This is a genomic window from Fictibacillus phosphorivorans (assembly GCF_023715845.1).
Taxonomy (GTDB): domain Bacteria; phylum Bacillota; class Bacilli; order Bacillales; family Fictibacillaceae; genus Fictibacillus; species Fictibacillus phosphorivorans_D.
This window is the reverse complement of sequence record NZ_JAMBOR010000002.1, coordinates 1-115,343: the sequence shown is the minus strand read 5'-3', so window position 1 is coordinate 115,343 and position 115,343 is coordinate 1. Positions and strand designations below refer to the sequence as shown.

Here is a 115,343-nt window from a genome sequence, read left to right as displayed (position 1 = left end):
CCATGCTAGTCATACCATTGCCGACTTTTATGTTGGATTTCTTCATTATCGTAAATATTTCTCTGGCACTTTTAATCATACTGATTGCCATGAATACAACACAGCCTCTCCAATTCTCTATATTCCCGTCATTACTTTTGTTGGTGACACTTTTCAGGTTAGGACTTAACGTTTCAACGACCAGAAGCATCCTTTCAAAAGGAGATGCCGGAAATGTTGTTCATACCTTTGGAGAATTTGTGGTTGGAGGAAATATCCTCGTTGGTATCGTCGTGTTTTTCATACTGATCATCATTCAGTTTATCGTGATTACTAAGGGTTCAGAACGTGTATCCGAAGTAGCGGCCAGGTTTACGCTTGATGCGATGCCTGGTAAACAAATGAGTATCGATGCTGATCTTAATGCGGGTATGATATCAGACCGAGAAGCGAAAGAAAGACGTGAAACCATTGAGCGCGAGGCGGATTTTTATGGGGCTATGGATGGTGCCAGCAAGTTTGTTAAAGGAGATGCTATCGCTGGAATCATCATCGTCCTGATTAACATGCTCTTTGGAATTATTATTGGAATGGTTCAAATGGGTCTGAGTTTTGGCGAGAGTGCGGAGATGTTTACTCGTATGACTATTGGGGACGGATTAGTTTCGCAAATACCTGCACTCATCATCTCGACTGCCACAGGGATTATCGTTACACGTGCAGCATCTGAAGGTAACCTTGGTTTTGATATCAGCAAACAGCTTCTCGCTTATCCCATCATGCTTTTTGTAGCAGGCGGCACAATCATCATGCTTGGACTCTTCACACCAATCAACGATTTCTTCACGATTACAGTCGGAGGACTGCTTGCATTCGGAGGTTATTTGCTGCTAAAAGCAGAGAGAGAACAAAAAGAAAAAGAAGAAGTGGTAGAAGAAGATATTCAGACAGAACAGCTTAAAAGTCCAGAGTCCGTCGTTAACCTTCTTCAGATCGATCCGATCGAATTTGAATTCGGGTACAGCTTAATACCACTTGCGGATACGTCACAAGGCGGCGACTTATTAGACAGGATCGTGATGATTCGAAGACAGCTGGCGTTAGAACTTGGCATGATCGTACCTGTAGTAAGAATCAGAGACAATATTCAGCTTCAGCCGAATGAATACAGAATCAAGATCAAAGGGAGCCAAGTCGCAAAAGGTGAGCTGCTGTTGGACCATTATCTTGCGATGAGCCCGGGTATTGATGATGAAGAAATAACAGGAATTGAAACGATAGAACCAGCATTCGGCCTCCCTGCGATCTGGATCGGTGAGGAGATGAAGGAAAGAGCGGAATTCTCAGGATATACAGTAGTGGATCCGCCATCTGTCGTGTCGACTCATTTAACAGAAATTATTAAGAAGCATGCTCATGAGCTAATTGGAAGACAGGAAACCAAACAGCTTGTTGAACACCTTAAAGAAGCATACCCGGCGATCGTGGAAGAAGTTACACCAGATGCACTGACGATCGGGGAAATTCAAAAAGTTTTATCCAAATTGCTGAAGGAACGAATATCCATACGCAACCTAGCCGTCATTTTTGAGACGTTAGCGGATTTTGCCAAGATGACAAAAGACACAGATCTTTTAACAGAGTATGTCAGACAAGGATTGTCCCGGCAGATCTCTAAAAGCTATGTAACCGAAAACGAACCCCTGCACGTAATTACTCTTGGAGGTTCGGTCGAAAAAAAGATTGCAGATTCTGTTCAGCAGACGGAACACGGTAATTATCTTTCTCTAGACCCGCACGATTCACAATCTATATTCGATAGCATCACGAGAGAATTAGAATCTGGAAGAAGTTTTGATCAGTCGATTGTCATTTTATGTTCTCCTGCGGTAAGGATGTATGTAAGGCAGCTGATCGAACGTTATCTACCTGATGTAGCTGTTTTATCTTATAACGAGTTGGAACCTGAACTTGAAGTCAAAAGCGTTGGGGTGGTGAATATTTAATGAAGGTTAAAAAGTATACAGCTAACAGTTTGCCAGAAGCTATGAAGCTAGTAAGAGCAGATCTTGGCAGCGGCGCCGTCATCTTAAATACGAGGGAAGTCCAAGCAGGAGGGTTCCTTGGATTTTTCACTAAAAAGAATATCGAGATTTTTGCAGGTTTAGATCAAGACATAGACTACTATCCCAAAAAGAGCTCAATTGTAAACCATGAACCTGTTCAGAATAAGAGTGAGAATGAAGAACTTACATACGAGATCCGTCAGCTTAAACAAATGGTTCACAGTATGACGATTCAGAAAAAAGATAATGAACCTATCCCCGAATTTGCAGAAAAATGGCGGTCTTTTCTGGAGAGGCAAGAACTGGAACAAAACATTTCAGAGGAGATTATTAATCAATTAACCAGTAAATACCTTTCGTTAGATCCGGATGAATCAGAAGTTTATGACTGGAATAAATGGATGATTGACTGGTTCAGTGCACGCATGAAAAAGAGTGAGTTTGGCGGATTTCATTATGAAGCGAAATTTTTAAATTTAATCGGTCCAACAGGGGTTGGTAAAACAACAACAATCGCAAAAATTGGAGCAAAAGCCGTTTTGAAGGACAGAAAAAGGGTTGCTTTTATAACGACTGATACATACAGGATTGCAGCGATCGAACAGTTGAAAACGTATGCGGAGATCTTAAATATCCCTTGTGAAGTCGCTTATACGGCTGATGACTTCAAAAAAGCGAAAGAAAAATTTAAGGACTATGACCTTGTCCTGGTGGATTCAGCAGGAAGGAACTTTTTAAACCGATTTTATATTGAAGAGCTTCAGCGGATTGTTCAGTTTGATAAAGATATGAAAAATTATCTCGTTTTGTCGCTAACTTCAAAATATAAAGATATGGAAACAATCTATAGTCAGTTTAAGAGTCTCCCTGTTCATAAAGTGATCTTTACAAAGAAGGATGAAACATCGACGATTGGTGCGATGTTAAATCTAGCAATCAATCACAGTGTTCCTATCAGCTACATAACAAACGGTCAAAATGTACCGGATGATATGTTTGAAGCAGATGCGGAAGAATTGGTGCAGATGTTATTAAAGGAAAAACTAAAACATGATTGATCAAGCCGAGAGTCTTAGAAAGCAACTACTGGCAACATCGGTTCCAAGCGCTAGGGTAATATCTGTCGTAAGTGGAAAAGGCGGAGTAGGTAAGACAAATATTACTGTAAATCTAGCACTCTCTCTTATAAAGATGGGAAAAAGAGTACTCGTTATGGATCTTGATGTGGGAATGGGCAATGTAGATCTGATTTTAGGGAGAAGATCTCCTAAACATATTATGGATCTGCTTCAAAACCAATTGTCAGTTTGGGAGATTATAGAAGAAGGCAAAGAAGGATTACATACGATTGCAGGAGGGAGAAATTTTCGTTCTCTTCAGCACATAACAGATGAAATGCTAGATCATTTTATGAAACAGCTAGACGAACTTGAAATGTTCTATGACTATATCTTCCTTGATATGGGAGCAGGCGCTACTGAAATTGCATTGAAGTTTATTCTGTCCAGCCATGAAGTTTTAGTAATTACAACTCCTGAGATCACATCGATTACAGATGCTTACTCCATGATGAAGTTCATACATGTGAAGGATCAAAATCTACCATTTTTTTTGGCGGTTAACCGCTGTGAAAATAAGTGTGAAGGACGAGAAACTTCAAATAAATTAGGACATGTGTGTAATCAATTCTTGAAAAAAGAACTTATTCATTTAGGAATGATTCCGTTAGACTACTCTGTGCTGGAATCGGTAAAAAGGCAAGTTCCATTTATCTTGAACAAGCCGGCTTCTGAAGCTTCACGCGCAGTTGCTGATCTAGCGAGAACGTATACGGGAGCAGTACAGCAGCAAAAAGCATCCTATAAATCATTTATCAGCAGATTAAAGTCATTATTTCGTGAGAGGTAGATGCTAAAGTGAAACGAATTACAGTTCTCGTTGTAGACGACTCTGCGTTTATGAGAAAGCTGATCAAAGAATTTTTATCAGAGGATCCGAGGATAGATGTTTTAGATACAGCGAGAAACGGTCAAGAAGCTATAGAAAAAATCCTTAAACTAAAGCCTGCCGTTGTGACGATGGATGTGGAAATGCCCGTTTTAAACGGAATAGAAGCAGTAAAGAAAATCATGAGCGTGCATCCTCTTCCGATCATCATGCTTTCCAGCACAACGAAAGAAGGCGCTGAGAATACAATTCTAGCAATGGAAGCCGGAGCCATAGATTTTGTTGCAAAACCATCGGGAGCAATCTCACTAGATTTGCATAAGGTAAAGACGACGTTAGTTGAGAAAGTTATCACATCTTCTAAAGTTAAATTGAAACCTGTCATCCACACAAGTCTAAAACCAAATGGAAGTAAACCAAAACAATATATTGAAAAAGAAGAAAAAGATAGTCTTTCAAAACTTGTATTAATCGGAACATCTACGGGCGGACCGCGTGCATTGCAGAAAGTGATACCGGGTCTTCCTGGAGATATTGATGCACCAATCATTGTCGTTCAGCACATGCCGCCGGGCTTTACACAGTCATTGGCCAACAGGCTTGATACACTTTCTGAAGTAAAGGTGAAGGAAGCTGAACAAAATGAACGTTTAAAAAAGGGAACGGTTTACATCGCACCGGGAGGTTACCATATTCGTCTAGTTGAAAAATGGGGTCAAGCGTTTCTGACCATCGATCAAGAGCCCCCGGTAGGCGGACACAGACCATCGGTTAATGTTCTGTTTGAAAGCGCTGCAAAACTAGAAAATTTTTATAAAGTAGCAGTCATTATGACCGGGATGGGATCTGACGGGGCGCTTGGTATTTTAGCGTTAAAGAACTCAAGTCAGACAAAGGTAATAGCTGAAGCAGAAGAATCCTGTATTGTGTACGGTATGCCTAAAGCCGCTGTTCTTACTAAAAAAGTAGATGAAGTCGTACAACTAGGCTCAATAGCAAGTGCTATTCAGTACAAATTATAAAGGGAGGTTTTATAAATGGAAATGACTCAATATTTCGACATATTTATTGAGGAAAGTAAAGAACACCTTACAGCGATCAATCAGCAGGTGCTGCTACTGGAAAAATCACCTGAAGAATTGTCCATCGTCAATGAAATTTTCCGATCTGCCCATACGCTTAAAGGGATGTCGGCAACGATGGGTTATGAAGACCTCGCAAGCTTAACGCATTGTATGGAAAATGTACTTGATTCCATTCGAAATAAAAAGATTAGTGTGACTACACAATTACTAGATGTACTTTTCGCATCACTGGATCACTTAGAAGCAATGGTAGTTGAGATATCAGAAGGCGGCAGCGGAAAAAGAGATGTTTCAAAAACGGTTCGTGATCTCGAAGTGCTTGAAAAAGGTCAACAGTCAATGCCTGTATCTCAAATAGATAATGAACCCGTCAATTCCGCTCAAACGTTTGACCAATATGAAAAAGAGATTATCTTACAATCAAAAGAACAAGGGTTTCATGCTTACGAACTTTCGATCAATCTTCGTAAGGATTGTATTTTAAAAGCTGCTAGAGTCTATATGGTGTTTGAAGTCATTGAGCAGATCGGTGAGATCATAAAAGCTGTTCCAGCCGTAGATATGTTGGAAGCCGAACAATTTGATTCGGACTTCAAGCTGTCGGTCCTTACACAGGAAAGTGGAGAAGAGGTAAAACAGCGAATATTGAAAGTTTCGGAAGTAGATAAAGTCGTTGTTTCAGAGATTTACCCAGGTATGCTTAACGATTCCGTACATAGTGAAAGTGAACATCCAGCTGAGAAAGTGAGTAACTCTTCCGAAACAAAAAAAGAGAACTCTAGTGCCCATAGTACCGGCAGCACAGTCTCTGGGAAGACAATAAGAGTAAATATTGATCGGCTTGATCAATTAATGAACCTTTTTGAAGAGTTGGTCATCGACCGAGGAAGACTCGAAGAGATTTCTAAAATGCTGAAAAGCCCAGAGCTGAATGAAACCGTTGAACGGATGAATCGCGTATCAGGGGACTTGCAAAATATTATTCTTACCATGCGCATGGTTCCGATTGAACAAGTATTTAACCGTTTTCCACGTATGGTTCGCGGTCTTGCAAAAGACTTAGCCAAAAACGTGAATCTTGAGATTCTTGGTGCTGAAACTGAACTGGACCGTACCGTGATCGATGAGATCGGTGATCCACTTGTACATTTACTTCGAAATTCTATTGACCATGGCATTGAGAAGCCAGCTGCTCGAATTGCTGCTGGAAAAAATGAGACAGGAACAATCTATTTAAGAGCTTATCATAGCGGAAACCATGTCTTCATTGAGATTGAAGATGATGGAGCAGGGATCAATCGTCAAAGAGTAGTTGATAAAGCTTTAGAAAATGGGATCATCACAAAAGAAATGTCAGAAAATTTGAGTGATAAACAGTGTTTTGAATTATTGTTCGCTTCTGGATTCTCTACGGCAGAAGTAATATCGGACATTTCAGGGCGCGGAGTAGGATTGGATGTTGTAAAGAACAAGATCGAGTCACTGGGCGGTTTGATCACTGTCGATTCAACACGGGGATTCGGAACGATATTTTCTATTCAACTTCCACTAACCCTTTCGATCATGTCTGCCATGCTTGTTGAAGTTCAAAATGAAAAATATGCAATCCCGCTTTCTTCCATTATTGAGACAGCCATTATTAGAAAAGATGAGATCTTGTCTGTACATAACCAAAAGGTAATGGATTTCCGGGGAAGAGTTGTACCTTTAGTTTTTATGAAAGAAATATTCGAAGTCCCGCCCTTGATCGAAGCAAGTGAACATGTACCTGTAGTTGTTGTTAGAAAAGGAGATAAAATGGCTGCTCTAGTCGTGGATTCGTTTATTGGACAGCAAGAGATCGTTCTTAAATCACTTGGACAGTATCTTTCCTCCGTATTTGCTATTTCGGGTGCAACGATACTGGGTGATGGGCAAGTAGCATTAATTTTAGATTGCAATGCACTAATCAAATAAGAAGGTGGATGTCTAATTATGTTAAACGAGCAAAAAGTAATCATATTTCAATTAAAAGAGGAAGAATATGCTATTCCTGTCCATGAAGTAAAGTCCATTGAAAGAATGCAGCCTATTACAAGGATTCCAAGGACCAATTCATTTATTAAAGGAGTTATCAATCTACGAGGTGTCGTAACTCCAATCATCGATCTGCGTTCTCGCTTTGACATAGAAGAAGCCGCATATACCGAAAGTACGCGAATTATCATTGTTACAGCAGGATCGATTGATGCGGGGCTTATTGTAGATGCAGCAAACGACGTTATGGACATTGACGCAGAATCTATTGAACCTCCTCCAGAAGTAGTAGGAGGAGTAGATGCTGAATATTTACAGGGAGTTGCAAAGATAGAGAAACGTCTTCTTATCTTATTAAACCTTACTAAAGTGTTAAATCCTGAAAAGATTACTGTACTTCAACCATTAGAAAGCGGAAAGTAACATGGATTTAACAAAGATCAATCACCTTCACTTAGATATTTTAAGAGAGATCGGAAATATTGGAGCCGGTCATGCGGCAACTGCCTTATCTACCATGCTGAATAAAGCGGTAGATATGAAAGTGCCTTCTGTGAACGTTATTTCTTTTGAGGAAATTATGGAGATGGTGGGAGGATCTGAAAATATTGTAGCCTCTGTTTTTTTAAGGATTGTTGGTGATGCACCAGGGTGTATGTTTTTTATGCTTCCTATTGAACAAGCAGAAACACTCCTTGGTGATTTGTTAGGAGGAGAAGCTGTTCAACTGACTGAAGGTATTCACTCAGAAATGACGATATCCGCTCTGCAGGAAGTAGGAAATATCTTATCAGGATCCTATCTTACCTCATTCTCAGATTTTACAGGGCTGAACCTTCAGCCATCTGTTCCCGCAACAAGTATAGATATGGCTGGTGCTATCCTCAGTTTCGGGCTTTTCGAAATATCTGCAGTAAGTGATTTAGCAATCGTCATAGATACAGCGTTTACGGACATAAGGAGACTTGATGAAGTAAAAGGACACTTTTTTTTAATGCCAGATCCTGAGTCATTCGCAAAAATTTTTAATGCACTGGGAGTTCCGATGGATGAGTGAAATGATTAAAGTCGGAATTGCGGATATTAACCTCGTAACCCCTCCTAACACAATTAGGACAACAGGTCTTGGTTCTTGCGTAGGCGTTATTTTATATGATGAAGTCCGAAAAATAGCTGGAATGGCACATGTGATGCTGCCCCAATCTACCCTAGTCAAGTCAGCTTCCACTAATAGTGGGAAATTTGCGGATACCGCAATAAAAGCTTTATATGACTTGCTATTAAAAAAAGGGGCAACTGCAAAACGTTTAAAAGCGAAAATAGCAGGGGGAGCTCAAATGTTTCAGTTTTCTTCTGCTAGCGAAATGATGAGGATTGGTCCTCGAAATATTGAAAGTGTAAAGTATCACCTTAACCAACTAGGTATTCCTCTTATTGCAAGTGATGTCGGAGGAAACAGCGGGAGAACCATTGAATTTAATCCTGCGACTTATCATTTAACCATTAAAACAGTAAATAAAGGCACTAAAATTATTTAATCGAGACAATCGGTAATAAAACAAGGAGGATTTCCATGACGGAGCCGTCTTTAGTAGAAGAGCAAACTTGCTGGGAAAAGTGGAATACTAGCCGTGATCGAGAAGCAGGTGACGAATTGCTTCGCGCATATTTGCCTCTTGTTAACTATCATGTTCAAAGGATATCGGTTGGACTGCCAAAAAGCGTAAATAAAGATGAACTACGGTCCCTAGGGATGCTTGGCTTATATGATGCTTTAAAGAAATTTGAACCAGAGCGTGATTTGAAATTTGATACTTATGCTTCCTTCCGAATCCGAGGAGCGATATTAGATGGTCTTCGAAGAGAGGATTGGCTGCCACGAAGCCTTCGTGAAAAAACAAAGAAAGTGGAAGCTGCCATAGAAAAGTTGGAACAGGAGAACCTTCGTTCAGTGAGTGCAAAAGAAGTAGCTGAAGAACTGAGTCTTTCGGAGAATGATGTTACAACAGTGATGTCAGAGAGCTTTATGGCAAATATTTTATCCATTGATGAAGAAAACAAGGAATCGGAAAGCCGGGAAAAAGTAAGTTATACAATAGAAGATAAAAAAGCAATAACACCTGAAAACCGTTTACTTCAGGAGGAACTGCATGGAGAACTTGCTCTCGTTATTAAGGAGTTATCTGAAAAAGAGCAGCTTGTAGTAAGTTTGTTCTACTACGAAGAGTTGACTTTGACTGAGATTGGACAAATACTCGGTTTATCTACATCAAGAATTTCTCAGATTCATTCAAAAGCACTTTTTAGAATCAGGCAGGTATTGCAACGTTATATGTAAGAAATAATCAAAAACCTAATGGGAAAAATAAATGACTTAGGTTAGGTGGAAAACTGTGAACGGTATTGTATTTATTAGCTTATTACTAAATGCTGTCTGTCTTTATTTTATTTTTTTACTTTGGAAAAAGGTTGAAGAGAATCATAAAAACAAAGATTCTACAGAGCAAATGGAAGAGATGATGGAGCTTTTTTCACAAGAGATGAAGTACGAAAATGAACAGATTTACAAACTCATTTCTGACTTTAGAAATAATATGGAGTATGATAAACAAGAAATTCATGATACTACAAATGAAAATAAAACAGACCTCAATATTTATTTGAATGATGAAAAGCGTAGAGAAGATGAAGGAAGTTTTGGATGGAAAACAACACCTGATACGAACCAGGTGATAATTTTAGCCAATAAAGGATATAATGCTGAGGAAATCGCTAAGATCATGAACCGGGGAAAAGGCGAAATCGAATTACTTTTAAAATTTTATGCATAACACTCAAAATGACTTGCAGAAATTACGCGAAATATGTTATATTATTTCTCGGTGTTAATCACACACGTTTGTGGATTTGAACGACGTGGTGCTGCTGAATAAGCAGTTGTCGGTCAAAGGTGAAACAAACGGAGGAAAAAAACCTAGGAGGTGCCATTATGGCAGTAATTTCAATGAAACAATTGTTAGAAGCTGGTGTACACTTTGGTCATCAGACTCGCCGTTGGAATCCGAAGATGTCTCGTTACATTTTCACAGAAAGAAACGGTATCTACATTATCGATCTACAAAAGACGGTAAAGAAAGTAGAAGAATGCTACAATGTTATGCGTAACATCGCAGCAGACGGCGGAAAGATCCTTTTCGTTGGTACTAAAAAGCAAGCTCAAGATTCAGTGAAGGAAGAAGCTCAACGTTCTGATATGTACTACATCAACCAACGTTGGTTGGGTGGAACATTAACAAACTTCGGTACAATCCGCAAACGTATTAACCGTTTGAAGGATCTTGAAAAAATGCAGGAAGACGGTACTTTTGATGTACTTCCTAAGAAAGAAGTAATCCTTCTTAAAAAAGAAATGGAACGTCTTGAAAAGTTCCTAGGCGGAATTAAAGAAATGAACAAGCTTCCAGATGCATTATTCGTAGTTGACCCTCGTAAAGAGCGTATTGCGATTGCTGAAGCTCGTAAATTAAACATTCCGATCATCGCTATTGTTGATACTAACTGTGACCCGGATGAAGTTGATCACGTTATCCCTGGTAACGACGATGCTATCCGTGCAGTTAAACTTCTAACTGGTAAAATGGCTGATGCAATCATCGAAGCAAACCAAGGCGGAGAAGAAACAGCAGAAGCAGCAGAAGAAGAAACAACTGCTTAATTAATTAAATGGAATGCTCAAGGGTGGTAGAGGGGATGACCCTTTATCACCTTTTTTAATGTAAAAATGTATTACATATTACCCAAGGAGGCAAAACACATGGCTATTACAGCTCAAATGGTTAAAGAATTGCGTGAAAAAACAGGCGCAGGTATGATGGATTGTAAAAAAGCATTAACTGAAACAGACGGAAACATGGAGGCAGCTATTGACTACCTTCGTGAAAAAGGAATCGCTAAAGCAGCTAAAAAAGCTGACCGTATCGCAGCAGAAGGTTTAACTTCTGTCGTTGTTGACGGTGACAAAGCGATTATTTTAGAAGTGAACTCTGAAACAGATTTCGTTGCAAAAAACGAAAACTTCAAGAGTCTTATCGCTGAACTAGCTAACCACATTCTAGCTACAGAGCCTGCTACTGTTGAAGATGCATTAGCATCTGAATACAACGGCACAACAGTTCATGACTATATTAACAGTGCAATCGCTAAAATTGGTGAGAAAATCACACTTCGCCGTTTTGAAATCTTGAAAAAAGGTGAAAATGCAGCATTTGGTGCATACTTGCACATGGGCGGAAGAATCGGTGTTCTTTCAGTAGTTGAAGGAACGACTGATGAAGGTGTTGCTAAAGATGTAGCAATGCACGTTGCGGCTGTAAATCCTAAGTATATCTCTCGTGATGAAGTTAGCGAAGAAGAAGTTGCTCGCGAGCGTAAAGTGTTGACTGAGCAAGCTCTAAACGAAGGCAAGCCTGAAAACATCGTTGCTAAAATGGTGGAAGGTCGTCTTGGAAAATACTTCGAAGATATCTGCTTGAACGATCAATCTTTCATTAAAGATCCAGACCAAAAAGTAGGTAAATATGTAGCTTCCAAAGGTGCTACTGTTAAAGCCTTCGTTCGTTTTGAAGTTGGAGAAGGTCTTGAAAAGCGTGAAGACAACTTCGCTGAAGAAGTTATGTCTCAAGTGAAAAAGTAAGCACAATGATTTAAAAAAGGGGAGCACGTTGTGTTCCTCTTTTTTTACAGAAATAACCTTAAATAATTCATTTCAGGTTTTTTCTATTCAAAAAGGTTTGCGCTTTTAATATTGATATTAAGAGCTAAGGCTTGATTTAAATAAGAAATTTTTTTTAGGTGATGGAGGGACAAATGACTACTGCAAATTATAAACGAGTTGTCTTGAAACTTAGCGGAGAAGCGCTAGCTGGTGAACAAACATCTGGGATCGATCCGAAGATTGTTCAATCTATAGCTGAGCAAGTGAAAGAAATTGTAGAATTAGGTGTAGAAGTAGCTGTAGTTGTAGGTGGTGGAAACCTATGGCGTGGAAAAACAGGCAGTGAAATGGGTATGGACCGTGCATCTGCAGATTACATGGGCATGCTTGCTACTGTGATGAATTCATTGGCTCTTCAAGACAGTCTTGAAAATATCGGGGTTCAAACAAGAGTACAGACATCTATTGAAATGCGACAGGTTGCTGAACCTTATATCAGAAGAAAAGCCATTCGTCACCTTGAAAAAAAGCGAGTAGTTATTTTTGCTGCGGGTACAGGGAATCCTTATTTCTCTACAGATACTACTGCAGCACTAAGAGCAGCCGAAATTGAAGCAGAAGTTATTTTAATGGCTAAGAATAATGTGGACGGTGTTTATTCAGCGGATCCTAAACTGGATGAAAACGCGGTTAAATATACAACTTTATCTTACTTAGACTTATTAAAAGACGGTTTAGCCGTGATGGATACTACAGCTTCGTCATTATGTATGGATAATGACATTCCTTTAGTAGTGTTCTCGATCATGGAAGAAGGAAATATTAAGCGTGCTGTTGCAGGTGAAAAAATTGGAACGGTTATAAGGGGGAAAAACTAAATGGCTAAAGAAGTTTTAACTCAAGCAGAAGAAAAGATGCAAAAAGCAATCGGTGCTTTAAGACGTGAATATTCTACTCTACGTGCAGGAAGAGCGAATCCTTCATTATTAGACAGAGTACAAGTTGATTACTATGGTACACCGACTCCAATCAATCAATTAGCAGGTGTAACGACTCCTGAAGCAAGATTGTTAGTGATTCAGCCTTATGATAAATCAGCAATGGGTGATATCGAAAAGGCGATCTTAAAGTCTGATCTTGGTCTTACCCCTTCAAACGATGGGCAAGTAATCCGTATTGCAATCCCGGCTCTTACTGAAGAAAGAAGAAGAGATTTAGTTAAATTAGTTAAGAAATCTGCAGAAGATGCAAAAGTAGCACTTCGCAACATCCGCCGAGATGCAAACGATGATTTAAAGAAGCTTGAAAAGGATGCAGAGATCACAGAAGATGAACTGCGCCGCTACAACGATGAAGTTCAAAAGCTTACGGATAAGTACACGTCTGAAGTAGACAGTGTAAGTTCAAATAAAGAAAAAGAAATCATGGAAGTATAAAGCTTTTCCATGTACAATTAAATAAAAAAAGCCCTCTTTGAAAGGGGGCTTTTTTATTAGACTATATCAACGCGCCTGAAGGAAAAGGAATCTAGGCGAATAGTTGATTCCAGCATTAAAGAGATCCAGACCCGCAGCCGTCGATCTCTTTAAGAAGTCTGGAAAGATGGAGGCTTATACATGCTTGACAAGCTTTTCTTTAGAAAAAAAAGTCATGAACAAAAATGGGACCTTGATGAAAACATTCCATCACATGTCGCAATCATCATGGATGGTAATGGCCGCTGGGCGAGAAAAAGAGCAATGCCGCGAATCGCCGGTCATCATGAAGGCATGAAAACCGTAAGGAAAATCGTAAAAGAAGCGAATAGAATCGGCATTAAAGTCCTTACCCTGTATGCTTTTTCAACAGAGAACTGGAAAAGGCCGCGTGAGGAAGTGGATTTTCTTATGAAGCTTCCAGGTGAATTTCTGAACACGTTTTTGCCAGATTTGATTAAAGAGAATGTACAAGTGAGAATAATGGGTAACAAAGATTCATTACCCGAACATACGATTAAGGCAGTCGATCTAGCGATCAGCCGTACCGAAAAGAATACAGGATTGATATTGAACTTTGCTTTGAATTACGGGAGCAGAGATGAAATTACTTCTGCCGTTAAAGCGATAGGGCAAGAAATCAAGAATGGAACGCTCGACCCTTCTCAAATAAATGAATCTACGATTGAAAAGCATCTAATGACCCAAGGACTGAGTGATCCAGACTTACTCATCCGTACGAGCGGAGAAGTACGTCTAAGCAACTTTATGCTTTGGCAGCTTGCCTATTCAGAGTTCTGGTTTACTGAGGTTTATTGGCCTGATTTTTCAGAAGATCATTTACGAGAAGCTGTATCACAATTTGCCCGGCGTGGCAGAAGATTTGGCGGGGTTTGATTAAGGAGGACTTATGAAACAACGAATAATTACAGGTGTAATCGCAGCCGCTTTATTCATCGGGATTACTCTTTACGGCAGCTGGCCATTCTCATTGTTAATTCTTTTACTCGCAGGAATCGGTATGTACGAATTACTGCGGATGAAAGGGATGGAACGGACTTTTATCGGATTGATCGGGTACGTATTTACGATCATTATTGCTATGCCTGAACAATGGATGCGTGCGATTGAACCATTTACTAAAACAAACGCAATCATCCTTGCAGTGCTTTTATTATTAGTTGTAACGGTCGTCCATAAAAACAAAACGGAATATAATCATATTTCATTTGTCTTGTTTAGTTTGCTATATGTAGGGTTTGGTTTTTTCTATCTCCTTGAGACTAGAATTTTAGAAAATGGTGTCCAATTGCTGTTTCTTGTTCTGTTTATGATCTGGGCAACAGATTCTGGCGCTTATTTCGTTGGTAAATCAATGGGGAAAAGAAAACTATGGCCGATCATCTCACCAAATAAAACGATAGAAGGAGCGATTGGCGGTATTTTCTTCAGTATTTTAGTAGCTGTAATCTGCTATGCTGTTGGCTTTGTTGATCTCTCACTTTTATCAATATTAGTCATTTCTGTCTTAGTCGGAGTCTTCGGTCAGATTGGTGATTTGGCTGAATCTGCATTCAAAAGAATTTATGATGTCAAAGATTCAGGCAACCTTCTGCCTGGCCATGGGGGAATCTTGGACAGACTAGACAGTGCATTGTTTGTATTCCCTTTGCTGCACGTACTCCACTTGTTAGGATGACATTAAGGGGGATCATATGAAGTTTGTAAGTTTATTAGGTGCAACAGGGTCAATCGGTAAGCAGACATTAGATGTTATCGCCTCTCATCCTGACCAATTTCGGTTAAGTTCCATGTCAGTCGGGAAAAATATTGAGGCTGCTGAAGAGATCATCCGAAAGTTCAAACCTGAAATCTGTGCAGTGCAGAACGAATCCGATGCAAAGAAACTAAAGGACCGGGTGGATTATTCAACGAAGATCGTTTCTGGAATGGAAGGATTAATTGAGGCTGCGGTTTCAACTAAATCCACGATAGTCGTTAACTCTGTAATAGGGAGTGTCGGCTTATTACCAACCTTAAAAGCAATTGAAGCGAATAAAACGATCGCATTGGCTAATAAAGAGACACTCGTTACCGCTGGTCATCTTGTCGTGGGAAAAGCTAAGAATCATAATGTTGCCATTTTGCCTGTTGATTCAGAGCACTCTGCGATTTACCAGTGTTTGAACGGAGAAAATAGTAAACAGGCAGAAAAACTGATTCTAACAGCATCTGGTGGAAGTTTTAGAGATAAAACACGAGATGAGCTGAAGAATGTTACAGTTAAAGAAGCATTGAATCATCCAAACTGGTCGATGGGTGCTAAGATTACAATAGATTCAGCGACAATGATGAATAAAGGATTGGAAGTTATTGAGGCGCATTGGCTGTTTTCCTTCGATTATTCTAAAATAGACGTCATTTTACATAAGGAAAGTATCATACACTCTATGGTAGAGTATGTGGATACAAGCATCATTGCACATCTTGGACAACCAGATATGCGTGTGCCCATCCAGTATGCTTTAACCCATCCTGAAAGACTTGAATTAGTAAATGGGAAAAGGTTAAACTTATGGGAAGTTGGCAAACTTCATTTTCAAAAGATGGATTATGACCGTTTCAGATGTTTGAAATTAGCTTTTGAAGCAGGAAAGATAGGCGGCTTAATGCCAACTGTATTAAATGCTGCAAATGAAAAAGCAGTGGAACTATTTCTGAATGGTAAGATATCATTCTTGGAAATCGAAGAGATGATTGAACGTGCGATGCTCCAGGCTGAAAATATTTCAAAGCCTGAATTAGATGCAATACAAGAAACGGATCAAAGGACTCGAGATTATGTTGAGTCACTACTAAACAAAGGCAGGTAATGGAAATGAACACTGTGATAGCCATTATCATCATTTTAGGGGCTTTAATATTCTTTCATGAACTAGGACATCTTTTGCTGGCAAAACGCGCTGGTATTTTGTGCCGGGAATTTGCAATAGGATTTGGCCCGAAAGTGTTTGCCTTTAAAAGAGGGGAAACCGTCTATACGATCCGTCTATTACCACTCGGAGGATTTGTACGGATGGCGGGTGAAGACCCTGAGGGCATCGAATTAAAGGCAGGTCACAGGGTTGGTTTGATTTTTAACGATGCAAATGAAGTAGAAAAAATCATAGTAAATCACAGTGAAAAATATCCGGTGCAAAAAACCATTACGATAGAGAAAGCAGACTTAGAGCGTGAGTTATACTTGACCGGATTTGAGAACGAAGAATCGGGACCAGCTACTTTTAAAGTAAAAGAGGATGCCTTTTTTGTGGCAGACCACCAAGAAATGCAGATTGCTCCTTATAACCGTCAATTTGGCTCTAAGACTATTATGCAAAGAACACTTGCGATCTTTGCGGGTCCCGCGATGAACTTCTTGCTTGCTTTCATTATTCTTGTTGCGTTTTCATTGATGCAAGGAATTCCCACGAATGAATCGAGACTTGGAACACTTCAAGAGGGTGCTGCTGCAGATAAAGCCGGATTGGTTGAAGGTGACAAAATCTTAGCTATCCAAGGAGAAAAGATGGATGATTGGAAAGAACTTGTTTCCGTTATTCAGCAAAATCCTGGTGAGAAGTTGATGTTCACGATTAATCGTGGAGGAGAAGAAAAAGTTGTTCCGGTAACACTAGGTTCTAGAAAGGGACCGGACAACAAGAATGAAGGATTTATTGGAGCGCATCCTTATACAGAGTCTTCTTTTATCGGCTCACTGCAATATGGAGCAAAACAAACATGGTTTATGACGACAGCGATCTTTACAGGGATCGGACAGCTCATTACGGGTCAGCATGGAATTGATCAGCTCTCAGGACCACTTGGTATTTATGAATATACAGATCAAGCTGCAAAAGCGGGTGTGTATATGCTCCTGCAATGGGCTGCTATATTAAGTATCAATTTAGGGATATTTAATCTTCTTCCTTTACCTGCACTAGACGGAGGGAGACTCCTGTTCTTAGGTGTAGAAGCACTAAGAGGAAAGCCGATCGACCCTCAGAAAGAAGGATTGGTCCATTTTATCGGGTTCGCATTCTTAATGCTGTTGATGTTAGTCGTAACATGGAATGATATACAAAAAATATTTCTTAGTTAATTTGGGATTTTTTGAGGAGTAGAGATAATGAGACAAAGCCAGTTGTTTATGCCAACACTAAGAGAAGTGCCAGCAGATGCAGATATAAAAAGTCATCAGCTGCTTTTAAGAGCAGGGTTTATTAGACAAAATGCAGCAGGAATTTATTCATTTTTGCCTCTGGGGAAAAAAGTACTTCATAAAATAGAAAACATTGTACGAGAAGAAATGAACCGAGCCGGTGCTCAGGAAATGATGATGCCGGCGCTGCAGCTAGCAGAACTATGGCAGGAAAGCGGCAGATGGTATAGCTACGGACCAGAACTTATGAGACTTAAAGACCGTCACGATCGAGACTTTGCGCTGGGTGCTACACATGAAGAAGTCATTACGAGCATTATTCGTGATGAGGTAAAATCATATAAAAAGCTCCCATTAAATCTTTATCAGATTCAAACAAAATTCAGAGATGAAAAACGTCCTCGTTTTGGATTGTTACGCGGACGCGAGTTTATCATGAAAGATGCTTATTCTTTTCATGATAAACAAGAAAGTTTGGATGAAACTTATGAGGTTATGAAAGATGCTTATTCTTCTATTTTTAGCCGCTGCGGTTTAAACTTCCGTGCTGTACTAGCAGATTCAGGTGCGATTGGCGGAAAAGATAATCATGAATTCATGGTCTTATCTGAAATTGGAGAAGATTTAATCGCCTATTCTACGGAGTCAGATTTTGCTGCTAATATAGAAATGGCACCTGTAGTAATGAACGAAGAAGCTTCAACTGAAGAGCTTTTAGATCTTGAGAAAGTAGAAACACAAGAAGCTAAGAACATAGAAGATGTTTCAAAGTTTTTAAAAGTCGCTTCTTCAAAAATCATCAAGTCTCTTCTCTATTTAGCGGATGGAGAGCCTGTGCTCGTATTGGTACGCGGTGATCATGAAGTGAATGAGATTAAATTGAAGAATGAACTTTCCGCTTCTGAAGTAGTTATGGCAAGTGAAGAAGATGCAGTGAAGTGGCTAAACACAAAACCAGGTTCCATCGGACCAGTCGCTGTCTCAGATGTGAAAGTAGTTGCCGATCAAGCTGTTCCATTAATGGTTAACGCGGTGTGCGGAGCTAATGAAGAGGGTTATCATTTTATTCATGTAAATGTAGACAGAGACTGTAAGATTGATCAGACAGCAGATCTTCGCTTTGTCGTTGAAGGAGACCTTTCTCCAGATGGAAAAGGTAAGATTGTTTTTGCAAAAGGTATTGAAGTAGGACATGTATTCAAACTCGGAAAAGTATACAGTGAGCCTATGAATGCCTCTTACCTAGATGAAAACGGGAAAAATCAAATTATGTCGATGGGCTGCTATGGAATTGGAGTTTCCAGAACATTAGCTGCAGTAGCTGAAGAAAATAATGATGAAAGAGGCTTGATCTGGCCCCTATCATTAACGCCATTCGATATTCATTTAATTGCAGTAAACAGTAAGAATGCAGAACAAACTGCTCTTTCTGATAAACTGTATGAACAATTAAAAGGTGAAGGTTACGATTGTTTATATGATGATCGACCAGAACGTGCCGGTGTGAAATTTGCCGACAGTGATTTAATCGGACTGCCTATTCGTATTATGGTAGGTAAAAAGGCTGCAGAAGATATTGTAGAAGTGAAAATCCGCAAAAGCGGTGAAACGTATGAAGTACCAGTTTCAGAACTTAAGAGTGTTTTACAACGTGAATGGGAAAAACTTGTTTAATTAAATCCAGGTGCCTCTTTTTTGAGGTGCCTTTCCTATTTAAACGAAATATCGATTAAATAGATCTACACTTACGAATAATTTTAAAGTTATAAAGGAATTAAACCCCTTAAAAGAGGAGGTTCTTATGAGCGGTAATGATCAGCAAATCAGACAAGAACGACTGTCGCTTCTTTTAGAACAACTTGGAATCCCCGATGATTTGAAAACAGGTTTTTCAGGTGGAACAATTGAAAAACTGACAATTGATAAAGCAAATAGAAGCTGGCATTTTTTAATTGGATTAACACGTCCATTATCATCTAACAGTTATGCTTGGTTCAGTTCGAGATTACAGCAAACATTTGAACATATCGCAAAAGTTACATTTTCCGTTCAATGTTCAGAAGGCTTCAACTCGGAAGAACTGCTTGCTTACTGGCCATTATGCAAAGACCAGCTCATAAGTACAGCAGGCCCAAGTCTCGGAAGCATGCTTTCTACACAAGAGCCTTCAGCGGAAGGGAATTTTTTGTGTCTCAAGGTAAGAAATGATGCAGAAGAGACCCTTGTACATCGAAAGTTATCTCCAATCTTAAAAGAAATGTACCAGAAGTTCGGTTTTCAATCTGTACAGTTGAAAACGGAAATCAACCATTCTGAAGAAGATTATCAAAAGTTTATCGAACAAAAGAAACAAGAAGACCAACATAAGATTATGGAAGCTCTTGTAGAAAAGGAAAAAGCGTCCAAAAGAGCTGATGCACCAGCTGCCAGAACTGACATCATGATCGGCTACTCGATCAAGGACGAACCAGTTCCGATTCAGACGATACAAGATGAGGAGCGAAAGATCACGATTCAGGGATATGTATTTCATGCTGAAACAAGAGAACTTCGCAGTGGAAGAACATTGCTAACCTTCAAGATCACAGATTATACAGATTCTCTGTTAATCAAGATTTTCTCGCGGGACAAAGAAGATATCCCTATTTTACAAGGGATCCAAAAGGGAATGTGGCTTAAAGTTCGCGGCGGCATCCAGAATGATACGTTTGTTAGAGATCTTGTCATGATCGCAAACGATATTAATGAGATTAAACCTAAAACAAGAGAAGATCTTGCGGAAGCTGATAAAAAACGTGTAGAACTTCATCTGCATACACCGATGAGTCAGATGGATGCGGTCTCTTCTGTAGCAGCTCTTGTAGGACAAGCTAAGAAGTGGGGACACCCTGCGATCGCCATTACGGATCATGCTGGTGTGCAGTCCTTTCCTGAAGCATATAGTGCAGGAAAGAAAAACGGTATCAAAATTTTGTACGGACTTGAAGCATATCTAGTAGATGATGGAGTTCCGATTGCATACAACGAAGCTCCAAGAAAACTTTCTGAAGAAACATATGTTGTATTTGACGTGGAAACAACCGGTCTTTCAGCCGTTTATAATAAAATTATCGAGCTTGCAGCCGTTAAGATCAGGGGCGGAGAGATCATAGACAGATTTGAAGCCTTTGCTAATCCGCACGAACCTCTATCTCAGACAACGATTGAATTAACAGGCATCACAGACGATATGGTAGAAAATGCACCAGAGATCGAAGAAGTGCTTCGTGATTTCCACACGTTTATGGGTGACGATATCCTCGTTGCTCACAATGCAAGCTTCGATATGGGTTTCTTAAATGAAGGTTTACGCAAGATTGGTTTAGGAGAAGCAAAGAACCCTGTAATCGATACATTGGAACTTGCACGATTCTTGCTTCCTCAATTAAAGAACCATAGGTTGAACACGCTTTGTAAACGATTTGATATCGAACTTACACAGCATCACCGCGCCATCTATGATGCAGAAGCAACAGGTTATCTTCTATGGAAGCTACTTAAGGAAACCTTTGAAAAAGAGATCTACTATCATGACAGGCTGAATGATAATATGGGCCAAGGTGGTTTTCAGCGTTCACGTCCTTTCCATTGTACATTGCTCGCAGCTACTCAAGAGGGATTGAAAAACTTATATAAACTAGTATCGGAGTCTCATCTATCCTATTTCTATCGAACACCGCGTATTCCGCGTTCGCGTTTAAGTAAACTTCGGGAAGGCATATTAGTAGGATCCGCATGTGATAAAGGCGAAGTTTTTGAAGGGATGATGCAAAAGCCGATAGAGGAAGTTGAAAAGATTGCTTCTTTTTATGATTACTTAGAAATTCAGCCGCCTAACAACTATTTTCATCTGATCGAGAGAGAGCTTGTCTCAGATGAGATGAATCTGAGAGAGATTCTCTCAAACATTGTTAAGCTTGGTGAGAAGTTGGATAAGCCGGTAGTAGCGACTGGAAACGTCCATTACCTTAATCCAGAAGATGCGATTTATAGAAAGATTTTAATCGCTTCCCAAGGCGGAGCGAACCCGCTTAACAGACAGACACTTCCTGAAGTTCATTTTAGGACGACAGATGAAATGCTGAATTTGTTTTCCTTTTTAGGTGAGGAGGCTGCAGAAAAAGTAGTCTGTCACAATACAAGGGTGATAGCAGATTCAATTGCTGATATTAAACCGATTCCAGATGACCTCTATACGCCTAAGATCGAGGGAGCAGATGAAGAGGTTCGATCAATGAGTTATAACCGTGCTCGAAGCATCTACGGAGAAAATCTGCCGGAACTTGTAGAGAAGAGACTTGAAAAAGAGCTTACAAGTATCATCGGTCATGGTTTTGCGGTTATCTACTTAATTTCACACAAGCTGGTTAAAAAGTCATTGATTGACGGATACCTTGTTGGATCACGGGGTTCAGTAGGATCATCATTTGTTGCAACGATGACTGAAATTACAGAAGTTAATCCTTTGCCGCCGCACTATGTGTGCCCAAGCTGCAAAGAGTCACACTTCTTTAATGATGGTTCCGTGGGTTCAGGGTTTGACCTGCCAGATAAAGAATGTCCGAAATGTAATGTCTTATACATTAAAGATGGACAAGACATTCCTTTTGAGACATTCCTTGGTTTCAAGGGGGATAAAGTTCCTGATATCGACTTGAACTTTTCAGGAGAATATCAGCCTAGAGCACATAATTATACGAAAGAACTTTTCGGGGAAGATTATGTATACCGTGCAGGTACGATTGGAACGGTTGCGGAAAAAACTGCATATGGTTATGTAAAAGGCTATGCAAATGATAATAACCTCACGATCCGATCAGCTGAAGTAGACCGTTTAGTTTCAGGGTGTACAGGCGTTAAAAGAACTACAGGACAGCATCCGGGCGGTATCATTGTAGTACCGGATTATATGGATATTTATGATTTTTGTCCGGTTCAGTTCCCTGCAGATGATAGTTCATCTGAATGGAAGACCACACATTTTGATTTCCATTCTATCCATGATAACTTGCTCAAGCTCGATATCCTAGGACACGATGATCCGACAGTTATCCGTATGCTGCAAGATCTAAGCGGAATTGACCCTAAGACGATTCCAGCTTCAGATCCTGAAGTTATGAAAATCTTCTCAGGACCTGAAGTGCTCGGAGTAACCGAGGAACAGATCATGTGCAAAACAGGAACACTAGGTATACCTGAATTCGGGACGAAGTTTGTAAGACAGATGTTAGAAGAAACAAAACCAAGTACCTTCTCAGAACTTGTTCAGATTTCTGGATTGTCACATGGTACGGATGTTTGGCTGAATAATGCGAACGAACTTATCGCAAATGGCACATGTGTTCTAAAAGATGTTATCGGCTGCCGTGACGATATCATGGTTTATCTGATCTATAAAGGACTAGAGCCTTCACTTGCTTTTAAAATTATGGAGAGTGTACGTAAAGGTAAAGGTCTTCCTGATGAATGGATCGAAGAAATGAAAAAGAACGATATACCTGACTGGTATATCGGTTCATGTTTGAAGATCAAATATATGTTCCCAAAAGCCCATGCTGCAGCTTATGTATTAATGGCTGTCCGGATCGCTTATTTTAAAGTACATTATCCAATCTGGTTCTATGCCGCATACTTTACGGTAAGAGCGGATGATTTCGACATTGACTCTATGATTCGTGGTTCAAAAGCTCTTCGGGCAAGGATTGAAGAGATCTCAGCAAAAGGTCTTGATGCTTCAACGAAAGAAAAGAACTTGCAGACCGTACTGGAACTTGCACTTGAGATGTGTGAAAGAGGACTATCCTTCCAAAAGATAGACTTATATCGATCAAGTGCTACTGATTTCCTAGTAGAAGGAGATACATTGATTCCACCTTTCAATTCCATCGCAGGACTTGGAACAAACGCTGCATTAAATATTGTAAAAGCAAGAGAAGATGGAGAGTTCCTTTCAAAAGAGGATCTTCAGCAGCGGGCGAAATTATCAAAGACAATTATTGAGTATTTAGATGATCAGGGATGCCTGGAAGGACTGCCTGATGCAAATCAGCTTTCACTCTTCTAAGACAAGGGTTCGAGCAGGAAGAAAGTTGCAGTATTTTATTGGTTATGGTATAGTATTTTTGGAAATACTGTTGAATGAATAACTGTCGGCGAAAGAGTGGGGCTCCCCACTCTTTCGTTACGTTTTAAGGTCATTCAGCCAGAAGGAGGGCAGCAATGAGTCAGAAGATTACAGAGCTCACGACTGAGCTTGTAACCCCAATCGTTGAAAAACTAGGACTTGAACTTGTTGACGTTGAATTTGTTAAAGAGGGTAAAAACTGGTTCCTCCGTGTTTATATCGACTCAACCAGCGGTGTTGATATCGAAGAATGCGGAACAGTCAGTGAACAGTTAAGTGAAAAACTAGATGAACTAGATCCGATTGAACAGCCCTACTTTTTAGAAGTATCTTCTCCAGGAGTAGAAAGACCACTTAAAAAACCTGAAGATGTTAAAAATGCAATTGGCAAAAACGTAAACATTAAGCTTTATGAGCCAATTAATGGTGAAAAAGTATATGAAGGACTTTTAAAAGACTTTGATGGTGAAACGCTGTTTATGGAGATTAAAGTCAAAACCCAAGTCAAAAAGGTAGAGTTGCCGTATCAAAAAGTGGCAAATGCCCGTCTTGCGGTTGTTTTTTAATGAAGAGGGGAGTAAAAAAATGAGTACCGAGCTTTTGGATGCACTTACATTATTGGAAAAAGAAAAAGGGATCAGCAAAGAAGTTATTATTGAAGCGATCGAAGCAGCCCTTATTTCAGCGTATAAACGCAATTTTCATCAAGCACAAAATGTTCGTGTTGATTTCAACAGAGAAACAGGCAGTATCCGTGTGTTTTCTAGAAAAAATGTAGTCGCTGAGGTCGAAGACGATCGTCAGGAGATTTCACTTGCAGAAGCACAAGCGATTAATCCAGGTTATGAGATCGATGATGTAGTAGAAGAAGAAGTAACACCAAAAGATTTTGGGAGAATCGCTGCACAAACAGCAAAACAGGTTGTTACACAGCGTGTCCGTGAAGCGGAACGTGGAATCATCTTCTCTGAGTTTATCGATCGTGAAGAAGATATTATTACAGGTATCGTTCAACGTCAGGACCATCGCTACATGTATGTAAGTCTTGGTCGTGTTGAAGCATTATTGCCTGCTGCAGAACAGATGCCTGGTGAGACACACACTACGAACGACCGTATCAAGGTGTATATCACTAAAGTTGAGAAAACGACTAAAGGGCCACAAATTTTAGTTTCACGTACTCATCCTGGGCTATTAAAACGTTTGTTCGAACTTGAAGTTCCAGAGATTTATGATGGTACAGTTGAGATTAAATCAATCGCTCGTGAAGCGGGAGATCGTTCTAAGATTGCTGTACATGCGGCAGATCCAGATGTTGATCCTGTTGGCTCATGTGTTGGGCAAAAAGGTGCACGTGTGCAAACAATTGTTAATGAACTTAACGGTGAAAAAATCGATATTGTCCGCTGGAGTGAAGATCCTGTCGTATACGTTGCTAATTCTTTAAGTCCTGCGAAAGTTCTTGAAGTACAAGTGAACGAAGAAGATAAGATGACAACTGTGATCGTACCAGATTATCAGCTATCACTCGCAATCGGTAAACGCGGTCAAAATGCACGTCTTGCTGCCAAGTTAACAGGCTGGAAGATTGATATTAAGAGTGAATCAGAAGCAATAGAATCAGGCGTCTATAACCCTGACACTGCAGAAGATGATTCTTTCTATAACGATTCTGTCGAGGATGAAGAGTAAGAGAAGACGAGGTGGAGACAATGAAAACCCGCAAGATTCCAATGAGAAAATGCGTAGCCTGTCAAGAGATGAAGGCGAAAAAAGAACTAACACGTATTGTCCGCTCACCTGAAGGGGAAGTTTTTGTCGACTCAACCGGTAAAAAGTCCGGAAGAGGAGCTTATCTTTGTCATGAAGCCGCTTGTGTGGAACAAGCAAAAAAGAAAAAGATATTAGACACTCACCTGAAGTCAAAAGTTCCGGCTGAATTATACGAAGAGCTTGAAAAAGGAAGTCATACATCTTGAAAAATAGCCGGTGGGAAAACTTTCTTGGAATAGCAGCTCGGGCTGGAAAAGTCATCTCTGGTGAAGAGCTCGTAGTAAAAAGTATACAAAAACAGAATGCAAAAATCGTTTTATTATCAAAAGATGCTTCTGAGAACACAAAGAAAAAAGTTACAGATAAGTGCCTTTTCTATAAAATCGATTATTTTTGGATAGAAGATCGAAATGTTTTAGGCAAAGCAATCGGAAAAGAACAGCGTGTTGTAGTTGCTGTCAATGATCAAGGGTTTTCAAAGCGTTTAAAGGAACTTCTTGATCACTAACACGGGGGTGAACATATGAGTAAAATACGCGTATACGAATATGCGAAACAGAAAAATGTTCAAAGTAAAGACATTATCGAGAAGCTAAAAACAATGGATGTTCATGTGGCGAATCATATGTCTATGATCGACCAGGCTGCTTTAACAAAGCTCGATGAAGCTTATCGTACAAAAGCTCAAAATGACCAGCCTGCAAAACCAAAAAAACAAAATCAACTCCCTAAAACAGATAAGAATAGAAACAACTCTGGTAACGACACCAAATCTAATAAAAAGGAAGTTCAAAAAGAGAGTAATATGAAAATAAAAAAAGAGACAGAAAATCGTAATTCATCACAGTCAAAAAGTCCGCAAACGCAAGGCTCAAAGCCTGGTAATTCTAATAACCAAAATGCTTCAAAGAACAACAATTCTAAAAACAACAACAACCGTAACCAAAATAACAACAGAAACAACAATAACCGAAATAATAACAACAAGAATCAAAATAGAAATAAACAAAACAGAGGCGGAGGCAACCAGCAGCAATCCGCTCAAAAGAAGGTTCTTGAAACGCCAAGCAAGATCACTTTTACAGAATCACTTCAAGTAGGTGAACTAGCGAAAAAATTAAATAAAGATACTTCTGAGATCATTAAGAAATTAATGGGTCTGGGCATCATGGCGACAATCAATCAAGAGCTTGATAAAGAAGCAATTGAACTAATCGCAGCTGATTATGATGTCGAAGTGGAAGAAGAAATCATCGTTGATGAAACAGAATTCGAAAACTACCAAGTCGTTGATGACGAAAAAGATATGGAAGTACGTCCACCAGTTGTAACGATTATGGGACACGTTGACCATGGTAAAACGACGCTTCTTGACGCTATTCGTAACACGAAAGTTACTGCAGGAGAAGCTGGTGGAATCACACAGCATATCGGTGCATACCAGATTACAAACAACGGAAAGAAAATTACGTTCCTTGATACTCCAGGGCATGCTGCATTTACAACGATGCGTGCACGGGGTGCTCAAGTAACCGATATTACGATTCTTGTTGTTGCTGCTGATGATGGTGTAATGCCGCAAACAGTAGAAGCGATCAACCACGCAAAAGCTGCTGGTGTACCGATTATCGTTGCTGTAAACAAGATGGATAAAGAGGCTGCTAACCCAGACAGAGTTATGCAGGAACTTACGGAACATGGTCTCGTTTCTGAAGCATGGGGCGGAGATACAATCTTTGTTAACGTTTCAGCGATTAAAGGTGAAGGAATCGATGACCTTCTTGAAATGATCAACCTTGTTTCAGAAGTTGAAGAATTAAAAGCTAACCCTAACCGAACAGCTTTTGGGACTGTAATCGAAGCACAACTAGACAAAGGTCGCGGTTCAGTTGCAACCCTTCTCGTACAATCAGGTACTTTAAACGTTGGGGATCCTATCGTTGTAGGACACACGTATGGCCGTGTCCGTGCGATGGTAAATGACCTTGGCCGCCGAGTGAAGTCTGTCGGACCATCTACTCCTGTTGAAATTACGGGATTAAATGACGTTCCGCAAGCCGGAGATCCGTTCATGGTATTCGCTGATGAGAAAAAAGCTCGCCAAGTTGGGGAAGCACGTTTCAAGAAACAACAGGATGCTCAACGTAAAGAATCTTCTAAGCTTAATCTTGATGACCTCTTTAACCAGATTAAAGAAGGTGAGATTAAAGATATCAACGTCATCATTAAAGGTGATGTTCAAGGTTCTGTTGAAGCCCTTGCAAGCTCCCTTCAAAAGATCGATGTTGAAGGTGTCAAAGTTAAAATCATCCACTCCGGTGTTGGAGCGATCAACGAATACGATATCATGCTAGCATCTGCTTCAAATGCAATCGTAATTGGTTTTAACGTTCGTCCGGATGCAGGTGCGAAACGTACTGCTGATGCAGAGAAGGTTGATGTTCGTCTTCACCGCATCATCTACAATGTGATTGAAGAGATTGAATCAGCGATGAAAGGTATGCTCGACCCTGAATTCGAAGAAAAAGTTATCGGTCAAGTTGAAGTAAGAACTACCTTTAAAGTATCAAAAGTTGGTACGATTGCCGGATGTTATGTGACTGAAGGTAAAATTACGAGAGATTCTACAGTTCGTTTAATTCGTGATGGCGTAGTTATCTATGAAGGGAAAATTGATGCGCTTAAACGTTTCAAAGATGATGCAAAAGAAGTAGCAGCTGGATACGAATGTGGTATTACTCTTGAAAAGTTCAATGACATCAAAGAAGGCGATATCATTGAAGCTTATATTATGGAAGAAATTAAAGTAAAATGATTGGATTATTAACGGTTGAGTTTTTTATATATGAAGCACAGTCGTTAAAAGATAAGCGTTCAGTTGTTCAAAAAACGGTTAACAGACTTCGGCAACGCTTTAATCTTGCTGTATCTGAAACTGGATTTCAGGATTTATGGCAACGTGCTGAGATAAGTATGGTAACCGTTTCTTCGGACAAAATAATAGCAGAAAAAGAATTGCAAAGAGCACTTGCAATGATTACATCTATTACTGAATTGGAAGTAACCAATTCTAAAGTGGAGTGGCTATAAGGCAAGTGGCAAGAAACGGGGTGTATAAATATGGGCACAATCCGTTCCAACCGTGTTGGGGAACAGATGAAAAAAGAGCTGACTGATATTATTGGCCGAAAACTTAAAGATCCCCGCGTTGGTTTTGTAACTGTTACGGCGGTTGATGTAACTGGTGACTTGCAGCAAGCGACTGTTTACGTATCTGTTTTTGGCGACAGTGAACAAAAAGAACAGACTTTGCGCAGTCTTGCTAAAGCTACTGGTTTTATCAGAACTGAGATTGGAAAACGTATTCGCATGCGAAAAACTCCGGATATCTTCTTTAAATTTGATGAATCCTTAAACTATGGAAGCAAGATCGAAAGTCTTCTAACTGAGATCAAGCGTGAAGACGAAGACAGCGAAGAAAACGAAGATCATCCGAAACCATAATAGCAAATGGATAGGCAATTACATAAATTGTCTATCCATTTTTTGCTTAAATGCAGATATGTTAAAGGAGAATGGATATGACTGTTAGGCAAGGCATTTTAGCACTTAAAAAACCTGCCGGAATGACATCACATGACTGCGTCGGAAAAATACGCAGGATCTTTTCAACCAAAAAGGTAGGACATACAGGAACGCTGGACCCGGAAGTTACAGGAGTGCTGCCTATCTGTATTGGCAGAGCAACAAAAATTGCCGAATATATGTCTGACTATGGCAAGGAATACATAGGAGAGGTTACACTGGGCTTCTCTACAGAGACAGAAGACGCCCATGGCGAAAAAGTCATGGAAAAACAAGTTGATGAAGATATAGACGTTAGTAAAATAAGAGAAATCCTGCAGTCTCTCACAGGCGAGATCGAACAAATTCCTCCTATGTATTCTGCAGTTAAAGTCAACGGTAAAAAACTATATGAATACGCAAGACAGGGACTTCAAGTTGAGAGGCCAAAACGAAAAGTAACAATCTATGAACTTGAACTGTTAAACGAGGAAAAAGTTTTACAAAAAGAAAATCCTGTATTTTCGTTTAGAGTTAAATGTTCAAAAGGCACATACGTACGTACTCTCGCTGTCACGATTGGTGAGAAGTTAGGTTATCCAGCTCATATGTCTTCTCTGATCAGAACGGCTTCAGGTCCTTTTTCCCTAAGGGACTGTGTTACATTCGAAGAGCTAGAAAACACAGAGTCAGCTTTGGAAAATTTCTTATTTCCCCTTGAGAAAGGAATCGCGCATTTTCCAAAATGGACGGTCGATGAAGCAACTGAGGCTCAAGTTAGAAATGGATCAGTGCTGCCAAAACCAAAAGAGTTGGAACAAAGTCCGTTTGGTGTATATAATGAAGAAGGAAAATGTCTAGCCATCTATCAGTTGCATCCTTCTAAACCTGGTTTGATAAAACCAGCAAAAGTGTTAGCCATTGAATAACGAAACAGGTTAGTAGGTGAGTTTTTGGAAACGATCGTCATTAATCATCCTCATCATTATGAAAAAGAAAATACCCCGCCAGTTATCTTAGCATTAGGGTATTTTGACGGTATTCATATCGGCCATCAGCGTGTGATCCGCACTGCTGTTGAACTTGCAGAAAAAAACGGAGCCATCCCTGCAGTTATGAGCTTTCATCCGCATCCGTCAGTTATATTAGGTAAAGCCGATGAAACGTGGACGTATATTACTCCGCTTGAGGAAAAGAAAAAGATTTTAGAAAGCATGGGTGTCAAACGCTTTTATCTTGTAAAATTTGATGCTGATTTTGCTTCACTTTCAACAAAGCAATTTGTTGATCAATATATTATCGGTTTGAACGCAAAGCATGTAGTGACTGGTTTCGACTTTACATATGGCCAATATGGAAAAGGGAACGTAGAGACCTTGGTTCATGAAGCTGAAGGTAATTTCGGCCAAACGGTAATCGAGAAGATCGAAGAAAACGGTCAAAAAATTAGTTCTACCCTCATTCGCCAATGCCTTCGAGAGGGGCATGTCGAGAACATCGTTCATTACCTGGGCAGAAGATATAAACTTAACGGGACAGTCGTACACGGTGATAAACGTGGCCGTACCATCGGCTTTCCTACAGCCAATCTAGAAACGGATGTCTATACCCTTCCAAAAGTGGGAGTATACGCTGTTGAAGTTGGTATTGATGGTGAAAAGTATTTTGCCATGGCTAATGTAGGATACAAACCGACTTTTAAGGATGACCAAAAAAGGCCGTCTTTGGAAGTTCACCTTTTTAATTTCCACAAAGAGATTTATGGGAAAACTATAAGTGTTACTTGGCTAAAAAGGATCAGGGATGAGAAGAAGTTTAGTTCAATCGAAGAATTAATTGAACAGCTAAAAACAGATAAGAATGAGACCTTATCCATCATCCAGTCAATGTGTTAAAAAAACTTGCATTTATCTCTTAAACAAGCTATGCTAATACATGTACATTTTTAATGTGCAAAATAACCATTGCTTGGCAAGTCGAGTCACCGACGCTTGCTCGGTAATAGGTGTTTCTAATATTAAGGAGGTGAAAAGGATGGCTATTACTCAAGAGCGTAAAAACGAACTAATCAACGAGTATAAGGTACATGATACGGACACTGGATCTCCAGAAGTTCAAATCGCTATCCTTACAGAACAAATTAATGAGTTGAATGATCACTTGCGTACACACAAGAAAGATCACCACTCACGTCGTGGTCTATTAAAAATGGTTGGTAAGCGCCGTAACTTGTTAACGTACCTACGTAACAAGGACATCACGCGTTACCGCGAATTGATCGGAAGACTAGGATTACGTCGTTAATCCAACAAAAGCGGGATTTAATCCCGCTTTTTTTATTGCAAGCAATACGAAAATAGACGCACCAGGAATATTTTATAACGGTTACTAAATTCTTTAAGTTTTTCTTTTTAGGAAGGACTACGTTAGGATATAATAGAACCATAAAATACTAGGATTTTTTAAGTGTTGAGAGGAGTACCAAGTATAATGGATCAACAAAAACGAACTTTTACCATGGACTGGGCGGGCAGAACGCTTACGTTCGAAATTGGAGAATTAGCAAAACAAGCAAATGGTGCTGTTATGGTCAGATATGGTGATACTGCAGTACTTTCAACTGCTGTTGCTTCAAAGCAGCCTAAAAATTTAAGTTTTTTCCCTTTGACAGTAAACTATGAAGAACGTTTATATGCAGTTGGTAAGATCCCTGGAGGATTTATTAAACGTGAAGGCCGTCCGAGTGAAAAAGCTGTTTTGGCAAGCCGCTTAATCGACCGACCGATTCGTCCTTTGTTCGCCGAAGGTTTCCGTAACGAAGTACAAGTTGTCAGCACCGTAATGAGTGTTGATCAAAATTGTTCTTCTGAAATGGCAGCAATGATCGGATCATCTCTTGCATTGTCTATTTCCGATATTCCTTTTGAAGGACCAATCGCAGGGGTTACTGTTGGACGAGTTGATGGAGAATTTGTAATCAACCCGACTGTTGAACAGAACGAGAAAAGTGATATTCAACTTATCGTAGCAGGGACCAAACACGCGATTAACATGGTTGAAGCTGGAGCAGAAGAAGTTTCTGAGGAAACAATGCTTGAAGCGATCATGTTCGGACATGAAGAGATCAAAAAATTAATTGCATTCCAAGAAGAAATTGTTTCTGAAATCGGAAAGGAAAAAATGGAAGTTGTTCTTCATGAACTGGATAAAGATCTTGAACAAGAGGTTCGCGATTTTGTCGGCAATGATGTAAAAGAAGCTGTAAAAGTTATCGAAAAACATGCACGTCAAGAAGCACTTGATGCAATTGGTGCAAATCTTGCGACGCGTTATGAAGAAGATGAAGAAAAAGCTAATGAAGCTAAAGAGATTCTACATAAGCTTATTAAAGAAGAAGTGAGACGCTTAATCTTGAAAGAGAAAATTCGTCCGGATGGAAGAAAAACGGATGAAATTCGCAAGCTTTCTTCTAGTGTAGGAGTTTTAGCTAGAACACATGGTTCTGGTCTGTTTACGCGAGGACAGACACAAGCATTAAGCATTTGTACATTAGGTGCTTTAGGTGATGTGCAGGTTCTAGACGGACTAGGTGTAGAAGAATCTAAGCGTTTTATGCATCAATATAATTTCCCTCCATTCAGTGTTGGTGAAACGGGCTTTATGCGTGGACCAGGAAGACGTGAAATCGGTCATGGTGCACTGGGTGAACGTGCTTTAGAACAAGTAATTCCTAATGAAGAAGAATTCCCGTACACGATTCGATTAGTTTCTGAAGTACTTGAATCTAACGGCTCTACTTCTCAAGCAAGCATTTGTGCAAGTACTTTGGCACTAATGGATGCTGGTGTACCAATCAAGTCACCAGTTGCAGGTATTGCGATGGGTCTGATTTCAGATGGTGAAGATGTTACTGTTCTAACAGATATTCAAGGTATGGAAGATCACCTAGGAGACATGGACTTTAAAGTAGCAGGTACACCAAACGGTATCACTGCTCTGCAAATGGATATTAAAATTTCAGGTATTAACCGTGAGATTCTTCAAGAAGCACTTACACAAGCAAAAGAAGGCCGTATGATCATCTTAGAATCTATGCTTTCTACGCTTTCTGAGTCTCGCACACATTTATCACAATATGCGCCTAAGATCTTAACAATGAAGATTAACCCTGACAAAATCCGGGATGTAATCGGGCCAAGCGGGAAAATCATTAATAAAATCATTGAAGAAACAGGCGTTAAGATCGACATCGAACAAGACGGTACGATCTTTATTGCTTCTACAGATGAGCCGATGAACAATAAAGCGAAAAAGCTTATTGAAGATATCGTAAGAGAAGTTCAAGTTGGCGAATACTATATGGGGAAAGTAAAACGGATTGAAAAATTCGGAGCTTTCGTTGAATTGTTCAGCGGCAAAGATGGATTGGTTCATATTTCCGAGCTGGCAGAAGAACGTGTAGGTAAAGTAGAAGACGTGGTTAAACTGGGTGACGAAATCCTTGTAAAAGTTATGGAGATCGATAACCAGGGACGAGTAAACTTATCACGCAAGGTAGTACTGAAAGAAGAAAAAGCAAAAAAAGAACAGCAGCAGAATGTTTAATTTTATTTCTGTAAAAGCCAGCCTTTAACAAGAGCTGGCTTTTTTCAATGCGGTCATATTATTCCAATCACGTTCTAACTTGTACAGGTTGTACATAACTTGGTTACAGGGAGGGGAGTAATGTGAAAAAATCAATTCTTCACTGGTCCGTCATCATCTTAATCATCACGGCAACTGTTATTTCGGTGCATAACCCATTTACAAGCACATATATCGAAAGTATTAAGGCGCAGAGTACAGCCGTTTCACAAATGAAATCAAACTCAATCTATGCACAGATAAAAGAGAAAGCGAAACAATTGAATAAACCGCCTCAAAATGCGCAGATTGATCCTGTTTGGAAAGCCACTCCCGGCTATAATGGACTAGTTGTAGATATGGAAGAATCATTTAAGGCAATGAAAAAAATAGATAAATTCGATGAAAAAAAATTAGTAGTCAAACAGATCGAGCCGACTGTTCATTTAGATGATTTGCCTGCATCTCCCATCTATCGAGGTAATCCTGAAAAACCTATGGTAACCCTTCTTGTAAATGTTGCTTGGGGTAATGAACATCTGCCCGGAATCTTGCAAACGATGAAAAAGAATAATGTTCGTTCCACTTTCTTTTTAGATGGTTCATGGGTAAAAAAGAATCCTTCTTTAGCAAAAATGATTGCGGAAGAGGATCATGAAATCGGTAACCATGCATATTCCCATCCAGATTTGAAGAAAATGACGAATACGAGGATTACCGAAGAATTGAAACAAACCAATGAAGTGATTCATGCCACACTGGATAAAAAGCCAAAATGGTTTGCACCGCCAAGTGGAAGCTACCGTACTGATGTCGTAAAGATCGCGGATGATCTTAATATGAAAACCATACTTTGGTCTGTCGATACCGTAGACTGGAGAAATCCAAATCCGGATGAGATGGTAGAAAGAGTTCTGAATAAGGTACATCCGGGAGCCATGGTCCTTATGCACCCAACAGCGTCAACAGCCTCGGGTTTAGATAAACTCATAAAAGGTATCAAAGCCAAGGGGCTCAGTATTGGTACTGTAACAGAGCTCATGGATGAGAAGCGATTACTTCCAAAACCAATCAAGTAAAGTTGTGCAGGAGTTATGATAATGGTATATTGTTCCTATGATTAGTAGTGGCAGATTTGACAGCTAGGGGGAAACAAGTTTGATTAAAAAACATATATGTTCTAACGGCGTTCGCGTCGTTTTGGAGAACATTCCTACTGTACGCTCGGTAGCGATAGGGGTATGGATTGGAACAGGATCCAGGTTTGAAAACACAAAAAATAACGGTATCTCTCACTTTTTGGAGCACATGTTTTTCAAAGGTACAAAAACAAGAACGGCAAGAGAGATAGCGGAATCGTTTGACAGCATCGGTGGTCAAGTAAATGCTTTTACTTCGAAAGAATACACATGTTATTATGCAAAAGTTCTTGATACACATGCTCCATATGCATTGGAAGTATTAGCTGACATGTTCTTTAACTCAACATTTGATGAAGGTGAATTATTAAAAGAAAAAAATGTTGTACTAGAAGAGATAAAAATGTATGAAGATACACCTGATGATATCGTTCATGACATGCTTAGCCGAGCAAGCTTTCAAAATCATGAACTCGGTTTTCCGATCTTAGGTACAGAGGAAACCCTTCATACATTTAACGGGAACACACTGCGTGATTATATGAATACACATTATGTTCCTGAAGAAGTTGTTATTTCAATAGCTGGAAATATTGATGAATCCTTTACTCAAGAAGTAGAAAAGTATTTCGGAGGCTACAAGCCAAGTTCTATAACGAAAGCAGAAACAAATTCTCCGGTATTCCATCCGGAAAAATTGGCACGTAAGAAAGAAACAGAACAAGCTCATCTATGTTTAGGTTTTCCGGGTCTTTCTCTGAAGGACAAACGAAGCTATAGCTTGATCATCCTTAATAATATTTTTGGCTCTAGCATGTCTAGCCGTCTTTTTCAGGAAGTAAGAGAACAAAAAGGACTTGCTTACTCTGTCTTTTCCTATCATTCGGCGTTTCAGGATAACGGAATCTTTACGATCTATGGCGGAACTGCACCTAATCAGCTCGATGAGTTGTATGATACCATTACGAATATCTTGGAGGATTTAAACGAAAACGGAATCACAGACAAAGAATTAAAAAATTCCAAAGAGCAAATAAAAGGGAACTTGATGCTTAGCCTAGAGAGCACAAACAGCCGCATGAGCAGAAATGGTAAGCATGAATTAATCTTAGGCTATCATCGTACTTTAGATGATATGGTTGAATCTATCGATCAAGTTTCAAAAGAAGATGTAAACAAGCTGATTCATTCTATATTTAATGAAGGTTGTTCAGCATCACTAGTCAGTCCATCAGGAGAACTTCCAAAAGGATTGCAATAAAAAAATGATGACATGTTAAAATCCGGGATTTATTCCGGATTTTTTTATTTTTGTAGTTCCTATAACTAGAATGTTATGGAATGCTTTGTTGCTTTAGGTAGTAGTTGATTTCCTCTCCAGGTTGCTCTCTTTCCGCGGGGCGTGCGGTGAGCCTCCTGCCGCTTTGCGCTCTAATCAACTGATATTGAAAGTAAAACATTTAAAAATGAAAAAACGTTTGTAAACATTTATAAAGTAGCTGAAATCAACAACTTCCTTATAGCTCTAATAAACACTTTCAAAGGCAAGTTTTTTTAAGTTCAAAAATGGGCTTTGCGTTTCTCCAATGCCCCAAACAAGGCCGTTAATAGTGAATATAATGATGTTGATTGATACCAATAGTTCATGAAGACTATAAATTGTGACCTTAATGATAAATAAGTAATGCCGTTGTAAAGTGGGGTATTGAGTAACCAGATAGGCGCTTCGTTCATACTATGATGAACGTGGATAGCAATTCCCCTGCAGTAAGGAACAACGGAGAAAGGGGAGAAAGAATGTTAACGGATTTGCAGATCGCTGTATTAGGCGGCGATGCGAGGCAGCTAGAAGTAATCAGGAAGTTAACAGAACTAGACGCGGTACTTACACTTATTGGCTATGACCAGCTTGATCATGGTTTTACTGGTGCCTCAAAGATGGATATAGATGAAGTCGATTTCTCAAAGTTAGACAGTATTATATTGCCTGTAAGTGGAACGGGGCTGCAGGGTGAGATTGATACGATCTTTTCTAATCGAAAAATTGTATTAACAGAAGAAATGCTGAAAAAAACAAAGAGTCACTGCCAGATTTTTTCAGGAATTAGCAATTCTTATCTTGATACGATCACTGCCAACAGCAATCGAAAGCTTACAAAATTATTCGAAAGAGACGATGTTGCCATATATAACAGCATACCTACAGTTGAAGGTACGATTATGATGGTAATTCAACATACCGATATAACGATTCATCAATCAAACACGGTTGTCCTGGGATTCGGTCGTATTGGTATGAGTGTAGCAAGAACTTTTCAAGCTCTTGGAGCACGTGTAAAGGTAGGAGCTAGAAGATCAGAGCATATGGCGAGGATTTCAGAAATGGGAATGACTCCTTTTCATCTAGACGATCTAAAAAATGAAGTTTACGAAACAGATGTGTGTATCAACACCATTCCTTCACAGATCGTAAATGCTGACGTCATCTCAAAATTCCCGTCACACACGTTAATTGTTGATTTGGCTTCGAAGCCGGGGGGTACAGATTTCCGTTACGCAGAAAAACGGGGGATTAAAGCTTTATTAGCTCCGGGGTTGCCTGGAATAGTAGCTCCTAAAACAGCAGGGAAAATTGTTGCTAATGTTCTTTCGCAGCTGTTAATCAATGAATTTTATAAGCGAAAGGGGTAGTTTTTCATGGATTTTAATGGGAAGCATATCGGCTTTGGATTGACCGGTTCACATTGCACATATGACGCAGTTTTTCCTCAGATCCAAAAACTTGTTGACCTTGGTGCAAAAGTGACGCCTTTTTTCACGCATACGGTGATGCATACTAGTACACGTTTTGGAACTGAGGGAGAGTGGGTGGAAAAAATTAAAGAGATTACAGGCAATGAACCTGTAGATTCTATTGTAAAAGCAGAACCATTCGGACCAAGGACTCCATTGGATTGTATGGTTATCGCTCCTCTTACAGGAAACTCCATCAGTAAATTTGCCAATGCGATGACTGATTCGCCCGTACTAATGGGAGCTAAAGCGACACTAAGAAATCAGAAGCCAGTCGTACTTGGAATTTCAACTAATGATGGTCTAGGTTTAAATGGTATTAACATAATGAGACTTATGGCAACTAAAAATATTTACTTCATTCCATTCAGCCAAGATGATCCCGTTAGAAAACAAAATTCATTGGTTGCGCATATGGATACATTAGTTGAAACAATTGAACACGCTCTGCAAGGTAAGCAGCTTCAGCCAGTTCTAAGAATGATAGATTGAAACAACAGAAGAAAATCCGTTCATAACCGAGCAGTTTATGATAAAATATGATAAATTATATGGATTAACAGGGAGAAACCATACAATTGTGTTTCTCCTTCTGTTGTAGCTTGCTTACCTTAAACGATAAAGGAGTCAATAAAAGATGAGTCAAAAATCATACCACGTAGCAGTAGTAGGTGCGACTGGAGCAGTCGGCCAGCAAATGTTAAACACTTTAATTGAAAAGAACTTTCCGATCGGTAAGTTATCCCTTCTTGCTAGTAAAAGGTCTGCAGGACAGGTCATCACATATAAAGGGGAATCCCATACGATACAGGAAGCAACACCTGAAGCTTTTGAAGGAGTTGACCTTGCATTATTTTCCGCTGGAGGATCCGTTTCTAAAGCACTAGCTCATGAGGCAGTAAAGAGGGGTGCAATTGTTGTGGATAATACGAGCGCCTTCCGGATGGATCCAAATGTGCCTTTGGTTGTACCTGAAGTTAATGAACAAGATTTATTGAAACATAATGGAATTATTGCGAATCCAAATTGCTCTACTATTCAAATGGTAGTTGCACTTCAGCCACTTCACGAAAAATATGGTTTAAAAAAGGTAATCGTCTCTACTTATCAAGCCGTTTCAGGAGCGGGTGCCAAAGCAGTTGAAGAATTAAAAGAGCAATCTAAAGCGATTTTAAACGACGAGCCTTTCGAAGCTTCGATCATGCCTTGTGCTTCAGATAAAAAGCATTATCAAATCGCGTTTAACGCAGTTCCTCAGATTGATAAGTTTGAAGAGAACGGTTATACATTTGAAGAATTAAAAATGATGAATGAAACAAAGAAAATCATGCACTTAGAAAACTTGGAGATTGCTGCAACTTGCGTGCGTCTGCCAGTTGAAACCGGGCACTCTGAATCCCTATATGCTGAGTTCGAAAATGGTAATCCAACTGTAGAAGAGATTAAAGAAGTACTAAAGTCTGCTCCTGGTATAACTTTACAGGATCAGCCGGAAGAACAGATCTATCCGATGCCTTCCCTAGCAGCAGGATTACCTGATGTTTTTGTTGGACGTATTCGTAAAGATCTAGATCGTGATAACGCTTATCATATGTGGGTTGTGTCAGATAATCTATTAAAAGGTGCTGCATACAATTCAGTACAGATTGCAGAAAGTTTGATCAAGTTAAACTTGCTTTAATTTCATAAAGAAGGTGCATTCATGAAGATTATCGTTCAAAAATTTGGAGGAACTTCTTTAAAAGAAGAAACGGGCCGCAGGGAAGCAGTCCGTCATATAAAAAAAGCAGTAGATGACGGTTATAAAGTAGTATGTGTGGTTTCTGCGATGGGAAGGTCAGGAGATCCTTACGCAACAGATACTTTGTTGAGCCTGTTAGATGAGAATAACAATATAACTAATCGTGAACAGGATCTCCTTTTATCTTGCGGTGAAATTATTTCGTCGGTCGTCTTTTCAGGTTTGTTGAATTCCTCAGGTATACGTGCTGCTGCATTGACAGGACCGCAAGCAGGGTTTCGTACGAATGATGATTTTTCCAACGCGAGAATCATCGATATGAAATGTGAACGACTCAGAGCAGAACTAGAAAATCAATCTGTAGTCGTTGTAGCCGGCTTTCAAGGTCAATCCAAGAGCGGAGATATTGCAACCCTTGGAAGAGGGGGAAGCGATACGAGTGCTGCAGCCCTTGGCGCAGCCCTTCAAGCAGAATTCATAGATATTTTTACCGATGTGGAAGGAGTCATGACAGCTGACCCGAGACTCGTTAAAGATGCAAGACCGCTATCTGTTGTAACATACGCAGAAATCTGTAACATGGCCTATCAAGGGGCTAAAGTTATTCATCCGAGAGCAGTAGAAATTGCGATGCAGGCAAAAATTCCGCTTCGTATCCGTTCTACTTATTCAGATTTGCCAGGAACCCTTGTAACTTCTTCATTAAAAGGTCCGGCAGGAAAAGATGTGCAGGAATCCATCATAACGGGGATCGCACACGTTTCTAACATCACACAGATTAAAGTGTATGCAAATGACGGTCAGTATGATCTCCAGACAAAGGTATTTAAAGCTATGGCGCAAGAACAGATCTCAGTCGATTTTATTAACATCTCTCCTAAAGGTGTTGTTTACACGATCATGGAAGATAAGACGGATCAGGCGCTTCGAAAACTTAAAGAGATCGGCTATGAACCCGATGTAACAAGAAACTGTGCAAAAGTGTCAGCGGTAGGCGCTGGTATTGCTGGTACACCAGGTGTAACAGCAGCAATCGTTGAATCTCTTTCAAGCAGAAATATTCAGATTCTCCAATCAGCTGACTCCCATACTACAATCTGGGTACTGGTTAAAAAGGAAGATCTGATTGAATCTGTGAATGCTCTTCATACAACTTTCCGCTTAAATGAAGAAGGGATTACGACGAACTTGCAAGAAATTGTACAGCAGCAGTTTAATGAGTATTGAGGAGTGAAAGGAATGAATTTTGGAAGTATTAGCACGGCGATGGTTACACCCTTTGACAGTAAAGGGAATATTGATTTCGAAAAAACAACAAAACTAGTTAATCATTTGATAGATAATGGCAGTGAAAGTCTCGTTGTTGCAGGTACTACAGGAGAATCACCAACCCTTTCAAATGAAGAAAAATTAGCGCTATTTAAGCATGTTGTAAAATCGGTTAATGGCAGAGTACCTGTCATTGCAGGTACAGGCAGCAACAATACAAAAGCGTCGATCGATCTTTCTAAGAAGGCCGAAGAAACAGGCGTTGATGCGATCATGATTGTCGCTCCTTATTACAACAAACCTAGTCAGGACGGTATTGTTGCCCATTTTAAAGCGATTGCAGGCTCTGTAAATCTGCCGGTTATGGCATATAACGTTCCTGGAAGATCTGTTGTTTCGTTTTCAGCGGATACTGTTATCAAACTTGCTGAGATTCCCAACGTTATTGCACTAAAGGATGCAGGCGGCAACTTAGATGTTATGGCTGAAATCATCGAAAAAACACCTGATGACTTTTACGTTTACAGTGGAGATGATGGATTGACTTTACCGTCATTAGCCATTGGAAGTGCAGGAATTGTATCTGTAGCATCACATGTAATTGGAAATGAAATGCGTTCGATGATCGATAGCTTTAAAAATGGAGATAACGCAGAAGCAGCACGAAAGCATCGTAAATTACTCCCAGTTATGAATGAATTGTTTAAAGCTCCGAGTCCTGCTCCTGTAAAAACAGCCTTACAATTAAAAGGACTTGATGTAGGAGGAGTAAGACTCCCATTACTACCATTGAACCAAGAGGAAAGAGCTTCACTTGCAGCGCATCTAAATGAACTTTAAAAAAACAAACCGGATTTCCGGTTTGTTTTTTTGTTCTCTGTATTTGAGGTTTCCATGTTGTTATAAAAAGCTAGTATCCCTAAGCAAATAGTAGTTATTCCACATGCACCCGTGTTACCGAACAAAGCCCTTTATTTCAATTGTTACCTCCTCAGTCTTGTTTTGTAATCCTCTGATAAGTTATAATGATTTTAAGTGACGTGATCGGGATAAATTTTTTACATACAACCTAGGAGGAATATACACATTGTCAAAACAAAATAGAGAGAAAATTAAAGTTTTTGCCCTGGGCGGAGTAGGTGAGATCGGCAAAAACATGTATGTAGTGGATACGGGTGAAGAAATTTTTGTTATGGATTCCGGTCTGATGTTCCCGCAAGAGGAAATGCTCGGAATTGATATCGTCATTCCGGATGTAACTTACTTAAAGGAAAACATTGAACGAGTAACAGGAATTTTCTTGACTCATGCCCACGAAGACCATATTGGAGGACTTCCTTATGTCTTAAGACAAGTTCCCGTTCCTATTTATGGGACACGCTTGACATTAGGGCTTGTTGAAGCAAAGTTAAAAGAAGCAGGTCTGTTGCGTTCAACAGAACTGAACTTAATCGAAACCAATCAAAAGTTATCATTTAATAGCGCAAAAGTTAGTTTTTTTCATGTCAATCATAGTATTCCAGACGCAGTCGGTATTGCAATTCACACGTCACAGGGAGTTATTGCAAATACTGGTGATTTTAAGATTGATCATACACCGATTGATGGACAACATACGGAGTTTGGAAAAATATCAGCTCTTGCAGAGGAAGGGGTTCTTTGCCTTCTTTCCGACAGCACGAATGCAGAACGACCAGGTTCCACTGGGCCTGAAGCTCAAGTTGGACAAGAGATTCTAGATGTTTTTCAGGCTGCAAAAGGACGTATTATTATTGCTTCCTTTGCATCGAATGTACATCGTGTACAACAAGTGATGAATGCAGCAGCCAAGACGAACCGTAAAGTCGCTGTTAATGGCCGAAGCATGGTGAAGGTAGTCGATATTGCCTCACAGCTTGGTTATTTGAATATTGAAAAAGATCTGCTCATTACAATCGATCAAGCAAACGATTACAGTGATGAAAAAGTTGTCATTCTGACGACAGGAAGCCAAGGAGAATCTATGGCTGCCTTGTCCAGAATGGCACAAAAATCTCATAAGCAAATTGCACTGCGTCCTTCTGATACCGTTGTTATTGCCGCTACCCCGATACCTGGTAATGAAACTTCTGTCGCTAAAATGGTTGATAAATTAATGCGCACAGGTGCTGATGTTATTTTCGGACAGAAAAAGGTACACGTTTCAGGACATGGAAGTGCAGAAGAGCTGAAATTTATGCTTAGTTTGATGAAACCTAAATATTTCATTCCGGTTCATGGCGAATACAAAATGCAAAAGGCCCATCAGAAGCTTGCGATTGAAGTTGGGGTAGAAAAAGACAATATCTTTATCATCGATAAAGGAGAAGTCGTAGAATTTGCTAACGGACAGGCTCAAAAGACTGGAAAAGTTCCTTCAGGAAATGTCCTTGTAGACGGATTAGGTGTTGGTGATATTGGGAATATCGTACTCCGTGACCGCAAACTTTTATCTCAAGACGGTATTCTTGTAGTGGTAGTAACGATCAGCAAGAATTCACATCAGCTTGTTTCAGGGCCAGAAATCATTTCACGAGGCTTTGTATACGTGCGTGAAAGTGAAGCGCTTCTTCAAGAGGCAAATACGAAAGTACGAGAAGTTCTTGAAAAATGTATGAGTGAGAACATGAAAGAATGGTCTAGTTTGAAATCCAATGTTAGAGATACATTAAGTCAGTATCTATTTGAAAAAACAAAAAGAAGACCAATGATCATGCCGATCATTATGGAGATTTAACCTGCTGTTTTCAAGCAGGTTTTTTTATTTTCTTATCATACGTTTGAAAATAACGCCCATACTAAGAAGAACTAAACGTGAAGGGGTGAAGAAAATATGGACCAGTCACCACAACCAGAAGCACCACAAGATGCTCCGCAGAAGAAAGATGAAAGCTCAGGTTTGATCCAAAAGATTCAATCTTTAGGGCAAACAAGCGTGCCTCAGATGGAAGGTTCGAGCGTCCACTGTTTAACCATTGTTGGACAGATTGAAGGCCATATGCAGTTGCCGCCAAATAATAAAGCAACAAAATATGAACATTTAATTCCTCAACTTGTTGCGATCGAACAGAATCACAAGATCGAAGGTTTACTTGTCATACTAAATACGGTCGGTGGGGACGTAGAAGCTGGCCTTGCAATTTCTGAGATGATAGCTTCCCTGTCAAAGCCAAGCGTTTCTCTCGTGCTTGGTGGAGGTCATTCAATTGGTGTACCGATCGCAGTCAGCTCAGATTACTCTTTCATCGTTCCTACGGCTACAATGACGATTCATCCTGTTAGACTAACAGGGTTAGTAATCGGTGTGCCGCAAACCTTTGAATATCTTGATAAAATGCAGGAAAGAGTCATTTCATTTGTAACCAGCCATTCTAAGATAAGTGAAGAACGTTTTAAAGAGCTGATGTTTTCAAAAGGAAATCTAACGAGAGATATCGGTACGAACGTAATCGGAACGGATGCGGTAAAAGATGGGCTGATTAATGAGGTTGGCGGATTAGGTCAGGCGATAAAAAAACTAAACGAACTAATAGAAGATCAAAGAAAAACAGAAACGGATGGTATTAAACAATGATTTTGTATACCATGCAGCCTTATGAATTGATGTTTCCTGAAGAAGGAAACAATAGAGCGATGCAGAATGTAATACTTTATAATAATGTTCCTGTACTTGTTGAACGAGATGGAGAAGAGACTAGAATCGTTCAAATCATGAGTACAGACCCTTCACATTATTTATTAGAAGACTGCCAGCCTGGAATGACGCTGCGAAACTTTTAATTAGACACCTAAGAAATATGCTATACTATTGTGAGCAGCCTTTCTATATGCAGGGCTGCTTTTCTTTCCTTTTTTTATACATACATAAAGATTAAACAGCATAGTAGTGAGGTGAAATTGGTGGCAAAAAATAAAAAAAAGAAAGCGAAAAATAAAGCGCGATGGAAAGAGCAGCTGACCTTTGAGATAACCGGATTATCATTATTAGCTCTTGCATCGTTGGGTCTGGCTAAGATGGGGAATGTCGGTATGGCATTCGTGCATCTATTACGTTTCTTTAGCGGTGAATGGTACGGTGTTTTGCTGTTAGCCTGTATTTTATTATCTCTATATCTGATTTGGAAAAGAAGTTTTCCTGTTTTGGTTTCAAAAAAATTAACAGGTATTTATATTTTATTTTTTTCCTTCCTTGTACTTAGTCATCTAACATTATTTGAACATTTAACGAATGGCGGAGATTGGAAGGATGCATCTGTTATACGAAACACATGGGATTTGTACTGGATTCAGCTTCAAGGTACAACAGCTGCTAATGATCTTGGCGGGGGTATTATTGGTGCTATAGGTTTTGCCTTATTTTACTTTTTATTTGGAGCAGGCGGTACGAAGCTTGTAATCTTTTTCTTAATTATTGGAAGCCTTCTCTTGATAACAGGTAAATCACTTTCTGGTATGATGCAGAAGTTCGTAACGAGTATTAATGAAACAAATGCAAAATTAAAAGAAATTATTGTCGAAAAGAAAAATGCCATTGCTGAAGAACGTGCAAAAAAGGCACGTGAACCTAAGAAATTAAAACCAGCTTCACAAGATCTTGACGATGAATCAGAGACGGAAGAAATTATTATTGCGGAAGAACCTGTGATCGAAGATTTTACGAAAAGGGTTCATCAAACAGATAGTGGTGTTCAACTAAAATTCGGTTCTCAAAGCTTTGATGATTCTAATGAACCACCAAAGAAGAATGCTGGTGAACAAGCTGAGAGTGAACCTTCAATATCACCTCTTCCCACTAACTTTGAGGATGAAGTCATTCAGAACGAACATTACAAGCTTCCTTCGATGAAACATCTGCGTACTCCTCATAACAGTGGACAGCATAAGGACAAACAGTATGCAGCAAGTAAAAGCAATGCAAAAAAACTAGAAAAAACATTTGAAAGCTTCGGGGTAAAAGCAAAAGTGCTCAAAGTTCATCTAGGTCCAGCAGTTACTAAATATGAAGTATATCCCGATGTCGGAGTAAAAGTAAGTAAAATCGTTAATCTTTCAGATGATCTAGCTTTAGCACTTGCGGCAAAAGATATAAGGATTGAAGCGCCTATCCCAGGGAAATCTGCTGTAGGTATCGAAGTTCCGAACAGCGAAATCTCAATGGTAACCTTAAGAGAAGTATTGGAGGCACCGCAGTTTTCTGGCCAAAAATCACCCCTTGCCATCGGGCTTGGACGAGATATCTCTGGGGAACCGATCATTGCAGACCTTTCCAAGATGCCCCATCTTCTCGTAGCTGGTGCAACAGGAAGCGGAAAAAGTGTCTGTGTTAATGGAATCATTACAAGCATTCTCATGCGGGCTAAGCCACATGAAGTAAAAATGATGATGATCGATCCAAAGATGGTCGAGCTCAATATGTATAATGGGATCCCGCATCTATTAGCGCCTGTTGTAACAGAGCCTAAGAAAGCAGCTCAAGCACTTAAACGTGTCGTGTCCGAGATGGAAAGAAGATATGAATTATTTTCTCACAGCGGAACCCGAAACATTGAAGGGTACAATGAATCGATAAGAAAGCAAAATGGAAAAAGTGACGCAAAACAGCCATTTCTGCCTTATATCGTCGTCATTGTCGATGAACTTGCTGACCTGATGATGGTCGCTTCAGGCGATGTGGAAGATGCCATCACCCGCCTTGCTCAGATGGCGCGTGCTGCAGGAATCCATCTTATTATCGCAACACAAAGACCATCCGTTGATGTTATTACAGGAGTAATTAAAGCGAACATTCCTTCACGAATCGCATTTAGTGTATCCTCTCAAACCGATTCAAGAACCATCTTGGATATGGGTGGAGCCGAAAAACTTCTTGGAAGAGGAGATATGCTATTTTTCCCTTCCGGCGCTTCAAAACCTGTCCGTGTTCAGGGTGCATTCTTGTCGGATGAAGAAGTTGAAACCATTGTAGAGCACTGTGTCAGTCAGCAAAAAGCACAGTATCAGAAAGAAATGATTCCAACTGAAGAAGCAGAACCAGCTGTAATGGAATCAGAAGATGAACTCTTTTCAGATGCAGTCAAGCTCGTTGTAGACATGCAGACAGCTTCCGTTTCCATGCTGCAAAGAAGGTTCCGAATCGGTTATTCCCGAGCAGCAAGACTGATCGACGCGATGGAATCAAAAGGAATCGTCGGACCATACGAAGGATCAAAACCGCGTGAAGTCCTCATCTCAGCCATCCCAGAAGAAAAAGAAGCATCAAGTTCATAAAAAAACGGGCATTCATAGCCCGTTTTTTCCTATATTAGCCCCTATTAATTACTAGTATTGTTAATTGAAATAAAGGTTGATTTCTACACGGTTATTTACTTTAAAGATGTTTTCTTTTCCTCTTTCTATGCTAGGTGATTGGAGTGCAAAGTGCGAGACTCCTGCGGGACGAGCGGTCAGGTGGAGACTCCTAATGGCGCAAAGCGGCAGGAGGTTCACCGCACGCCCCGCGGAAAGGGAGGATATGGAGCACAGATCAACAACTTATAAGCATCCTGAAGCCTAATTCAACAAATCACAAAAAGCTACTCTGCATAAAGAAAAGCCTGTATTGATTAACTTTTTCTTCAAAAATTGGAAAAAGAAAATAATACCTATTAAAAATTTGTAAAAATAGTATTTATTTATAGAATTAAAAATGGTATATTAATGTCGATTATTCAAACAATTTGTCATACGTCGAACAACTTAATTAAGGTGGTTTTGAAATGTCTATAAAAGTAGACCATCGCTTGTTATATATAAAAGTGATAGAGAAGTTAAAGAAAGATATTGAAGAAGGCATTTATAAAGAAGGTGAAAAGTTGCCTTCAGAATTTGAACTCTCCAAACAACTGGGGATCAGCCGAGCTACCTTGAGGGAAGCACTCCGCATTTTAGAAGATGAAAACGTCCTCATCCGTAAACATGGTGTTGGAACTTTTGTTCGGACAAGAGCACTATTTTCTTCTGGTATTGAAGAACTGTACAGTGTTACCGATATGATTGAAAGAGGCGGAAAGAAAGCAGGTACCATTTTCCTTTCTTCCCAGACGACAGAGGTAACAGATGAACTTCTTGCAAAGTTTAATAACTCACTCCCAGACGGCCTCATGGTGATGGAACGTGTTCGGACGGCAGATGGAGAACCAGTGGTGTTCTGCAAGGATCTTATCCCTGCACAACTGTTCCCGGCTAAGGGGCTTCATGAATATGAATCTTTCTTAGAAATGTTAGAAAAGGAAACGGGAAGACGTGTAATGTATGCGGTTACAAACATAGAACCAATTGGATATCATGATCGAATTTCTGAAATTCTTGAGAGTGATGCAGCGGTTCCGTTGTTAGTGTTAAAACAGACACACTACGATCAGTATGATGAACCTGTTCTTTATTCTTGCAATTACTTTAGATCTGATAAATTTCAATTCTCTGTTTTAAGAAAGCGCTTTTAACTTAAGTCTTTTTTAGGGGGTGATGGGGGTCCTTATTCGTAGCACCTAGGTAAGTTATAAAAATGAAAACATTTTTTAGGGGGAAATGAAATTGAAAAAGAAATTAGGCTTGATGGTAACGGCAATGCTTACTGCTGGTACAATCCTTGCGGGTTGCGGAAATTCTGAAGAAGGTAAGTCTGGTGGGGAGGCGAAAAAAGGTTTTAAAGTAGCCATGGTTACGGATACTGGCGGTGTTGATGATAAATCATTCAACCAATCTGCTTGGGAAGGTTTAAAAAAATTCGGAAAAGATAACAACCTTGAAGAAAATAAAGGGTTCAAGTATTTACAGTCTACGGCTCAAAGTGATTACAAGCCTAACTTAAACTCTTTAATTCGTCAAAAGTATGATCTTGTTTTCGGAATCGGCTTCTTGATGGGGACTGATGTAGAAACAGTTGCGAAACAACAGCCTGATGCACAGCTTGCCATCGTCGACATGGTTGTTAAAGGCGATAACGTAGCAAACATCACGTTTGCTGAACATGAAGGATCTTTCTTGGTTGGTTTAATTGCAGGAATGCAAACAACATCTAACAAAGTTGGTTTTGTTGGAGGAGTAGACTCTGAGCTTATTAAAAAGTTCGAAAACGGATTTAAAGCAGGTGTGAAAACTGCAAATCCTGATGCTGAAATTCTAGTTCAATATGCTGAAGACTTTAACAAAGCGGAAAAAGGACAACAGATCGCAAATACATTCTATGAGCAAGGTGCTGACATTATCTATCATGCTGCTGGCGGAACAGGAATGGGTGTATTCACGGAAGCTAAAAACCGTAAGAAGAACGGTGAAAATGTTTGGGTAATCGGTGTTGACCGTGACCAGCACGAAGAAGGTATGCCAGAGGGTGTAACTCTTACTTCAATGGTTAAACGTGTAGACCAAGCGGTATATGAAGTTTCTGAGCAAACAGCTGCTGGTAAATTCCCAGGTGGAGAAATTGTAGAATTCGGTCTTAAAGAAGATGGAGTAGGTATTGCTCCAACTAAAGACAACGTTAAAGAAGACTCACTTAAATCAGTTGAAGAATACAAGAAGAAAATCATCGACGGTGAAGTGAAAGTTCCTAAGACTGATGCTGAGTTTGAAGAATTTGTAAAAAATCTTAAGTAAACGCTATGTAACTATTTGAATAACTGGCCAGGACTTGGCAGAAGCCAAGTCCTTCCTTATGTATTTAAAGGGGGGACATCATTAGAATGGAATACGTAATTGACATGCGGAATATCCGCAAAGAGTTTCCGGGAATCGTAGCGAATGACAATATTACTCTTCAGGTTAAAAAGGGTGAGATCCATGCTCTTTTGGGCGAGAACGGTGCTGGAAAGTCCACGCTTATGAACGTCTTATTCGGACTATACGAGCCTGAACAAGGTGAGATTTACGTAAAGGGCAATAAAGTGGTGAACAATGATCCGAATATTGCCAACTCACTTGGAATTGGAATGGTTCATCAACACTTTATGCTCGTCGATAAATTTACGGTTACAGAAAATATTATTCTTGGAAAAGAGCCAACAAAGGGCGGGAAAGTAGATCTTCATACAGCCGCTAAAGAAGTTCAAGCACTTTCTGATCAATATGGGCTTAGAGTAGATCCTTATGCAAAAGTTGAGGACATCTCAGTTGGGATGCAGCAGCGAGTTGAAATCTTAAAGACACTATATCGCGGTGCAGATATCTTGATATTTGATGAACCTACAGCCGTTTTAACACCTCAGGAGATTTTAGAACTGATTCAGATTATGAGAAAACTAGTTAGTGAAGGAAAATCCATCATTCTCATCACTCATAAATTGAAGGAAATTATGGAAGTATGCGACCGCTGTACAGTTATTAGAAGAGGTAGAGGTGTTGGTACAGTTGACGTTAAGGATTCAAATCCTGATTCGTTAGCAGCTATGATGGTTGGACGTGAAGTGAATTTTACCGTTATTAAAGGAATTTCAGAACCCAAAGAGTCTGTTTTAACGATAAAAGATCTTATTGTTTTGGACAGCAGAAAAGTGCCTGCTGTAAACGGATTGAATCTGACTGTAAAAGCCGGAGAGATTGTCGGGATTGCAGGTGTCGATGGAAATGGTCAATCAGAACTTTTAGAAGCAATAACTGGACTTAGAAAAATAAATGAAGGATCCATTCATTTAAGAGATAAAGATATTACAAATCTCACACCTAGAAGCGTTACTGCTAGCGGCCTTGCTCATATACCACAAGACCGTCACAAACATGGACTTGTTTTAGATTTTTCAGTTGGAGAGAACATGGTATTGCAAACCTATTATCAGAAGCCTTTTTCTAAAAACGGAATTCTGAAATTTTCGCCAATTTTTGAGAAGGCAGAAAAACTAATCTCTGAATATGACGTTCGAACTCCTGATGCATTTACACCTGCAAGGGCATTGTCAGGAGGAAATCAGCAAAAAGCGATCATAGCAAGAGAAGTGGACCGTGATCCAGACTTCTTGATTGCGGCACAGCCTACTCGCGGACTGGACGTTGGGGCGATTGAATTCATCCATTCTAAGCTGATTGAACAGCGTGACAAAGGAAAAGCAGTGCTCCTTGTATCGTTTGAACTTGATGAGATTATTAATGTGAGTGATCGCATTGCTGTTATGTATGAAGGTAAAATCGTTGCAGTCGTTGATCCGAAAGAAACAACTGAACAAGAACTTGGACTATTGATGGCTGGCGGAAAGAGAGGTACTGTACATGCAGAATAAAAATAAAAAACTAAAACTTCTTGTGCCTCTTGTATCAGTTTTCTTAGGCCTATTAATCGGCGGAATCATCATGCTGTTAAGTGGATATCCACCCATTGAAGCATACATTGCTCTGTTCCAAGGGATTGTAGGAGATTCGTATGTAATTGGTGAAACGATCAGGCAAATGTCACCCCTTATTCTTTCAGGTCTTGCCGTTGCATTTGCTTTTCGCACAGGATTATTTAATATCGGTGTTGAGGGACAGCTTTTAGTTGGATGGCTCGCTGCGGTTTATGTGGGTGTTACGGTAGATGCACCAGCGGTTCTACACATTCCTCTTGCTATTCTTGCTGCTGCTGTAGCCGGAGCATTATGGGGAGCGATCCCTGGTATATTGAAAGCAAGATTTAAAGTACATGAAGTTATTACAACAATCATGATGAACTATATCGCGCTTTACTCGACGAACGAAATCATTCGCAGCTTTTTGCTTGCTCCAGGTGAGCGAACAGAGAATGTTAAAGAATCTGCATCACTTGCTTCACCATTCTTACAGAGCATCACGCAATATTCAACTTTGCATTACGGTATCATCGTAGCATTAGTTGCAGCAGTGATCATGTGGTTCTTGCTTTGGAGAACGACGATGGGGTATGAACTTCGTGCAGTTGGATTCAATCAACATGCGTCGCAGTATGCTGGTATCAATGTATCAAAAAATATTATTTTATCCATGGCCATCTCAGGCGCTTTTGCTGGAATTGCTGGAAGTATGGAAGGTCTTGGAACGTATCAGTACATGACGATTAACGCGGCATTTACAGGTGTTGGTTTTGATGGAATCGCAGTAGCTCTTCTAGGGGCAAACAGCGCGATTGGAGTCGTACTTGGTGCAGCACTATTCGGTGGATTAAAGATCGGAGCACTCAACATGCAGTCTATCGCAGGTGTTCCAACAGAGCTAGTTGGAGTCGTGATCGCACTTATCATCTTCTTTGTTGCATGCAGTTATATCGTTCACTGGCTGATGAACCGTGTAAGCAAAGGGGGTAAAATCTAATGAGCTTTATGGATATTCTTGCACTAATCATCCCTGCTGCGATCGTTTCAGCAGCTCCACTGATCTTCACAGCGTTAGGCGGTGTCTTCAGTGAACGTTCAGGTGTTGTAAATATCGGGTTAGAAGGTTTGATGCTGTTTGGTGCTTTTACAGGAGCGGTAACGATTTATTATGGAGAACAACTTGGATTAGGTGACGCTTCTCCATGGGTAAGCTTTATAGTTGCCATGATCGTAGGGGCCATGCTTGCGTCCATTCACGCACTAGCAAGTATCACTTTAAAAGCAGATCAAGTCGTATCCGGTGTTGCTTTAAATTTTTTAGCTGCTGGACTTGCTATCTTCTTGACGAAAAAAATCTTTAATGCCGGGCAAACGCCTGTAATTTCGGAAAGAATCTCAAAAAGCAATATTCCGTTCTTATCGGATATTCCGATTATCGGAAAGCTTTTCTTCTCTAACGCGTACCTAACTTCTTATGTGGCTGTAGGAGTAGCATTCATCGTCTGGTATGTATTATATAAAACACCATTCGGACTGCGTTTACGCTCTGTGGGTGAACACCCGATGGCCGCAGATACGATGGGTATTAACGTAACGAAAGTACGCTATATCGGCGTTTTATTAAGTGGAGCTCTTGCAGGTCTTGGAGGAGCAGTATACGTGGCTTCAATCTCCGGTAACTTTACACACTCAACCATTACCGGACAGGGATTTATGGCACTTGCTGCAATGATATTTGGTAAGTGGCATCCACTAGGAGCTTTAGGGGCAGCTTTGTTCTTTGGATTGGCTCAAGCGATTAGTATCTCGGGATCTCATATTCCGTTTTTACAAGATATCCCGAAAGTTTTCTTGTTGATCGCTCCATACGTCCTTACAATCCTTGCATTAGCAGGTCTTGTTGGACGAGCAGATGCACCAAAAGCTCTTGGAACTCCTTACGAAAAAGGAAAAAGATAATAGTTCAAAAAGTTCGCCTGCTGGCGGACTTTTTTTCTTTTGAAAAAGGGATTGTCATGGTGAGTATAGAAAATGGGTAAACTAGGATGTAGGCTATAATGAAAGGGGCATTTAACCGATGGGAATTGTAAACCATGAAAAAACAGATCTCCATGGTATAACCGTACATACGATAGAAACAAAAAAGTATAAGACCACATCTTTTATTCTGCAGATAAAAGCTGCTATTAATGAGAAGGACGTTACGAAAAGGGCGTTGCTGTCATATGTTCTTCAAAGTGGAACAAAGGACTTCCCAACGAGTAAAGAGTTAAGAAGTGCATTAGATGATCTATATGGTGCTACCTTGAATGCAGATCTCTCTAAAAAAGGTGAGAACCAAGTGATCAGCATCCGCATGGAAGTTGCGAACGAGAAGTTTTTATCCAATTCAGAACCGGTTCTCGACAAAGCATTCCATTTACTCTCACAAGTTTTGCTCGCGCCGGCGCTTGAAAATGGCGTGTTCAAAGAAAGTCTTGTAAAAAAAGAGAAACGCAGTTTAAAGCAGCAGATCGAATCGATTTTCGACGATAAGATGCGTTATGCGAACAAGAGACTGCTTGAAGAAATGTATGAATCAGAACCTTATCATCTAAATGTGTATGGTAAAGAAGACGAAGTAGATGCGATTACGTCAAAGGAATTATTTGAATATTATCAGGAAGTCATACTGAATGACAGGTTAGATTTATATGTAATCGGAGATATTTCAACACAGGAAATGGTTGAAAAAGTTAAAAAGCACTTTAGTTTTCCAGAGGAACGAAAAGATTCAGTGGGAACGAACGAGAAAAATCGAGAAGAAAAGAAGATCGCAGAAGTTAAAGAAGTTTTTGAAGAGCAAGATATCCAGCAAGGAAAACTTCATATGGGGTACCGCACGTATACCACTTACAGTGACGACGATTACTTTGCACTTCAAGTTTTCAATGGTGTATTTGGGGGCTTTTCACATTCAAAGCTCTTTATGAAAGTGAGGGAAAAAGAAAGTCTGGCGTATTATGCAGCTTCTAGGTTTGAAAGCCATAAGGGTGCAGTGTTTGTAATGAGTGGGATCGAAACTGGAAATTATGAGAAAGCAGTTAAGATCATTAAAGAACAGCATGAAGAAATGAAAAATGGGAACATCACGGATGCTGAGTTTGAACAGACAAAAGCCATGATTAATAATCAGGTGCTAGAAACGATTGATCATCCGATAGGATTATCAGAAGTTCTTTATCACAATGTAGTCGCAGGAACGAACCGGACGATTGAAGAGTGGATGGAAGGTATTCAGAACGTAACGAAAGAAGATGTTGTAAAAGTAGCGAAGAAGGTCACGCTGGATACCATTTACTTCTTGAAAGGAGCAGGCACAAATGGGAATGAAAACATTTGAACAACTAGATGAAACATTGCATTTTGAGGAGCTTGAAAATGGCTTAAAAGTGTATGTGCTTGAAAAGAAAGGCTTTAACAAAACATATGCTACTTTCACAACCCACTATGGATCAGTTGACAATCATTTTAAACCTCTTGGGAAGAATGAAAAAGTGAAAGTCCCTGATGGAATTGCCCATTTTTTAGAGCATAAATTGTTTGAAAAAGAACATGGAGATGTCTTTCAGGACTTCAGTAAACAAGGAGCGTCGGCAAATGCCTTTACGACCTTCAACCGTACCGCCTATTTATTTTCAACAACAAGTGATGTTAAGAAAAACTTAACCACCTTGATCGATTTTGTTCAAGAGCCTTATTTTACAGAGAAAACGGTGGAAAAAGAAAAAGGTATCATCGGTCAAGAAATAAGAATGTATGATGATAATCCAGACTGGAGAGTGTACTTCGGTCTGATCGAGAACATGTATCATCATCATCCGGTTAAGATTGATATCGCAGGAACAGAAAAATCAATTGCTAAAATTACAAAAGATGATCTTTATGAATGCTATGAGACGTTCTACCATCCAAGTAACATGATCTTATTTGTTATTGGTCCTGTAGATGCTCAAGACATCCTTAATTTTGTAAAAGAGAATCAATCACAAAAATCGTTTAAAGAAAAAGCTCCTATTGAACGTTTCTTTGAGGAGGAGCCGCCGACCGTATCAAAAGCTGAAAAAATAATCGAGATGACCGTACAGACGCCAAAGTGCTATATAGGGTTTAAAGAAGCAGCGCCCGATCGAAAAGGAAAAGAATTGATGCATCATGAACTATGTGTAAACCTGGCACTTGAAATGATGTTTGGAAAGAGTTCTCCAAATTACGAAACGCTCTATGAAGAAGGGTTGATCGATCAGACTTTTTCTTTCGACTATACAGAAGAGAATGGTTTTGGCTTCAGCATGCTAGGTGGGGATTCTCAGTCTCCTGACGAGTTAGTAAAGCGAGTATCGGAAATGGTCGAAGCTTTCAAGCAGGAAAACATTTCGACGGATTCATTCGAACGAGCACGTAAAAAGAAAATTGGTGCTTTCCTAAGATCCTTAAACTCTCCTGAATTCATTGCAAACCAATTTACAAGGTATGCTTTTAATGAGATGGACCTGTTTGATGTAATTCCTGTATTCGAATCATTGCAAGTGAGTGATGTTGAAGAAGTTCTGAAAAATCACTTTAAAAAAGAAGCGATGACGGTTTGCCAAGTCCGTAAAAAGAAGTCATAATATAATCAAAAAAACATCCTTATTTTAGGGTGTTTTTTAATGGTAAAGAGGGTTATTTTATTGAAAACTGCACTTGTTACTGGTGCTACAGGGGCTATAGGAGTAAAAATATGCGAGATGCTTGCAAGCCAAGGGTTTTATATATATATTCATTACAATAAGAACAGGGATGCGGCGGTTAAACTTCAGGGAGAACTTGAAACACGTTACCAAGTGAAGAGTACCATTGTTTCTGCAGACCTTTCACGTCCAGAAGGACCACAACATTTATTGAAACAACTGTCTGCTCCCATCGATATACTGATTTATAATTGCGGTGCACAACATTATGGATTGTTAACAGACTTTACTGATCAATCCATAAACGAAACGATGCAGTTGCATCTTCTTAGTGCGATTTCAGTTACACGGTCGGTCGTTCCCGCGATGATTCGAAAGAAAGCAGGAAAAGTGGTCATGATTTCCTCGGTCTGGGGAGAAGTAGGAGCGGCCTGTGAAACGGTTTATTCTGCTGCTAAAGGAGGACTAAACTCTTTTGTTAAAGCATTGTCTAAAGAACTTGCTCCGAGCGGCATACAAGTCAACAGTGTTTCACCGGGAGTGATCGCAACACCTATGCTTGATTCTTTTTCAGAAATGGAGAAATCTGAACTGGAGTCAGATATTCCAGCGGGAAGGTTTGGAGAGCCGGATGAGGTGGCTCATGCCGTAGAATTTTTGATAAGCACCAAAGCGGATTATATTTCTGGACATATCTTATCAATGAATGGCTCCTGGTTTACATAAATTTAATGTATAAAAAGGAATGTTCTAAGGGATATTAATGCTGTATCAAACCTTTAAGGAGGAGACAGCATGTCTGTATTAGACAACTTTGGCCAGTGGAAAAACTTCTTGGCAGAACGATTGAATCATGCTGAGCATGAAGGCATGAACCATGATACGATCACCAACTTAGCTACAGAAATCGGCGGATATTTAGCTAACCACGTTGAACCTAAGAACGAGGAAGAAAAAGTTCTAGCCGATCTTTGGAAAGTGGCAGATGATAATGAGAAGCATGCCATTGCTAATATGATGGTCAAACTTGTTCAAAACGAAGGTAGCCGCTAAACTTAGAGGATGTTAAGATTTTTTTCTTAACATCCTTTTATTTTTCTTTCATAATAAATTGAAATCATTTATTATTAATTACAAGAATAAATGTAGAAAATTGTTTCATTTTGAAGAATAAGGAGCTGAAGCATGGGAGAGCAGGAATGGTATTTAGAGTATGAAATACATAAAAACCGCCCGGGCCTCCTAGGGGATATTTCATCCTTGTTAGGTATGCTTGGCATCAACATCATTACGATCAATGGTGTTGACAACGAACGGCGTGGTATGCTGCTGATTATTGATAATGACGAGAAAATCAACCGGTTAAAATCGATACTGGAATCTATGGATAACATTACAGTAACAAAGTTTCGCAAACCAAAGCTGCGTGACAGGCTTGCTGTCAGACATGGACGATATATTGAACGTGATGCCGATGACAAAAAAACGTTTCGTTTTATTCGTGATGAGCTTGGTATATTGGTTGACTTTTTAGCTGAATTATATAAGGTGGAAGGACATAAATTAATCGGTGTTAGAGGAATGCCCCGTGTTGGAAAAACGGAGAGTATCGTAGCATCGAGTGTTTGTGCGAATAAAAGATGGGTTTTTATCTCATCAACTCTGCTTCGTCAAACCGTCAGGAATATGCTTGCCGACGATGAATATGATTCTGATCATGTTTTTATCATCGATGGAGCAGTATCTGCCAGAAACATGAATGATAGGCATTGGCAGCTGATCCGTGAAATAATGAGACTGCCTTCAGCTAAAGTTGTTGAACACCCAGATCTTTTTGTACAGCAAACGGAGTATACGTTAGACGATTTTGATTACATTATCGAACTAAGAAGTCACCGCGATGAAGAAATTACATATGAAGCTCTTAAACAAGATCCAACAGGATTTGGAAATCTAGAATGACGTAAGTGGGTGGGAAGGTTGACAGAACTCGGAAAACTATTGAAAGAAAAACGCGAAGAAAAAGACATGTCTCTTGAAGAACTTCAAACAGCGACTAAGATTCAAAAGCGTTATTTATCAGCAATTGAACAGGGGAATTATGATGTGTTGCCTGGCACGTTTTATGCGAGAGCCTTCATTAAAAATTATTGTGAAGCAGTTGGATTAAACTACGAAACGATCTTTGATGAATATTCACATGAGATTCCGCAGGCTGTAAAAGAAACAACAACGGAATTTGAACCCCGGTCAAAAAGAGCACGCTCATCCGTTAGTGAAGAGAATTCTTTCTTAAAGCGTTTAATCCCGATTCTACTTATCGGTATTTTCATCATCGTTATTCTTTTCTTTGTGTGGAAATTCTTCCTTCCGGATGGGAACGATGAGGCTAAACCTGGGGAAGAAGTAAAATCTGTAGAATACAATGCAGATGAAGAAAAACCTAAAAAGAAAGAAAAGCCAAATAATGAAGCTGAAAAAGAAGAACCTAAAGAGGAAGAACCAGCTGAAAAAGAGGAAAAAGCAACACCAAAATTGACAAAGCTTCAAACAACAGGCAAAGTAACAACATACGAGATGACAGATGGAGACGAGCTTATGGTGGAGTTCACTGCAACTGGACCTAGCTATGTTGGGATTCAGGATGAAACAGGCAAAAGCTATTTTGACAGCCAGATTAAAAAGGGCGAAACAAAAAGCTTTGATCTTACTTCTGCTAAAGAGGTTACTTTAAATATTGGTGCATCTCATGTAACATCAATTAAAATAAATGGTGAACCATTCTCTTATCCGGTGCCACCTTCGGATCTCGTTCACCAAAAGATTGTGATTAAAAAACAACAATAATTAAATATGACGTTGACTGTATTTTGGAGGAGTTTGTTTTGAATTTACCTAACAAGATAACAATTTCACGAATTTTATTAATTCCGCTTTTTATGATCGTCCTTCTTGGCGGATTTGATTGGGGGACTTGGGACCTGGCAGGAGAAGAACTGCCTGTCACTCATTTTATAGCTGCTCTGATCTTTATATTTGCATCCAGTACAGACTGGGTAGATGGTTATTATGCACGCAAATATAACTTAGTAACGAACTTAGGAAAATTTTTAGATCCCCTTGCGGATAAGCTTCTTGTCTCTGCTGCTCTAATCGGTTTAGTAGAATTAGGTGCTGCTCCTGCTTGGATGGTTATCGTTATCTTAAGTAGGGAGTTTGCAGTAACAGGAATTCGCGCAGTTGCTTCTGCTGAAGGTGAGGTCATTGCAGCGGGTCAGATGGGGAAATTAAAAATGTGGATACAAATTATTGCAATATCTGCATTATTGCTTCATAATCTGCCTTTTGCATGGATCGGCATTCCTTTTGCTACAATAAGCTTATGGGCGGCAACTTTGATCACTCTCTATTCTGGATGGGAATATTTTGTGAACAGCAAACACATTTTATTAAAATCAAAGTAAAGCATCAAAAACAGGAGGGAAATACTCCTGTTTTTTTGTTCTTATTAAGAGAAAAACTGAAAATCAAGCTATAATTGGGATAAGATCGTTAATTTCATAAAGTTGAACCAATAAGAATAGCAGATATAATCAGGGAGAGTGGTTTTAGATGAACGCAGAAATTATTGCAGTTGGCAGTGAACTGCTTTTAGGACAGATCGTAAACTCGAATGCTCAATATATTTCCAAGGGCTTAGCTGACATAGGGGTGAACGTTTTTTATCATACGGTTGCTGGAGATAACGAGAAAAGGCTCTCATCGGTAATCTCAACTGCTAATTCACGTTCGAACCTTCTTATTTTTACAGGAGGCCTTGGACCAACAAAGGATGACCTCACGAAAGAGACCGTTGCAAAATTATTCAACAAAGAACTGGTTCATGATGAGGACTCACTGCGTTACATAACGAATTATTTTGAACAAACAGGCAGGGAAATGACGGAGAACAACAAGAAACAAGCATTAGTCATAAAAGGTTCGAAGGTATTGCCCAATGAACATGGAATGGCTCCAGGCATGGCTTTTACGGAAGGGAATATAACGTGTATTATGCTTCCAGGTCCACCGAGTGAGATGAAACCGATGTTCATTAATTATGCGGTTCCCTATCTTCTTTCAAAGATGGAGGTGCAGACCCGATTATATTCACGTGTTTTGAAGTTTTTTGGTATAGGAGAATCGATCCTCGAAACAAGACTTCAAGATTTGATCGAAAAACAGACGAATCCTACGATTGCTCCATTAGCATCGGAACATGAAGTTACCATTCGATTGACTGCTGCGCATAATGATCCAGAAGAAGCCAATAAACTTCTCGATCAGACAGAAGCAGAGGTTGTCAGTAGAGCATCTGATTATTTTTATGGGTATGAGAATGATACACTGGAAAAGCAGACGATCGATTCATTGATGAGAAGAAACGCTACAGTTGCCTCTGCGGAAAGTCTGACTGGCGGTTTGTTTGGAAAGGTTATGACAGATCAGCCCGGATCATCATCCGTGTTTAAAGGTGGAATTATTGCTTATTCTAATGAATTAAAGAAAAATTTACTTAATGTTCCTGAATCTTTACTAAAAGAGCATGGTGCCGTTAGTGAAGAATGTGCCAAATGGATGGCTGAGCACATAAAAAAGATGGCTAAAGCGGATTACGGGATCAGTTTTACAGGTGTGGCAGGACCAGAGCAGCAAGAAGGCAGGCCTGTCGGAACGGTTTATATCGGTGTATCAGGCCCGCAGAAGACCAAAGTTTTTGATTTTAAACTAGCGGGTACAAGGAAGAGTATCCGTGAAAAAACTGTAAAACATGGAATGTATGTATTGAATCAATTGGTCAAAGAAGGTCAATGAAAAAATCGAATAAATGTTCGTAAAATGATTGGCAAAATGATAAAAAAGAGATATGATAGAAAAGTAGTTAATAAAGGAATCAATGAATCAAAAATAAATGAAGATACAAATTTGAGGAGTGAATTTTGATGAGCGATAGAAAAGCGGCTTTAGATATGGCCCTTCGTCAAATTGAAAAACAATTTGGTAAGGGTTCAATTATGAAACTGGGTGAACAGGCAGAGCAGAGAGTTTCAACTGTTTCCAGTGGTTCCATTGCTTTAGATATTGCGCTTGGGATTGGCGGTTATCCTCGCGGCAGAATAATTGAAGTATATGGTCCGGAATCTTCAGGTAAAACAACTGTTGCACTTCACGCTATTGCTGAAGTACAACGAAACGGAGGACAAGCTGCATTTATCGATGCTGAGCACGCGCTGGATCCTGAATATGCTCAAAAACTTGGTGTCAACATCGATGAATTGTTATTGTCTCAGCCTGATACTGGTGAGCAAGCATTGGAAATCGCTGAAGCACTTGTTCGAAGCGGAGCGGTTGATATTCTGATCATTGACTCAGTTGCAGCACTTGTACCTAAAGCTGAGATTGAAGGGGAAATGGGAGACTCACATGTAGGTCTTCAAGCTCGTTTGATGTCTCAAGCATTGCGTAAGCTTTCTGGTTCGATCAACAAATCCAAAACGATTGCCGTATTTATTAACCAGATTCGTGAAAAAGTCGGAGTCATGTTCGGTAACCCTGAAACAACTCCAGGTGGAAGAGCATTAAAATTCTATTCTTCTGTACGCCTAGAGGTGAGAAGAGCAGAACAGCTTAAGCAAGGTCAGGACGTAGTTGGTAACAAGACGAAGATTAAAGTTGTAAAAAATAAGGTTGCTCCGCCGTTCCGAACGGCTGAAGTTGATATCATGTACGGAGAAGGAATCTCATATCAAGGCGAGATCTTAGATATCGGTTCAGAGATTGATATTGTCCAAAAAAGTGGAGCTTGGTATTCATATGAAGGTGAGCGTTTAGGACAAGGCCGAGAAAATTCAAAACAGTTCTTAAAAGAAAATCCAGAGATTTCAGCAGCGATTGTTGCTGAGATCCGTAACTACTATCAGTTAGAAGGAAAATCAACTGAAGCAGAAGCTCCTGCTGTAGAAGAAGAATTCGAACTTACAGAGTAGATTTTAAATGGGCCAGTCTGATGACTGGTCTTTTTTATTTGTTTCTAGTGAACTTTCCAGTTTTATGAGAAAGGTTTTTAAAGAATTTATGGTATTTATTCTTTTATTTGTTACACGTTCGCTCAAGATGACCCATTTTTCGCTCAAAATCATCAAGTTACGCTCAGAATGGATTATTTTCCCTCAAGCTTATCATGAATTAGGCCGCGTGTACTTACAAAGATGACATTCCAGACATATATCAACCGTGGCCAAAGACAGCTTGATAAAAAGGAACCTACATCTAAAACACCAGCAAAATTTTGTCAAATAGGGGTAAATAATGCTCCTTGCTATTTTCGATTCATCCTATTATTATAGAAGATTGACTCTCTTGACAACCTATGGACACACCTATAAAATGGAGATATATTTTGATTTCTTATGAAATTGAAAGATATGTATAGAATTTATACGACATGAATGGTGCAAAGCACATGTAACCACGAATGACGCCAAGAAATGCAGTATGAAAAGCAGAAAAGCAGAATAAGCAAGAGGAGGTGGAAATATGCCAAGTTTAGCAGTATTCATCTCCAGTTTGCTTGTCTCATTAGGTGTCGGTGCAATTGTCGGATATCTTGTTAGGAAATCAATTGCTGAAGCGAAGATTTCAAGCGCAGAGCGTGCAGCTGCGCAAATTGTTGAAGATGCAAAGCGCGATGCTGACGCCAGCAAGAAAGAAGCGCTGTTAGAAGCAAAAGATGAAATCCATAAGCTACGTACCGAGGCAGAACGCGAAATTCGCGAACGTCGAAGCGAGCTTCAAAAACAAGAACATCGATTGGTTCAGAAAGAAGAGATCCTGGACAGAAAAAGTGAAACTCTTGACAAGAAAGAGGAATCTTTAGAAAGACGTGAGGAATCTCTCACCAAAAAACAGCGACAAATTGAAGAGATTGAAAGCAAAGTGGAGGAATTGCTGGAGGAACAGCAACGAGAGCTTGAGCGCATTTCCAGTATTACCAGAGACGAAGCACGCCAAATCATCATGACGGAAACAGAGAACGAGATGACTCATGAATTGGCAATGATGGTAAAAGAGATGGAAAATCGTGCAAAAGAAGAAGCGGACAAGAAAGCGAAAGAAATTCTTTCACTAGCTATCCAACGCTGTGCAGCCGATCACGTAGCAGAAACAACGGTCTCTGTAGTAAATCTTCCGAACGATGAGATGAAGGGAAGAATTATTGGGCGTGAAGGACGAAATATCAGAACACTTGAAACATTAACGGGAATCGATTTAATTATCGATGATACACCTGAAGCTGTTATTTTGTCTGGTTTTGATCCTATCCGCCGCGAGATTGCGCGTATGGCATTGGATAAACTTGTTCAGGATGGAAGAATCCACCCTGCAAGAATTGAAGAAATGGTTGAGAAATCACGCAGAGAAGTGGATGAGTACATTCGCGAAGTTGGAGAACAAACTACTTTTGAAGTAGGTGTTCACGCACTTCACCCAGATCTGATCAAGATCTTAGGACGTTTGAAGTATCGTACAAGCTATGGGCAAAACGTGCTGAAACACTCAATTGAAGTGGCTTACTTAGCTGGCTTAATGGCAGCTGAAGTAGGTGAAGATGTACATCTTGCTAGACGTGCTGGATTACTTCATGATATCGGTAAAGCGATTGACCATGAAGTAGAAGGCAGCCACGTTGATATCGGGGTAGAACTTGCAACGAAATATAAGGAACACCCGGTAGTTATCAACAGTATCGCGTCACATCATGGTGATACGGAACCAACATCAATCATTGCAACTCTAGTGGCAGCAGCAGATGCATTATCAGCTGCAAGACCAGGAGCACGCCGTGAAACCTTAGAAACGTATATTCGCAGACTTGAAAAGCTTGAAGAGATCTCAGAGTCATTTGATGGCGTTGAAAAATCTTTTGCTATCCAAGCAGGACGCGAAATTCGCATCATGGTTAAACCGGATTTGATTGATGATGTAGCTTCTTATCGACTCGCTCGTGACATAACGAAGAAGATCGAGAATGAACTGGATTATCCAGGACATATCAAAGTAACGGTAATTCGTGAAACACGAGCCGTAGAATATGCAAAATAATGAACAGGCTTAAAAGGCATCATTGACCTTTTAAGCCTGTTTTTTAATTTTTCTTTTCGATGATTATATTATTTTTAAAAAGTGATAAGGTTTGAATTGCCGATGTTAAGGGAATCAGATAACCGGGGTTTATTCAGAAGGTCAACTCCGCAGAACAAAATATTTTTAAGATTTCGATAAATTTGTTGCTGCAGGAATACAAGCCTTGATCAATGAATATAGTAGAACAGGTATCTATCCTGAAGGAGGTTCAAAACAATGGAAATATTAAAAGTTTCAGCAAAATCCAACCCCAATTCTGTAGCTGGTGCACTTGCAGGAGTTCTCCGTGAAAGAGGAGGCGCTGAAATACAGGCGATTGGAGCAGGTGCATTAAATCAAGCTGTAAAAGCAGTAGCGATTGCAAGAGGATTTGTAGCACCAAGTGGAGTAGACCTCATTTGTATACCAGCTTTTACAGATATCTTAATTGATGGGGAAGAACGAACAGCAATTAAATTAATAGTGGAACCGCGATAATGGAAAATTGAAAAGGCCTGTTTACTTAAAAATGAGTAAACAGGTTTTTTTGTGGTTTTATGAGTTCAATAAGGTTTGTTTTTATGGAAGAATCTAGAGAAATATACTAGAATTGATTAAGACAGAATCAGTAATGGCAACAATAATACCGCGCTTCTTACATGATTTGCCTGTTTTTGAAATAGTTTGAATAATTTAAAGGGAATACTTGCATTTTTATTGAGTTAAGTCTAGAATTGTAGACGTTTAGTACATAATTTATTTAACGTATAAAACGTTGAAACACCATGAGCGAAATATACAAAAACGAAGTAAATTCTCAAAACTAACGTTTGGGTTACTGAAAGGGTGGAGTACATGATTGATCAACTTTCTTGGAAAGTTGGCGGACAGCAAGGTGAAGGTATCGATAGTACAGGTGAGATTTTTGCGATGGCTCTTAATCGCCTTGGCTATTATCTTTATAGCTATCGACACTTTTCTTCTAGAATTAAAGGCGGTCATACCAACAATAAAATTCGTGTAAGCACGAGTGAAACCCGTTCTATTTCTGATGATCTTGATATTTTAATAGCATTCGATCAAGAAACGATCGATGTCAATGTACATGAACTTCGTGACGGCGGAGTTGTAATAGGAGATTCAAAATTCAACCCTACTGTGCCAGAAGGTTTGAATGTCAGATTGTATTCGGTTCCATTTACTGAGATTGCAAGTGAACTAGGAACTTCTCTTATGAAGAACATGGTGGCGATCGGTGCCACGAGTGCTGTATTGGGTCTGCCAGTTGAAAGCTATTTGGAAGTAGTAGAAGAGATTTTTGCTCGTAAAGGAGCAAAAGTAGTAGAAAAGAACATGGAAGCGATCCAAAAAGGTGCAGACCATTTTAATGAATTGTCTGGTGGCCAGATTGATGGTTTCCAATTAAATAAAGCTGATGGCAAGAAGCGTATGTTCATGATCGGAAACGACGCAATCGCATTAGGATTTGTTGCAGGTGGCGTTCGTTTTATGGCAGCTTATCCGATTACGCCTGCCTCAGAGATCATGGAGTATCTTATCAAAAAACTTCCTGAATTTGGAGGGACAGTTATTCAGACTGAAGATGAGATCGCAGCATGTACGATGGCGATCGGTGCGAACTACGCGGGAGTTCGAACCATCACATCATCTGCAGGTCCTGGACTTTCATTAATGATGGAAGCACTTGGACTGTCTGGTATGACAGAAGTGCCATTAGTTGTTGTTGATACACAGCGTGGAGGACCATCTACTGGACTTCCTACAAAACAAGAACAATCTGACCTTATGGCAATGATCTATGGTACACATGGTGAAATTCCAAAAGTTGTTATGGCGCCAAGTACCGTTGAAGAAGCATTCTATGATGCTGTTGAAGCACTGAATATCGCAGAAGAATATCAGTGCCCTGTTATCTTATTGACAGATCTTCAGCTTTCACTCGGTAAACAATCTGTAGAACCTCTTGATTTCAGCCGTGTAGAAATTCGCCGCGGTAAACTTGTGGATCAGGAGCTTCCTGATACTGACGATAAAGACGGCTACTTTAAACGATATGAAGTTACGGAAGATGGTATCTCGCCTCGTGTCATTCCAGGTATGAAAAATGGTATCCACCATGTAACAGGTGTCGAGCATGATGAAACCGGAAAACCTTCAGAAGTAGCAGCAAATCGTCAGAAGCAAATGGATAAACGTCTGCGTAAATTAAAGAACCTTCGTTTCAATGTACCTGTCGTAAAACAGGGACAACACACTGACCCAGATATTCTTCTTGTAGGTTTTAACTCTACTAGAGGTGTTATTGAAGAAGCGATGCCGCGCTTAGAAGCTGAAGGATTTAAAGTGAACCATGCGCATATCCGCTTGATTCATCCGTTCCCGACTGATGAGATGAAACCGTTGATCGACTCAGCAAAAACAGTAATCGTTGTTGAAAATAATGCAACTGGACAATTAGCTAGCATCTTAAAGATGAATGTTGGACAGCATGAAAAAATTAAGAGCTTGTTAAAATATGATGGGAATCCTTTCTTGCCATCTGAAGTTGTCATGAAATGCAAGGAGCTGGTTTAATATGGCTACATTCAAAGATTTTCGTAACAGTATCAAACCTAACTGGTGTCCAGGTTGTGGAGACTTTTCTGTACAGGCAGCGATTCAAAGAGCAGCAGCAAATGTTGGTTTAGAACCGGACAATCTTGCAGTCGTATCTGGGATCGGCTGTTCTGGGCGAATCTCAGGATATATAAAGTCTTATGGTTTTCATGGCATACATGGACGTTCACTTCCGATTGCACAAGGTGTAAAGATGGCAAACCGCGATCTTACTGTTATAGCATCTGGTGGTGATGGTGACGGATTTGCGATCGGTATGGGTCACACGGTTCATGCGATCAGAAGAAATATTGATATCACATACATCGTTATGGATAACCAGATCTATGGACTGACAAAAGGACAAACGTCTCCGCGTTCAGAAGTTGGTTTTAAAACAAAAAGTACCCCAGAAGGTTCTGTAGAATCAGCGATCGGCATTATGGAATTGGCTTTAACGGCTGGAGCTACGTTTGTTGCTCAAAGTTTCTCAACAGACCTTAAAGAACTCACTTCTATTATTGAAGCTGGGATTAACCATAAAGGGTTCTCTTTGATCAACGTGTTTTCTCCTTGTGTTACATACAACAAGGTAAACACTTATGACTGGTTTAAAGAACACTTGGTTCCTTTAAGTTCAATTGAAAACTATGATTCTTCAAATCGTATGATGGCGATGCAAACATTGATGGAGAATAAGGGCCTTGTTAAAGGAATTATCTATCAGGATAAAGTGAAGCCTTCTTACCAGGATCTAGCCCATGGCTACAGCAAAAAAGCGTTAGCTAAAACGGACTTAAACTTGTCAGAAGAAAAATTTAATGAGCTCATGACAGAATTCATGTAATTCATTGCCTCCTCCTAGTTTTAGGCGGAGGTTTTTTATTCCAAAAAAATTTTTTTGTAAATTTTTTTTGGTATCTTCGTATGTCCATCTGAGATGAACACTGCCCTTTACCTCACTATTTAGAAAATGTACAATGATGATGGAAATGATATTTGATGTTGGTGAGGAGTGTTCAGTTTGGAAGGGAAAATGAAAGCAATCGTTAAGCACCATGCGGGATACGGCGCTCGATTAGAAACAGTAGATATACCTCAAATTAAAGATGATGAAGTATTGATCAAGGTAAAAGCAACTTCCATCTGCGGGACAGATGTCCATATATACACTTGGGATGAGTGGTCTCAAAGCCGTGTTAAAACACCTTATGTTTTTGGACACGAATTTTCTGGAGTAGTTGAAGAAGTAGGAAGCTCTGTAAAGAATGTTAAAGTGGGAGATACTGTTTCAGCGGAGACTCATATTGTTTGTCATTCATGTCCACAATGTTTAAAAGGACAATTCCATATTTGCAAGAACACGAAGATTATAGGCGTAGATACTCATGGCTGTTTTGCGGAATATGTAGCCATGCCTGCTGAGAATATCTGGAAGAATGATCCGGATATGCCGTTTGAACATGGTTCTATTCAAGAACCGATGGGAAATGCCGTTCATACCGTACTCGCTGGTGATGTAGCAGGTAAAACGGTTGCTGTGATCGGTTGCGGACCGATTGGAATCATGGCGGTTAACGTTGCTAAAGCTGCAGGTGCAAGCCAAGTAATCGCACTAGATCTTAACGAATACCGTCTGGATTTAGCCAAAAAGATTGGTGCTACAACTGTAATCAATCCAAAGGGTGACGATCCCGTTGCAAAAGTAATGGAGCTTACAGACGGAAATGGTGTAGATGTTGTCTGTGAGATGAGCGGACATCCTATAGCGATCAACCAAGGTTTTAAAATGGTGACGAACGGTGGACGAGTTTCCATTTTAAGTTTGCCTGTCAAACCCGTTGAGATTGATCTTACGAATGATGTTGTCTTCAAGGGGATTACCGTACAAGGGATTACTGGCAGAAAGATGTATGAAACATGGCAGCAAGTTTCTGGCCTATTACAATCTGGAAACATGCATCCTGAAACAATCATTACTCACACTCTTCCAATGGAGCAGTTTGAGGAAGGTTTTGATTTAATGATAAAAGGTAATTGCGGAAAAGTAGTTCTAATTCCTTAGAAAGGGGCTTGAATGTGATGAAAGGTTTTGAATATATACAAGAAGAATTAGACCATATGAAAGAAGAGGGGACGTTTAGAAGGCTTGTCCCTCTTGAATCTGAACAAGGCTCTAAAGTTGTAATCAACGGCAAGGAAGTGATTCAGCTTTCTTCGAACAACTACTTAGGATTAACCAGCCATCCGAAAATGAAGCAAGCAGCCTTAGAAGCGGTTGAGAAATTTGGTGTTGGTACAGGTTCTGTTCGTACGATTGCAGGTACACTTTCTATGCATGAAGAATTTGAAAAGAAGCTTGCGGAATTTAAACATACAGAAGCATGCCTTGTATTCCAATCCGGTTTTTCAACAAACCAAGGTATCCTTTCAGCGATCCTGACTGATCAGGATGTTGTTATCTCCGATGAATTAAACCACGCATCTATTATAGACGGGATCCGTTTAACAAAAGCGAAAAGAAGAATCTATAAGCATGTTGATTTAGAAGATCTTGAAGCAGCATTAAAAGAAACTCAGGATTATCGAAAACGAATCGTTGTTACAGACGGTGTATTCTCAATGGACGGAAATATTGCACCTCTTCCAGGAATTGTAGAGCTTGCTGAAAAGTATGATGCTCTCGTGATGGTTGATGATGCACATGCGAGCGGAGTTCTTGGAACAAATGGTCGAGGAACGATCGATCACTTTAATCTAAACGGCCGTGTCCACATCCAAGTAGGTACTTTAAGTAAAGCTATTGGTGTTCTTGGCGGTTATATCGCAAGTACTCAAACACTTAGAGACTATCTGATACATAAAGGCCGTCCATTTCTATTCAGTACTTCTCATCCGCCTGCAGTTATCGCGGCAAGTTCTGCGGCTATTGATGTGTTGGAAGAAGAGCCAGAACATATGGAACGTTTATGGGAAAATACAAAATTCTTTAAAGCTGGCCTAAAGGAATTAGGATTCGATACAGGTGTAAGTGAAACACCTATCACTCCTGTTCTTGTAGGTGAAGATGCCTTAGCTCACAAGCTTTCAGATACATTATTAAAGTATGGTGTTTTCGCTCAGGGGATCGCATTCCCAACTGTTGCAAAAGGGAAAGCTCGCGTGAGAACGATCGTAACGGCTCAGCATACAAAAGAAGAATTGCAAACGGCGCTTGAAGCGTTCAAAAAAGCAGGAAAAGAACTAGGGATTATTTAAAGTCATGATAAAAAGAAGGAGGAATCCTTCTTTTTTGTTTGTGCAAACAAAAAAGATTACCATAATTACATTATGTAAACAATCGGGATTTCACGTTTAAATAAAACCAATTATTTGATATAATGTTACAGTTAATACATGTTTTAAAAAGTAGTAGCAACAATGTGCATCAAAGGCAGTTAGGAGTGAAATGTCTTGGATACAAAAGACACAAAAACAAAGGTCGCAAATACAAATAGAGACTACTCTCAATATTTTCAAACAACTTATACTCCGCCTTCACTTAAAGACGCAAAAAAGCGTGGTAAAGAGCAGACACAAATTTTAAAGGATTTCACGATTCCTGAGAATTTAAAAGATATAGGTGTTGGAAAGAAGTTTTACATCCGTACTTATGGGTGCCAGATGAACGAACACGATACTGAGGTTATGGCTGGTATTCTTAATGAGATGGGTTATGAAGTTACCGATTCTACAGAAGATGCAGATGTCATTTTATTAAATACATGTGCGATACGAGAAAATGCCGAGAATAAAGTGTTTGGTGAACTCGGACATCTCAAGCATACGAAAGCAAACAATCCGAACTTGCTGTTAGGTGTATGTGGATGTATGTCTCAGGAAGAATCAGTTGTAAACCGAATTCTATCCACTTATCCTCAAGTTGATATGATCTTTGGTACGCATAATATTCACCGTCTTCCTCAAATCATCGAAAATGCATTATTTTCTAAAGAGATGGTCGTAGAGGTTTGGTCTAAAGAGGGCGACATTGTAGAGAACCTTCCAAGAAAACGTAAGGGTAATGTAAAAGGCTGGGTTAACATCATGTACGGATGTGACAAGTTCTGTACGTATTGTATTGTCCCTTATACTCGAGGAAAAGAACGCAGCAGACATCCTCAAGATATAATTGAAGAAGTAAGACAACTTGCGAGGGAAGGCTACAAGGAAGTTACTTTGCTAGGTCAAAATGTAAATGCTTACGGGAAGGATTTTAAAGATCTGAATTATGGTCTTGGCGATCTTATGGACGAGATCCGTAAGATTGATATTCCAAGACTGCGGTTTACAACGAGTCATCCACGCGATTTTGATGACCGTTTGATCGAAGTGCTTGCAAAAGGCGGTAACATTGTTGATCATATCCACCTTCCTGTTCAGCATGGGAATAGTGATATCTTGAAGTTAATGGCTCGAAAATATACGAGAGAGCACTATATGGAACTTGTTAGAAAAATCAAAGATGTCATGCCAAATGCTGCATTGACAACAGATATTATTGTTGGTTTCCCTAATGAAACAGACGAACAATTTGAAGATACGATCTCGCTCGTTAAAGAAGTAGAGTATGATGCAGCGTATACGTTTATCTACTCACCTCGAGAAGGTACTCCGGCTGCTAAAATGAAAGACAATGTGCCTATGGAGGTTAAGCGTGAGCGTCTTCAGCGTTTAAACAGTGTGTTAAATGACATTTCGCTTCGCAAAAATCAGGCTTACATTGGTAAAGTCGTAGAAGTACTCGTCGAGGGAGAAAGTAAAAAGAATCCGGATGTGCTGACCGGCCATACTGGTTCGAACAAGGTAGTAAACTTTAAAGCTCCTAAACACTTGATCGGTGAGATTGTAAACGTTAAGATTACTGACGCTAAGACATGGAACCTTGGCGGGGAATTGGTTGTAGAAAAATCAGAGGTGGTAAGCTAATGGCAACTTATACGAAGGAAGAAATTTTAGGAAAAGCGAAAGAACTTGCTAAAATGATCGCGACGACTGAAGAAGTGGAGTTTTTCAAGAAAGCTGAAGCTCAGATCAATTCGAATGCTAATGTTGCTAAGTTGATGGGTCAGATTAAGAACTTGCAGAAACAAGCAGTTAATCTTCAACACTACCAAAAACATGAAGCTTCTAGAGAAGTAGAAGAAAAGATCGATTCGCTCATGGCTGAACTTGACAGCATCCCTGTTGTTCAGGAGTTTAAACAATCACAAAATGATGTGAATGATATTCTTCAAATGGTTTCTCATACAATTTCAAACAAAGTAACGGATGAGATTATTGAATCCACTGGCGGTGATCTTCTTAAAGGAACTACTGGGTCCCAAGAAGGATGTTCACCCGGCGGTTGTGGATGCCACTAAAAGAAAATGATTTAAGACACGATGCCCTTAAAGGGCATCGTATTTTTATTATCCTTCCTATACGAAATTTCACGTACCGTACATTAAATTTACTTTTTAACATTGTTCATAGAGAAAGCCTCCCTGCATAGTCTTATAGCTGAATTTCATTTTAATTGGCACAATAGGCATTTGCCCTGCATAAAATAAAGGGATAGCGGAAATAGGAGGGATTCATCTATGGCTAGACACGTTGATCAAGAGCTGACGTACAGAGAAATTATTACAAAAGCGGTATGCGGGAAAGGCAGAAAGTTTTCTCAAGCGACTCATACGATTACACCAGCTCATCGTCCCAGCAGTATCCTAGGATGCTGGATTATCAATCACGCTTATAAGCCAAAAAGAAATGGTGAATGTGTTGAAGTAGAAGGCAGCTATGATATTAACGTTTGGTATTCATATAATGACAATACGAGAACAGAAGTCGTAACGGAAACTATTCATTTCAATGATAAAGTGGATTTGAGTGTAAGAGATAAACACGCTTTAGGGAATCAGTATGAAGTTACTTGCCGTGCCTTGCAAGAACCAAATACACTTGAAGCTACCATTTCTCCAAACGGCAATAAAGTCATTGTTCAAGTAGAAAGAGAGTTTGTGTGTGAAATTATTGGTGAAACAAAGGTTTGTGTGTATGTGAACCCGGATGGGTTTGACGATGAGCATACAAGAGACTGGGAATATGATGTTGATGACGAAAACTTCGAAGACCTTGACCCGAATTTTCTGATTGGCGATCTAGAAGAATAACAAGAAGCGGGGAGAATTCTTCCCGTTTTTTTCATGTATCAGAAAACGAAATTAAATGGGTACTTATGATATAATAGCAACATCGAAACGTTATGAAAAAAGGTGAAATTATGGCGCAATATACTCCAATGATACAACAATACTTATCGATTAAGGCAGCTCACCAAGATGCCTTTTTATTTTTTCGTTTAGGCGATTTTTATGAAATGTTCTTTGAAGATGCAGTACGTGCATCTCAAATTTTAGAGATTACATTAACGAGCAGAGACGGAGGAAGCCAGGATCGCATTCCGATGTGCGGAGTGCCTTATCATTCTTCTGCAGGGTATATAAAAACACTAGTTGAGAACGGCTATAAAGTAGCCATCTGTGAACAAGTGGAAGATCCGAAGCAGGCGGTCGGTGTTGTAAAGAGAGAAGTTATTCAGATCATTACGCCAGGAACGGTTATAGATGATCATTTATTACAAGACAGAGAAAATAATTATCTCGTTTCCATCGAAAGAGAAAACGATTCATTTGCTTACATTCGTTGTGACTTATCAACTGGTGAACTAAAAGGGTATACATACAGCGGTAAACAACAGGCATTCATTCAATTACTTTTGAGCCAGGGTGTTAAAGAGATTGTGGGAGATGCGGAGTTACATGCTGAGTGGAATGAAAAGGTTTCGCTCAACGGACAGGCATCTGTTTCCATTCAGAATGAGGATTCCATAGAAGAACGATTTCTGCATCTAACGAAAGCTATTTCGCACCCTTCATTATTAAAAGCAGCTGGAAGACTGTTTCATTATTTAAATTACACACAAAAGCGCTCCTTTGAACATCTAATGCCAGTGGAGTTCCAACAGAATAACCTGCGCATGAAACTCGATGCATTTTCAAAACGAAACCTGGAGCTAACGGAGTCCATTCGTGGAAAAGGAAAAAAAGGTTCACTTTTATGGTTGTTAGATTCTACGATGACAGCAATGGGAGCAAGAAAACTTAAACAATGGATCGAGGAACCATTATTCGTAAAGAAAACGATCGAGAAACGATTACAGCTGGTTGAAGCTCTTATTAATGAATTTTTTATTCGAGAAGAAATGAAAGAACAGCTGAAGTCTGTTTATGACATGGAACGGTTGATCGCTAAAATTTCTTATGGAAATGCTAGTCCAAGAGATTTGGTTCAGTTAAAGCGATCACTATTAAGCGTTCCAGTACTTAAAGAAAAAATCAGTCAAATTCCTGGCGAATATGCATCAGAAATCTACGAAAAGATGAAGGATCATAGGGAGTTGGCTCAATATTTAGATTCGGCCATACACGATGATGCCCCCGTTCAAATTAAAGAAGGCGGAATCATTAAAAATGGCTATAATGAACAGCTGGATGAATATAAAGATGCAAGTATGAACGGAAAAGCGTGGATCGCGGCATTAGAACAGCAAGAAAAAGTGGCGACTGGAATTAAATCCTTAAAAATAGGGTTCAATAAAATATTCGGTTATTATATCGAAGTTACAAAATCGAACCTATCGATGGTACCCACTGAGCGGTATGAAAGAAAACAGACTCTTGCGAATGCAGAAAGGTATGTAACTCCGGAACTGAAAGAAAAAGAGCGGATTATTCTAGAAGCTGAAGAGAAAATATCAGGTCTTGAGTACACGTTGTTCTTAGAAGTAAGAGAACATGTAACGCAATATATTCCTGGCCTTCAGCAACTTGCTGCTGCGATTTCGGAATTAGACGTTATTCAATCGTTTGCTGCGATCAGTGAGCAGTACCGTTACGTGAAACCGTCCGTTTCAGAAGACGGAAGAGTCAATATTCTTGGTGGGCGTCACCCTGTTGTAGAAAAAGTGATGGATGCGCAGGAGTATGTGCCAAACGATATTTTCTTAAATGATGAAAGAAATATGCTCTTGATCACAGGACCTAACATGGCGGGTAAAAGTACGTATATGCGCCAGCTGGCTTTGACAGCCATTATGATGCAGATCGGCTGTTTTGTTCCAGCAGAACAAGCGGAAATTCCGATGTTCGATCAGATCTTTACAAGGATTGGAGCAGCCGATGATTTAGTAGGCGGACAGAGTACGTTTATGGTAGAGATGCTTGAAACAAACTTTGCGCTTACCAGTGCAACCAAAAATAGTTTGATCCTTCTCGATGAAATTGGACGAGGGACTTCAACGTATGATGGCATGGCACTTGCGCAGTCGATCATTGAATTCATTCATGAAAGAATTCAAGCTAAGACGCTCTTTTCTACTCATTATCATGAACTCACGGTTCTTGAGAATTCGCTTCCTTCCTTAAAGAATGTTTTTGTAAGTGCTGTTGAGGAAAATGGAAGTCTTGTATTTTTGCATAAAGTTATTGATGGACAAGCGGATAAGAGTTTTGGGATACAAGTGGCAGAACTAGCGGATCTCCCACAGGATGTGATACAAAGAGCTAAAACCATCCTTAAGACTTATGAAAAACAGGAAAAGAACGAAGCGCTTCCTGTTCAGGAAGTTTCTGCAACAAAAGAAGAAGTACAAGAAAGCCAGTTGAGTTTATTTGCTGAAAACCACACGGTATCTCAAAAAAGAGATTCAAAGGAAACCGACGTTTTAAAAGACTTAAAAGCATTGAATGTCATTGAAATGACACCGCTTGAGGCGATGAATGCTTTATATAAACTGCAGACCAAATTGAAATAATAAGGAGGCAAGGAAGATGGGCAAAATTGTACAGCTTGATGAACATTTATCAAATAAGATTGCTGCTGGAGAAGTTGTAGAGCGCCCAGCCTCTGTTGTAAAAGAACTTGTTGAGAATTCAATTGATGCAAATGCATCTAGAATTGAGATCGAAATAGAAGAAGGTGGCTTGTCGCTCATTCGGGTTCTCGATAACGGTGACGGGATTGAGGAAGATGACTGTGTTCTAGCTTTTAATCGTCATGCGACTAGCAAGATTAAGAGTGAACATGACCTTATCCAGATACGTACGATGGGTTTTCGTGGAGAGGCTCTGCCGAGTATCGCTTCCGTTTCTCAAGTCGAGTTGAAGTCTTCTACAGGTGATCGTCCTGGTACCTACTTATTTATTGAAAACGGGATAATTAAAAAACAGCAGCAGACGAACAGCAGAAAAGGAACGGATCTGACAGTGCGTAACCTTTTTTACAATACACCTGCTCGTTTAAAACATGTGAAAACCATTCAAACGGAATTAGGGACTATCACCGACCTTGTTAACAGACTGGCATTGGCAAATCCAAATGTTTCTTTTCGGTTAAAGCATAACGGAAAAGAATTGCTTCAAACATCCGGCAATGGAAACGTGCAGCAAATCATCGCAGCCGTTTATGGTATTCAGACAGCAAAGAATATGCTTCCTGTCTCATTTTCATCACTTGATTATGAAGTTACAGGTTATATATCCAAGCCTGAAACGAACAGGGCATCTAGACAATATATCTCATTGTTTATGAACGGAAGATATATTAAGAATTATGCACTTTCAAAAGCCGTTCAAAATGCTTATCATACATTTTTGCCGATTGGAAGGTTCCCAATCGCTGTTCTTTCTGTCAAAATGGACCCGACGATCATTGATGTAAACGTCCATCCATCAAAACATGAAGCAAGACTTAGTAAAGAAACGGAACTTGTACATTTGGTAGAAAATGAACTTAGAAAAGTTATTAAAGCTGTTCAGCTCATTCCAGAAGTGCACATCCCGAAGAAAGAAAAGAAACAGAAAGAGACCGGTAGGCAGTCTTCCTTTTCATTTGAATATACTCAAAAGAAACAGTACATTGAACCCTATCGTGTACCGGATACTTTTGAACATCAAACTACCCTTTCAGATCATCAAGCAGTGGGCATTCAGGAAACTGTTCAAGTAAATGGGATAATGGATACTTTTCCGGATACTGCCTTAGAAAAAGTTGTTGAAGAAAGAGAGGAAAAATCGATAGAATCTGAATCACAACCACAATCAAACAACCAAGAGAAATTACCTGTTCTTTATCCGATCGGACAGATGCACGGGACCTATATACTCGCACAAAACGAAAATGGATTATATTTAATCGACCAACATGCTGCACAGGAAAGAATTAAGTATGAGTATTTTAGAGAAAAAGTTGGGATGGTCGAGCGTGAATTGCAGCTTTTAACGGTTCCTTACACCTTTGAATACACAACAAATGAGGCTGCATTTATTCATGACCATTTGGAATTCTTAAGTCAAGTCGGGCTGTTTTTAGAACCATTTGGACAAAATACCTTTATTGTAAGAGAACATCCACAATGGTTTCCAAAAGGCTATGAAAAAGAAACCATCATGGATATTATTCAGCAAGTACTGGATCACAGAAAGATTGATATTGAAAAATTAAGAGAAGAAGCTGCCATCATGATGTCGTGTAAAGGTTCGATAAAAGCAAACCATCATTTGAGAAACGATGAGATATTCGCTTTATTGGAAACTTTGCGAGAATCTGAAGACCCTTATACTTGTCCTCATGGCAGACCGATAACCATTCATCTATCAACGTATGAACTCGAGAAAATGTTCAAACGGGTCATGTAGGAGCGAAACATGAAAGAAAAACTAGTTGTTATAGTAGGACCAACAGCTGTTGGAAAGACAAAGACAAGTATCGAACTTGCTAAAGCGATTAACGGTGAAATCATAAGCGGTGATTCCATGCAGGTTTACCGTGGATTAGATGTAGGAACAGCGAAAGTTACAGAAGATGAAATGGAAGGAATTCCTCATTACATGATTGATATCAAGGATCCTACTGAGCCATTTTCTGTTGCTGAGTTTCAAGAGAGAGCTAAAGAATTAATCACTACGATTAATAATAAAGGCAAGATTCCGATCATTGTTGGAGGTACTGGCCTCTATATTCGTTCGGTTACACATCATTACGAGTTTTCTGAAGCCAATAAAAACAGTGAAATCAGGGATAAACTTCAAAGGAAAGCTGACCTGGAGGGAACAGAATCACTGCATCAAGAACTAAAATCTATTGATCCTGAACGAGCAGCTGAAATTCATCCTAATAATATACACCGTGTTATTAGGGCTCTTGAAATCTATTATGAAACAGGCAGCATCCCATCTAAAGAACAAAAAATGATGCATGGAAAAGAGGAACCACCTTATCACTTAGCATTAGTTGGTTTAACCATGGATCGACAAAAATTATTTCAACGCATAAACGAACGTGTCGATCTGATGGTTGAATCAGGTTTAATTGAGGAAGCAAAGTGGCTGCTAAAGCAAGATATATCCAATAGTCTTGCTGCAAAAGCGATTGGATATAAAGAGCTCTTTCCCTATTTAAATGGTGAAAGTACGTTAGAAGAATCGATTGAACTCCTAAAGAGAAATTCAAGAAGATACGCAAAAAGACAGTTCACATGGTTTAATAACCAGATGGATGTTCAATGGTTTTTCATGGATGAATCCTCATTCGAGAAAAAATTTAAAGAAATTCGTCACTTTGTGGAAGGGAAATTAGATATTTCCGAGAATGTATAAAGGTAATGCCCAAAGAGGAGGATCTGTTCACATGAAGCAATCAATCAATTTACAGGATCATTACTTAAACCAATTACGGCGCGAAAATATATATGTGACCGTATATTTGCTGAATGGCTTTCAGCTAAAAGGTTTAGTAAAGGGGTTTGACAACTTTACGGTTGTATTTGAGGCAGAAGGGAAACAGCACCTCATATATAAGCATGCCATTTCAACGTTCACCCCGCACCGAAATGTCGATTTATCTTCTGCAAACATGAGTGAATAAAAAATACTCCCTAAGAACCTGCTAAGGTTTTAGGGAGTTTTTAATTTGTTCTAGATAGTTATCATACCGCTGCAAAGTGAGAATGGATTTTAACCCAAACCATGCTTGAGCTTCCTCAGCTGATTTATCTGAAGCTAAAAAATTTAAAATCGCTGTCCTTCTAAGATGCTGTGCGCTTAAACCAGGTCTTAACCCCGATCGCCTTATTTCTTGTCTTAACATTTTTTGGATCGCAATGACAGTTAAAGGTTTTGGTTCATATGTCGAATAATCGAATCGAAAGGTACCTCGTTGATAATCAAATGCGATAAAAAAACGATCGGAAGAATAATAATTTGGCCGGATAGAGGCAGGGATATCTTCCTTATATGTATATAACAGTTGTTGCGTGAAATTAGTAAGTGGTAATTGTCTAGTATCAGTACCGTTTGTAACCGTTAAGTGTTGTCCTATAAAATTAACGTGTTTCATTTTGATGTTCGTCAATTCTTGCAAAGTTAACCCATAATGATACAGTAGCGATATGATGGCTTCATTTCGTTTGATTAACAGGTGTCTGTATTTTTGTTGTTTTTCTGTAAGGCCATCAAAAGAAGAGAGTGTTTTAAACAGCTTTTGAAATTCTTCTTCCGTTATAAAATCATCTTCTAGAAATTGATTATCTTCCTCGAGATCTTTTTCAATTCCTATAAAAGGATTCCCTTGGATGAGTTTTTGAGATTGAAGATATTGAAAGAAACCTTTAATTACGGTAAATACGCGTTTACTTGTCGCCTTGCTATATTGTCGTTGTTCAGAGAGAAATAAAAAATATTCTTTCAGGTGTTCAGAAGTTACATGTAGAATCACAGAAATGTTATCACTGTCTTTGACTACTCTAAGCCAGGCGAAGAAATCCTGCAGATCATAATAATAACGTTTAATTGTACTTTTTTTTCTGCCTTTGTTCTGCAGATGGTTGATAAACGATTTGGCATATTCGGGTAAGTGTGGATACTCTTCCATAATTGCCTCCTATAACCTCTTTTTCCCATTATAACAAAGGCCCTATTTTTTGCATATTTCACGTGAGTCCTAACAAAACTATTTAAAAAAGGATGATGAAAATATGCGGAAATTGTTACTAATGGTCATAATATGTACATGCACCATACTCAGTGCGTGTTCAGGGAAGAGTGGTTCTGGGGATGAAACATTAGATACAAAGCAAGTTAAATATGATACATCGGAGAAAAAGCCGAATTCTCAAATTGATTCCCCTCGTGTGGCAAAACATAGTGATGAAGTCCATCAATCAAGAGATTTAGTAGAACTTGCTGAGAGTGTGGACGGTGTAGAAAAAGCCTATGTAATCGTAAGTGGGGATTACACGCTAGTCGGGATTGTTTCTTCAGAACCGACAGCTCCTGGGGAAGAAAATGATCCTTTACGCAAAGAAGTTTATAATGTTCTAAAAGGGAATGCACATGGAAGAAATGCTGCAATCACGACGGATCCAGAAAAAATTAAAAAAATAAAAGAGTTAGGTCTCAAGGCAGATCAAAGTAATAAACAAAGTCAAAGTGATGTATTTAATGAGATGGGCGTTTTAATCGGAAAAATAAAACCAATCAAAGGACAAAAGAAGTCAACAAGAAGGCAAGATATGCATGAAGAAAATAATCAAAGACGCAATGATTTGTATGAGTAAGGAATTTATTATTTCCTAAGGAAGCGCATAAAGAGACAGGGTTAGACATATACATTTAACATAAAATATATTATGTAAATTACCGAACAAAGAGAAGCATTCTCCGGACTGGAGAATGCTTTAGTTATTTCTGATAGCCTCTGTTTCACTAGGTACATATACAGTAGGGCTAACGTCCGTTTTCTTAGTTGTTTTTAATTTTCCAGCTAGATATGAGGCGATCGTAATAGCAATGATCGAAATAAGCGCTTTTTTAAAGCCAAATATGGCAACAGCTGACGAAACAATAATAAAATCAGTGACAAATAGAGATAATCCGCGGTTGATATCAGATTTTTGCTCAAGGTATAGAGCCAGGATATGAATGCCTCCAAGTGAAGCACCTGAATTTAAAACGAAACTAACACCAATACCGATCAAACATCCAGCTACTATGGCAGCAATTACCGGAGAGGTTGAAGGGAATTGAACAAAATCCAATAAATCAGATATCGCAGATATAAGAAAAATACATAAAAATGTTGATAATGAGAATGTCCAACCTAACTTCTTAATAGAAAGGATGAAGAAAGGGAGATTTACGATCAAAAATAGTACGCCCCATGACCAATCTGACATGATACTGCCGATTGTCGCAACACCTGCTGTTCCACCAAATATTAAGGAATGCACGGTTAACACTTTAATTCCAGCTGCGGTTAAAAATAATCCTAAGATAATCATCATACTTTTATAAAATTTAGCTTCCAAATTAGTTTCCTACTTCCAACTTTACGAATAAATATTTCATTATTTAACATATCACGAAAATATTGCATGCTAGAGTATTTTCATTCGTCTGAAAATACAAAACGCTTCAAAGGTAGCGATAATTATATATTCATAAAAAACAAGGCTTGTCATTGTGGTAGACAATGTAGGTATGTCATAAATTGATAACAGTGGATCATTTAACGATTTAGGCATTTGTCACAGGTATTATCTAACGAGCATATATTGATTTGACTGGTAAAGAGAGGTGGTACCGCTTGAACGAACCTATCGCAATAAAAAAACAGCGGCAGATCAACATTGTATTAAACCAGGGAAACGATAAGATCAAATTAAATGATGCCATCCATTCAGCAGAGAAAGATAAAGCGAAAGAGCAGCATCTCCCATTGTTAAAAATTCAACAAGATCTTAATAAACTTGTTGGAATGGATGATTTAAAGCACCATGTAAAGGAGATCTACGCTTGGCTTCATATTAATAAATGCCGTCAGGAAATGGGGATGAAAGCGGAAAAACAAGCGCTTCATATGTTATTTAAAGGGAATCCTGGTACAGGAAAAACCACGGTTGCGAGAAAGCTTGGCACTCTCTTTCATGAGATGAAAGTATTATCTAAAGGACATTTAATTGAAGCAGAAAGAGCGGATCTTGTAGGTGAGTACATTGGACATACAGCTCAAAAAACAAGAGAACTACTAAAAAAAGCAAATGGTGGCATCCTGTTTATCGATGAGGCTTACTCTTTGGGCAGGGGCGGAGAAAAGGATTTTGGAAAAGAAGCGATCGACACACTAGTGAAAGCGATGGAAGATCAGCAACATGAATTTATTCTCATCTTAGCTGGCTATCCAAAAGAGATGGATCGCTTTTTAAAACTGAACCCCGGTCTTCCTTCAAGATTTCCTGTTATGATCACTTTTCCGGATTATTCGGTAGAGGAGCTTATGGAAATAACTAAAAGGATGCTTGCTGAAAGGGAATACGTATTAACCAGAGATTGTGAGTGGAAACTAAGAACACATATCGAGCGAGTCAGAAACTCAGGAAAAGGTTCTTTTGCAAACGGAAGATACATCCGAAACATGATTGAAAAAGCGGTAAGGAAACAATCTGTAAGACTTTTAAATAATGGTAGAAAAGATAAAAAAACACTAATGACCATTCAAAGTGATGACCTAGTGCTAGAAGAACAGGATTTGATTTGATATGATGGAAGGAGACTATGGAAAGCAGGGATCGTGAATTTGAAAAGACAAAATGATTCAGTTTCTGAAAAAGCGATTCTCGTCGGCTGTCAGCTTCCGCGTCAGAACGACGAGCGTTTTTTTTATTCAATGGAAGAATTAAAATCACTGACAAAAACAGCGAATGGAACAGTATGTGCGGTGGTTTCTCAAAAAAGAGACAGATATGACTCCGCTACATTTATAGGTAAGGGAAAAGTGGAAGAGCTGATCACGTTAGAGGAAGAGTTAGAGGCAGAGCTTATAATTTTTAACAGTGAGCTCTCACCATCACAAGTGCGCAACCTTTCAAAGTATTTTCAAGCAAGAATTATTGACCGTACACAACTGATTCTTGATATATTTGCTCAGCGTGCCAAAACTCGAGAAGGTAAGCTTCAGGTTGAACTCGCTCAGCTGGAATACCTTTTGCCAAGACTATCTGGTATTGGAGTAAGCCTTTCAAGACTTGGCGGTGGAATAGGGACAAGAGGTCCAGGTGAAACCAAGCTTGAAAAAGACCGCCGCCACATCAGACTTCGTATTCATGAGTTGAAACAGCAGCTAAACCAAGTGGTGAGCCATAGAGAAAGATATAGAGAACGACGCAAGCATCAAGGAGCGTTTCAAGCCGCATTAGTCGGCTATACGAACGCGGGTAAATCGACGATATTCAATAAACTGACTGAAGCTGACAGTTATGAAGAAGATCAGCTCTTTGCTACATTAGATCCATTAACAAGAAAAGTAAAATTAGCGAGCGGTTTTCAATTGCTGCTTACGGATACAGTAGGGTTCATACAGGATCTTCCTACTTCGTTGATCGCAGCCTTTCGATCTACTTTAGAAGAAGCGGCTCAAGCGGATCTGCTTATTCATGTGATCGACGGTTCGAATGAAGACCGAAATCAACATGAACAAACAGTTAAACGAATTTTAAGTGATCTCAAGGCTAGCCATATACCAATGTTAACGGTGTACAATAAAAAAGATCAGTTCAGCTCAGACTTTTTACCTGAAAGCCCGTCTATTTCTATTTCTGCATTATCCGTAGAGGATATTACAGCACTAAAAGATACGATTGAAAAAGAAGTAACGAAACAGCTTACTTATTATCAAATTAATGTACCGGCAGATGATGGCAAACTGCTCGCGAGATTACGTTCAGAGACGATACTGATCAAACAGGAATTTGATAAAGAAAAGTTGGTTTATGAATGCAGGGGTTATGCCCTTCCATCTACATCTATTGAGTCAATCAGCAATAAAGGAGAATAGTATGTATTCGCAGTTCCTAAATGGAGAAATTTTAGAGAAAACAGCAAAAAAAATAACAGATCGAATAAAAGAAGTTCATGAAACCATCGATTCCATTGCGCAGTTTAATCAGCTTAAAGTATTAAAGGCATTTCAAAAAAACCAAGTTGGGGACCATCATTTCAATCCATCAACAGGATATGGCTATGATGATTCTGGACGGGACACACTTGAAAAGGTTTATGCGGATGTTTTTCAAGCTGAAGCTGCCATTGTTAGACCGCAGATTATTTCGGGTACACATGCCATCACTTTATCCCTTTTTGGTGTGCTGCGCCCTGGTGATGAACTCTTATATATCACAGGAAAACCTTATGATACATTAGAAGAAATTGTAGGGATCAGAGGAACAGGAGAAGGTTCATTAAAGGATTACAACATTTCTTATAAGCATGTTGATTTAACCCTGCAGGGTGAAATCAATTACGAAGAGATAAGGGGTTCCATTACGGAAAAGACAAAAATGATCGGTATTCAGAGATCGAAAGGCTACGCTGATCGTCCTTCTTTCAAAGTAAATGAAATAAAAGAAATGATTGATTTTGTAAAAGGGATCAAAGAAGATGTCATCGTATTTGTAGATAATTGTTATGGCGAATTTGTTGAACAATCGGAACCGATTGAAGTCGGTGCTGATATCATTGCTGGATCATTAATCAAAAATCCTGGCGGCGGACTCGTTAAAACAGGAGGATATATAGCAGGGAAGGAAGCGTTGATTAATCGGATTTCTTATCGTCTTACTTCGCCTGGAATTGGAAGAGAAGCGGGTGCTTCACTTTATAGTCTGCAAGAAATGTATCAAGGTTTTTTCCTAGCTCCTCATATTACAGCACAAGCGTTAAAGGGAGCTGTTTTCACTGCTGCATACTTGGAAGAACTAGGCATGGAAACGCGACCGGCATGGCATGAGAAAAGAACGGATCTCATCCAGTCCGTAATTTTTAGAGACAAAGAGAGAATGATTACATTCTGCCAAGCTATTCAAAAAGCGTCTCCGATTAATTCTTTTGCAGTTCCTTATCCTGATTATATGCCAGGCTATGAGGATGACGTCATAATGGCTGCAGGAACATTTATTCAGGGGGCAAGTATAGAACTTACTGCAGATGGACCCATCCGTTCACCTTATATTGCATTTGTGCAAGGCGGACTTACCTACGAACATGTCAAGATTGCTGTAATATCCGCAGTGGATGAACTTTTAACTAATGGTTTAATAACAAAAGAAGCAGATTAAGAAGACCAGTATTGGTCTTTTTTAATTTTCATGTTAGTTTTTCTAACATTATGTTTGACATGTTAGCTTTTCTGACATAAGATATAAGAAGAAGTTGAAAGGAGGATATTCCTTATGAACGATATGAATCGCAGGAATTTACCATTGTTTCCCATTAGTATCGTCATGCAGTTGACAGAATTGTCTGCAAGGCAGATTCGCTATTATGAAGAACATGAATTAATTCATCCTGCAAGAACAGAAGGTAATCGTCGTTTATTTTCTTTCAATGATGTAGATAAACTTTTAGAAATAAAGGCAATGCTTGAACAAGGTGTGAATTTGGCAGGTATCAAAAAGGTATTTGAACTGAATGAACAAGCTGCTGAATTACTTAAAAATCAGCAAAATGTTCAAGAAGTTAAAGAAATTTCGGAATCTGCGCTTCATCGCCGTCTAAAACGGGAATTGTTTCAAGCAGGAAGACATGGGAAGGCGTCATTGATCCAAGGAGAACTTTCCAGGTTTTTTCACTAAATAAAACTAAATAATACTTAATAGGTGAACAATCGCCTAAAAATAGGCGTTTTATAATTTAAGGAGGAGAAAGATTTGGCTAAGTACACGAAAGAAGACATTTTAAAAATGGTAAAAGAAGAAAATGTAAGGTTTATTCGTTTGCAATTCACTGATTTGTTGGGTGTAATTAAAAACGTTGAAATTCCAATCGGACAGCTTGAAAAAGCTTTAGAAAATCAAATGATGTTTGATGGATCATCAATTGAAGGATTTGTTCGCATCGAAGAATCTGATATGAACCTATATCCTGATCTAGATACTTTCATTATCTTCCCATGGACATCTGAAAAAGGTAAAGTTGCCCGTTTGATCTGTGACATCTACATGCCTGATGGAAATCCTTTTGAAGGAGATCCGCGCGGTATCTTAAAACGAGTATTAAAAGAAATGGAAGACTTAGGATTCTCAGATTTCAACATTGGACCTGAACCAGAATTCTTCTTGTTCAAAAATGATGAAAAAGGCGAGCCTACACTCGAATTAAATGATAAAGGTGGATATTTTGACCTCGCTCCAACGGATCTAGGTGAAAACTGCCGAAGAGATATCGTATTAGAGCTTGAAGATATGGGCTTTGAAATTGAAGCTTCTCACCATGAAGTGGCACCTGGTCAGCATGAGATTGATTTTAAATATGCAGACGCAGTGAGCACTTGTGATAACATCCAAACATTTAAGCTTGCTGTTAAAACAATTGCACGTAAGCATGGTCTTCACGCTACATTCATGGCAAAACCATTATTTGGTGTAAACGGTTCTGGTATGCATGCTAATATGTCTTTATTTAAAGACGGAGAAAACGTATTTTATGACGAAAAATCCGAGACAGGATTAAGTGAAACTGCGATGCATTTCTTAGCTGGTATCCTAAAGCACGCTAAAGCCTTCACAGCGATTACAAATCCTACTGTGAACTCATATAAGCGTTTAGTACCTGGCTATGAAGCTCCTTGTTATGTAGCTTGGTCTATGCAAAACAGAAGTCCATTAGTTCGTATTCCGGCTTCACGTGGAATCAGTACTCGTATTGAAGTACGAAGTGTTGACCCAACTGCTAACCCATACCTAGCAATGGCAACATTGCTTGCATCAGGTTTAGATGGAATCAAGAATAAATTAGCAGCTCCAAAACCAGTAGACCGAAATATCTATGTAATGGATAAGGACGAAAGAGAAGCTGAAGGAATTGAAGATCTTCCAGCAACATTGAAAGAAGCGCTCGTTCTATTCAGCAAAAATGAAGTTCTTACAAAAGCTCTTGGTGAGCATGCGACTGAACACTTCATCGAAGCAAAAGAAATCGAGTGGGATATGTTCCGCACACAAGTTCACCCTTGGGAACGCGAACAATATATGAGCATGTACTAAAATTCAAAACCCCTGATGCCATGAACTGTCACCCGAATAATGGACACTTATAAAAAAGTCCCTTATTTCGGGTTTTTTGTGTTCTTCTGCAATAAACCCGTTATAATCAAATCAAATGAGGAGAACGGGGATTAGAAAATGAGTAAAATTAAATTTGATGAATTTCAGCGTAAACAACTGGAGAACAATCCGAATGTCAGTCATGTTTCAGAACAGAATATCAGCTATAAACCAGAGTTTAAAGAGAAAGCTGTTCAAGAGAACCTAGCTGGAAAAGGACCAATGGACATATTTCTTGAACATGGTTTCGATCTTAAAATGATTGGCCCAGAAAAACCAAAACAGTGTTTAAAGCGTTGGAGACGCTCCTATGAAAAGTTTGGTAACGAAGTGTTTTACACAGAGCGTCGAGGTAAAGGCAGCACAGGACGTCCTTCTTCGAAGGAATTAACGGCGGAAGAAAAATTAAAGAAAGCAGAAGCTCGTATTGCCTTTCTAGAAATGGAGAATGACTTCTTAAAAAAGCTCGAAGAACTAGAGAGGCAGGCGAAGAAGAACAAGCATTAACGTTATCAGAGAAATTTCAACTAATTGAAGAAACCATTAGGAGATTCCAACTTAAGAGAATGGTCTCCTATCTCTGTGGGATTGCTGGGGTTAAGCGTAAAAGCTATTACGCATGGTTAAAAGCGGAAGACAAACGTAGTAAACGCGAGCAGCGTGATGAAGAGGATTATAAGCTCATTAAACAAATATACGATAAAAGAAACAAAAGAGATGGTGGACGTGAGATCAAGATGAAGTTAGAGAATGATTATGGGGTAATCATGAATCTTAAAAAGATATTTCGTCTCACAAGAAAGTTTAACATCCAATCCATTATCAGAAGAAAGAATCCTTACAGACGCTTGGCGAAGGCTACTCAAAAACATAAGAACTGTCCAAATGTATTGAACCGAAAATTCGTTCAAGAACCAGGTGTGGTTTTACTGACAGACATTACGTATTTATACTTGGAGAATCGAACAAAAGTTTATTTGTCATGTGTTAAAGACGGTACAACACGTGAAATATTGGCCTATCATCTATCTACTTCATTAGAGATGGGAATTGTATATAAAACACTAGATAACTTAATAATGTCCTTGGACGGAAACGTCCACCCTGAAGCGCTCCTGCATTCCGATCAAGGAGTTCACTATACTCATCCTGAATATCGCAAAAGAGTGAAAGAACTGGGGTTCACTCAATCCATGTCGCGTAAAGGAAATTGTTTAGACAATGCACCAATAGAATCCTTTTTCGGCCATTTCAAAGATGAAGTAGACGCCACAACATGCAAAACGGTGGCTGAGTTAAGAGGAAAGATTGAAGATTATATGGAGTATTACAACTCTGCACGCTATCAATGGGGATTAAAAAAGATGACCCCGGAACAATTCCGAGGTTATCTACTAGCTGCTTAAAAGGTCCTTTTTATAAACTGTCTATTTTATAGGGTGCAGTTCACCATTGGTATCAGGGGTTTTTTTGTTTTAAGTCCCATTAAAAATGTATCAAATGTTTTATCATGATGGCTTATTCTTTAATTATTTTTATCCAAATATTTATCCAGCATCGACTTCCAAATTGTTTTGTCGTAATTCATATACTTTCCAGCTTTATTACGGATAGGGTCCCCAGCATAAAATCGTTCATATAGTTCATGCCTGGAACCTAGTGAACTGCCGATTAGATCCCAGGATAGCTTAAATAGTTTTGTTTTTTCAACTGCTCCTATATCTTTGCCTCTAAAATACTTATCAAGCTGAGAGCGTATGGGGCTGTCAAAATCATTCAGGCTTGATGGGATTTGGATGAAACCACCAGCACCGATCAGCTGTAAAAGTTCCAGTGCACGCGGATAATATACGGTTCCTAAGTTACGGGCTGTTTCTATGAATGAAAAATTCGGTACATAAACTCCTTGCTCATTCTTTTTGCCTGAACTTTCAGAGGCGATAACCAGAGCCTTGATGGTCTCAGCTTGCATCAGAAGTTCACCAAGTTTTTCTTGTACATGAAGATACTGATTGGCACCAATGCTTTCAGCTATAGCATGTCCGAGTGCGGCTGTAAATTCTAACTTAATCTGCAATCTTATGATGGCTTGATGGTAAGCCAAGCTGTTTGCCACAAGGTCGTTTTTAAATGCCCAAACTCCCTCAGGATTGTCATGTAATAAAACTCTTTCCCAAGGAATGAATACATCATCGAAAATTAGCACTGCATCCATCTCGTCATAGCGTGAGCTTAATGGATAATCTGTAATGGGATAATTATCATAAGGCTCTCTGCAGATCATGTGTAATCCCTTTGAATCAGCAGGAACAATTAGAACTGATGCAAGTGCCTTTTCATGTTCGTTCCACTTAACAACAGGAAAAATAATCAAGTCGTTGGAATAAGGGGCTGCTGTTGCGATCATCTTTCCACCATTTACGTATACACCTTCATCTGTTTTCTTTGTAATCCGCAATAGACCTTGATCATGGGCTTTATCACTTGATCGGTCAATCTGAGGATCACGCTGAACGATGGTCAAAAATCGGTTCTCAGTGCGAGCTAAATCATAAAACGCCTGAATTTTTCCAGAAAAATGTTTGTCATATTCTTCATACATCTTCCGGTTTGCATACCAGCCAGTTAATCGAGATCGCGCATAATCGGAAAGACGGCTCATCGTTCCAGAAGTGGCCAAACTCCAGGTTTCAGCTGCTTTTTTTCTCTTCAAAAGATCCTTAATGGAGCGAGGGACGAGAAATGAAGAATGAATTCTTTCCATTTTTTCTTTGTCTATAAAACTGATCTTGTCCTGTTCGGACGGAGAGTCCATCATGTCAAACAATTGGGTAATGGTAGATAGCGTTCCGGCAAAATGAGGATTGGTAGTTACATCAGTAATAACGCCGTTTAACCAAACTTGGCGTGCATCTTTTAAACTGTTGAAATATCGATTTCCATAGTTAGTCATGAGGCTTAAACACCTGTCCTGTGCCTAAAGGTGGTGAATAGATATGCAGTGTAACCGTTGAAGAGAATCCCGGATTGTACATTGCATGCGTAGTATCTCCTGTAACCGAAAATATGTCGCCTCTCTGATAAGATTCATTTTTTTTGTATTCTACACCGTTGTTGCTTTTGTTATAGATGAGATTTAATAACTGACCATCGACTACATAAATCCATCCACTGGAATTCCCATGATCATGAACTGAGGTTTTTGAAAAAGCTGGCAAATATATCAGGATTACCTCGAACTTATTATTTTGGTAAATCACATTTCTCCCGTATTCTAATCCTTCTGGAGATGGAATGGAGGATTGTACTTCTTGAAATGTCGGTCGTATTTGAAACAAAATATCCTTTATGTTCGGTTCATCGTATAATCCATCTATATCTAACGTATTCTTTATCTTTTCATGAAAACTCATTAAAAGTTCCTCCTTCATAACCTTGACGACCATCTTGATTAACTTTGTCGCCTTTATATAAGGTATGAAAACAAAAGGACAAGCGTTACGGCATATGAAAAATTGGACGTATATTTAACGCATTTAACAATAGAGTGGTAAAGAGGAGGGAGGATTCAGTAGGTGAAAATATCGAGCAAAGGTGAATATGCGCTAAGGGCACTTATAGTAATGGGAACAAAGCATCCTCAACTCATTCAAACAAAAGATATATCATTGGAAACTCTGGTTCCAGCAAATTATTTGGAGCAGATATTATTACTTCTAAAATCCCTTGGTTACGTAAAAAGTAAGAGGGGATCGAATGGCGGTTATACGTTAAAGTCGGAACCAGCTATGATCTGTATCGGCGACGTCATCCGTGATATTGAAGGTCCGCTTGCCCCAATGAACTGTGTTAGTGTGACAGCTTACGAATACTGTCCACTCGAAGATAAAGGTTGTTTGTTGAAGCCGTTATGGCAGCTTATCAGGGATGTAGTAGCAGACTGCTTAGATCATATTACATTAGAAGATTTGCTGTTAGGAAAACTACCTTCCCAGCCAAGAAAAAATCCATAACAATGAAACCTGTATAAAAACCAGGTTATTTTTTGTTACAAGATATTAAACTTTAGAATGCTCATGTCAGTAAAACTGCTTTTAAATGGGAATCTTATCTAAAAAATTCCCATTGTTAAAACGGAAAGAGACCCATTCAACTGGGTCTCTTTAGAACCAAGGTTATTGACCTTGTTGGTTACTTAACTGCTGTTCTGCCTTTGCGACTAGACGCTTAGTCATTTGCCCTCCAACAGCACCGTTTGCACGTGCGGTAGTATCTGCACCAGGTTGAACTCCAATCTCATTGGCAACTTCATGCTTCATTTGTTCTAATGCGTTTTTTGCACCAGGTACCAAAAGTTTGTTTCTTGCCATGATACATCACTCCACACAATTATTTGAGCAATCAAGATTGCTCTTTCTTATGGTAACCGATTGAAGGTAAGTCGATACTTTTTATGAGTAAGGTATGATTAGAAGTATGTATTATTAGTTCTAGTATTACAATAAGGTCATCATCTACAATAACAAAAACCTAAAGCTCTCTCTCATCAATCGTTGAGGGGGCTCTTTCTTTATTATTAAAAAATGTAAGATACATAAATCAATGTTCGACGCGTTTTGTTCACCTGATTTTTTGTGATTAAAGTGATCGATGGTGAGGTTGTAGTTATCTCAGAAGGAATTGGAAGCTGTTTTCTCCTTAAATTTCTACTTTCTAACACAAACCCCTGATTCCGGCTGGAATTAGGGGTTTATTGTTTATCTATAGAAATATTGTTTGGTTCACAACGCTATTTGATTTCAATAGCAGACGTTTTGTCATTCCAATCAGAAGCTAGATTGGCGGTCTTACCATACCAATCTTGATGTCTGAAGAAGACGCCTTTCCCATACCCTTGACCAGAAGTATGTTCCCATAGTGTCGTAGAATAACTGTATGAAGGTGAGGCTGTGCTTACAGAAGAAATTCTGTCATTCCAGCTTGATGGCAAGTTTTTAAATCCATCTCTCCAATAAATATAGCTGCCGCCCTTGTTTTTATGTTCATAAAAATCAGTACAGCATGGACCGCTTGCCATTGGTGTAATGATATTTTCGATTTTTTGTTTATCTTTGGCAATAAATTTATCTAATTCTTTTATGCTGGTGAATCCGTACGCTAGCCAGTCGCCATCTTTGTTTTGTTTAGGCAGAACCATAGTTATTTTTAAATTGTTGTCAGTGACCTTGTTAATCATTGCATCGGAATCTACGTATTCTTCATCTACTTTTAAGTAATGAAATGACTTTATTGTGTAATCATTATCTGCCACATCAGATGAAGTGGCAGCTCCTGCAGAGATAGGGATGATCCCGGCTGATGCAATAATAAACACAATCATCAATAGAGAAAACTTTGCTCTCATATGAACAGCTCCCGTATCTTATTTTTGATACTTTCCTGTGAAAAAGAGAACTCTGGATGCGAATACACCTATAAAAGGATTGTTGGTTTTATATATTTAAGCTATACCTGGCTACCTCCTTTCTGCTAACGGTCTCATCCAATAAATCTAAATCATTTAGCATTCTAGGTTATTTTTGGGCCCGATATAAATAACCAATCTTACAATGCCAAGGTATATTATTTAGGTATAATTTGTAAATAGACAAAATGAATCAATATTCTGTAAATTTCGCCAATCATTGCCACGAAAGTCCAATTATGAATTACCTATCGACGTGTAGTATCCATTCATTAGGTTGTTGTAAGATAGAGTAGAAAAGTTAAAAATTATTGCACAAAAAAAACAGCAATGCGAAAACACGCTCTTGCTGCCTAATTAAAGTTTTTTGTTTAGTGTATCGTACGATAGACTCCAACCACTTTTCCTAAAATCGTACAGCTTTGAAGGATAATGGGTTCCATCGATGAATTTTCAGGCTGAAGACGGATGTGGTTCTTTTCTTTAAAGAATCGCTTAACGGTAGCTTCATCTTCATCAGTCATCGCAACGATAATATCTCCATTATTTGCTGTTGGCTGTTGCTTTACAACTACTAAGTCCTTATCAAATATTCCTGCTTCAAACATACTGTCTCCTACAACGGAAAGCATAAAAACATTTTCGTCTCCAACTACATGCTCAGGAAGAGGGAAATATTCTTCTACATTTTCAACTGCAGTGATGGGAAGACCCGCAGTAACTTTTCCGATAACCGGAATCGATACAGATCTAACAGAAGGAATATTATCCTCTAAACCCAATACCTCAATCGCTCTAGGTTTGGTCGGATCCCTTCGGATTAATCCCTTTTTTTCAAGCCGTGCTAAATGTCCATGTACCGTAGAACTCGAAGCGAGTCCAACGGCTTCACCAATTTCTCTTACTGAAGGCGGATAACCTTTTTGCGATACTTCTTCTTTTATAAAAGCCAGAATATCCAATTGCCGTCTGGATAACTTAGTCATTGTTTAAGCACCTCACCAGATTTTTTATCTATAAAAAGTATAGCATGGCAATCTTATAGATACAAACATAAGTTCGAAAAAATGTGTTGACACCGAACAGACGTTCCAGATATGATAAGAATAAGAAATACGAACAAACGTTTGTTGAAAGGGGAATTATAATGAAACAAGGGACGTTGCATGTTATTGTATTTTTAGGGTTAGTAGGAGGAATCTTTTTTACACTTTCAAACCTCGCAGCACAGGATAATCAATATATAGAAGTTACAATTGAAGAAGGAGACTCGTTATGGAGTCTTTCTGAAGAATATAATGCAAAACATCATTATTCCAACTGGGAATTTATAAAGTGGGTAGAACAAAAAAACAGTGTAAATGCGGCAGCTGTATTTCCTGGTCAAAAAGTTATAATCCCAGTTAGTAAATAAAAAGCAGGTTTTAATTTATGAAAGCGATCATTTATTGCAGAGTCAGTACAGATAAAGACGAACAATCTACATCTATTGAAAGACAAAAAACAGAACTGTTAAAGCTCGCAGATCAATTCCATTTAGAAGTACTTGATTGTATATCAGAAAAAGCAAGCGGCTATTCACTCGACCGAGAAGAATTATTGAGTGTTCTGGATATGGCCAGGGATGGTGAATTTCAGTGTCTCCTTATACAGGATGATACTCGATTGGGAAGAGGCAAAGCTAAGATGGCGATCCTCCATCAATTAATCAAATATCATATAAAAGTCTTTACTTTAACACATAATGGTGAATACATCCTTACGGAAGCCGATGAAATGGTTTTAGATATTGTTTCAACAGTTGAGGAATACCAGCGTAAACTCCATAATATGAAGATTAAAAGAGGAATGAAAAAGGCAGTAAGGGATGGATATAAACCTCAGAAAAATCTGAAGAACAATAACGTTGGTGGCCGTGAAAAGAAAGAAGTACCTATTAAAGAGATCGTCAGGTTAAAAGAGATGAAATTAACATTTCATGATATAGCTGCAACTCTAAGAGGGCTTGGTTATAATATTTCGAAAGCTACCGTTCATCGAAGATACAGAGATTATATGGAAAATACGGATAACTAGAAATTCCTTTTCTACTCCTGTAAGATTAAGAGAAAGTGATGGTAAAAAGGAGTTTTTTATACATGTTATCTAAAGATAAACTGCAAAGAATAAATGAGTTGTCCCGAAAGTCAAAGCAAACAGAGCTATCAAACGCAGAACAATTGGAGCAGAAAAAACTTAGAGAAGAATATCTTCAAGCTTTTAGAAAATCTTTTGTCCAAGACCTGCATGGTGTTACCTTTGTAGATCCTAAGGGGAATGATGTAACACCTGAAAAATTAAAAAGAAGTAAAGAAAATAAAAATAACCTTAAACATTAATACTTTGTGCCTATTTGCAAATATGCAAATAGGCATTTTTTTCTGTTGCATTTATTATACATTAGTATATACTGTTATATAACAACTTTGAAAGGGGAGAATATTTTGACTTTTTCAATCACGAGTGCAGCAGCAAATCTTTATAAAGATATCGAACTAGGAGCAAAAGAAGGATTGCGTTTATTTGTAAAGTATGCAGGAAGTGGTGATTCAGGCGGCTTTTCGCTTGGTGTAACTCCTGCGGTTCCAGAGGAAAATGACTTTATCCAGGAAGTGGAGGGACTTAAATTTTTTGTCAAAGCAGAAGAAAGCTGGTTTGCAGAAAATATGAAGCTTGATTATGATGAAAAAACAGATTATTTCTCTTGTCAGATTCCTGGATTAGCTTAATATACATTTTACCGCCTGTACTATAACAAGATTTCTTGAACAAGATTTCTTGTCATAGTTTCAGGCGGTTTTTGTATGAACTTGAGAGGGTAATGGTAAAATAACATTAGTTTATGATGTGTTTACCTTGTCTAATTGGACATGAAGGTTTATTATGTAATTCAAAACCGTTTAGTACATATGAAGGGATGATTTTTTTTGTCACATAATATTGATGAATTAGCAATTAATACGATTAGAACACTATCCATTGATAGCATCGAAAAGGCGAATTCTGGCCATCCAGGAATGCCAATGGGTGCGGCGCCAATGGCGTATAGCCTTTGGACGAAATATATGAATCATAATCCATCTAATCCAGAATGGTTTAACCGTGATCGCTTTGTTCTATCGGCAGGTCATGGATCAATGCTATTGTATAGCTTGCTACATTTAAGTGGATATGGGTTAACAATTGATGACTTAAAAGAATTTAGACAATGGGGAAGTAAAACTCCTGGACACCCTGAATACGGTCATACAGTCGGCGTAGAAGCAACTACAGGTCCACTTGGACAAGGTATTGCGATGGCAGTTGGGATGGCGATGGCAGAACGTCATTTAGCTGCAAAATACAACCGTGATGGACATGAAGTAATCGATCATTATACGTATTCCATCTGTGGTGATGGAGATTTAATGGAAGGTGTATCTGCAGAGGCAGCATCTTTAGCTGGACACCTTGGTTTAGGAAGAATGATTGTACTGTATGATTCAAATGACATTTCTTTAGATGGTGATTTGCATCACTCATTCTCTGAGAGCGTAAAGCAAAGATTTGAAGCTTATGGCTGGCAAGTTCTATATGTAGAAGATGGAACGAACTTGGAGGAAATCGAAAAAGCTCTTGCAGAAGCACGTGAAGAGTTAAACAAACCGACGCTAATAGAAGTTAAAACAGTGATCGGTTACGGGTCACCGAATAAGTCTGGTAAATCTGCTTCCCATGGTGCACCACTAGGTAAAGACGAAATCTTGTTAACTAAAGAAGCTTATAAGTGGACATTTGAGAACGATTTCCATGTTCCTGACGAAGTAAGATCACATTTTGAACAGTTAAAAGCTGAAGGTCAATCGAAAGAAGAGGATTGGAACAAGCGATTTAAGGCATATGAAGAAGCTTATCCAGAATTAGCGAAAGAACTTCAACAAGCGATCAAAGGAGAAGTTCCTGAGAATTGGGATCAAGGGATGCCTGAATTTGATAAAGCAATTGCTACTCGTTCTTCTGCCGGAAAAGCGTTAAATGTCCTTGCGAAGAACGTTCCATCTATTTTTGGTGGATCTGCTGACCTAGCGGGTTCCAATAAAACACTACTAGAAGGCGAAGTAAACTTTAGCCGAAACGATTATAGTGGACGAAACATCTGGTTCGGTGTTCGTGAATTTGCGATGGGCGCAGCATTAAATGGAATGGCGCTTCACGGCGGACTTAGAGTATACGGCGGAACATTTTTCGTTTTCTCTGATTATGTTCGTCCGGCAATCCGCTTATCTGCACTGATGGGACTTCCTGTTACTTATGTCTTAACACATGACAGTGTAATGGTAGGGGAAGACGGTCCAACACATGAACCAGTTGAGCAACTTGCTTCACTACGAGCTCTCCCAAATCTCAACTTGATTCGTCCGGCTGACGGATATGAATCAAATGCGGCTTGGAAGATTGCTGTTGAAAGTAAGGATCAGCCGACTGCACTTGTTTTAAGCCGACAAGACTTGCCTATCTTGAAAAATACGAAAGAAAAAGCATATGAAGGTGTTAAACGCGGTGCATATGTCGTTTCTCCTTCAGAATCTGAGGCTGATGTTCTTCTTCTCTCTGCTGGTTCAGAGGTAAGTTTAGCTGTAGAAGCACAAGAGCTTCTAAAAAATGAAGGTATTTCTGCATCAGTTGTTTCAATGCCTTCTTGGGAAAGTTTTGATAAGCAGGATGCTGATTATAAAGAATCAGTACTTCCAAAACATATTACAAAACGCTTAGCAATCGAAATGGGTTCTTCATTAGGATGGCATAAATATGTTGGACTTGATGGAGACACATTAGCAATTGATACTTTTGGGGCTTCTGCACCTGGAGAAGTGATTAAAGAGAAATACGGTTTCACACCAGAGAACGTTGTGAAACGTGTTAAAGAATTATTGAACAAATAACAAGATTATTTAGAAAGAAGGTTTTCAAACGAAAACCTTCTTTTCTTTGTGTTTCGACAAAAAAAGTTGTTTTTCACTCTGTCCTTTAGACAAGCTTTTCTCCATTTTTTGTATATACTTTTCAGCAAGAAGTTGGAGAGGAGCTTTTCCATGAGAGAATTTTATATCTATTTAATAACGAAAGAAGTTGCTCATTCCTACTATGGAAAAGAAAATAAGCTTTTTCAATTGTTTTACGAGGAACAGCGTTCATCAGGAATTTTTAAACAGATACTAAATAAACAGATCGGATACATAACATCTTCCATGTCTGTCTCGCAGCTCGAAGAACACTTATGGCATCAATTAAAAGATAAATACGAATGGCTTTCTGAAGGGCAAACCTATACACTTTCGGCGAAGAATAGTAAGGTCAGGATCGAACTGAACGATCGTTACTTGCATTTGTACAGTATTGGAAATTTTGAGGCAGAAACAATTATATTTGAAGCTTTAAGACAATTTGAATCGTACTTCTTGGCAATGGACTACGGAGAAAGGAAATATGGATGGCTGTCTCCGTTTAAACTAAACATGATGTACGCGACTTAATTAACTTTCAAATGTTGTATGTAACCTATAACTTGTAGTAAACTAGTTCTAGACAACATGAAGGAGGAAGTTTTTACAATGAGCACTGGTATGGTAATCCTTGTGGCTGTACTTTCACTGATTGCAGGCGTTGCGATCGGATTTTTTATTGCCCGCAAGTATATGATGAGTTATTTACAAAAGAATCCACCGATTAATGAAAATATGTTGCGTGTGATGATGATGCAGATGGGTCAAAAGCCGTCACAAAAGAAAATTAACCAAATGATGCAGGCTATGAACAAGCAGATGAAGTAAATGGTACAAGCACCCTGAGTAAATCGGGTGCTTGTTTTCGTTTTTACATTGCTTATTGCGTCAAAAAAGGATGATATTATGGAAGAGTTAAGGACAATTCAGTTAAATGATATAGATTCTGATTCACATCTGCTTTTTGATGTCAGGTCTCCTAAAGAATATGACGAATATCATATCCCTGGTGCAAAATGCTTAAGTATTTTTTCAAATGATGAACGAGCGGAAATTGGAACGATTTATAAACAAAAAAGTAAAGAACAAGCTGTAGAACGCGGCCTAGAGATTGTCGCCCCAAAATTGCCGAACTTCTATAAGACCATTAAGAACGAGATGGCCAAATACCCTGAAAAGCAGGTTGTGATTTATTGTGCGAGAGGCGGAATGCGTTCAAAAAGTCTTGTGCAAACGATGTCGATGTTGGGTATAGATTGTTTACAGTTAGAAGGCGGGATCCGTTCTTACCGAAAACAAATCGAAAGAACACTCAATGAATATAGCCAGAAAGCACATGAAATCATAGTTTTAGAAGGTTATACAGGGACGATGAAAACAAAGTTCTTAGAAAAGCTCCAAGAGGAAGGTTATCCGGTCATCAATTTAGAGAAGATGGCTGGTCATAAAGGTTCTATCTTCGGAAGAATCGGAGAAGAGCCCGCTTCACAGAAAAAGTTCGAATCACGTTTGTATGAACGATTAAATGAACTCAAAAAAGCTCCTATTTTAATCATTGAATCTGAGAGTAAACGAATCGGAAGAGTGATTGTTCCAGACTTTTTGTTAGAGGGCAAATATTCTGGAACCCGTATTCATATCAACATCCCTTTTGGCATGCGAGTACAATACATTTGTGAGGTATATGATCCGCAGCTGCATAAGAAAGAGATTGAAGAAGCGGTATTGAAACTTACAAATAGAATTCCCTCATCGATCATGTCCGAGATCAAAGAGGCACTCTTAAAACAAGATTATGAAAAAGTCGTTTCTTTCTTGCTTGAAAACTATTATGATCCAAAATATGAGTATGCTGAACAAAAGTATGAAAGCCCATGTATCCATGTAAGTGGAGATTCTTTCGATTACCTGTACAACGAAATACAAGATGAAATTAATAAATTTCTTTAATGATAGATTTTAAAGACCGCTCTTAATGTGGTCTTTTTTTTATGAATTTTTTCTTTTCGAAATTTTCATATATTGGTAAACTATACTTGTTTTAGTGGCAGATATGGGGGGGGCATGTATGAAGGTTTTTATTCAGTTGATGTGGTTTTTTAAGCAAGAAAGAATCCGGTACGTAGGCGGTATCGTTATGCTTGCCTTTGTATCATTAGGGCTATTAGTACCGCCAAAAATTGTTGGTCTCGTGGTCGATCACATTAAGGAAGGTACTTTAACAGAAGATTTGTTATGGCGGTATGGAGGTTTACTGATTGCCATTGCGATAGGGATCTATGTTTTAAGGTATATATGGAGAATCTTAATATTTGGTGCTGCTGTAAAGCTTGCTATGTTGTTAAGAAATAAACTCTATGAGCACTTTACAAAAAAATCTCAGGAATTTTATCAAAAGCGGCGGGTTGGCGATCTTATGGCTCACTCAACAAATGATCTTCAAGCTATTCAGCAAACAGCAGGGGATGGTGTACTAACTCTAGTAGACTCATTGATGATGGGTGGATTTACCCTGATCGCGATGGCCACGACAATCAGTTGGAAGCTTACACTAGTCAGTCTATTGCCTTTACCTGTCATGGCCTGGGCGACGAATAAATATGGGACGATGCTTCATAAGCGATTTCATAGTGCACAGGAAGCTTTTTCATCTCTTAACGATAAAGTGCAGGAAAGTATATCTGGAACACGGGTAATAAAAGCATTCGGTCAGGAAGAAGATGATATTAAAAGTTTCAATGAATTATCAAAGGATGCTGTAAGAAAGAATATGGCGGTGGCTCGAATAGATTCGATGTTTGATCCTACCATTTCTTTGATCATCGGCTTTTCATTTTTCCTAGCAGTAAGCTATGGTTCATCGTTAGTCATTAAAGACGATCTGACAATCGGAGAACTCGTGTCGTTTACTAGTTACTTAGGGTTATTAATCTGGCCGATGCTGGCCTTTGGATGGTTGTTTAATATCGTTGAAAGAGGAAGAGCGTCCTATGACCGAATAGAATCCTTATTGGCAGTTAGAGAAGAGATTGAGGATGAAGGAACACTTGATAAGCTGCCAAAAGGAAATATTGAATTTCATCTGAAAGAATTTCGTTATCCTGGAAAAGATTCAGTATTAAAGGATGTTCATTTCACATTACAAAGCGGTCAGTCGATAGGGGTCGTCGGAAAAACAGGCAGTGGAAAAACAACTTTGTGCAGAATGCTTCTTCGGGAACATCACATCAAGAGAGGAAATGTTTTTATAGATGGGGAGGATATCTGTGATTATCGACTGCAAACTTTACGATCAGCGATTGGATATGTCCCACAAGATCACTTTCTTTTTTCAGCTACCATCGCTGAAAATATTGCTTTCGGAAAGATAGAGGCTACTTTTGCAGAAATAAAAGGAGCTGCTCAAACAGCTTCTATTCATAAGGATATCACTCAATTTAAATACGGGTACGAAACAGTTGTAGGTGAAAGAGGGGTTACGTTATCAGGCGGGCAAAAACAACGGATCTCTATCGCAAGGTCTCTCGTAATTGATCCTGAAATTCTCATCCTCGATGACTCCTTATCTGCTGTCGATGCAAAAACAGAAGAAGAGATTCTTCACAACTTAAAAGAAGAAAGGAAAGATAAAACCACAATTATTACCGCTCACAGATTGTCATCGATTGCTCATTGCGACTTAATCGTGGTTATGGATAACGGTACAATCGTCCAGCGAGGAACACATCAGTCCTTATTGTGTGAGGAAGGATGGTATAAAGAAACATATGAAAGGCAAGCTCTTGAAACACTTATTGCACAAGGAGGTGGAGGCAGATGAAAGGTGACACTAACATACAGCTGAGCGATGAGCTTAAGCATATGAATCAATGGACAGTTTTTAAACGCCTGATGTCCTATACAAACATACACAAGAAACGCCTGTTGATTGCTTTTCTTCTCCTTTTGGTTGCAACGGCATCGGAACTGACTGCACCAATACTAGTCAAAACATTTATTGATGATTATTTAACACCTCGGAACTTTGAACAAAAAGCTCTCGTTATCCTAGGGTGTGGCTATATTGCATTAATCGTAATGTCTGCAATCGTGAACTATATTCAATTTGTTTTGTTTCAATCCGTCGCTTTAGATATTATTCAAACGTTAAGGGTTCAGGTTTTCTCAAAAGTTCATTCTTTAGGTTTGAAATTCTTTGACCGCACTCCAGTCGGAAGTTTAGTGTCGCGAATTACGAACGATACGGAGGCTGTTAAAGATCTTTATGTGAGTGTCCTGTCCACTTTTGTACAAAACATTGTTTACCTATTTGGGATTTTTGGGTTTATGTTTTATCTTAACGTCAAACTTGCTCTTTTTTGTTTAGGGATATTACCTTTTATTATTTGCATCATGTGGCTTTACAGAAAATATAGCTCAAGATCTTTTTATGAAATGCGAGAAAAGCTTAGTCAGTTGAATGCTAAATTGAACGAATCGCTTCAAGGTATGGCAATCATTCAAGTATTTAATCAACAAAAACGGCTAAGAAAAGAATTTGCTCAAGTAAACAATGAACACAACGATGCCCAGATGAGAAATATAAAATATAATGGGTTACTTCTAAGACCTGCTGTAGATCTTATTTATATGTTTGCTCTTCTATTGATCCTATCGTTTTTCGGCATAAAGTCATTTCATTCACCTGTTGAGATTGGTGTTATTTATGCTTTCATAAACTATTTAGATCGTTTTTTTGAACCTGTAAACATGATGATGATGCGACTGTCGATTTTCCAACAAGCGGTTGTTTCAGCGGGTAGAGTGTTTACCATTATGGATGAAACAGAACTGGCTCCCGTTAAAAAGAACGCTGACCATGTAAATCATGTGATCGAAAATGGAAAAATAGAATTTAGGAATGTGTCATTTTCATATGATGGTGAACAAGAAGTGCTTAAGAATATTTCATTCACCGCCAATCCAGGAGAGACGGTGGCTTTAGTCGGTCATACCGGCAGTGGCAAGAGCTCGATCATAAACTTGCTGATGCGTTTTTATGAAATAGAAAAAGGGGAGATCCTAATTGATGATGTCCCATTGTCACATTACGAAAATGGGGAGCTCAGGAAGAAAGTAGGGCTTGTCCTTCAGGATCCATTTTTATTTGTAGGGGACATCGCTCAAAATATTCGGTTATATAATAAAGCGATCACAGATGAAGATATTAAGGAAGCGGCACGGTTTGTTCAAGCTTCAAGCTTTATTGAAAAACTGCCGCAAGAATATCGTACAATGCTAGGTGAAAGAGGAGCTGCATTTTCAAGCGGACAAAGACAGCTGATTTCATTTGCGAGAACCATGGCATTTTCTCCGAGAATTTTGATACTAGATGAAGCAACTGCTAACATAGATACGGAGACAGAAGAAGAGATCCAGTTGGCCCTTCATAAAATGAGAAACGGAAGAACAACAATTGCCATCGCGCATCGTTTATCCACAATTCAGGATGCAGAGTTAATCTTAGTTCTTCATAAAGGTGAAATAGTTGAAAGAGGAACACATCAAGAGCTACTGAAGAAGCGAGGATTATACCACAAGATGTTTTTGCTGCAGCATGGAACAGATACAGTAGATGAAGTTAGTTAAAGGGCTAAACCAAAGGTAAATTTTACTTTTGGTTTAGTCCTCTATTTTTATCAGTTCAATCATTTGGTTGTTAGGATTAATTTTGTTATTTTTAAAATGGGTGGTAATCAATAGAAGTTGTTTGTATAATCTGCCGAACTGATAAGGTTGAACATCCTATTAATTAACTAATATTTTTCGAATATATGAACTTCTTTATTAGGTTATTGACTTATTTGTAAATTATCCTATGATAAGATAGCATACAAACAAACTGAACTAAAGGATGAGAGTGCTTTGAAGAATTATGTATTAACATCAGTGCTTGTCGGAAGCGTGTTAGTCCTCTCTGCTTGTAAACCTGTAGACTGGGCTGAGCAAAAATGGAACTCAGCATTTAACCAATCAAAAGATGAAAAAGTTGAAGAGAAAAACGATCATAAGCAACATCATGCTGAACAAAACGATCAAAACGAAGAAAAACCAACTCAAACCGATGAAGAAAAAGAACAAACCCAACAAAAAGATCTTCCTTGGCTCAATGATACGGTAACGGTTTCGGGAGATGGGAAAGCAGTTGTTCAAAACTTAAATGACATGCTCATCGTAGCAAATAAGGAACGAAATCTCCCGGCGGACTATGAACCAGTAGATCTAGTCATTCCTAACGTACCATTTCCTTTTAAAGAGGATCTTCCTAAAAAGAAATTAAGAAAAGAAGCTGCAGCTTCTATAGAACTTCTATTTAAAGGAGCTGAAGAGCAAGGTTTACAACTTCTTGCTCAATCAGGTTATCGCTCTTACGATACCCAAGTTTCAATCTTTGCTTATAATGCGCAACAATATGGTGAGGAGAAAGCCAATCAAACGAGTGCCCAACCTGGACAAAGTGAACACCAGACCGGTCTTTCGCTTGATGTAACATCACCTGAAGTAAACTATGATCTCGTTGAAAAATTTGGTGAAACAAAAGAAGGAAAGTGGCTTGCGGAAAATGCTTATCAATATGGATTCATCATCCGATACCCTAAAGGTAAAGAAGATGTAACAGGATATAAGTATGAGCCATGGCATCTAAGGTATGTGGGAAAAGAACATGCTAAGGAAATACATGATCGCGGGGTCACGTTAGAAGAATATTTGAAAAAGCCATAATTATATGAGAAGACAGCCTGTTTAATGGCTGTCTTTCTTAATGATTGAACTAATTGTCTATTTTCTTTAAGATAGAGAGAGAATGTATAAAGGAGCTTCTTTCAATGACCGATCTAAATATTTGGCTCGCTTTCGGCGCTGGACTGCTTTCTTTTATTTCACCATGCTGCTTGCCGTTATATCCAGCGTTCTTATCTTATATAACTGGAATATCGGTTCAGGAATTAAAAGAAGAACAGGCGATGCTCAGAAAGAGAGCGCTACTACATACCACCTTTTTCTTATTAGGGTTTTCCGTTATTTTTATTGTATTGGGTTTGTCTACAACAATTATCGGAGAAATTTTTGTTGAGTACCAATCCTTATTAAGGCAGATCGGAGCTATTATCATTGTCTTTTTTGGTTTAGTGGTCATAGGTGTTGTTTCACCTGAATTTTTAATGAAAGATAAAAAGATGAAATTTCAATCCAGACCAACTGGTTATTTTGGTTCTGTTCTTATCGGGATCGGTTTTGCTGCTGGCTGGACACCATGTATGGGGCCAATCCTTGCAGGAGTTATTGCACTCGGAGTATCCAATCCAGCTGCATCGTTAACCTATATGATTGCTTATGTATTAGGATTTGCTGTTCCATTTTTTGTTTTAAGTTTCTTTTTGGATAAGCTAAAAGTAATAAAAAAATTTAATCGTCAGTTTATGAAAGTTGGCGGAAGCCTAATGGTCATCATGGGTATACTACTTTATTTTAATTGGATGACTCAATTGACTTCATTTTTAATCAACCGTGTTTTTGGTGGATTCCAAGGCTTTTAAGGATATAGGAAGGGGAATTGCAACATGTCATCACGCTCAAATGATCTTATTTTAAAAACAACAACAACGATCATTGTATTCGTTATTTTAGCCTTTTCTGTAAACATGTTATTTGCAGGTCATAATGCACCTGGAGGGGGTTTTATAGGGGGATTGATGGGAGCGGGAGCGTTATTGCTTCTTTATATCTCCTATGGTCTGAAGCCAGTGGATAGAATTTTGCCGATCAATTTTACATACATGATAGCATCAGGTTTATTGATTGCCATATTAACCGGAGCGGGTTCTTTTGTTCTGAACGTTCCGTTTTTAAGTCATTCTTTTGGTTATTTTTATCTCCCCTTGTTAGGGAAAACAGAACTAGCTACGGCGATGTTGTTTGATCTTGGCGTTTACCTAACGGTTATTGGAGTAACGATGACGATCATCCTTTCCATTGCGGAAGACAAGGTTGAAAACGTTGAAGAGGAAGGTAACTGATCGTGTTCTTAATAGCTAGTACTTGTTTCGCCATCATCATGGGAATTATTATTTTTAACTTTAGAATGAGGGAAACGAGAGAACCTGTAACATCTAAAAAGATTATTATCCCACCAATTGCGATGAGCACAGGCTTTCTCCAATTTGTATTTCCTGCTTTCCATGTCACTTGGACCGAAGCAGGGGAGGCCTTTTTAGTCGGAATGATGTTTTCGATCTTTCTGATCATGACAAGTAAGTTTGAAATTAGGGGAGATCAAGTATACCTTGTTCGCTCAAAAGCTTTCATCTTCATCATCATCGGATTGTTTGCCATTCGCTTAGCGTTAAAATGGTATATCGGGGCTTCGGTTTCACTTTTTGAAACAAGTTCATTATTTTTCATCGTAGCCTTTGGTATGATCTTACCTTGGCGGTTAGCCATGTTATTTTTATTTAAGAAAAAGCAGAACGAGATTGCTTTATAGAAAAACCCCTGAACCTAAATTGGGTTCAGGGGTTTTTATGCGAGCAGTGATTGATAGGGTTTTATATCAATATTTTTCTTTTCCAGTGTTTTAATCAGCCATTTATGATCCCGTTTTGGCGTAGCGATGATATAGCCTCGTATGATTAAATCCTCTGTCATTGAATCTGCTTTTTCAGCTAAGGCGAGCTCACCGATCTTGCCTGCAATTTTTTCTTTTGCAACATCACGGAAAAGTTCAGGAACTGGAGCTACGAGTTCATTTAATAACTTTTTTTGTTCATCATTCCACAAGTGGATTGTCTCTTTAATATAATACTCCTGCCAATCCAAGATGGATTTACCATCTTCTTTTGGAAGGCGTTTTAAGAACTTCCGGAACATGAAATAACCACCAATGGCAAACATCGTAAACAAAAAAATGGACCAGAAAACGATAAAGGTGATGAACCATCCAGACAATGCATCCACCTCTTATGTATTTTATTTGGCGGGACCATGTGGGAATCGAACCCACCGGAGACGGCACGCGCCTCCCAAAAGGTTTTGAAGACCTAGGCAAGCACCAGCTACACATCTGGCCCCAAGGAAATGAATGAGAATAATTGAGAGATTCATTTATTACAAAGACTAGTATAGACTATTGAAATTTAAAATCCAAGTACATTGTTCTTCCTCTATGCGAGATTAAGGGTAGGGGAGGGGAGTCAGGACCAAATTAAGACTTCCAGTGTCTTTATTAATGATAGACCATCAAATTTTATCTTGTAAAGATCGATCTACATATTCGAAGAATGCACCCATTAGATGAGGTGATTTTCTTCAAAATAGGTGGTTAATTCACAAAAAATGATACAACAAAAAGTACAAGGGTTAATACCATTAATTCTATCGCAGGTACTATAATGCCTCTACCTGCAAATCTTTTATTCTCAAATACGTAATGAATAAGTACGATTACCACAGCTAACGATAGGCTTTCTATAAAAGTCAAAGAATCACCACTTTGCTATTGTTTGTATTTATACTTACTTTCTATCATACAAAGATTTTTGCTTTAATGATAGATACACTAAGATTTCTTTAGTGGATTGAAAGTATGCTCAAATAGATGCACTAATACAGGACGTGAACCTTGACTATAACAGTTCAACCAATATAACAGATGAAAATGAGCACTATAACAGCAACGCCTGTGGACAACTGTGAATAACTTGAGTTGTGGATAAACTGTGTGTATCCATAGGTGAATATTTATACAATTATGCATAAGGGGTTTGGGAAATAATTTTGTTTGACCAATGGTAAATGGTAGTATGATTAGATACCAAGGTATAAATCTTGTGTTTTTGTATTTCTTTTCATAAAGTGTAAAAGAGTATGAATATAGGTGGTTTTATCGATGACAATAAACTATTATACAATCGGTATGGCAGGTCATATCGATCATGGAAAGACAACCTTAACAAAAGCACTAAGTGGTGTGGATACAGATACTTTGAAGGAAGAGAAGTCACGCAAGATCACAATAGAACCAGGTTTTGCCCCGTTTCCTTTAACGGATAGCATCCATACATCAATCGTAGATGTACCCGGTCACGAAAAATTAATCCGTCAAATGATTGCGGGAGTTGCTGGGATCGATCTTGTTTTGTTGGTGATAGCGGGCGATGAGGGTGTCATGCCCCAAACAAGAGAACACTTTGAGATTCTTTCCTTTCTTGAAATTCAAAATGGAATCATTGTTGTTACGAAGTCTGATCTGGTTGATGATGATATGAAGTATCTTATTGAAGATGACATTTCTGAGCTGATCAAGGATTCTGTCTTTCAATCTTTTAACATTCATTTTGTTGATAGTGTATCCATGAATGGTATTGATGATCTAAAAAAAGCAATTGCTGCACATCTGGCAAATACAAACACAAGAACCTCATCTGGACCGTTTCGTCTGCCAATTGATCATATCTTTACAGTAAAAGGTCAAGGTACGGTTATTAGGGGAACCGTATACGAAGGTGAAGTTCATGAAGGTGATGAACTAGATATTCAGCCTGCCGGCGAAAAAGTGAAAGTGAGAAAACTGCAAGTTCACAAACAAAATGTTCAAAGTGCTATGGCTGGTCAGAGAGCTGCTATCAATCTTTCAGGAGGATCAAAGAACGATTTGAGGAGAGGCCATGTTTTACTAACCCCAGGGGTTTTTTCAGTCACTGAAACAGTGGACCTTGTATTAAACACGAGTAAAGAATGGACAAGCAAGTTAAAGCAGCGAACACAGATCAAGTTTTACACGGGAACCGCTGAAGTCATGGGGAAGCTTATATTATTTGATCGAAATGAACTAGAACACACTCCAGATCAAATTTTTTGTCAAGTGCGCTTGAACGAACCAATCGTTACTAAACGAGGCGACCGTTTTATCATCCGACGTCCATCTCCAGAAGAAACTATCGGAGGTGGAGCAGTGATCGATCCAAACGGAACAACTTATAAATTTGGACAAGATACCGTTCGAATGCTTCAGGAAAAGTTTGAAGGGACACCCGAAGAAAGAGTCTTACATACCCTTCAGAAGAATGGATCTTTGACACTTGAAGAATTAGTGAAGCTTACGGATATCGAAGAGAATTCATTAAATAAGATTATGCAAGAACTAGTTGATCAGCATTCAATTGTATGTTTGCAAGGATATTATATAGATAAAGTAACAATTGAACGATCAGAGACCGAAATTATTCAAAAGTTAAAAGCGTTTCATGATGACTACCCTTTAAGGCAAGGTATTCCGTTGGCTGAGGTTGTACAATCTTTAAAAGGCGGACTTCACCAAAAAGTAAGAAGGACGTTAATTGATAAATTGATTCAAACTTCTTCTATTAAAATAACTGATCAATTTCTTCACCTGCCTGCATTCGAATCACATTATCCGACGAAGTGGGAAAAACGCATGTCTCAAGTTGTAAAGAATCTGGAAGAGAAGAAACTTGAACCAGATGATCTATTTTCCATCTATCAAGAACAGCAATTACCGGAAGACCTTTTCTCAGATTTTAAGTATTTTTTGATTAATCAAGATAAAGCACTTGTTCTTTCTGACGATGTTTTAATTGGGAAGAACTCATTCGATTCGGCAGTTGAACTGTTAAAAAGTAAGAAAGAACAGAGTTTTACTGTACAAGAAGCAAAAAGCGTTCTTCATACTTCGAGAAAGTTTTTGATTCCGATTTTAGAATGTATGGATGCGAAAGGGTATACTGAGAGAGATGCTAATTTAAGGAAATGGGTGTAAGTATTGAAGGAACGTGCATTACGAGTCATGTTTTTTACTCCGTATTATCATCAAAATCGCGGGAATTCGACAACAGCAAGAAGAATCCAATACGGCCTGCAACAAGTAGATGTTTCTGTCTATATTTATGCGTACGAAGAAGAACCTTTTACACAAGAGATTCGTGAAAAGATGGAACAGGCAGATGTTTTTCATATCTTACAGTTTGCCCGTTTTTTAAGATGGGCTCAAAAACAACAGATCGCATTGAATAAACCGTACCTCATTACTTCAGGTGGAACAGATGTTAACCATTCGTTAAAAGAAGATGAAAAAAGGTATACTCCGCTCCTGCATAACGCAAAAGCAATAACCGTATTTACGGATAAGGCAAAAGAAGCACTCATAAATGATCACGGATTTTTAGATAAGGACGTTTATATCATTCCGCAAAGCGTTTACTTACCTGACCATAAGGGTGATAGGAAGGTAAAGTTGCCTAAAGGTTTACCAAAAATTTTATTGCCCGCTGGTCTGCGGAGTGTAAAAGATGTGCTCAATGCCGTACCTGTTTTAGAAAAATTAAAAGCTGAATATCCGCAGGTAGTGTTTTTGATCATAGGTGCAAATCTGGATGAAACGGTATTTGAAGAAGTAAGAGGTGCTTGTAAGAAATATGAGTGGCTTCATTATTTGCCTGAAGTTGATTTGTCTATGATGAAAGTAGTTTATCAGTGGGCGGATATTGTGATAAATACCTCTATTTCAGAAGGGCAGCCGACTTCTTTATTGGAAGCTATGAGTGTACATAGACCTGTTATCGCGAGAGATAACACGGGGAATACGAGTATTGTAAAAGATAAAGTGAATGGTCTTGTGTATCGTGATAGCAATGAATTATATGATTCTATATTAAAACTGTTATCAGATCCGATTTTTGTACAAAAAGTGATCCGGAACGGGTATCAGACTGTAAAAGAGAACCACAATATAAAAAAGGAAATCCAATCATACGTCACTTTGTATGAAAAGATAAAGGAGAGAAACGAATGAAAAAAATAGGATTATTGTTTGTAATACTAGCATTATTACTAGCAGCATGCGGTAAAAAGGAAGAAAAAAAGGACGCTGGCAAGAAGGATAATGTGTTTACAATAGGAGTTGTTCCTGCTCAAACAGAAGGTGAGATGAAGGGCGCGCTAGATAAACTTCAAAGTATCTTGAGTGAAAAAATGGACAGGGAAGTAAAAATCACCTCTTACCCTGATTACAATGGGGTAGTAGAAGCAATGAACTATGACAAGATCGATATGGCGTATTTCGGACCTCTTACTTATGTTGTTGCACAAGAGAAAAGCGGTGCTAAAGCAATCGTGACACAACTGATTAAAGGAGAACCTTATTATTATGCATATTTAATTACGCATAAAGACAGCAAGTATGAGAGTATTGACGATATGATAAAAGATGCCAAGAATGTGAGATTTGCTTTTGGTGATCCTTCTTCAACATCAGGTTCCTTGATACCAGGAATCAAATTGAAGGATGAAGGTGTCTATAAGAGTGAAGCTGATAATGAATTTAAAAACGTGAGGTTCACTGGTTCACATGATGCTACTGCACTTGCTGTTCAAAATAAACAAGTTGATGTTGGTGCGATTGATAGTGCCATTTATGACAAGCTTGTTGAAGAAGGAACAGTGGATGGCAAACAGTTTAAAGTGATCTGGAAGTCTGAAAAACTGTTTCAATATCCTTGGGCAGTTTCAAAAAATACAGATAAAGAGACCATTAAAGAGCTGCAAGATATTTTCTTAGATATCAAAGACAAAGAAATCCTTGATGCATTTGGAGCTACCGGATTTACGAAAGCGGAGAACAAAGATTATGAAAGTATCCGTAAGGCAGCTATAAAAGAAGGTATGATTAAAGAATAGAGGGGAACAATGGTTTGGTTTAAAAAGAGACAGTTCATTGTCTATCTCATCATTGGTATTCTTGCAGGTTTTTGTATGAGATTGACAGAGTTCGACCTTTCTAAATTTCAAGACTTTAAAAACATGGGAGACTTTTTATCAAAATGGTTTCCCATGAACTTAGAAAGTCTTCCGTACTTATTTCAAGAAAGTCTTTTAACGATTGCAATCGCATTTTTAGGGAGTTTGTTCGGTTTAATTATCGGACTTCCGTTGAGTTTTCTAGCAGCACGAAATACGAGCGGCCATCGTTTGGTCTTCACCACAACTAGGTTTTATCTTAGTTTTTTGCGATCGGTCCCTGAATTTGTTTTTGGTTTAATATTATTAACTACGTTAGGGCTCGGCCCATTTCCGGCAGTAATTGCAATTGTTCTGCATAATATAGGGGTGCTAGGTAAACTCATCTCAGAATTGATTGAAGCATCTGATAAAGGTCCGATGGAAGCCATGTCTGCCGTAGGAGCTAATCGTTGGATCGGAAATCTCTTCGCCATCCTGCCGCAAATTTGGCCAAATGTATTGTCTCAATATTTTTACCGATTTGAAGTCGCGATCAGGACTTCCCTCATATTAGGGATGATTGGCGGCGGCGGAATCGGGCAGCAGCTATTTATTCATTTTAAGACATTCCAATATCAGCTAGTGTCTGTAGATGTTCTATTAATTATGATCATGGTGATTCTTGTAGATTACATTGGCGGAAAAATACGGGAAAAGGTAATTTAGGTGGTAAGATGATCAAATTTGAAAATGTGTCAGTTTTATATCCTGGTGCCTCAGAACCAGCTTTGAAGGATTTGAACATCGCGTTTAATAAAGGCGAATTTGTTTGTGTACTCGGAAAGAGTGGTGCAGGGAAATCTACCTTTATTCGTTGCATAAATGGACTCCAGCCGGTAACAGAAGGCACCATAAAATGGGGCGATAAATCGCTCACTGAAATGTCCCCTAAGGAGAATTTAGAAGTTCGACGTAAAACAGGGATGATTTTTCAGCATTTTAACTTGATCCCTAGGATGAGTGTTGTTCAAAACATTCTAACCGGATTATTCGGCTATAAGAAATCCTATGAAAATTTGCTTGGGTTATTTAATTCAAGTGAAAGGATGTCTGCTATAGAGGCGATCAATCAAGTGGAACTTACAGTCGAACCGACCAGGAGAGTAGAGAATCTGAGCGGGGGACAAAAGCAAAGGGTTGCAATAGCTAGAGCCCTCATCCAAAATCCAAAAGTATTTCTAGGTGATGAACCTGTTGCAAGTTTAGATCCAGGTACGGCTGAAAGGATTTTCCATCTCTTAAAAGATACGCATGAAAAACGTAATTTGGTGTCTATCATCAACGTTCATGATGTGGGTCTCGCAAAAAAGTTCGCCACCCGAATCATCGCTTTAAAAAAGGGAAGACTCATTTTTGATGGCTCCCCAGAAAATTTCGACGAAAAAGCTTTTGCTCAAACCTATAACTACTAAAAAAACTCCGGAAAACCCGGAGTTTTTTTAGTTTGCAATAATTGGTTTTTCTTTTCGTTCTGAAACTTTGCCAACAATACGTGCAAACTTTTTTCCTTCAGCATGAAGGCGTTTGATATATTCATCTGCTTCATTTTCTGGGAGACTTACTAGTAACCCTCCGGAAGTTACGGCATCACATAAAATATGCTGCTGCCAAATCTCAAGATGATCACCATACAGTACGTCTTCTTGTATCCAGCGATGGTTTGCTTTTGATCCACCAGGAACTACACCTTCGCGAGCCAGTTCTATTGTGCCAGGAAGGATTGGAACGTCCTCAAAATTAACTTGAATGGTAATATCTTCAGTACCTTTTGCTATTTCTGTTGCATGTCCGAGCAGGCCGAATCCGGTAACATCAGTAACAGCGTTAGGGGAGAGACCTTCTAAACACTCTGCAGCTGTTTTATTTAGTTCTGCCATCGTTTCGGTTACAAGATCAAGTTGTTCGGATGTTAGCTTGTCCTTCTTAATGGCGGTAGTTTGAATCCCGACACCGATTGGTTTAGTAAGAACGAGTGCGTCCCCAGGTCGTGCACCAATATTTTTGAACACTCTTGAAGGGTGAACAAGCCCAGTTACAGATAAACCGAATTTCGGTTCAGCATCGTCAATGGAATGCCCTCCTACAAGAACCGCGCCAGATTCCTTTACTTTATCAGAAGCACCTTTAAGAATTTCTGCCAATACATCATGACCTAATACTCCAATCGGAAAACCAACGATATTCATGACGGTAGTAGGACGTCCGCCCATTGCATAGACATCGCTTAATGAATTTGCAGCAGCAATCTGGCCGAACATATATGGATCATCAACGATCGGAGTAAAGAAATCAACTGTCTGAATCATAGCGAGTTCGTCCGTTAGTTTATAGACTCCAGCATCATCAGATGTATCAAGCCCCACTAATAGGTTAGGGTCATATTCTCTTTCTGGTAAGTGACGCAAAACTTGCGCCAGGTCTTCAGGACCAATTTTGCAGCCTCAACCACCTTTTGATGAAAGATGAGTAAGTTTTATTTTATCATTACTTGTCATAGGTTTAACGCACCTCCTAAAGGTAGTATAAACAATTTTTTTGTTTATTGGCTAAGGATATACTAAAATAGTGTTAAAAAGGAGGATGAATGATGAAAATTAGTATTGAATTCTGCATGATGTGAAACTTTGCACCAAAAGCCGCGAGTCTCGCGGAAGACCTTTTCAGCCATTTCCGCTCAACAATACCTTCCCTGGAACTTATACCAAGTTCAGGCGGGGTCTTCGAAGTATCGGTTAATGGCAAAAATATTTATTCGAAAAAAGAAACTGGCGAGTTCCCAGATCATGAATTTATCATTCAAGAACTTGAAAAATTAAAAGCTTAAATGGAAATTCCTCCTTTAAGGATATCTATTTAAGCCTTTTAGGAGGAGTTTCATTTGCACAAGTCTGACCTTTTAAGGCAATTGCCTTCAGTTCATGAAATAACGAAAGAAATCAGTATTGAAGTGAATGGTATCAATGAGAAGGAAATAACACGTACTGTTCGAGATACGGTCGCGCTTTGGCGAACTCGTATTCAACATGATTTACATGCCGTTGACTTGAACACTGATATCCATGAACTCATAAAACAAACCGTAATAAAAAAATTAGGCAGTCATAATAATCAGATCCACAAAGTCATCAACGCGAGCGGTGTCGTCATACATACGAACCTGGGAAGATCCAGGCTAAGTGAGAAGGCAGTTGCAAGAATGACCGAAACCGCTTTTATGTATTCAAATCTGGAGTATAACCTTGAACAAGGAAAGAGAGGGTCAAGACACGACCTGACAGAAGACTTAATCAAACGAACCACTGGTGCCGAAGCTGCTCTCGTTGTAAATAATAATGCTGCAGCAGTTTATCTCATCTTAAAGGCTCTAGCAAAAAACAGGGAAGTTATTGTTTCCCGAGGTGAACTTGTTGAGATCGGAGGTTCCTTCCGTGTTTCATCGATCATGGAAGAGAGCGGAGCACGGTTAAAAGAGGTAGGTACAACAAATAAAACGCATTATGCTGACTATGAAAACGCGATGTCTGATAATACAGCGATGGTTATGAAAGTACATACGAGCAACTTTAAAGTGATTGGATTCACAAAAAGTGTTTCTTCTGAAGAATTAAGGAAACTTAAAAAAAATTCACCAGAAGTTATTATTTATGAAGATTTAGGGAGTGGGGCACTTTATCCATTTCAATCACATGGAATAGGTGAAGAGCCAGTGGTTTCTTCGATAATCGATCAAGGGATTGATTTAGTTTCATTTAGCGGAGATAAACTGTTAGGTGGGCCGCAGGCAGGTATCATCGCTGGTAAAAAGAAATATATCGATATTTTAAAGAAACATCAGCTCGCTCGTGTCCTTCGTGTCGATAAATTTACGATCGCGGCATTGAATGAAACCTTGAATGCCTATCTTAATGAAGAAATTTTATCTATTCCGACAGTTAGGGATATTTTAAAAACACCTTATGAGATTAAGATGAGAACCCGTAGGATAAAAGATCAAATTATTCCGCGCCCTAATCTGGAGATTAGTATTACAGATGACTTTTCAAAAGTGGGCGGTGGCACAATGCCCGAAGTTAGACTCCCAACTTCCTGTTTGGTTTTAAAACATGATAATGGCGCGTCTTATTTGGCTAACCTTTTACGCGATAACCATATACCGATCATTGTACGGATAAAGGATGAAGAAGTACGTCTTGATCTCAGGACAGTTACTGAGGAAGAAGAAGTTATAATCGTTGAAGCGATCAATGCATTAGATGGATAACGTATGTAAGGTGATAACCGCTATATCCAAAAAAGATGGGTTTGTCCATTGAACTGTTCCCTTTAAATTAGACAGTTTATAAAAAGTCCATTTAAGCAGCTATTAGATGACCTCGGAATTGTTCCGGGGTCATTCTGCTTAATGTCCATTGATATCTTTCTGTATTGTAAAATTCT

General features: G+C 39.0%; 108 protein-coding genes and 1 tRNA gene (1 of these 109 running past the window's edge). 98 read left to right on the top strand and 11 right to left on the bottom strand.

The features are described from left to right. The 69 genes from flhA to hfq form a co-directional block, all read left to right on the top strand. Positions 1-1,985: the 3' portion of a flagellar biosynthesis protein FlhA gene (gene flhA, locus M3206_RS02160; protein ID WP_251310866.1), read on the top strand. 49 nt of this gene lie to the left of the window's left edge; only the last 1,985 of its 2,034 coding nucleotides appear in the window; its start codon lies beyond the left edge, outside the window; it ends in the stop codon at positions 1,983-1,985. Then, positions 1,985-3,103, top strand: coding sequence for a flagellar biosynthesis protein FlhF (flhF, locus tag M3206_RS02155; RefSeq protein WP_251310865.1), 1,119 nt, complete (start codon positions 1,985-1,987; stop codon positions 3,101-3,103). Before flhA ends, flhF begins: the two co-directional genes overlap by 1 nt. Next, a complete protein-coding gene (locus M3206_RS02150) occupies positions 3,096-3,953 on the top strand; it encodes a MinD/ParA family protein (protein ID WP_251310864.1) in 858 nt (285 codons plus the stop codon). Before flhF ends, M3206_RS02150 begins: the two co-directional genes overlap by 8 nt. 8 nt (positions 3,954-3,961) lie before the next feature. After that, positions 3,962-5,014, top strand: coding sequence for a chemotaxis response regulator protein-glutamate methylesterase (locus M3206_RS02145; RefSeq protein WP_349773988.1), 1,053 nt, complete (start codon positions 3,962-3,964; stop codon positions 5,012-5,014). Between the two features lie 15 nt (positions 5,015-5,029). Continuing rightward, the gene (locus tag M3206_RS02140) at positions 5,030-7,033 is read left to right on the top strand and encodes a chemotaxis protein CheA (RefSeq protein ID WP_251310863.1); all 2,004 of its coding nucleotides are present in this window, start codon (positions 5,030-5,032) and stop codon (positions 7,031-7,033) included. A gap of 18 nt (positions 7,034-7,051) precedes the next feature. Then, the gene (locus M3206_RS02135) at positions 7,052-7,516 is read left to right on the top strand and encodes a chemotaxis protein CheW (protein WP_251310862.1); all 465 of its coding nucleotides are present in this window, start codon (positions 7,052-7,054) and stop codon (positions 7,514-7,516) included. 1 nt (position 7,517) lies between these two features. Next, positions 7,518-8,150, top strand: coding sequence for a chemotaxis protein CheC (locus M3206_RS02130; RefSeq protein ID WP_251310861.1), 633 nt, complete (start codon positions 7,518-7,520; stop codon positions 8,148-8,150). Beyond that, positions 8,143-8,631, top strand: coding sequence for a chemotaxis protein CheD (locus M3206_RS02125; protein WP_251310860.1), 489 nt, complete (start codon positions 8,143-8,145; stop codon positions 8,629-8,631). The genes M3206_RS02130 and M3206_RS02125 overlap by 8 nt, the downstream gene beginning before the upstream one ends. Positions 8,632-8,666: 35 nt before the next feature. Beyond that, the gene (locus M3206_RS02120) at positions 8,667-9,431 is read left to right on the top strand and encodes a FliA/WhiG family RNA polymerase sigma factor (protein WP_251310859.1); all 765 of its coding nucleotides are present in this window, start codon (positions 8,667-8,669) and stop codon (positions 9,429-9,431) included. A 55-nt stretch (positions 9,432-9,486) separates the two neighbouring features. Further along, positions 9,487-9,924 (top strand): DUF6115 domain-containing protein, encoded by a 438-nt coding sequence (locus M3206_RS02115; RefSeq protein ID WP_251310858.1) that lies wholly within the window; start codon positions 9,487-9,489, stop codon positions 9,922-9,924. A gap of 158 nt (positions 9,925-10,082) precedes the next feature. After that, a complete protein-coding gene (gene rpsB, locus M3206_RS02110) occupies positions 10,083-10,808 on the top strand; it encodes a 30S ribosomal protein S2 (RefSeq protein WP_251310857.1) in 726 nt (241 codons plus the stop codon). 99 nt (positions 10,809-10,907) lie between these two features. Then, on the top strand, positions 10,908-11,786 hold the full coding sequence (tsf, locus tag M3206_RS02105; protein WP_251310856.1) for a translation elongation factor Ts: 879 nt from the start codon (positions 10,908-10,910) through the stop codon (positions 11,784-11,786). A gap of 173 nt (positions 11,787-11,959) precedes the next feature. After that, a complete protein-coding gene (gene pyrH, locus M3206_RS02100; RefSeq protein ID WP_251310855.1) occupies positions 11,960-12,685 on the top strand; it encodes a UMP kinase in 726 nt (241 codons plus the stop codon). Further along, on the top strand, positions 12,686-13,243 hold the full coding sequence (frr, locus tag M3206_RS02095) for a ribosome recycling factor (RefSeq protein WP_251310854.1): 558 nt from the start codon (positions 12,686-12,688) through the stop codon (positions 13,241-13,243). Positions 13,244-13,423: 180 nt separating this feature from the next. After that, complete coding sequence (locus M3206_RS02090; protein WP_251310853.1) at positions 13,424-14,179, top strand: isoprenyl transferase; 756 nt, start codon at positions 13,424-13,426, stop codon at positions 14,177-14,179. A 13-nt stretch (positions 14,180-14,192) separates the two neighbouring features. After that, entirely contained in the window at positions 14,193-14,981 is a 789-nt protein-coding gene (locus tag M3206_RS02085) for a phosphatidate cytidylyltransferase (RefSeq protein WP_251310852.1), read from the top strand. Between the two features lie 16 nt (positions 14,982-14,997). Then, on the top strand, positions 14,998-16,155 hold the full coding sequence (dxr, locus tag M3206_RS02080) for a 1-deoxy-D-xylulose-5-phosphate reductoisomerase (RefSeq protein ID WP_251310851.1): 1,158 nt from the start codon (positions 14,998-15,000) through the stop codon (positions 16,153-16,155). 5 nt (positions 16,156-16,160) lie between these two features. Then, positions 16,161-17,423: an RIP metalloprotease RseP gene (gene rseP / locus M3206_RS02075; protein WP_251310850.1), complete on the top strand. Its 1,263-nt coding sequence runs from the start codon at positions 16,161-16,163 to the stop codon at positions 17,421-17,423. A 27-nt stretch (positions 17,424-17,450) separates the two neighbouring features. Then, positions 17,451-19,157 carry a proline--tRNA ligase gene (locus M3206_RS02070; protein ID WP_251310849.1) on the top strand — a complete coding sequence of 569 codons (1,707 nt, stop codon included), beginning with the start codon at positions 17,451-17,453 and terminating at the stop codon, positions 19,155-19,157. Positions 19,158-19,284: 127 nt separating this feature from the next. Further along, positions 19,285-23,586: a PolC-type DNA polymerase III gene (locus M3206_RS02065; RefSeq protein ID WP_251310848.1), complete on the top strand. Its 4,302-nt coding sequence runs from the start codon at positions 19,285-19,287 to the stop codon at positions 23,584-23,586. Positions 23,587-23,741: 155 nt separating this feature from the next. Then, positions 23,742-24,212, top strand: a complete 471-nt coding sequence (gene rimP, locus M3206_RS02060) for a ribosome maturation factor RimP (protein WP_251310847.1) — start codon at positions 23,742-23,744, stop codon at positions 24,210-24,212. A 19-nt stretch (positions 24,213-24,231) separates the two neighbouring features. Continuing rightward, on the top strand, positions 24,232-25,338 hold the full coding sequence (gene nusA, locus M3206_RS02055; RefSeq protein WP_251310846.1) for a transcription termination factor NusA: 1,107 nt from the start codon (positions 24,232-24,234) through the stop codon (positions 25,336-25,338). 20 nt (positions 25,339-25,358) lie between these two features. Continuing rightward, positions 25,359-25,625 (top strand): RNase P modulator RnpM, encoded by a 267-nt coding sequence (gene rnpM / locus M3206_RS02050; protein ID WP_251310845.1) that lies wholly within the window; start codon positions 25,359-25,361, stop codon positions 25,623-25,625. After that, positions 25,622-25,927 carry a YlxQ family RNA-binding protein gene (locus M3206_RS02045; protein WP_251310844.1) on the top strand — a complete coding sequence of 102 codons (306 nt, stop codon included), beginning with the start codon at positions 25,622-25,624 and terminating at the stop codon, positions 25,925-25,927. The genes rnpM and M3206_RS02045 overlap by 4 nt, the downstream gene beginning before the upstream one ends. A gap of 15 nt (positions 25,928-25,942) precedes the next feature. Beyond that, the gene (gene infB / locus M3206_RS02040) at positions 25,943-28,234 is read left to right on the top strand and encodes a translation initiation factor IF-2 (RefSeq protein ID WP_251310843.1); all 2,292 of its coding nucleotides are present in this window, start codon (positions 25,943-25,945) and stop codon (positions 28,232-28,234) included. Beyond that, the gene (locus M3206_RS02035; RefSeq protein WP_251310842.1) at positions 28,231-28,509 is read left to right on the top strand and encodes a DUF503 domain-containing protein; all 279 of its coding nucleotides are present in this window, start codon (positions 28,231-28,233) and stop codon (positions 28,507-28,509) included. The genes infB and M3206_RS02035 overlap by 4 nt, the downstream gene beginning before the upstream one ends. Before the next feature lie 30 nt (positions 28,510-28,539). Beyond that, positions 28,540-28,923: a 30S ribosome-binding factor RbfA gene (gene rbfA, locus M3206_RS02030; protein ID WP_251310841.1), complete on the top strand. Its 384-nt coding sequence runs from the start codon at positions 28,540-28,542 to the stop codon at positions 28,921-28,923. 71 nt (positions 28,924-28,994) lie between these two features. Next, positions 28,995-29,912, top strand: a complete 918-nt coding sequence (truB, locus tag M3206_RS02025) for a tRNA pseudouridine(55) synthase TruB (RefSeq protein WP_425590694.1) — start codon at positions 28,995-28,997, stop codon at positions 29,910-29,912. Between the two features lie 24 nt (positions 29,913-29,936). Further along, the gene (locus M3206_RS02020; RefSeq protein ID WP_251310839.1) at positions 29,937-30,878 is read left to right on the top strand and encodes a bifunctional riboflavin kinase/FAD synthetase; all 942 of its coding nucleotides are present in this window, start codon (positions 29,937-29,939) and stop codon (positions 30,876-30,878) included. Positions 30,879-31,017: 139 nt separating this feature from the next. Continuing rightward, a complete protein-coding gene (rpsO, locus tag M3206_RS02015; protein ID WP_251310838.1) occupies positions 31,018-31,287 on the top strand; it encodes a 30S ribosomal protein S15 in 270 nt (89 codons plus the stop codon). A 186-nt stretch (positions 31,288-31,473) separates the two neighbouring features. Further along, positions 31,474-33,588 carry a polyribonucleotide nucleotidyltransferase gene (gene pnp / locus M3206_RS02010; protein ID WP_251310837.1) on the top strand — a complete coding sequence of 705 codons (2,115 nt, stop codon included), beginning with the start codon at positions 31,474-31,476 and terminating at the stop codon, positions 33,586-33,588. 122 nt (positions 33,589-33,710) lie between these two features. Continuing rightward, entirely contained in the window at positions 33,711-34,685 is a 975-nt protein-coding gene (locus tag M3206_RS02005) for a polysaccharide deacetylase family protein (protein WP_251310836.1), read from the top strand. Between the two features lie 79 nt (positions 34,686-34,764). Further along, positions 34,765-36,006, top strand: coding sequence for a M16 family metallopeptidase (locus M3206_RS02000; protein ID WP_251310835.1), 1,242 nt, complete (start codon positions 34,765-34,767; stop codon positions 36,004-36,006). A gap of 536 nt (positions 36,007-36,542) precedes the next feature. After that, on the top strand, positions 36,543-37,436 hold the full coding sequence (gene dpaA, locus M3206_RS01995; RefSeq protein WP_251310834.1) for a dipicolinic acid synthetase subunit A: 894 nt from the start codon (positions 36,543-36,545) through the stop codon (positions 37,434-37,436). Positions 37,437-37,442: 6 nt separating this feature from the next. Continuing rightward, the gene (gene dpaB, locus M3206_RS01990) at positions 37,443-38,030 is read left to right on the top strand and encodes a dipicolinate synthase subunit B (RefSeq protein ID WP_251310833.1); all 588 of its coding nucleotides are present in this window, start codon (positions 37,443-37,445) and stop codon (positions 38,028-38,030) included. Positions 38,031-38,175: 145 nt separating this feature from the next. Then, positions 38,176-39,219, top strand: a complete 1,044-nt coding sequence (gene asd / locus M3206_RS01985; protein ID WP_251310832.1) for an aspartate-semialdehyde dehydrogenase — start codon at positions 38,176-38,178, stop codon at positions 39,217-39,219. Positions 39,220-39,240: 21 nt separating this feature from the next. Then, complete coding sequence (gene dapG, locus M3206_RS01980) at positions 39,241-40,506, top strand: aspartate kinase (RefSeq protein ID WP_251310831.1); 1,266 nt, start codon at positions 39,241-39,243, stop codon at positions 40,504-40,506. Positions 40,507-40,518: 12 nt separating this feature from the next. Next, complete coding sequence (dapA, locus tag M3206_RS01975) at positions 40,519-41,388, top strand: 4-hydroxy-tetrahydrodipicolinate synthase (protein ID WP_251310830.1); 870 nt, start codon at positions 40,519-40,521, stop codon at positions 41,386-41,388. Positions 41,389-41,635: 247 nt separating this feature from the next. After that, positions 41,636-43,303: a ribonuclease J gene (locus M3206_RS01970; RefSeq protein ID WP_251310829.1), complete on the top strand. Its 1,668-nt coding sequence runs from the start codon at positions 41,636-41,638 to the stop codon at positions 43,301-43,303. Positions 43,304-43,399: 96 nt separating this feature from the next. After that, the gene (locus M3206_RS01965; protein WP_251310828.1) at positions 43,400-44,140 is read left to right on the top strand and encodes a ClpP family protease; all 741 of its coding nucleotides are present in this window, start codon (positions 43,400-43,402) and stop codon (positions 44,138-44,140) included. Next, a complete protein-coding gene (locus tag M3206_RS01960; RefSeq protein ID WP_251310827.1) occupies positions 44,137-44,346 on the top strand; it encodes a YlzJ-like family protein in 210 nt (69 codons plus the stop codon). Before M3206_RS01965 ends, M3206_RS01960 begins: the two co-directional genes overlap by 4 nt. A 120-nt stretch (positions 44,347-44,466) precedes the next feature. Then, complete coding sequence (locus M3206_RS01955) at positions 44,467-46,833, top strand: DNA translocase FtsK (RefSeq protein WP_251310826.1); 2,367 nt, start codon at positions 44,467-44,469, stop codon at positions 46,831-46,833. Positions 46,834-47,321: 488 nt separating this feature from the next. Continuing rightward, positions 47,322-48,047 carry a GntR family transcriptional regulator gene (locus M3206_RS01950; protein ID WP_251310825.1) on the top strand — a complete coding sequence of 242 codons (726 nt, stop codon included), beginning with the start codon at positions 47,322-47,324 and terminating at the stop codon, positions 48,045-48,047. 91 nt (positions 48,048-48,138) lie between these two features. Further along, the gene (locus M3206_RS01945; protein ID WP_285876655.1) at positions 48,139-49,203 is read left to right on the top strand and encodes a BMP family lipoprotein; all 1,065 of its coding nucleotides are present in this window, start codon (positions 48,139-48,141) and stop codon (positions 49,201-49,203) included. Between the two features lie 86 nt (positions 49,204-49,289). Beyond that, positions 49,290-50,816 (top strand): ABC transporter ATP-binding protein, encoded by a 1,527-nt coding sequence (locus M3206_RS01940; protein WP_251310823.1) that lies wholly within the window; start codon positions 49,290-49,292, stop codon positions 50,814-50,816. Continuing rightward, entirely contained in the window at positions 50,806-51,858 is a 1,053-nt protein-coding gene (locus M3206_RS01935; RefSeq protein ID WP_251310822.1) for an ABC transporter permease, read from the top strand. The genes M3206_RS01940 and M3206_RS01935 overlap by 11 nt, the downstream gene beginning before the upstream one ends. Next, positions 51,858-52,820: an ABC transporter permease gene (locus M3206_RS01930; protein WP_251310821.1), complete on the top strand. Its 963-nt coding sequence runs from the start codon at positions 51,858-51,860 to the stop codon at positions 52,818-52,820. Before M3206_RS01935 ends, M3206_RS01930 begins: the two co-directional genes overlap by 1 nt. Before the next feature lie 124 nt (positions 52,821-52,944). Then, a complete protein-coding gene (gene yfmF / locus M3206_RS01925) occupies positions 52,945-54,243 on the top strand; it encodes an EF-P 5-aminopentanol modification-associated protein YfmF (protein ID WP_251311035.1) in 1,299 nt (432 codons plus the stop codon). Next, the gene (gene yfmH / locus M3206_RS01920; RefSeq protein WP_251310820.1) at positions 54,224-55,513 is read left to right on the top strand and encodes an EF-P 5-aminopentanol modification-associated protein YfmH; all 1,290 of its coding nucleotides are present in this window, start codon (positions 54,224-54,226) and stop codon (positions 55,511-55,513) included. The genes yfmF and yfmH overlap by 20 nt, the downstream gene beginning before the upstream one ends. 60 nt (positions 55,514-55,573) lie before the next feature. Next, the gene (ymfI, locus tag M3206_RS01915; RefSeq protein WP_251310819.1) at positions 55,574-56,299 is read left to right on the top strand and encodes an elongation factor P 5-aminopentanone reductase; all 726 of its coding nucleotides are present in this window, start codon (positions 55,574-55,576) and stop codon (positions 56,297-56,299) included. 69 nt (positions 56,300-56,368) lie between these two features. After that, positions 56,369-56,626, top strand: a complete 258-nt coding sequence (locus M3206_RS01910) for a DUF3243 domain-containing protein (RefSeq protein WP_251310818.1) — start codon at positions 56,369-56,371, stop codon at positions 56,624-56,626. A 132-nt stretch (positions 56,627-56,758) separates the two neighbouring features. Further along, positions 56,759-57,535, top strand: coding sequence for a DUF3388 domain-containing protein (locus M3206_RS01905; RefSeq protein ID WP_251310817.1), 777 nt, complete (start codon positions 56,759-56,761; stop codon positions 57,533-57,535). A gap of 18 nt (positions 57,536-57,553) precedes the next feature. Further along, positions 57,554-58,420 (top strand): helix-turn-helix domain-containing protein, encoded by an 867-nt coding sequence (locus M3206_RS01900; RefSeq protein ID WP_251310816.1) that lies wholly within the window; start codon positions 57,554-57,556, stop codon positions 58,418-58,420. Positions 58,421-58,458: 38 nt separating this feature from the next. Beyond that, positions 58,459-59,037, top strand: a complete 579-nt coding sequence (gene pgsA, locus M3206_RS01895; RefSeq protein WP_251310815.1) for a CDP-diacylglycerol--glycerol-3-phosphate 3-phosphatidyltransferase — start codon at positions 58,459-58,461, stop codon at positions 59,035-59,037. Between the two features lie 148 nt (positions 59,038-59,185). Beyond that, the gene (locus M3206_RS01890) at positions 59,186-60,427 is read left to right on the top strand and encodes a competence/damage-inducible protein A (protein ID WP_251310814.1); all 1,242 of its coding nucleotides are present in this window, start codon (positions 59,186-59,188) and stop codon (positions 60,425-60,427) included. 128 nt (positions 60,428-60,555) lie between these two features. Further along, complete coding sequence (gene recA, locus M3206_RS01885) at positions 60,556-61,599, top strand: recombinase RecA (protein ID WP_251310813.1); 1,044 nt, start codon at positions 60,556-60,558, stop codon at positions 61,597-61,599. A gap of 550 nt (positions 61,600-62,149) precedes the next feature. Next, a complete protein-coding gene (gene rny, locus M3206_RS01880) occupies positions 62,150-63,715 on the top strand; it encodes a ribonuclease Y (RefSeq protein ID WP_251310812.1) in 1,566 nt (521 codons plus the stop codon). A gap of 258 nt (positions 63,716-63,973) precedes the next feature. Next, complete coding sequence (spoVS, locus tag M3206_RS01875) at positions 63,974-64,234, top strand: stage V sporulation protein SpoVS (RefSeq protein ID WP_010193268.1); 261 nt, start codon at positions 63,974-63,976, stop codon at positions 64,232-64,234. Positions 64,235-64,591: 357 nt separating this feature from the next. Beyond that, positions 64,592-66,331 (top strand): 2-oxoacid:acceptor oxidoreductase subunit alpha, encoded by a 1,740-nt coding sequence (locus tag M3206_RS01870; RefSeq protein WP_251310811.1) that lies wholly within the window; start codon positions 64,592-64,594, stop codon positions 66,329-66,331. Between the two features lies 1 nt (position 66,332). Next, on the top strand, positions 66,333-67,199 hold the full coding sequence (locus M3206_RS01865; protein WP_251310810.1) for a 2-oxoacid:ferredoxin oxidoreductase subunit beta: 867 nt from the start codon (positions 66,333-66,335) through the stop codon (positions 67,197-67,199). Positions 67,200-67,376: 177 nt separating this feature from the next. Then, positions 67,377-68,417 (top strand): L-threonine 3-dehydrogenase, encoded by a 1,041-nt coding sequence (gene tdh / locus M3206_RS01860; RefSeq protein WP_251310809.1) that lies wholly within the window; start codon positions 67,377-67,379, stop codon positions 68,415-68,417. Positions 68,418-68,434: 17 nt separating this feature from the next. Further along, the gene (locus tag M3206_RS01855) at positions 68,435-69,610 is read left to right on the top strand and encodes a glycine C-acetyltransferase (protein ID WP_251310808.1); all 1,176 of its coding nucleotides are present in this window, start codon (positions 68,435-68,437) and stop codon (positions 69,608-69,610) included. Between the two features lie 195 nt (positions 69,611-69,805). Further along, positions 69,806-71,320, top strand: a complete 1,515-nt coding sequence (gene miaB / locus M3206_RS01850; protein ID WP_251310807.1) for a tRNA (N6-isopentenyl adenosine(37)-C2)-methylthiotransferase MiaB — start codon at positions 69,806-69,808, stop codon at positions 71,318-71,320. Next, positions 71,320-71,754: a RicAFT regulatory complex protein RicA family protein gene (locus M3206_RS01845; protein WP_251310806.1), complete on the top strand. Its 435-nt coding sequence runs from the start codon at positions 71,320-71,322 to the stop codon at positions 71,752-71,754. Before miaB ends, M3206_RS01845 begins: the two co-directional genes overlap by 1 nt. Positions 71,755-71,973: 219 nt before the next feature. Further along, complete coding sequence (cotE, locus tag M3206_RS01840) at positions 71,974-72,546, top strand: outer spore coat protein CotE (protein WP_251310805.1); 573 nt, start codon at positions 71,974-71,976, stop codon at positions 72,544-72,546. A gap of 110 nt (positions 72,547-72,656) precedes the next feature. Continuing rightward, a complete protein-coding gene (mutS, locus tag M3206_RS01835; RefSeq protein ID WP_251310804.1) occupies positions 72,657-75,248 on the top strand; it encodes a DNA mismatch repair protein MutS in 2,592 nt (863 codons plus the stop codon). Between the two features lie 16 nt (positions 75,249-75,264). Continuing rightward, positions 75,265-77,130 carry a DNA mismatch repair endonuclease MutL gene (gene mutL / locus M3206_RS01830; RefSeq protein WP_251310803.1) on the top strand — a complete coding sequence of 622 codons (1,866 nt, stop codon included), beginning with the start codon at positions 75,265-75,267 and terminating at the stop codon, positions 77,128-77,130. 9 nt (positions 77,131-77,139) lie between these two features. After that, positions 77,140-78,090 (top strand): tRNA (adenosine(37)-N6)-dimethylallyltransferase MiaA, encoded by a 951-nt coding sequence (gene miaA, locus M3206_RS01825; protein ID WP_251310802.1) that lies wholly within the window; start codon positions 77,140-77,142, stop codon positions 78,088-78,090. A 31-nt stretch (positions 78,091-78,121) separates the two neighbouring features. Continuing rightward, positions 78,122-78,358, top strand: coding sequence for an RNA chaperone Hfq (gene hfq / locus M3206_RS01820; RefSeq protein WP_251310801.1), 237 nt, complete (start codon positions 78,122-78,124; stop codon positions 78,356-78,358). A gap of 21 nt (positions 78,359-78,379) precedes the next feature. Here the strand turns inward: hfq and M3206_RS01815 are convergent, their stop codons facing one another. Further along, positions 78,380-79,363 carry a tyrosine-type recombinase/integrase gene (locus tag M3206_RS01815; protein WP_251310800.1) on the bottom strand — a complete coding sequence of 328 codons (984 nt, stop codon included), beginning with the start codon at positions 79,361-79,363 and terminating at the stop codon, positions 78,380-78,382. A 103-nt stretch (positions 79,364-79,466) separates the two neighbouring features. On the opposite strand from M3206_RS01815, the gene M3206_RS01810 reads away from it, so the two are divergent. Continuing rightward, the gene (locus M3206_RS01810; protein ID WP_251310799.1) at positions 79,467-80,048 is read left to right on the top strand and encodes a YhcN/YlaJ family sporulation lipoprotein; all 582 of its coding nucleotides are present in this window, start codon (positions 79,467-79,469) and stop codon (positions 80,046-80,048) included. A 120-nt stretch (positions 80,049-80,168) separates the two neighbouring features. On the opposite strand, the gene M3206_RS01805 is transcribed toward M3206_RS01810, so the two are convergent. Beyond that, complete coding sequence (locus tag M3206_RS01805) at positions 80,169-80,798, bottom strand: YitT family protein (RefSeq protein WP_251310798.1); 630 nt, start codon at positions 80,796-80,798, stop codon at positions 80,169-80,171. Positions 80,799-81,076: 278 nt separating this feature from the next. On the opposite strand from M3206_RS01805, the gene spoVK reads away from it, so the two are divergent. From spoVK to M3206_RS01775, 6 genes are all read left to right on the top strand, one after another. Then, positions 81,077-82,027: a stage V sporulation protein K gene (gene spoVK / locus M3206_RS01800; RefSeq protein ID WP_251310797.1), complete on the top strand. Its 951-nt coding sequence runs from the start codon at positions 81,077-81,079 to the stop codon at positions 82,025-82,027. A gap of 39 nt (positions 82,028-82,066) precedes the next feature. Further along, positions 82,067-83,323, top strand: a complete 1,257-nt coding sequence (gene hflX / locus M3206_RS01795) for a GTPase HflX (protein ID WP_251310796.1) — start codon at positions 82,067-82,069, stop codon at positions 83,321-83,323. Between the two features lies 1 nt (position 83,324). Further along, on the top strand, positions 83,325-84,602 hold the full coding sequence (locus tag M3206_RS01790) for an aminotransferase class I/II-fold pyridoxal phosphate-dependent enzyme (RefSeq protein WP_251310795.1): 1,278 nt from the start codon (positions 83,325-83,327) through the stop codon (positions 84,600-84,602). A gap of 114 nt (positions 84,603-84,716) precedes the next feature. Continuing rightward, the gene (locus tag M3206_RS01785) at positions 84,717-85,118 is read left to right on the top strand and encodes a MerR family transcriptional regulator (RefSeq protein ID WP_251310794.1); all 402 of its coding nucleotides are present in this window, start codon (positions 84,717-84,719) and stop codon (positions 85,116-85,118) included. A 75-nt stretch (positions 85,119-85,193) separates the two neighbouring features. Then, on the top strand, positions 85,194-86,528 hold the full coding sequence (gene glnA / locus M3206_RS01780) for a type I glutamate--ammonia ligase (protein WP_251310793.1): 1,335 nt from the start codon (positions 85,194-85,196) through the stop codon (positions 86,526-86,528). A 138-nt stretch (positions 86,529-86,666) separates the two neighbouring features. Next, a protein-coding gene (locus M3206_RS01775) for an IS3 family transposase (RefSeq protein WP_251310792.1) occupies positions 86,667-87,994 on the top strand; the annotation gives its coding sequence in 2 pieces (ribosomal slippage) (positions 86,667-87,039 and positions 87,039-87,994; 1,329 coding nt in all). 119 nt (positions 87,995-88,113) lie between these two features. On the opposite strand, the gene M3206_RS01770 is transcribed toward M3206_RS01775, so the two are convergent. Both M3206_RS01770 and M3206_RS01765 read right to left on the bottom strand, forming a co-directional pair. Then, positions 88,114-89,541 (bottom strand): 4-hydroxyphenylacetate 3-hydroxylase family protein, encoded by a 1,428-nt coding sequence (locus M3206_RS01770; RefSeq protein ID WP_251310791.1) that lies wholly within the window; start codon positions 89,539-89,541, stop codon positions 88,114-88,116. Continuing rightward, positions 89,534-90,001 carry a cysteine dioxygenase gene (locus M3206_RS01765; protein WP_251310790.1) on the bottom strand — a complete coding sequence of 156 codons (468 nt, stop codon included), beginning with the start codon at positions 89,999-90,001 and terminating at the stop codon, positions 89,534-89,536. Before M3206_RS01765 ends, M3206_RS01770 begins: the two co-directional genes overlap by 8 nt. 162 nt (positions 90,002-90,163) lie before the next feature. Between M3206_RS01765 and M3206_RS01760 the strand changes: the two genes are divergently transcribed. Further along, the gene (locus tag M3206_RS01760) at positions 90,164-90,601 is read left to right on the top strand and encodes an RrF2 family transcriptional regulator (protein ID WP_251310789.1); all 438 of its coding nucleotides are present in this window, start codon (positions 90,164-90,166) and stop codon (positions 90,599-90,601) included. A gap of 162 nt (positions 90,602-90,763) precedes the next feature. Here the strand turns inward: M3206_RS01760 and M3206_RS01755 are convergent, their stop codons facing one another. The 3 genes from M3206_RS01755 to lexA all read right to left on the bottom strand — a co-directional run bounded on the left by M3206_RS01755 (position 90,764) and on the right by lexA (position 93,038). Next, on the bottom strand, positions 90,764-90,958 hold the full coding sequence (locus M3206_RS01755; protein WP_251310788.1) for an alpha/beta-type small acid-soluble spore protein: 195 nt from the start codon (positions 90,956-90,958) through the stop codon (positions 90,764-90,766). Positions 90,959-91,377: 419 nt separating this feature from the next. After that, positions 91,378-91,992, bottom strand: coding sequence for a hypothetical protein (locus M3206_RS01750; RefSeq protein WP_349773987.1), 615 nt, complete (start codon positions 91,990-91,992; stop codon positions 91,378-91,380). Between the two features lie 431 nt (positions 91,993-92,423). Then, positions 92,424-93,038, bottom strand: a complete 615-nt coding sequence (gene lexA, locus M3206_RS01745) for a transcriptional repressor LexA (RefSeq protein ID WP_251310787.1) — start codon at positions 93,036-93,038, stop codon at positions 92,424-92,426. 161 nt (positions 93,039-93,199) lie between these two features. Here lexA and yneA point away from each other — a divergent pair, with 161 nt between their 5' ends. The 14 genes from yneA (at position 93,200) to M3206_RS01675 (ending at position 105,597) form a co-directional block, all read left to right on the top strand. After that, positions 93,200-93,466, top strand: a complete 267-nt coding sequence (yneA, locus tag M3206_RS01740) for a cell division suppressor protein YneA (protein WP_251310786.1) — start codon at positions 93,200-93,202, stop codon at positions 93,464-93,466. Positions 93,467-93,483: 17 nt separating this feature from the next. Beyond that, positions 93,484-94,128 (top strand): YneB family resolvase-like protein, encoded by a 645-nt coding sequence (locus M3206_RS01735; protein ID WP_251310785.1) that lies wholly within the window; start codon positions 93,484-93,486, stop codon positions 94,126-94,128. 62 nt (positions 94,129-94,190) lie between these two features. Further along, complete coding sequence (locus tag M3206_RS01730; protein WP_251310784.1) at positions 94,191-94,430, top strand: DUF896 domain-containing protein; 240 nt, start codon at positions 94,191-94,193, stop codon at positions 94,428-94,430. Between the two features lie 105 nt (positions 94,431-94,535). Then, positions 94,536-94,820, top strand: coding sequence for a HesB/YadR/YfhF family protein (locus M3206_RS01725; protein ID WP_251310783.1), 285 nt, complete (start codon positions 94,536-94,538; stop codon positions 94,818-94,820). Between the two features lie 198 nt (positions 94,821-95,018). Further along, positions 95,019-97,013 (top strand): transketolase, encoded by a 1,995-nt coding sequence (tkt, locus tag M3206_RS01720; RefSeq protein WP_251310782.1) that lies wholly within the window; start codon positions 95,019-95,021, stop codon positions 97,011-97,013. A gap of 150 nt (positions 97,014-97,163) precedes the next feature. Beyond that, on the top strand, positions 97,164-97,604 hold the full coding sequence (sirA, locus tag M3206_RS01715) for a sporulation inhibitor of replication protein SirA (protein WP_251310781.1): 441 nt from the start codon (positions 97,164-97,166) through the stop codon (positions 97,602-97,604). 78 nt (positions 97,605-97,682) lie between these two features. After that, complete coding sequence (locus tag M3206_RS01710; RefSeq protein ID WP_251310780.1) at positions 97,683-97,901, top strand: YneF family protein; 219 nt, start codon at positions 97,683-97,685, stop codon at positions 97,899-97,901. A gap of 78 nt (positions 97,902-97,979) precedes the next feature. Continuing rightward, the gene (gene mnmH, locus M3206_RS01705) at positions 97,980-99,023 is read left to right on the top strand and encodes a tRNA 2-selenouridine(34) synthase MnmH (RefSeq protein ID WP_251310779.1); all 1,044 of its coding nucleotides are present in this window, start codon (positions 97,980-97,982) and stop codon (positions 99,021-99,023) included. A 118-nt stretch (positions 99,024-99,141) separates the two neighbouring features. Next, positions 99,142-100,893, top strand: coding sequence for an ABC transporter transmembrane domain-containing protein (locus tag M3206_RS01700; protein ID WP_251310778.1), 1,752 nt, complete (start codon positions 99,142-99,144; stop codon positions 100,891-100,893). Continuing rightward, complete coding sequence (locus tag M3206_RS01695) at positions 100,890-102,701, top strand: ABC transporter ATP-binding protein (protein WP_425590693.1); 1,812 nt, start codon at positions 100,890-100,892, stop codon at positions 102,699-102,701. The genes M3206_RS01700 and M3206_RS01695 overlap by 4 nt, the downstream gene beginning before the upstream one ends. 276 nt (positions 102,702-102,977) lie before the next feature. Further along, a complete protein-coding gene (locus M3206_RS01690; RefSeq protein WP_251310777.1) occupies positions 102,978-103,835 on the top strand; it encodes a M15 family metallopeptidase in 858 nt (285 codons plus the stop codon). 104 nt (positions 103,836-103,939) lie between these two features. Further along, positions 103,940-104,650 carry a cytochrome c biogenesis CcdA family protein gene (locus M3206_RS01685; RefSeq protein ID WP_251310776.1) on the top strand — a complete coding sequence of 237 codons (711 nt, stop codon included), beginning with the start codon at positions 103,940-103,942 and terminating at the stop codon, positions 104,648-104,650. Positions 104,651-104,674: 24 nt separating this feature from the next. Beyond that, positions 104,675-105,130 carry a Na(+)/H(+) antiporter subunit B gene (locus M3206_RS01680; RefSeq protein WP_251310775.1) on the top strand — a complete coding sequence of 152 codons (456 nt, stop codon included), beginning with the start codon at positions 104,675-104,677 and terminating at the stop codon, positions 105,128-105,130. A gap of 2 nt (positions 105,131-105,132) precedes the next feature. Next, positions 105,133-105,597, top strand: coding sequence for a CcdC family protein (locus M3206_RS01675; RefSeq protein ID WP_251310774.1), 465 nt, complete (start codon positions 105,133-105,135; stop codon positions 105,595-105,597). A 35-nt stretch (positions 105,598-105,632) separates the two neighbouring features. Here M3206_RS01675 and M3206_RS01670 read toward each other — a convergent pair whose 3' ends face one another. Together M3206_RS01670 and M3206_RS01665 are read right to left on the bottom strand one after the other, a co-directional pair. Then, positions 105,633-106,058, bottom strand: coding sequence for a DUF2621 domain-containing protein (locus M3206_RS01670; protein WP_285876653.1), 426 nt, complete (start codon positions 106,056-106,058; stop codon positions 105,633-105,635). 26 nt (positions 106,059-106,084) lie between these two features. Beyond that, positions 106,085-106,181 (bottom strand) — tRNA-Sec (locus tag M3206_RS01665). A gap of 817 nt (positions 106,182-106,998) precedes the next feature. Between M3206_RS01665 and selB the strand changes: the two genes are divergently transcribed. From selB to phnC, 5 genes are read left to right on the top strand one after another with little or no spacing between them, the layout of a single operon-like run. Then, entirely contained in the window at positions 106,999-108,888 is a 1,890-nt protein-coding gene (gene selB, locus M3206_RS01660; protein WP_251310773.1) for a selenocysteine-specific translation elongation factor, read from the top strand. A gap of 3 nt (positions 108,889-108,891) precedes the next feature. Then, entirely contained in the window at positions 108,892-109,920 is a 1,029-nt protein-coding gene (locus M3206_RS01655) for a glycosyltransferase family 4 protein (protein ID WP_251310772.1), read from the top strand. Further along, positions 109,917-110,804: a phosphate/phosphite/phosphonate ABC transporter substrate-binding protein gene (phnD, locus tag M3206_RS01650; protein WP_251310771.1), complete on the top strand. Its 888-nt coding sequence runs from the start codon at positions 109,917-109,919 to the stop codon at positions 110,802-110,804. The genes M3206_RS01655 and phnD overlap by 4 nt, the downstream gene beginning before the upstream one ends. Positions 110,805-110,813: 9 nt before the next feature. Beyond that, positions 110,814-111,572: a phosphonate ABC transporter, permease protein PhnE gene (gene phnE / locus M3206_RS01645; protein ID WP_251310770.1), complete on the top strand. Its 759-nt coding sequence runs from the start codon at positions 110,814-110,816 to the stop codon at positions 111,570-111,572. Positions 111,573-111,580: 8 nt separating this feature from the next. Further along, positions 111,581-112,318: a phosphonate ABC transporter ATP-binding protein gene (phnC, locus tag M3206_RS01640; protein ID WP_251310769.1), complete on the top strand. Its 738-nt coding sequence runs from the start codon at positions 111,581-111,583 to the stop codon at positions 112,316-112,318. 27 nt (positions 112,319-112,345) lie between these two features. On the opposite strand, the gene selD is transcribed toward phnC, so the two are convergent. Then, a complete protein-coding gene (selD, locus tag M3206_RS01635) occupies positions 112,346-113,401 on the bottom strand; it encodes a selenide, water dikinase SelD (RefSeq protein ID WP_251310768.1) in 1,056 nt (351 codons plus the stop codon). A gap of 92 nt (positions 113,402-113,493) precedes the next feature. Between selD and M3206_RS18955 the strand changes: the two genes are divergently transcribed. Both M3206_RS18955 and selA read left to right on the top strand, forming a co-directional pair. Then, a complete protein-coding gene (locus tag M3206_RS18955) occupies positions 113,494-113,730 on the top strand; it encodes an Rdx family protein (RefSeq protein ID WP_425590692.1) in 237 nt (78 codons plus the stop codon). Between the two features lie 54 nt (positions 113,731-113,784). Further along, complete coding sequence (gene selA, locus M3206_RS01625; RefSeq protein WP_251310767.1) at positions 113,785-115,167, top strand: L-seryl-tRNA(Sec) selenium transferase; 1,383 nt, start codon at positions 113,785-113,787, stop codon at positions 115,165-115,167. Positions 115,168-115,258: 91 nt separating this feature from the next. Here selA and M3206_RS19155 read toward each other — a convergent pair. Beyond that, positions 115,259-115,343 (bottom strand): IS3 family transposase (locus M3206_RS19155; RefSeq protein ID WP_425590697.1); only part of this gene is annotated, 85 nt, incomplete at its 5' end.

What these genes read in the sequence shown, in the direction of transcription:
- M3206_RS01905 (WP_251310817.1), top strand. Translation starts at nt 56,759, where the DNA reads ATGGGAGAGCAGGAATGGTATTTAGAGTATGAAATACATAAAAACCGC.
- dapG (WP_251310831.1), top strand. Translation starts at nt 39,241, where the DNA reads ATGAAGATTATCGTTCAAAAATTTGGAGGAACTTCTTTAAAAGAAGAA.
- rseP (WP_251310850.1), top strand. Translation starts at nt 16,161, where the DNA reads ATGAACACTGTGATAGCCATTATCATCATTTTAGGGGCTTTAATATTC.
- M3206_RS02120 (WP_251310859.1), top strand. Translation starts at nt 8,667, where the DNA reads ATGACGGAGCCGTCTTTAGTAGAAGAGCAAACTTGCTGGGAAAAGTGG.
- truB (WP_425590694.1), top strand. Translation starts at nt 28,995, where the DNA reads ATGGATATGACTGTTAGGCAAGGCATTTTAGCACTTAAAAAACCTGCC.
- mnmH (WP_251310779.1), top strand. Translation starts at nt 97,980, where the DNA reads ATGGAAGAGTTAAGGACAATTCAGTTAAATGATATAGATTCTGATTCA.
- M3206_RS01700 (WP_251310778.1), top strand. Translation starts at nt 99,142, where the DNA reads ATGAAGGTTTTTATTCAGTTGATGTGGTTTTTTAAGCAAGAAAGAATC.
- yfmH (WP_251310820.1), top strand. Translation starts at nt 54,224, where the DNA reads ATGGGAATGAAAACATTTGAACAACTAGATGAAACATTGCATTTTGAG.
- tsf (WP_251310856.1), top strand. Translation starts at nt 10,908, where the DNA reads ATGGCTATTACAGCTCAAATGGTTAAAGAATTGCGTGAAAAAACAGGC.
- dpaB (WP_251310833.1), top strand. Translation starts at nt 37,443, where the DNA reads ATGGATTTTAATGGGAAGCATATCGGCTTTGGATTGACCGGTTCACAT.
- dxr (WP_251310851.1), top strand. Translation starts at nt 14,998, where the DNA reads ATGAAGTTTGTAAGTTTATTAGGTGCAACAGGGTCAATCGGTAAGCAG.
- M3206_RS01815 (WP_251310800.1), bottom strand. Translation starts at nt 79,363, where the DNA reads ATGGAAGAGTATCCACACTTACCCGAATATGCCAAATCGTTTATCAAC.
- M3206_RS01855 (WP_251310808.1), top strand. Translation starts at nt 68,435, where the DNA reads ATGAAAGGTTTTGAATATATACAAGAAGAATTAGACCATATGAAAGAA.
- dapA (WP_251310830.1), top strand. Translation starts at nt 40,519, where the DNA reads ATGAATTTTGGAAGTATTAGCACGGCGATGGTTACACCCTTTGACAGT.
- pnp (WP_251310837.1), top strand. Translation starts at nt 31,474, where the DNA reads ATGGATCAACAAAAACGAACTTTTACCATGGACTGGGCGGGCAGAACG.
- M3206_RS01930 (WP_251310821.1), top strand. Translation starts at nt 51,858, where the DNA reads ATGAGCTTTATGGATATTCTTGCACTAATCATCCCTGCTGCGATCGTT.
- M3206_RS01965 (WP_251310828.1), top strand. Translation starts at nt 43,400, where the DNA reads ATGGACCAGTCACCACAACCAGAAGCACCACAAGATGCTCCGCAGAAG.
- rpsB (WP_251310857.1), top strand. Translation starts at nt 10,083, where the DNA reads ATGGCAGTAATTTCAATGAAACAATTGTTAGAAGCTGGTGTACACTTT.
- M3206_RS01755 (WP_251310788.1), bottom strand. Translation starts at nt 90,958, where the DNA reads ATGGCAAGAAACAAACTTTTGGTACCTGGTGCAAAAAACGCATTAGAA.
- rimP (WP_251310847.1), top strand. Translation starts at nt 23,742, where the DNA reads ATGAGTCAGAAGATTACAGAGCTCACGACTGAGCTTGTAACCCCAATC.
- M3206_RS01730 (WP_251310784.1), top strand. Translation starts at nt 94,191, where the DNA reads ATGTTATCTAAAGATAAACTGCAAAGAATAAATGAGTTGTCCCGAAAG.
- M3206_RS02070 (WP_251310849.1), top strand. Translation starts at nt 17,451, where the DNA reads ATGAGACAAAGCCAGTTGTTTATGCCAACACTAAGAGAAGTGCCAGCA.
- lexA (WP_251310787.1), bottom strand. Translation starts at nt 93,038, where the DNA reads ATGACTAAGTTATCCAGACGGCAATTGGATATTCTGGCTTTTATAAAA.
- M3206_RS01735 (WP_251310785.1), top strand. Translation starts at nt 93,484, where the DNA reads ATGAAAGCGATCATTTATTGCAGAGTCAGTACAGATAAAGACGAACAA.
- M3206_RS01685 (WP_251310776.1), top strand. Translation starts at nt 103,940, where the DNA reads ATGACCGATCTAAATATTTGGCTCGCTTTCGGCGCTGGACTGCTTTCT.
- mutS (WP_251310804.1), top strand. Translation starts at nt 72,657, where the DNA reads ATGGCGCAATATACTCCAATGATACAACAATACTTATCGATTAAGGCA.
- asd (WP_251310832.1), top strand. Translation starts at nt 38,176, where the DNA reads ATGAGTCAAAAATCATACCACGTAGCAGTAGTAGGTGCGACTGGAGCA.
- M3206_RS01810 (WP_251310799.1), top strand. Translation starts at nt 79,467, where the DNA reads ATGCGGAAATTGTTACTAATGGTCATAATATGTACATGCACCATACTC.
- M3206_RS01870 (WP_251310811.1), top strand. Translation starts at nt 64,592, where the DNA reads ATGATTGATCAACTTTCTTGGAAAGTTGGCGGACAGCAAGGTGAAGGT.
- M3206_RS02130 (WP_251310861.1), top strand. Translation starts at nt 7,518, where the DNA reads ATGGATTTAACAAAGATCAATCACCTTCACTTAGATATTTTAAGAGAG.
- M3206_RS02150 (WP_251310864.1), top strand. Translation starts at nt 3,096, where the DNA reads ATGATTGATCAAGCCGAGAGTCTTAGAAAGCAACTACTGGCAACATCG.
- cotE (WP_251310805.1), top strand. Translation starts at nt 71,974, where the DNA reads ATGGCTAGACACGTTGATCAAGAGCTGACGTACAGAGAAATTATTACA.
- M3206_RS01935 (WP_251310822.1), top strand. Translation starts at nt 50,806, where the DNA reads ATGCAGAATAAAAATAAAAAACTAAAACTTCTTGTGCCTCTTGTATCA.
- M3206_RS01710 (WP_251310780.1), top strand. Translation starts at nt 97,683, where the DNA reads ATGAGCACTGGTATGGTAATCCTTGTGGCTGTACTTTCACTGATTGCA.
- M3206_RS01940 (WP_251310823.1), top strand. Translation starts at nt 49,290, where the DNA reads ATGGAATACGTAATTGACATGCGGAATATCCGCAAAGAGTTTCCGGGA.
- M3206_RS01890 (WP_251310814.1), top strand. Translation starts at nt 59,186, where the DNA reads ATGAACGCAGAAATTATTGCAGTTGGCAGTGAACTGCTTTTAGGACAG.
- M3206_RS01765 (WP_251310790.1), bottom strand. Translation starts at nt 90,001, where the DNA reads ATGAGTTTTCATGAAAAGATAAAGAATACGTTAGATATAGATGGATTA.
- M3206_RS02125 (WP_251310860.1), top strand. Translation starts at nt 8,143, where the DNA reads ATGAGTGAAATGATTAAAGTCGGAATTGCGGATATTAACCTCGTAACC.
- recA (WP_251310813.1), top strand. Translation starts at nt 60,556, where the DNA reads ATGAGCGATAGAAAAGCGGCTTTAGATATGGCCCTTCGTCAAATTGAA.
- M3206_RS02035 (WP_251310842.1), top strand. Translation starts at nt 28,231, where the DNA reads ATGATTGGATTATTAACGGTTGAGTTTTTTATATATGAAGCACAGTCG.
- M3206_RS01960 (WP_251310827.1), top strand. Translation starts at nt 44,137, where the DNA reads ATGATTTTGTATACCATGCAGCCTTATGAATTGATGTTTCCTGAAGAA.
- rnpM (WP_251310845.1), top strand. Translation starts at nt 25,359, where the DNA reads ATGAAAACCCGCAAGATTCCAATGAGAAAATGCGTAGCCTGTCAAGAG.
- M3206_RS01770 (WP_251310791.1), bottom strand. Translation starts at nt 89,541, where the DNA reads ATGACTAACTATGGAAATCGATATTTCAACAGTTTAAAAGATGCACGC.
- M3206_RS02090 (WP_251310853.1), top strand. Translation starts at nt 13,424, where the DNA reads ATGCTTGACAAGCTTTTCTTTAGAAAAAAAAGTCATGAACAAAAATGG.
- spoVS (WP_010193268.1), top strand. Translation starts at nt 63,974, where the DNA reads ATGGAAATATTAAAAGTTTCAGCAAAATCCAACCCCAATTCTGTAGCT.
- dpaA (WP_251310834.1), top strand. Translation starts at nt 36,543, where the DNA reads ATGTTAACGGATTTGCAGATCGCTGTATTAGGCGGCGATGCGAGGCAG.
- M3206_RS01910 (WP_251310818.1), top strand. Translation starts at nt 56,369, where the DNA reads ATGTCTGTATTAGACAACTTTGGCCAGTGGAAAAACTTCTTGGCAGAA.
- rpsO (WP_251310838.1), top strand. Translation starts at nt 31,018, where the DNA reads ATGGCTATTACTCAAGAGCGTAAAAACGAACTAATCAACGAGTATAAG.
- rny (WP_251310812.1), top strand. Translation starts at nt 62,150, where the DNA reads ATGCCAAGTTTAGCAGTATTCATCTCCAGTTTGCTTGTCTCATTAGGT.
- M3206_RS02135 (WP_251310862.1), top strand. Translation starts at nt 7,052, where the DNA reads ATGTTAAACGAGCAAAAAGTAATCATATTTCAATTAAAAGAGGAAGAA.
- hfq (WP_251310801.1), top strand. Translation starts at nt 78,122, where the DNA reads ATGAAGCAATCAATCAATTTACAGGATCATTACTTAAACCAATTACGG.
- M3206_RS01845 (WP_251310806.1), top strand. Translation starts at nt 71,320, where the DNA reads ATGGCAACTTATACGAAGGAAGAAATTTTAGGAAAAGCGAAAGAACTT.
- M3206_RS01680 (WP_251310775.1), top strand. Translation starts at nt 104,675, where the DNA reads ATGTCATCACGCTCAAATGATCTTATTTTAAAAACAACAACAACGATC.
- flhF (WP_251310865.1), top strand. Translation starts at nt 1,985, where the DNA reads ATGAAGGTTAAAAAGTATACAGCTAACAGTTTGCCAGAAGCTATGAAG.
- frr (WP_251310854.1), top strand. Translation starts at nt 12,686, where the DNA reads ATGGCTAAAGAAGTTTTAACTCAAGCAGAAGAAAAGATGCAAAAAGCA.
- infB (WP_251310843.1), top strand. Translation starts at nt 25,943, where the DNA reads ATGAGTAAAATACGCGTATACGAATATGCGAAACAGAAAAATGTTCAA.
- phnD (WP_251310771.1), top strand. Translation starts at nt 109,917, where the DNA reads ATGAAAAAAATAGGATTATTGTTTGTAATACTAGCATTATTACTAGCA.
- M3206_RS02140 (WP_251310863.1), top strand. Translation starts at nt 5,030, where the DNA reads ATGGAAATGACTCAATATTTCGACATATTTATTGAGGAAAGTAAAGAA.
- rbfA (WP_251310841.1), top strand. Translation starts at nt 28,540, where the DNA reads ATGGGCACAATCCGTTCCAACCGTGTTGGGGAACAGATGAAAAAAGAG.
- yneA (WP_251310786.1), top strand. Translation starts at nt 93,200, where the DNA reads ATGAAACAAGGGACGTTGCATGTTATTGTATTTTTAGGGTTAGTAGGA.
- selB (WP_251310773.1), top strand. Translation starts at nt 106,999, where the DNA reads ATGACAATAAACTATTATACAATCGGTATGGCAGGTCATATCGATCAT.
- phnC (WP_251310769.1), top strand. Translation starts at nt 111,581, where the DNA reads ATGATCAAATTTGAAAATGTGTCAGTTTTATATCCTGGTGCCTCAGAA.
- M3206_RS01785 (WP_251310794.1), top strand. Translation starts at nt 84,717, where the DNA reads ATGAACGATATGAATCGCAGGAATTTACCATTGTTTCCCATTAGTATC.
- M3206_RS01790 (WP_251310795.1), top strand. Translation starts at nt 83,325, where the DNA reads ATGTATTCGCAGTTCCTAAATGGAGAAATTTTAGAGAAAACAGCAAAA.
- sirA (WP_251310781.1), top strand. Translation starts at nt 97,164, where the DNA reads ATGAGAGAATTTTATATCTATTTAATAACGAAAGAAGTTGCTCATTCC.
- miaA (WP_251310802.1), top strand. Translation starts at nt 77,140, where the DNA reads ATGAAAGAAAAACTAGTTGTTATAGTAGGACCAACAGCTGTTGGAAAG.
- mutL (WP_251310803.1), top strand. Translation starts at nt 75,265, where the DNA reads ATGGGCAAAATTGTACAGCTTGATGAACATTTATCAAATAAGATTGCT.
- M3206_RS01750 (WP_349773987.1), bottom strand. Translation starts at nt 91,992, where the DNA reads ATGAGAGCAAAGTTTTCTCTATTGATGATTGTGTTTATTATTGCATCA.
- M3206_RS01695 (WP_425590693.1), top strand. Translation starts at nt 100,890, where the DNA reads ATGAAAGGTGACACTAACATACAGCTGAGCGATGAGCTTAAGCATATG.
- M3206_RS02085 (WP_251310852.1), top strand. Translation starts at nt 14,193, where the DNA reads ATGAAACAACGAATAATTACAGGTGTAATCGCAGCCGCTTTATTCATC.
- M3206_RS01865 (WP_251310810.1), top strand. Translation starts at nt 66,333, where the DNA reads ATGGCTACATTCAAAGATTTTCGTAACAGTATCAAACCTAACTGGTGT.
- pyrH (WP_251310855.1), top strand. Translation starts at nt 11,960, where the DNA reads ATGACTACTGCAAATTATAAACGAGTTGTCTTGAAACTTAGCGGAGAA.
- M3206_RS02065 (WP_251310848.1), top strand. Translation starts at nt 19,285, where the DNA reads ATGAGCGGTAATGATCAGCAAATCAGACAAGAACGACTGTCGCTTCTT.
- phnE (WP_251310770.1), top strand. Translation starts at nt 110,814, where the DNA reads ATGGTTTGGTTTAAAAAGAGACAGTTCATTGTCTATCTCATCATTGGT.
- M3206_RS01950 (WP_251310825.1), top strand. Translation starts at nt 47,322, where the DNA reads ATGTCTATAAAAGTAGACCATCGCTTGTTATATATAAAAGTGATAGAG.
- nusA (WP_251310846.1), top strand. Translation starts at nt 24,232, where the DNA reads ATGAGTACCGAGCTTTTGGATGCACTTACATTATTGGAAAAAGAAAAA.